Origin of the sequence: Streptococcus cuniculi (genome assembly GCF_004570575.1) — a bacterium.
Classification (GTDB): Bacteria; Bacillota; Bacilli; order Lactobacillales; family Streptococcaceae; genus Streptococcus; species Streptococcus cuniculi_A.
This window is the reverse complement of sequence record NZ_SPPD01000001.1, coordinates 230,686-331,137: the sequence shown is the minus strand read 5'-3', so window position 1 is coordinate 331,137 and position 100,452 is coordinate 230,686. Positions and strand designations below refer to the sequence as shown.

The following is a 100,452-nucleotide window of genomic DNA, read 5'->3' as shown; positions in this document are numbered from 1 at the left end:
TTGAAGAGCTCAAACATTACGCTAAAAATCCATATACAACACTAAAATAAATTTAAAGACCAGCCAAATCCCTTGGCACACAAGGAGGGAGCTGGTCTTTGCTTGTTTTTAAGTGATAAACTCGGGATTATATCATATTTTTCACAAATTTCCTACAAAAAAAGGAGCAAGAACTGTCTGAAATAGACTTTCTTCACTCCTGTTTTTTAAGTCCCTTGAACAGCTATTACTGATACACCATGGCATTTGCTAGGCTAGCGCCATCTCCACCAAGGAGGTCAACCAATCGGTAGGCAAAGTCCAAAGCAGTTCCTGCCCCGCGACTGGTCACAATGTTGCCATCAACAACAACTGTTTCTACTGTATGCTGACCAGAAGGTATAGCTGCTTCCTGTCCAGGATAGCAAGTATACCGACGTTCGGCTAGAAGCCCTGCTTTTTCCAATACAATCGGCGCCGCACAAATGGCCGCCACATACTTATCCTGCTCCTCAACTGCTTGTAAGGCTGCAATCAAACTTGTATGGTCTCGCAAGTTGACAGAGCCTGGCATACCGCCTGGCAAGACAACCATGTCATAGGCAGATAAGTCCCCATCAAAGACCTTATCTGCCTGCACTTTAATGCCGTGAGAACCCTCGACTTCTAGACTAGTGAGTCCTACCATATCGCACTCCATCGAAGCCCGACGCAGAACATCTACTGGGGTCAATGCCTCAATTTCTTCAAAGCCATTTGCTAGTATAACTGCTACTTTTTTCATAAGACACCTATCTTTCTACACGTTTAATCGTGATTTTTTTATATGCCCGCGACTTATTGTGACGCTGTTCGTTAGACAAGGTATATTGATAACTCATGGATAACATCAAACCAACACCGATAAGATTGGAAATAATGGACGACCCACCTTGGGAGATAAACGGCAAAGGAATCCCTGTCAGAGGAAGGACACCAATGGCTGCTCCGATATTTTCAAAGACATGAAAGAGTAGCATCATGATATAACCTGTCGAGATATACGTATAAAAACGATTGTTCGATTGCAGGGTAATCCGCAACATGCGATAAATCAACAAGGTATACAGTCCAATCAAGGTCACGCCACCGATAAATCCAAAGTCTTCTCCAATGACCGTGAAAATCATATCGCTCTCCCGAACGGGAACGAGGAGATTGGTTTTGTTAAAACCTAGACCAGTTAAGCCACCGCTACCAATAGCTATTAAGCTTTGCGCCTGCTGATAGGTCGTTGATTTGGCATTTTTAAAAGGATCTAACCAAGCTGCGATACGGTTGATTTTATAGGTATCCATCCCTATATTGTGCAAAAAGGTTGTCCCACCTGGAGCAATGAAGAGAAGCAAGAAGCCCCCTACCAAGACAACCGCAGCAATAAAGGTCGGCAACAATATCTTCCACGACACACCTGATAGTAGGACCATGCCGCTAAAAATCGCTAGAAAAACCAGCGATGTCCCTAAGTCTTTTTGGAAATAAAGAAGCAACAAGACAGGAATTGTCCAAAGTGTCAAATAACCAATCAGCTGAAAATCTTTTTGAATACTCTTTACAGGATACTTTTTCTGAAAGCTAACAATACTGCGGGCCATCATAACGATGTAGGAGATTTTCATAAACTCCGAGGGCTGAAAGAGGGTCACACCACGAATGGTCACCCAGTTCTTGGCCCCAGTTGATGCTACCAGTGCAGGACTATAGAAAAACAAGGGCAGGACCATTAAGCCGAGGCCTAAAGCGTATAACATCGGTGTTACTGTCCATAAGAATTTGGTACTAAAGAGCATGACTAGAAAGGCTAGGCCAATCCCCAAGAGAATCCAAATCAACTGCTGACCGACAATGGAGGTAATATTGTTTGGATAATCCTGACTAACAGCAATATAAACCGAAGCAATTCCAATTAAAAGCAAAAACAACACGGGTAAAATTAAGGCATAGTCAACACGGCTCTCCAGAGACGGCGTCTTCTTCATTTTTCGTCCTCATACTTTCAATCAATTCACCTTTCTAGTATAGCAGAAAATAAGAAAATTTTGAACTAGGAAGATGAAGCGATGGAATATTTTGAGAGCACGGGGTAATGTAATCAGATTATAGGCTGTTTACACGCTCTGATTGCTTGGATTATCAAAAAACAGCCCACCGGGCTGTAACTCGCTTGCGTATTTCCCGGCTCGTGAAAAAACAGCCCACTGGGCTGTTTTTTTATTTGAGACCGTATTTTTTGTTGAAACGATCCACACGTCCATCTGCTTGGGTGAACTTTTGACGTCCAGTGTAGAATGGGTGTGAGTCTGATGAAATTTCCACACGAATCAATGGGTAGGTTTCACCTTCAAATTCGATTGTTTCTTTAGAGTTCTTTGTAGAACCGCTAAGGAACTTGTAACCAGTAGTTGTGTCCATGAAGACAACAGTACGATATTCTGGATGGATATCTTTTTTCATTTTAAAAATTCCTTTCTGCCATGGACTCTTTCCGAGCCATAGATAATACTTGTATAGTCTATCATACTTTGGCCCTGTTGGCAAGACTTTTCTCCAACTTTTTTACTGAATCGATGCACCAGAATTGGCATCAGTGGTCACCTTTGCTCCAAAATAACCTTCAGATGCGCCTGAGTCTGTATCGGTTGGTACATCTTGCACACTATGTTGCCATAAAGACAGGTCAATCACGTCATAGTTGACTTCGTTCATGCTTGCCCTCCATTTGGTAATAGGATGCGGTCTCGTAAACCAGGTGTCACAATCATCTGGTTGTCTTTGGTAATGATAATGGCTTCTAACCCTGCTTCTCCTAGAACAGTCTGATAGATGTCCGCAACCGACCCGCCAAACAGACGGGTAGTCCAAATTTCACCGTCAACTGATTTTTGAGAGACAATGGTCAAGCTCGCAATATCACTTGCTACTGGATAACCTGTTTTGCTATCAAAAATGTGATGATAGGTCTTGCCCTCATAGGTCAAGGTCCGCTCATAAATGCCTGATGTCACCACCGACTCCGCACCGATTTTTAAAATCGCAACATTGTTTCCACGGGGAAGCTTGGGATGTTGAATGCCGATTTGCCACAAGCCGTCCTCATTATGCTCTGCGTGACCCAAAGTAAGGACATTGCCGCCAAGATTGATGAGACCCCTTGCTACACCTACTCGCTCTAGATGTTCCACGATGCGGTCTGCAATATAGCCCTTGGCAAGAGCCCCAAGGTCAATGGCCATGCCCTCTTTTTTGAGATAGACCGACTGAGCTTCCTCATCTAGTTCAATATCCCGTGGGTCGATAAGGGCGAGCTTTTCTTCAATCTCTACTTGACTAGGAACACGCGCATCCGCAAATCCAATCCGCCAAGCCTGAACCAAGGGACCAATCGTGATATTCAAATGGCTATTTGGTGCACAGCTGTGCTGTTTTCCAAGCGAAATCAGCTCGAATAAATCAGTTGCAACGGGGACAGGCTGCACACCTGCATTGAGGTTGACTTCCATGAGCTCCGAGGTCAAATCATTAGCTGAAAAGCGATCCTTGTACAGATAAAGAAGCGCTTCTACTTGATCTAAAATAGGCTCTGGCTCATGGTGCCAGATTTTCACCTCAATCACCGTGCCCATGAGACGAATGTGGCGACTACTTGCTTGCATCTGCTGCCACCTGCTGTAATTCTTGGTAAATCTGCTCGTTTTCTTCTAAGGAATACGAATTCGCCCCGCTGGCTAATGGATGTCCACCCCCGTGGTGGCGTTTGGCAATTTCATTGATTGGCAAAAACTTGCTCCGCAACCGCACGCGATACGAACCATCAGGTTGCTCGACAAAGACACCCCAATTTTTGACCGTATTAACCCGGCCTGGCACCCCAACGATAAAGGCTGTATCGGCATCGGTGATGCCGTATTCCTTAAGCAAACTTTGGCTAAGGATCACGCGCGCAGCGCCATTTCCATCAACCTCCAAATGGTCGTAGACATAGCCGATGAGCTTAGCAATCGTATAGTCCACCGAGTCCATCTGCCGTGACAGTCCCGCAAAATCAAAGTCATGTTGGCGGAGTTTCGCCACAATGTCAAAGGTCTTGGCAGTAGTCGCAGGATAGAGAAAACGTCCTGTATCACCGACAATTCCCGCATAGAGCAGATAGGCGATGTCGCTATCTAAGTCCAAGCCCATTTCCAAGGCAAAATGCGCAATCATCTCGCTACAAGAACTAGCACTAGTGTCCACCCAGGAAAGGTCTCCATAGACCTCATCGTTGGGGTGGTGATCAATCTTGATGAGAGCCTCTCCTTGATTATAGCGCTTGTCATCAATCCGTGCTTGATTGGCTGTATCTGTCACAATCACCAAGGCCCCCTGATAGTCCTCATCTGCGACTGTCTCCATTTGAGCCAGCCAAGCAAGATTTGGCTCTGTATAGCCCGTCACCTTGATGGTCTTTTCAGGGAAGTTTTTTTGCAACAAACGCTGCAAGCCCACCTGACTACCCAGCGCATCTGGATCTGGGCGCATATGGCGGTGAATAATAATGGTCTGATAATCTCGTATCTTGTTTAAAATCATATCTAGCATGCTACACACTCCTTTTTTTCATTCTATCATAAAAGTGGCGCTTTTGAAAATTTGGAGAATGTGGTATACTAGTGCTATCATCTATTTTTGGAGGAAATTATGGCACTGGCAAAAATTGTCTACGCTAGTATGACAGGCAATACCGAAGAAATTGCGGATATTGTCGCAAGTAAACTGGAAGAACTCGGCCTTGAAGTGCACAACGACGAGTGTACGACTGTTGAAACAGAAGAAATTTTAGATGCCGATATCATCATCGTCGCAACCTATACCTATTCTTATGGTGGAGATGGCGAATTACCAGACGAAATCGTGGATTTCTATACGGACTTGGCGGACTATGACTTGACAGGAAAAATCTACGGTGTCTGCGGTTCAGGTGATACTTTCTATGAAGATTTCTGTAAATCCGTAGACGATTTTGACCTCATGTTGGCCTCACGCGGAGCAACCAAAGGAGCAGAAAATGTCAAAGTCGATTTGGCAGCTGAGGAAGACGATATCGTAAACCTCGAAAAATTCGCAACAGACCTCGTTGCAACTTTGGAAGCGTAATGATATGACTGTGTAAAAAGAAGCCTGCAAGGCTTCTTTTTTCTGTTTACTCTGCATCGACGGCCACAGCCTTTTGTAAGCCATAGATGGATTGTCTACGATTGAGCATGTAGCTGATTATCACTGTAATAGCAAAAAATGGGAGATTTTGAAATCCAAAGACTTCTCCGCCAATCAGAATCGGAGCGAGCAAGGTATTGGTCGCACTAGCAAAAACACTGATATAGCCCGCAGCTGCGACTAATTCGATGGGCAGTCCAAAGACAGGAGCAAGGATAACACCGAGAGATGCACCAATGGCAAAGAGGGGTGTCACTTCTCCACCCTGAAAACCAACCGCTAAGGTCAAGGTCGTAAAAAGCAATTTCATCAGAAAATCATAGCTGTAGACCTGATGGGTAGAAAAACTAGCTTCAATCAAATTCGTCCCAAGACCCGCATAGCGCCCGAAATGAGCAAAGAATAGAGCCAGACTAAGCACACCCCCGATAAGCGCAATCCGCCAATAAGGATTTTTCAAGTAATCAATAGCCTGTTTTTTGAAGAAACTTTGCAGGGAGACAAAGGCATTTCCTGTCAACCCAAACAAGAGCCCGAGTAGCAGGCATTTCAGAAATACCTCAACTGTAATAGTCTGCGTAAGAGGAAGAACATGCGAAAATTTTTCTAATCCCAAGAAATGTGAGAAGCTGCTAGCCGTATAGACTGCAAAGAGGCTAGGCAGCAAGGCATACAAGTTCAACTGACCGAGAGTCACAATCTCCAAGGCAAAGAAGAGGCCAGCAAGGGGCGTTTGAAATAGACCAGCAAAGCCCGCAGCCATTCCCGTTACCAGCAATACCTGAGACGAATTGGGAAAGCTAAGACAATGCCTAAAGCGATGCGAAATAGTGGCACCTAGCTGAACTGCCACACCCTCACGGCCAGCACTCCCGCCAAAGAGATGCGTCAACCAGGTCGAAATGACAACCAAGGGAATCAAACGCAAGGGAATTACTTCGCTCTCCCCGTGCGCCACTTCAAATATCAAGCCCATGCCTTTCTGCGTGTCCTTGCCAAAACGCTGGTAGAGGGCGACAATCACAAGACCTGCCAGCGCCAAAAAGGGAAGCAGATACGGCAGATGGGCTGAACGGACGTCCCCAATCAGAAGCAGGACGCGACCAAAGATGGTATCCACCGCTCCTACGATGAGGCCAATGAGCACACCAACTAGGGCTAAACGCAAACATAAGCCGTAGGAATGTTGATAGCTGTCTTTGATATTCTTCATCACTGCTCCTTCTTTTTCTTTCCACTTCCTACATCAATAATTCTTTCACCATACCCAATTCTTTTTCATTGACCACCACGAAAATGATTGCTCCTGCATGCAAACGGGTATTTCCGTCCACCAATTCAGACTTCTTATGATGAATTTGGGTTGTAATGAGGATATTTTTCGGCAGGGTTAATTCTCTCACTTTTTTCCCTGCAATCTTATCTGAGACAATCAGCTCAATTAGGGTTGGTTCAACAACATCGCTTGTATGCGCAATGGTCATCTTGGCTAGCATGGCTTCATAAATTGGCTCACCTTTTAACAAATCCATGACAATATAGGCAACGAGTGTCACAACGCCAATCGCCATTAACTGCTTCAAATCACCCACCATTTCCGTTACCAAAATCATGGCAGTCAAGGGCGCTTTTGAAATCGCACCGAAATACCCTGCCATTCCCAATACAATGAAGAGAGGCAAGGCATCTACGGAAATCAGATGAAGCTGTTCTAAGACCAAGCCGAAGGCCATTCCTAAAAGAGACCCCAAGGTCAGCATGGGCAAGAAAATACCGCCCGGTAGACCGCTACTGTAGGAAATCATGCTCCAGACAAAGCGAATGAGGAAATAGAAACAAACTGTAGTCAAAAGCAGATTTTCCTGGGCAAGAGAAATAATCAGCCGATGCCCGCCACCCAGTAACTGCGGATAGAAATAGCCAATCGGAATCACGAAGAGAATGCCGATAAGCCCATAAGCGTATGGCGGAATCTGGAATTTTCTCCCTAAGAAGTCATAAAAACGGTGGAAGTTTAAAATCACCTTTTCATAGCCAAAGCCCATCACTCCTAAAAACATACCCATTAGGATAAAAATCCAATACTGTTCGAGCGAAAGAAAGGGCAGTTCCTGATTCATAGATAAGACAGGTGTCAGGCCAAAGATGTTTAAGGAAATAAAGTTGGCAACCAGACTAGCCACCAAGGCTGTCACCCAAACCATGCGCGAAAAGTGATGGTAAACTTCTTCAACGACAAAAAGGAGGCCTGCAATCGGGGCATTAAAGGCTGCTGAAAGTCCCGCAGCTGCGCCACTTGCGATAAAGGCTCTGGTTTCCATACGGCTGGCCTTCAAAAACTTGGCTACACCTTTTGCCGACATGGCCCCCAGCTGAATACTTGGTCCCTCACGTCCCAGCATAAAGCCCATTGAAATCGCACACACCCCTGCGATAAATTTCTTCCAGAGAACACTCCACCAATCGGTCCGAAGCATTCCTTTCAATTCTCCCTCGATATGGGGAATCCCTGAACCCTTGATGTCTGGATCTGACTTGACCAAGAGACTGATAAGCCAGACGACAAAGAGGCTGACTAGGGTAATCGGCACTAACAATAGCGGATTGCTCTGAGCTGCATGGTAAACAGCTATCACCTCTTCAAACAGCAGTTCAATTGCCAGACGAAACAGGCTGACCACTACACCCGACACGATTCCGACCAGAATGCCCCGCCAGACAAAGCTCATAATGGAACTCGCCGAAAAACGGAACTCCCTATGGTGATTTTCCATAATCTTTCTCCTATCTTCATACTCCAACTGGCTACCAACACCAAGATATTTCAGGAGTATCAATCATTTCTTATTCCTATTCTACCAAATCCAGACCAATTTTTCGAGGGAAAGTTGTTGGATGGGCAAAGAAAATGGTAGGGGGGGACTTATCTCTTCATCCATTGCCTGCCCATCTCCTTTTACATTTTTTTAGTGGTTTCACTTGATTTTTTGTGATATAATCTTGTTGTCGCACTCACGATACTGCGCTAGCAGGAGGTGATTCTATATGCGTATGCTTTTCGACCTTGTTTTGCTACCACTGTTTATCGGTGTGGGTTCTCAACTCATTGCGGAATGGCTAATCCGTCAGCTAGCAAACAAACGCGACAAACAACACTAGCCTGAGTGCCTTGAGCAAGCACAAAAAAACACCCTCGGTTGCCGCCTTGGGTGTTTTTCTAATGCGCTTAACTCTTCGACCTTTTAAGCACCTTTATTATCTAACACTTTCCTAGAAAAGTCAAGTATAAAGCCATCCTATCTCCCCTGCAGGAATCGAACCTGCAACTAATTCTTAGGAGGAATTTGTTATATCCATTTAACTAAGGGAAGGTTCTTTTATTGTATCGTAGACGGGCAAAGATTGCAAGCAAAAATTAAAAAGCACCCTGACGGGTGCTTGATGAAATCCCAATCGTTGATTAACGACGGATTTCTTTGATACGCGCAGCTTTACCTTGCAATGCACGTAGGTAGTACAATTTCGCACGACGTACTTTACCGTAACGTACTACTTCGATTTTATCAACACGTGGGGTGTGGATTGGGAAGGTACGTTCTACACCGATACCGCTAGAAATTTTGCGGACAGTATACATTTCTGAGATACCTTGACCTTTACGAGAGATGACAACACCCTCAAAAATCTGGATACGCTCACGAGTTCCCTCAACAACCTTGGCGTGAACACGCACAGTGTCACCAGGACGGAATGCAGGGATATCAGTACGAAGTTGACCTTCTGTCAAACTTTGAATTAATGGATTCATGTTTCTTTCTTCTCCTATCTTGCCAATCATGGGAGCTCACGTCCCAGCGGATTAACCGTTTTTGGTGTGTCCATTACACACTTTATCTATTATATACAAAGATGCGATGATTGTAAAGTAAATACCGCTGATTATTTTATAATTCGTCTGCTAGTTTATTGATTTTACGAAGGCGATGGTTGATGCCACTTTTGGTAATCGGTTTTGAGAGGCTGTCTGCCAGTTGCTGAATCGAGTAATCAGGATGCTGAATCCGTAGCTGGGCAACTTCCTGCAAGTCAGATGGCAATTGGTCCAGCCCAATCGTTTCCATGATTTTAGAAATGTTGTTAATCGTCTTCATGCTGGCTGTTACCGTACGGGCAATATTCGCTGCTTCTGCGTTGATGGCTCGGTTGAGGTCATTGCGCGTCTCTCGTAGCAACTTGACATTTTCAAACTCTGTCTTGGCTTCTTCCGCTCCGATAATCAAGAGAAAGTCCATGATGTCTTCTGCCCGCTGCAAGTAAGTAATACTGCCCTTGGAACGCTCGATGACCTTGCCGTCCAAGAGAAATTTTTGCAGGAGACGAGCCAAATCATGGGCATGATCCTCGTAGATGGAGGCGATTTCTAGTTGGTATTTCCCCGTTTCTGGGTCCTTAACAGAGCCACTGGCTAGAAATGCGCCACGTAGATAGGACTGGCTCCAACTATCCTTTTCCAAAATCGCAGGTGCAATGCCTGTCTCTAAGCCAAAAAAGCTATCCGCCAGATAGAGGTCATCTAAAATTTCATTGACCCCACTCTCCAAAAATACAGTATAAACACGATTCTTCCGCAGATTGGTTTTTTGATGGTGGCGAATCTCAGCCTTGACTTGGTAAAACTGATAGAGCATCTCATAGAGATGACGGGCAATTTTTGCATGCTCACTGCTGATGGACAGGGTGAGACCAGACGAGGCCAAACCGAGACTGCCCGATAGCTTAATCATGGCTGCTAACTCGCTCTTTGTCGCTTGACCTTGACTGATAATTTCTTCTTTTACTTGCACACTGAAGCTCATGATTTCACCTGCAAGATTTTCAAGAGTTCTTCGACAACCAAGTCCCCATCGTGAAAGGCTCCCCCATTTTCAAGCCGCAAGAAATTAGACGAGATAACCCGCTGAGCTTGTGATTGTAAGCCTGTAAAATCGTGCTTGACCTGCACAAGGTATTCATCAAACTGGTGGGTATTCATATAGTCTTGCGGGACAGACTCAATATTGACCAGCACGGTATCGATACAGTTTGCCCCTAGATGCTTGTTCAAGACCCGCACATGGTCGGCATCACTGAAAAATTCCGTTTCGCCCCGCTGGGTCATGATATTGCAGACATAGGTCACATCCGCCTTGGTTTCTTTTAAGGCTTGACCGATTTCTGAAATCATGAGATTGGGTAAGATGGAAGTAAATAGGGAGCCAGGTCCAAGAACAATCATGTCGCTTTCCAAGATGCTCTCTACCACCTTCCGACTGGCTGTTGGCTCATCTTGATTGTAAGAATTGGTCACATAGACATGGTCAATCATGCCCTTGTAGCCTGCGATCTTACTTTCTCCAACTACCTCATGGCCGTCTGTAAACACAGCATGAAGGGTCAAGGCATTTTCACTAGAGGGATAGATTTTCCCTGTTGTGTGGAAGAATTTAGACAAGAGTTGCATGGCATGGTAGGTGGATCCCTGCATTTCAGAGATACCTGCGATAATCAGATTTCCCAAAGGATGACCCGCTAGCGCTCCATCTGTTTCTGCAAAGCGGTACTGAAAGATGCGCTCGTAGAGTTTTGGCATATCAGACATGGCAAGCAGGACATTGCGCAAATCACCGGGCGGAGTCATCTGTAAGGCCTGACGAATTTCGCCCGAAGAGCCACCATCATCTGCTACCGTCACAATGGCGGTAATGTCCACATCCTTGTCACGCAGACTTTTGAGAATGACGGGAATGCCTGTACCACCTCCAATGACGGTTATTTTAGGTTTTCTCATGAACGATTGACCGTTTCCTTTCGTCTATCTTTGTCACGGTGACTGAAGTTGACCGTCCAGCCCTTTCCTAAATCGTCCGCTAAGCGCTTGGCAAAGGCAACACTACGGTGCTGACCGCCCGTACAGCCCACTGCAATGGTCAAAACAGATTTCCCTTCCTTTTGGTAGCCCGGCAAAATCGGCTCAATCAACCCCAGCAAATGCCCGTAAAAGGCTTCAGATTCTTCATGCTCCATTACGTAGTGAAAGACGGGAGCATCTAAGCCTGTCAGATTTCGCAATTCGACCTGATAGTAGGGATTGGGCAAGAAACGCACATCAAAGACCAAATCCGCATCGAGTGGCAGACCGTATTTGAATCCAAAAGAGATGACTTCCACACGGAAAGAAGGCTGACTATTCAGACGCGCAAACTGATCTGAAATTTCCTTACGGAGATTACGTGGTGTCAATTCTGTGGTATCGATTACATTTTGACTCATGTTTTTGAGTGGTGCGAGCAATTCACGCTCCAATTGGATCCCGTCAAGAACTCGGCCGTCTGCAGCCAACGGATGCGAACGACGAGTCTCCTTATAACGAGCCACCAATTCACTATCAGTTGCATCTAGAAAGAGAATCTTAAAGTCCACATCATCAGCTGATTCAATCTCATCTAACACCTGACGAATTTCAGCAAAAAAGGAACGACTGCGCATATCCACGACGAGCGCCACCTTATCATTATCCTGACTGTGGCCCATCAGTTCTAAAAATTTTGGTAGTAGGGCGGGTGGCATATTGTCAACGGTAAAATAGCCCAGATCTTCAAAGGACTGGATTGCCACGGTCTTTCCAGCACCTGACATTCCTGTCACAATCACAAGGTGAAGTTTTTCAGACATCGTCTCCCTCTCTAATCTTCTACAACTGCAATGACTTCAATTTCCACTTTGACATCGCGTGGCAGACGAGCCACTTCGACCGCTGAGCGAGCTGGAAATTCAGCTGTAAATGCTGTTTTATAGACCTCATTAAAGGCTACAAAATCATTCATATCGCTCAAGAAACATGTCGTTTTCACCACATGGTCAAAATCAGTTCCTGCCTCTGTTAAGATTGCGCGAATATTGTTCAACACCTGCACGGTTTGTTCTTCAATCGTTGTACCGACAACCTCACCCGTTTCTGGAGATAGAGGCACTTGCCCCGAGGCAAATAACAAATTTCCAACAATTTTTCCTTGCACATAAGGACCAATCGCTGCGGGTGCTTTATCTGTGTGAATCGTTCTCATTTTCATACCTCTTTCGTTTTTCTTTATTATAGCACATTTTTAGCAAATACGAGGTAAATCGTTGTTTCCGACATCAACACCCCTTTCGGTGTATAATGTAGGTGATTCATTCAATAGGAGGTTTTTATGCTTTATTCTGTCACCGCGACAAACCAAGAAGGGATTCATAGCACTGTCGCCTTATCCAGTCAAAAATCACTTTCTACCGCTCATCCCCTGACAAGAGATGAGGGCTTCAACCCAGAAGAACTTATGGCAACAGCTTGGGCTACCTGCTTAAATGCCACCATTCAATCCCTCCTAGAAGGGCAGAAAAACACGCGCCAATCACGTGTTGAGGTTACTTGCGAACTTCACCGAGAGGCGACTATGGGCACTGGCTACTTCTTTCAAGTCCATGCGAAAACCAGTATAGAGGGACTGGTACTCGAAGAAGCTGAAAAACTGGTGCAACTCGCCCACAGTCGCTGTCCTATTTCCAAGCTCATCGCCCAAAGTCAGACCATTTCTCTAACCACGGTTGAGTGGGAGTAAAATAATCCAGTGGATTATTTTAGCCCGAGCCCAGAAACTAAAGAGCGAGGATAATCCAGTGGATTAGTTTAGCCCAAGCCTAGAAACGAAAAAGCGAGGATACTACATATAAGAAAAGACAGCCTACTTTGAGCTGTCTTTTCAACTAATTGCAAGGTTGGGAAAAAGAAATTACTTGCACCCTGCAACTGCGTCAGGGTTTCATAGCTGAGTTTATTGATAGAACCGATGAAGTCACAGACAAACTCTGTACTAGAATGATTATAGACTTTCATAAAGTGTTCCGACCTATTAATATAACCATTTGTAAAAAACAGAGAATATTTTAGCTTTTCTGGAGCATTCTTTGAACTTTGCCTAGGAAAAAGGCAAGAATAAATGAAGAGATACACAAAAAACTGCCGATTGTTAAAAATGTCGGTGTAAAGCCTAGTTTATCAATCATCCAGCCTGTCAGCGGAAAGAGCAAAATCATACTTAGACTGAAAAACATAGCGTTAACGCTCAGCATCGTTGCTCGGACGGAATTGGGTAGATAGCTCTGAATATCATTCGAAACAATCGGCATATAAAGAGCATAAAGGGCATTGGTTAATAGATAAATCAGCATATGGATATTGGCTTGATTCAATATCGAAGTCCCGTAGAGCAGCCCCGTCAATCCTACAATCCAAGGAAATAGCTGGAATGAAGACCATTTCTTTCCCAATTGACTAGCGAGATAAGCCGCTCCAATATTGAAGCCAGTTCCAACTAACATCAAGGCAGCGATTTGCCAACTGCTTAAGGTTGGCAACTGATTTTGGTAATAGAAATAAAACATGCATATGGTAGCGCAAAAAATCTGTCCAATCAAGAGCCACAAGAGCAGAGCAGGATTGGTCTTGAATTCCTTTACAACTGTCTGAACAATGCTAGACAGGGTAATTTTCTCCTCTGTCACAGACTTACTATCAGGTTCTTTAAGAAGACTAATCAAGATCATGGCGCACAAGGAATAGCCAATCATGATGTAATAGGTCACTTCCAACTGCCCATGAACAAAAAATCCTGCCAAGACAGCCCCCAAAGACATAGTGGCCTCTGCTACTCCTGAAATCACACTAGAGAAGGCCAAATATCGGTCTTTCAAGCCTGCATGGACAGCTGAATCATAGAGCATGGCACTACTGGTTCCCGAATCAAAATTATAGGCCCAGGCATTCACCATCATGGCAAGCGCATAAATCCAAAAATGTCCCTGCCCACAAATCATCAGAATACAGGACACAATTGCAGCCATTCGTCCCACCAAGAGATTGGACTTATAGGAAAAACGGTCGGCAAGCATTCCTGACGGAATCTCAGACAAGAGACTGGTGCCATGAAAAATACTCTCTAATAAGCCAATTTCAAGTAAAGTCATACCATTTTGACTTAAAAACAAAACCCAAAAAGTCGTAATTCCAAAAAAGGAGAAAAACTCAACGACATAAAGAACACCAATATTCTTCCGATAACTCGGTACTATCATCATAACCTCCTAAAAATCACGTAAATTATAGCACACCTTTTCTCCTTGAGCAAGGAAAACTTGAAAATAAGGCTAAAAACTAGTATTCCTGCCATATTCACCGATCAAATGTATGTCAAACGGTCTCCTTACGTACGTTTAAAATCTTTACATTGTAACAGAAAAAGCGCACATCGGCGCCTTTATCAGTCTTTTTCAACTAATTGCAAGGTTGGGAAAAAGAAATATCCCAAACCTGTTGACAATAAAATATTGCCTATCCTGCGTTTCACCAGCCATTCTTGACCTGCTTTTACGATGACGGGATTGGACTTTTTCCCGCCCCAAAAAGAAACTTGTACGCTGACTTCCGATTCTTGAATCTCAAATGTTTGGCTCTCTTTTGAAGCTAGCTTGCCAACTTTTTCTCCATTGATATAAACATGTACTGCACTAGCAATAGCATACATGCCCGTATCACGCGTCAGTCTAATAGATGACATATCCTATCTCCTTCTCTTCTGTTTTAGTGATTACGGTTTAATGCGGTGCAACATCCGTGGGAATGGAATAGCTTCACGGATATGCTTGGTTCCAGCAACAAAGGTCACCATACGCTCGACACCAATCCCAAAACCTGCGTGAGGAACAGAGCCGTACTTACGGAGGTCAAGGTAGAATTCGTACTCTGACTTGTCCATTTCAAGGGCATCCATTTTAGCAACAAGGGCATCATAGTCATCCTCACGGACAGAGCCTCCGATGATTTCTCCGTAGCCTTCTGGCGCAAGAAGATCCGCACAAAGAACACGATCTGGATTACCGGGAACTGGTTTCATATAGAAAGCCTTGAAGCTGGCTGGGTAGTTGACCACAAAGGTCGGTACACCAAAGTAGTTTGAAATCCATGTTTCATGCGGAGAACCAAAGTCATCTCCATGCTCTATGTGCTCATAGTCTGTATCTTCATCTGCTTCATGCTCTTGTAACAGACTAATTGCATCATCATAAGAGACATGTTTGAAGGGTTCTGCAATGTATTTCTTCAAGAGGTCCGTATCACGTTCCAAGGTTTCAAGCGCCTGCGGTGCACGATCTAGAACACCTTGGATAAGTGCCTTGACATAGGCTTCTTGCAAATCAAGTGATTCTTCATGCGAAAGGAATGAATACTCCGCATCCATCATCCAAAACTCAGTCAAGTGACGGCGGGTTTTGGATTTTTCTGCCCGAAAAACCGGACCAAAGTCAAAGACGCGTCCAAGAGCCATTGCTCCTGCTTCCAAATACAGCTGACCCGATTGACTCAAGTAGGCAGGTGTGCCAAAGTAGTCGGTTTCAAAGAGTTCTGTTGAGTCCTCTGCGGCATTTCCAGACAAGATTGGGCTATCAAACTTGATAAAGCCATTTTTGTCAAAGAACTCATAGGTTGCATAGATGATCGCATTGCGGATTTGCATAATGGCCATTTGCTTACGAGAGCGCAACCACAAATGGCGGTTGTCCATGAGGAAATCCGTTCCGTGTTCTTTTGGCGTAATCGGATAATCTTTTGACTCTCCAACCACTTCAAGGTCAGTAATATCTAGCTCATAGCCGAATTTTGAACGCTCATCTTCCTTGACAATTCCTGTCACAAGAACAGAAGTTTCCTGGCTGAGTCGTTTCACAGTATCAAACTTAGCTACCCCTTCTTCCTCACCAAAGGTTTCGATAAATTTCGGTTTAAAGGCAACGGCTTGGAAAAAGGCGGTGCCATCACGGAGTTGCAAGAAGGCTAGTTTTCCTTTTCCTGATTTATTGGCAACCCAAGCACCAATCGTCACTTTTTCTCCAACATGGTCTTTGACATCAATAATCGCTACTAAATCTTTCGTCATCATTTCTCTCTTCTTCATTTTTATTTTTTAGTTCTACCCTTCCATAAAGGTTTTTAGGCGTCTGACGGCTTCTTTAAGGGTGCCAAGGTCTGTGGCATAGCTGAGACGGACATTTTCTGGTGCACCAAATCCTGCTCCTGTCACTAAGGCAACACCTACTTCTTCCAAAATCGCTGTGGTAAATTCGGTCACATCCGTAAAGCCTTTCATTTCCATGGCTTTTTTGACATTTGGGAAGAGATAGAAGGCTCCTTGCGGTTTGACCACTTCAAATCCTGGTACTTGAGCAAGCAAGGGATAGATGGTATTGAGCCGTTCCTCGAAAGCCTGCCGCATATGCTCAACGGTATCTTGCTCACCGCTAAGCGCTTCAATCGCCGCATATTGGGCAGCTGCTGTCGGATTGGACGTTGTTTGGCCTGCAATCTTACTCATAGCAGCAATAATCTCTGCCTCACCCACGGCATAGCCAATCCGCCACCCCGTCATGGCATAGGTTTTGGATACCCCGTTGATCACCACCGTCTGCTTCCGAATCGCTTCTGACAGACTAGAAATCGGTGTAAAGCGATGACCATTATAGACCAGACGCCCATAAATATCATCTGCCAAAATCAGAATATCATGCGCAACAGCCCAATTTCCAATCGCAAGGAGCTCGTCCTTACTGTAAATCATGCCCGTTGGATTAGACGGTGAATTGAGCACCAAGACCTTGGTCTTGTCTGTTCGCGCTGCTTCAAGTTGCTCCACCGTTACCTTAAAGTCATTTACTTCAGTCGCCTGAACAAAGACTGGCACGCCTTCTGCCATTTTGATTTGGTCTGCGTAGCTGACCCAGTAAGGAGTTGGAATGATGACCTCATCAAGTGGATTGATAACACTCATGAAAAAGGTATAGAGGGAGAATTTGGCTCCCGTTGCGACTGTCACCTGATTAGGAGCGACTGCATATCCGTAAAATTTCTCAAAATACTGGCTAATCGCTGCTTTCAACTCTGGAAGACCACTCGCAACCGTGTAAAAACTAGCACGACCGTCTTTAATCGAGCGGATAGCTGCTTCTTGGATATTTGCTGGAGTGGTAAAGTCAGGCTCCCCTAAAGTCAAGGATAAAATATCCTTTCCTTGTGCCTTTAGCTCCTTAGCACGCGCTCCCGCAGCCAAGGTCACACTTTCTTCCATTTCAAGCACTCGTTTTGATAGCTTCATATTCCCTCCTTGCTGAGCAACGTCCCATCATCAAACGCAATGGCATAGTAGGTCTGACCAGATTTCACTTCCCAAATCGGCTGATTTTTAAAGTAGCCAAAGGTCACTTTTGAAATCTCTCCAGCCCCATTTTCTGTGGCAATGGTTTTTGCCTCTTCTTGAGAAATCCCTTCTGCCACCTTATAAACAAGAATTTCCGACGATTCTTCTAGTATCAAGACCAATACGTCTTCGTCTGCCTGATTTTTTCCAGCCACACTATAATAGCTCTTCTCCCCATTGTAGCGAGCGACCTTAGAAATAGAGGTCACGCCTGCATACTGGGTTGCCACCTGCTCTGCCTGCTCTTGTCCCTGTAAAAAAGGACGCGCTGACACTTCCAAAATATACAAGATTGAAAAAACAATAACAGATACAAGGACAAATACTCCGATGAGGGATTGCTTGCCAAGCGTCATACTGGATTTACTGGTGCGATTTCTCTTTTTTGCCATAATAGAATTATTATACTATATATTGGTGCAGAATGCCATTTTTTCTGGCAATTTATACCAATTTTTTCAACACCCTCCCCTATTTCTCCCCAAAAAACGCAAAGCGCTTCTTCTTGCAGTTCTACCCAATTCTTGCTACACTATTCCTATGATAGAAAATGTACAAAAAGCCTTAGAAAAGAATCAAGAAGCCCTGCGCAGCCTGGTCATTCTCCACCGCGCCTCTGATACGATTTACAAACAAGAAATCGAAACCATGAAAAAGTACAACTTGACCATGGGGCAATTCGGAGTTCTAGAAGCTCTTTACAATAAAGGTGACCTCCGCATTCAGGAATTGATTGACAAGCTCCTCAGCACGTCTGGCAATATGACGGTCGTGATTAAAAATATGATTCGAGACGGTTATATCACCAAAGTACCCGATTGTCATGATAAACGAGCGTCTCGGATTCACCTGACTGATTTTGGTCGCAAGACAATCGAGGCCATTCTCCCCGAACATTATGATAATATCGGGCATATTTTTGGTGTACTCAGCCTTGAAGAGCAAGAAACACTCAATGCAATTTTAAAAAAATTCAAAAGATGAAACAAAATTATTGCTAATTAGTGATAATTTTGTTATTCTATACTCATCGCTTTTGTGATAGACTGATTCACCCATCAACGAAAGCACATTTTACACTTTTAAAAGGAGGCTATCTCAATGGCAAATGTATTATTTTTAGTTGGTTCACTACGTGACGGTTCATTCAACCACCAAATGGCAAAACAAGCCGAAGAATTGCTCAAAGGAAAAGCAAATGTGACGTACTTGGACTATAGCCAAGTTCCTGTTTTCAACCAAGACCTTGAAACACCTGTTCTTCCTGCAGTTGCTGCTGCTCGTGAGGCTGTTGACCAAGCAGATGCTATCTGGATTTTCTCACCAGTTTACAACTATGGCATTCCTGGTCCAGTAAAAAATATTCTTGACTGGCTCAGCCGTGCGCTTGACTTGTCAAATCCAAAAGGACCTTCTATCCTCCAAGATAAATTGATTACTGTATCTGCTGCTGCGAACGGCGGACATGAGCCACTCTTTGCAGCCTACCATGCCCTTCTTCAATTTATCCGCACACAAGTCGTTGGTGATTTTACAGCTTCACCAATCAATCCAGAAGCATGGGGAACTGGTCAATTCGTTCTTTCCGAAGAAACAGCTGCACAATTAGAAAAACAAGCCGCTGCCCTTCTTGCAGCAATTCAATAAAAAAGGGCTGAAACAGAAGTTCAGCCTCAAGATAAAAAGCGAATAAATACGTTTTCTGACACTCAGAATTCCAGTTTGTTCGCTTTTTCTGTTTGAAATGCAACTCTTCCAAGAACCTTCTGTAAAAACTCTTGAAAGAGTGAACGGACTACTTTCTTTTGATTTCTTCAATCTCCCCCTGTTTTCGGACAAAAACGAGGATGGTAGCTTCAGATAAATCCGCCCGATAAGCAAAGCCGTCAAAGGTTAGCGAGCGAATCTCATCAAGGGTCTGAACATTCTTTGCTGCCATAAGTGACACGAGGCGACCCCGCCCTTTCTTGGAAATAGTCGAATGAATCTTGAGCTGGCCCTTCTTGTCCTCCATAAAGACAATCTGCACCATTCGCTTTTGAATGGTAGGCGAAAAGACCTGCTCAAATTCGGACGAAGCTAAAGAGATAATCAAGCCCTCATCTGCTAGCTCCTCATCGTACTGCGCCCGCCAAAATTGTTTGAGCGACTGCCCCTCAACCTTGAGTTGTCCTTGGAAATCTAAACGATGCGGGGAAATCAAGGTGAAGGGTGAGATCAAGCCATAAAAGCTGGTCGCAATCAAGGCATGGCGTTCTAAGTAAGCCTGCTCTGCGTCTGTCAAATCCCTGCGCTTCATATAACGGTACATAAGACCGTCATAGAGGGTCCAAGCAGGATAGGATTTGGCTTGCTGGTGGGCAATGCGGTACCAACGGTCAGCTTCCAGCTCTGCCCGATCTTCTTTCAATTTGTAGAAACCCGCCAAGTCTGTCACCGACAGCTGCTGCAAGGCTCCTAACACTGCTCTGCTTTTTTCAGACAAGGGAACAAAGGGCTGATTCTCTAAATTCGTATTTAATTCTTTTGCATTTGGAAGGATGATTTTCATAGTATGATTATACCACTTTCAAATAATATTCACTAGTCAACTTGCCGCAATTTTTCATGGTCTAGCTGATGAAGCCTTCAATCCAAGTATTCCATGATAAAAGGCAAGCTATTTCTAACTTGCCTTTGTAAAATAATACAGACTATATCTAAATAAAGAGAATTTACATTTTTAGAAAAACCTATAGTCCAAGCATTTCGTCTGTCAACTCAACATCTACTTTCCGTCTATAAAATTCCATTTCTTTTAAACCAATCAGTTTTGAAATGGGTGCAAGTGGAAATTGGTGGATAGACGAATTGTATTCCTCTACGAGATTATTATAATGCATTTTCCATTGGGCTAATACATTTTCTGTCTCAAAAATTTCATCAAGTAAACGTTCAACATTTTTATTTGCTAATAACTCAGGCATCTCACGGAGAAACTGCCCAAATTCTTCAGAAGTCTCAATTTTAGACGACTTCATTACAGTTTTTTCTTCGAATTTCTTAACTTTAGATACTGATTTATTCAGGTCAATCACTGACTCTTTTTCAATTTTTTGATGTTTCTCCACAAAACGAGTGGCTTTATCTAAAAGGGCTTCATTTCTTTCCTCAACAATTTGAATCTGACTCTTACTCGATTTAACAGATTGCTCAGTACGGCGAACATGGTTGTATTGCATGATTAAGGACATACACAGACTTGTCAATAGGCCTGCCACCAAAATAAATCCTGGAAACGGCTCATAGACAGCACCGTTTTCCGTTGGCACAGCAATAGACATAATGATAAGTCACAACAATGTTGATAAAATAACTAGACCAATTCCTTTTAGCAATTCAAGTAAAATATTTTTATTTTTCATCATTTCTTTCTAACCTAATCTCAATATCCTCATTCATACTTCTTCTTAAATGAAATATGCTTTATAGTTACTAGCACAACTACTCATCTATCATACCAAAATAAATCATAAAATTCAATTGATATACGCTTCTATAAATTAACATTTTTACTCAAGGAAACATAGCAATTCTCCCTAAACAAATATCAGCCTTATAGCCCACTTTTTACTCTTTCCTTGCTTTTTTATTTACAAAATGATATCATCTAGTTATTATAACTATATGATAAGGAGTAGATAATGAATCGCATACCAAAATGGCAGCAGCTTCCCGATTTAGAATTGTATCTGGATCAGGTCTTGCTCTATGTCAATCAACAGACGAAGCCCGTGTTAGGCAGTCGTGAAAAGCCTATCACTGCTTCAATGGTCAACAATTATGTCAAACATGGCTATCTTCCAAAGCCTATCAAGAAAAAATACAGCCGTACTCATCTGGCACGTCTCATTATTCTCAGTATCTGTAAGCCGATTTTTCCGATTGCAGAGATAAAGGACATCATCGATGTCTTAAAGGAGACGTACGAGGCTCCTGAGCTCTACAATGCCTTTGTTGCTTGCTTTTCAGGTAATGAAACGGCGGAGCACCCGCCTATTTTGCAAAAGGCTTGTCAGACCATTCACTTTTACCAAGGGACACTTGCCCTCATTCCAGAACTGAAAGGAGAACCTCATGAATCAGAGCTTTAAACTATCCCTCCAACTTTCATTTGGCGAAGAGGTGGGCAATGCCGTCACCCATGCTGTCAGCGCCTTTTTCATGCTACTGTTGCTCCCTATTTCTGCCATTTATAGCTATGAACAGACTGGCTTGGTGCAAGCGATCGGGGTCTCGATTTTCATCATCAGCCTCTTTCTCATGTTCCTCTCCTCGACCATTTACCATTCTATGGCTTATGGTTCAACTCATAAGTATATTTTACGAATCATTGACCATAGTATGATTTACATTGCCATAGCAGGTAGCTACACTCCTGTGCTGTTGACCCTCATGCCCAACTGGCTGGGCTATCTGCTTCTCGTCATTCAATGGGCGACGACGATTTTTGGTATTCTCTATAAAATTTTTGCCAGAAAGGTCAACGAGCGCTTCAGCCTCGCCCTCTATCTCATCATGGGCTGGTTAGTAGTGCTGATTCTACCACAGGTGGTCAGTCAAACGAAACCTGCCTTCTGGTTTCTCATGCTGGCAGGCGGGATTGCCTACAGTATCGGCGCTATATTCTACGCTAAGAAAAAGCCCTACTTCCATATGATTTGGCACTTGTTTATCATACTCGCCAGTCTCTTACAGTATCTAGCCATTGTCTTTTATATGGTCTAATCTAAGACTTGTCTCTAAATTCAAAAGACGCTATACTAGTCTGTAGGGGGACAGATATGACCAGTAAATACCAACGCATTATTGAAGATATTCTTACAGGAATCAAGGAACACCGCTTTAAACGAGGACAAAAATTGCCCTCCATTCGTAGCTTGAGTGAGCAGTATCAGTGCAGCAAGGATACCGTTCAAAAGGCCATGCTTGAGCTGAAATACCAAAATCGAATTTATGCGGTAGAAAAAAGTGGCTACTATATCTTAGAAGATCAAGATTTTCAAGACACAACTGTCTCACTCAATCCAGAAGATTTCTTGCAGCTACCCTACGAGGATTTTCGGACCTGCGTTCATGAAAGTCTGATTGGGCGAGAAAATTATCTTTTTAATTATTACCATCAACAGGAAGGCTTGGAAGAATTGATTGACTCTCTCCACACGCTTCTGATGGATTATCATGTTTATGCTAAAAAAGACCAGCTCGTCATTACAGCAGGAAGCCAGCAGGCTCTCTATATCCTAACTCAGATGCAGTTGTCTAACGATAAAGAAGAAATCTTGATCGAAGAGCCGACCTACTATCGGATGAGAAACCTCTTGGAACAACAGGCACTCCCCTTTCAGACCATTGAACGGACCTTGGACGGGATTGACGTAACCCAATTAGAGCAGATCTTTAAAAGTCGGAAAATAAAATATTTCTATACCATTCCCCGCCTCCACAATCCCTTAGGAACGACTTATAATCGTGACACCCAGCAGGCTATTGTCCAACTAGCTGAACAGTACAATGTCTATGTGATTGAGGATGATTATCTGGCAGATTTTGATCCTGCAAAGACCTTACCACTTCACTATCTTGATAGCCACGACCGTGTCATCTATATCAAGTCCTTTACACCGACCCTTTTTCCAGCCCTACGTTTGGGAGGCATTGTATTACCTAGGCAGTTGCGAGAAACCTTTTTACAGCATAAGAGCCTGATTGACTACGATACCAATCTCATCATGCAAAAGGCCTTATCGCTCTATGTTGATAATGGCATGTTTGCCCGCAACACGCGCCACCTACACCAGTTAAAACAGACACACGATGCCGACATGAAAGAGATGATCGCTGACACTCACCTCACCTATCCCTACCACATCGCTCACGAAATGCTGACCATTCAGCTACCAAAGGGCAGGATAACAGCCCGCCTCAAACATGGAATAACAGACGGACAAATCATTGCAGGTTTAGCCCATGACTATCTCCAACTCCCTTATAGCAAGGAGTTTGCGCAACATCTCCGACAACTACTTGAAGAACTAACAATCAGCTAGGCATCTGCCTAGCTGATTGTGTATCTCTCCTGCTTTCCTAGCTTTGCAATCATAACTTTTTATAGTCAAATGAATGAACTTCCGTTCCTTGTCTGAAAGTTCATTCATTTGACTATCGTCCCCAAAGGGGCATACCTCATAAACAAATAGGAATCTTCACTGTTGTTAGACGGTCGAAAACCTTGCTTGGTCCAAAATGCCTTGGCCTTCTCATTCTTGATATGAACAGGGAGTGAAATGCGTTTTGCCTGATGCCTTTCTTGCAAATACTGCATCGAACGTTGGTAGATTGGCTGCCATAGCTCTGCCCTTAAAACGCATCATCAATCAAAAAGTTGATGATTTCCGAATGTTCCTTGTGAATATAAAGAGACACAAAGCCAATGAACTGGCCATGATGATTAATGACAAAGGCTTCCACGTAACCACGATAGTGCCAAGCTTCTGCGAGCAAATGATCTACAACATCCTCCTCTGAAACGCTCACCGTCAACGCAATACAAGCCTGAAAAATGATCCTCATCAATGGGCCTTAATGTAATCCCCTTAATCTTATCCGCCAAATGACCACCACTCCTGAATGGTCGCACCAATCGCCTTTATCTGGTCTACACTTCCCAAGTCATAGACATATTGAAAGCCCTCATCACGCAAGAGTTGGGCCGCCTGCGCGGACGAGACACTATCTGAACCATAGAGATAAATCGGCACATCGTGCACCAAGGTTGGAAATTCCTGCTTGCCTAGGGTCGTCAACGGATAATGCTCTGCAATCTCCACATGACCGAGCTGGTATTCGATAAAAGAGCGCACGTCATAACACTTAGCACCGCTTTTGACAGCAGCCTCCACCTGATCAAAACGAATCTGATAGGTCTGTGCATCCTGACTAGCCTCGGACCACTTGATGTTGGGCTCAACTCCAACCAAAGGTCGCCGAGGCATTCTCTTCTCCTCAGGCTGGGAGCTTGGTTTCATCTGCTGAAATCCTACAAAACCAGCAACAAGTACCAGTACAAGCAGGATCATCCTTGATTTTTTCATTCCTTCCCCATTCTGATAACGTATAAAAAAAGGCAATGAACCGAAGTTACTAGCCTTTTTTCATTGTCATTAAATTTCGTATCCCATCAAGAGGCCGTTTTCTTCTGCATAAAAGCTACAAAGTCCAGAAGTTGGAAGGGCTTCAATGAGGGCCTCTGGGTACATATTTCGGACCATTTCCGAGAATTGCTGGCAGAACTTGTCATTGTTGCGATGGGCAATCACGATTCTTCCACCCTTATAACCTGCTTTGAGAATTTCTTCAAAGGCTGTTGAAACAGACTTTTTATGACCACGTGCTTTTTGAAGTAACTCAAGCTTGCCTTCGCTACTTGCTTCGCCCACCATGCGGATATTCAACAGGCCAACAACTGCTCCAACCAGCTTACTCAAACGCCCGTTTTTGACCAAATTATTGACCTTAGCAAGGACAAAGAGCAACTTGGTCTTTTTTTGGTACTCCGTGATGGCCTCTACCAAGGCATCATAGTCTAGGCCTGCCATAATCAAGCGGTTGATTTCACCGACCAGTAAATCCATTTCTCCACCCGCAGAAAGGCTATCAATCAAATGAATCTTGACCGCAGGGTATTCTTCTAAAAACATGTCTTTTGCGACACGGGCACTATTGTAACTACCAGACAAGGAACCGGTCAAGGTTAGCACAATTACATTTTCAGCACCTTGATACGCCGCTTCGTAGGCTTGCGGACTTGGACAGGCAGAACCTGCCGCTGCTGATGAAGCATACATTACGTCCATCATGTGGTCGATGTCGAGTTTTCCATCATCGAGGAAGGTTTGATCTGCAATGCGAACGGTTAAGGGAACAATTTCAAATAGGGTATCTGACGCGAGATTCGCTAGTGTTTTGTAATCACAGCCTGAATCTGCGACGATTTTCCATTTAGCCATAAATGTATTTCCATTCTATATAAGTAGTGAGGCTAAGATTTTTATTTGACAAGCAAACTATCTTACTTTACAATTATATCATGAAATAAGGCGAAGTGAAAGCATTTTCTTTCGGCTGTCACAGCAACTATAGAACTGCCTCTACTGACTTAGCGAGCCCTGCTTTCTCGCTCTAGGAGTTTCATGTTACGCGAGGAGAGAAACGATATGAAAAAACGGACAATTTCCCCTAAATCCTTAAGAAATTTAGCCCAATCCAATAAAGAAAGCAATCAACTAACCCGTGAATCCATTGAAACGGCTCTGCTTTTTTTGTTGGAAAAAAAGGACATGCGACAAATCTCGATTTCAGAATTGGTCAAAAAAGCAGGTGTTTCTCGCAATGCCTTTTACCGCAATTATAAATCAAAAGAAGAAATTTTAGAATTGGCTTATGCCAGAACTTCTCAGAATCTCATGGACAAGTGGCATCAATTGCAAAAGAAGGTCCACGAAGACGGGATTCAGCAGAGTTTTTCAGACTTTATCCAGCAGCAAAAAGATAAGGTCGAAGACACCAAGACCTTCTCCAATATTAGCCAGTGGATTAAGGATAAGACCAATCAATTGAATCAATGATAAGCTAAATAGGCTGGGCATTGCCCAGCCTATTGTCTTGCTTTTCCAAAAACAATCTACTAGGCTGTTTCAGATTGAAGAAAAAGTTCTCTTTATGCTACTTTTCTTAGGTGACGTGGACGGTAGTTCCATACTTACATTTTGACCCCAACATCTCAACATTTCTGAGTAGGGAGTAGAACGCAGTCGTGGTTTCGAAGAAATCGATTTTTTAGTCCTCGCTTTCGTATTTCTGGGCTCGGGCTAAAATAATCCACTGGATTATTTTAGTCCCACCCCGCACAGTTGATTAGATCATCTTTGGAGCTTATACAGCGGACATCCTGTCAATCAACCACTGAATTTGTTTTTATTTCACCTCAATAAAAATCAAAAGTAGAGTAGCTCAAAAGGTGTAGTATACCTTTTGAGGTGGGAAATAGTGCTAGCAAAGCTAGCCCCCTTGAAGGCGAAGGTAGTTGAAATAGTTGATAACTATTTCAAGTTGGAAATAAGAAACGTTTTAACTTTCCTCAACTGTTCCTTTCGGTTTTAAGGGAACAGGCTGAAAACCTCCACTGGAGATTTTCACTCACCAAGGCGAGTTGACAAAGTATCCTTTTAATTTTTAAAGAGTATACATTTGCCAAAAGAGGCTGGACATTTTGCCCAGCCTCTAGCTTCCTAATACTGCTACCTACCATCTGAAAAACAAAAATACAGTTGTTTAGTTTACTTTTAGTACTAGGCAACGAGCTGCAGGCTGTACTAGAGTACGGCAAAGCGAGTTCCAATAATCCAGTGGATTATTGGAAGTTGGAAATAAGGAAACGAAGTTTCCTCAGTCCCCGAAGTAATAAAAGATAAACTAAATGAGTATAACCTAACTTCTATAAGCATTTAGAGGTCAGGTTATACCACTATATTTTACTATCTACTTGATAGGGAATCGATTCAGCATCCATATATTTAAATCTTTTTAACTAATTAGTAAAAATCTTTTATAAACGATATCCCTTTTCATTTCTTTTATTTCCCTAATTGTCTAGTCCGTTTAATGGCTGCTTTTATGGCTGCCATAATGGCATAGCGAAAGCCCTCTTTTTCGAGTTTGACAACTCCTGCAATGGTGGATCCTCCTGGTGAGGTGACTTCCTGTCTCAACTGGGCGGGGTGTTTGCTGCTTTCTAAGATCATCTGGGCTGAACCGAGAAGAGTTTGGGCAGCGAGTTCCTTAGCATCATCAGCACTCAAGCCATGCGCGACTCCTGCATCCATCATGGCTTCAATCCATTGATAGACAAAGGCTGGCCCACATCCTGCAAGAGCTGTTGCAGCGTCCATCTGCTTTTCATCTACTCGTTTGACCTGTCCTGATTGGGATAGGAGTTGCTCGGTCACATCCGTCAATTCAGGATTGGTCAGAGCATAGGTTGTCATTCCTTGACCAATCGAAACAGGAGTATTGGGCATGATTCGAACAACTTGGCTAGCTGGCAAATATTGAGTCAGCTGCTCTAGGCTGATACCAGCCGCCATGGAAATCCAAACAGTAGAAGAGCGTTGCAGTGCCACTCCTCCCAGACTTTCTAAAAGAGGAGCAAGGAGATGCGGTTTGACCCCTAAAAAGATGACATCTGCTTCTTGAACGATGTCACTGTTTGAGAGGATACGCCCGCCTGTTTGTTCCTGTACAGCTGCGGCGCGATCCTGATGGTGATGACTAAGGAGCACTTCTACTCCTGCTACCTTGGCAACTGCAAGAGCAATCGACGACCCCATATTGCCGAGACCGATAAATCCAACTTTCATAAGCCCTCCTTTCTAACGTACCTGCCCCGTACCTGTAACAATATACTTGTAGGTGGTCATCTCACGCAAGCCCATTGGACCACGTGCATGCATTTTCTGAGTAGAAATCCCCAGTTCGCAACCTAGACCAAATTCACCCCCGTCTGTAAAACGGGTTGAAGCATTGACATAGATAGCTGCTGAGTCAACCATTTGGGTGAAATAGGCTGCCGTATCCGCACTTTCTGTCACGATGGCTTCGCTATGACCTGTTGAATGCGCCGCAATATGCGCTGCTGCTTCTGCAACATGCTCCACCACTTTCACCGCTAGGATATAGTCTAAAAATTCCGTGTCAAAATCGTCTGGCCCTGCTGGTTGCGCCTGCTTCAAATAAGTAAGGGCTTTTTCATCTGCTCGCAATTCGACTTGCCCCGCGAGCTTCTCTTCGATCAGGGGCAAGAATTGAGCTGCTATGTCCTGATGAACGAGGAGCACTTCTGCGGAATTGCACACAGATGGGCGACTGGTTTTGGCATTGATAACAATCGCAAGTGCCTTTTCCAAATCCGCAGCTTGATCCACATAGATATGGCAAATCCCCGTTCCTGTTTCAATGACAGGCACCGTTGCTTGCTCAACTACCGCTTGAATCAAACCTGCACCACCCCGTGGCACCAGCAAATCAATCTTTCCTTTTGCCGTCATCAGTTCCTGAGCTGAAGCTCGGCTGGTGTCCTGCACTAATTCAATCACTTCTGGCGCAATACCTGCTTTGACCAAACCTGCCTTCAAGGAGGTAACAATGGCTTTGCTAGAATGAAAGGCTTCTTTTCCGCCACGCAAAATAACCGCATTTCCACTCTTGATGGCAAGCGCCGCAGCATCAGAAGTCGCATTAGGACGACTTTCATAAATCATTCCAATGATACCAAAGGGAATGGATGTTTTCTGAATCCGAAGACCGTTTTCCGCCTGATAGTCATCAAAAACTAGACCGACCGGGTCTGGAAGAGCAATCAAGGCCCGAATCCCGTCTGCCATAGCTTTGACCCGCTCTACTGTTAAAAACAGTCTGTCCTGCATAACTGGAGCGATAGCGCCTTGAGCCTGCTCCATATCCCGACTATTTGCTTGTAAAATCTGCTCACAATCTGCTTCAAGCTGGTCTGCCATCGCCACAAGTGCCGCATTTTTTTGCTCTGTACTTGCCAAGTTAATAGCCGACTTATACGCTAAAAGACTATCTAATAAGGCTTGTGTTGTACTCATAACATCTATCCGTCCTTTCTATAGGCTGACCCAGTCATTGCGGTGAATAAAGATACCCTCTGCTTTTTCAGTGGAGAGTTTCTGCTTCAATTCTTCTGAGGAGAGCTTGACCCGACCTTTTCCAATCATGCGGTGCGTCTCTTGACTGTAGACAGATACAATATCACCCGACTGGAAATTCCCTTCAGTTGCTTTGATACCCGCAACCAGTAGGCTACGCCCCTTGTTCAGCATGGCTTCTGCTGCTCCTCTATCAATCTCAACAGAGGCTTCCGTCCGTGCATAGAAGGCCAGCCATTGCTTGCGCTGGTTCATGGCCTGTCTATCTGCAAGGAAGAGAGTTCCTTTGTTACGTTGAGTGACTGCTTGTAAGATGGCCGTGTCTTCTTTAGATGAACAGATAAAGACTGGTACGCCTGATTTGGTGGCAATCTGCGCTGCCTGTAATTTTGTCGTCATACCGCCTGTTCCATTGGAAGACCCTGCTCCAGCTGCTATGGCAAATAATTCGTCACTAATCTCTGCAATCTCTTCCAGATGTTGGGCTTTAGGGTCTGTATTGGGATTGGCTGTATAAAGACCGTCCACATCTGTCAACAACACCAGCAAATCTGCTTTTAGAAGCGATGCAACTTGGGCAGACAAGGTATCATTGTCTCCTACCTTGATTTCCTCAATGGCAATCGTATCATTTTCATTGATGATGGGAATGGCATTTTGATGCAACAAGACCTGCAAGGCTTGGGAAGCATTCTGATAGCGCCGCGCATCCGCAAAATCATCCTGAGTTAACAGAACCTGAGCCGATACAATCCCGTCTTTCATGAGATTTTGGGTGTACTCCTCAATCAAGAGTCCCTGCCCCACCGCAGCACTAGCCTGCTTTTCAGCAATCTTGGTCGGCCGCTTATCAAACCCCAAACGGCGAAAACCAGCCGCAATCGAACCTGACGTCACTAAAACCAACTGGTAGCCCTGCTGGTGTAGCTGGGCCAATTGATTGGTAATACGGGCAATCTTGATGCGATCCAAACGACCATTTTCCTGCGTGAGCGAGCTAGTCCCCACCTTAAATACGATTAACTTATCCTTCATACCTGCTTCTCATTTCCTAACTAGATAAGGAAAAGTATAGCATACTTCCTTCATTTTAACCACCAATTCTACTATGTAAGCAAGGAGATTCTGACAAGAATCGGAAGGAAAGTGTAAATGGAGGAAAATCTACCCCAAAACTGAGCAATGTAAGAAAGCTAGGGATTTCCCCAGCCTTCTTACCTTTCTTCTAAAAATTGCTCCATTCGCTCTACTAGACGTTCTGGCTCAAGGCTTTCTAACTGGTATTCTGTCTTGAGGAATGTCTTAATCTGCTGACCATACTGCTTATCAATCAAACGATTGTCCAAGAGAACCACACAGGATTGCTGATGTGCTAAGCGATTACTTCGTCCAATAGCTTGCTTCAACTTCAACATCATCATCGGCAGATGATAGTCATAAAAGGGATTTTTCTGCTCTACTTTCAGATGTCGATTCACCTTGCGGACAAAACGATCTTGAGGATTTTCAAACGGTAGACGGGGAATCAGCTGAATCATTTGCGGTTGACTGGCAAAGTCTACCCCCTCCCAGAAAGCCCCTGTCCCTAACAAAACAGACACTTCACCTTTATCAAATCGGCGTTTCAGTGGCATCTCAAGACCATGGCGATGCTGAGCCAGATGAGGAACCTCAGCCTCTTCCAAGATTTTCGACAATTCCAAGAGCAGGTTAATCGAGGTCAGTAAAACTAATATCGGTCTACCGAGCACTAACAAGTCCTGAATCTGCTGAGCTATGAATGCCGCATGTTCTTCCTTGTTTAAGGCGACCAAATCAGGTAATGTTCGAGGATACACAATCAATTGATTCTCTACCTGCTGACTGGAAAGTCTATCAAAGGTCATCTCTTTAAACCCCAGTAAATCAGCCACATTCACCTTTTTACTAATCTCAAGAGTGGCACTGATACAGCATATTTTACTATTTGGCAACAGATTAGCCACATCAAGTACATCTTCCTGACTGGCTCTTAGGAAGCTCAAGCGCTTCTCATCTCCCCTGCGCTCTTCCAGCCAAAACTCCCGCTTCTGTCCTAGCAACCATAACCAATCTTGAAAATCACTGTCGCCCAGCTCTTCCAAATTTTGTCTGAGAGCTTCTAGGTCTTCTGCTGTTAATTCTCGCTTGCCAGTCGCTCGGAACTGTTCTAAAAGATGACGTAACTCAAAAGAACAGGCTTCTAATAAGCGTTTTTCAAGAAGCTGACTAGTTCTGTCCAACTTGCTCTGGAGCAGGGCTTCACAGTCTGAAATCGACAATTCCTGGCTGGCATATTCTTCTGCTGCGAGGACCAATTTTTGCGCTTCATCGATCATCAAGAGCCGCTCCTGCATCCAAGGAGTATCTGATACATGCTCCAAAAAGTAAGCATGGTTGGTCAAAGTGACATGACTTGAGCGAGCAGCCTCTTGCACCCTATACCAAAAATCCCACTCTCCAAACAAGGATTGCTCATTCCAGTTGCCGTCATGCTGTAGCTCATCGAAATAAGCTTGATAGCGCTGTTGCTTAAGCTCATCCAAGTCTCCTGTCTCCGTCTCACAAAGCCAGACCAAGAGGTGCATTTTGTAACGATTTAAAAGCCGATTCTCATCCTGCCGCTCCAAGGTCTGCCAAAAGGTATCCAGCTTGAGATAATGGCGAGGGGACTTGATGCTAGCTAGGCCCGTATGAAAGACCTCTGACAGCCTTTTCCCTTCATTTTCCATAATCTGCTGCTGCAAGACCTTGGTCGGAACGACCGCAAGAATAGGCTGGTCACTATAGGCTAAGGCCGGAAGCAAGTAGCCATAGGTCTTGCCGATTCCTGCCTGCGCCTGAATGAAATGCACACGAGCATTCTCGTCTTGCAGGCGTTTTTCCATGATTTGGGCAAAGGCCAGCTGTTGCGGTCGCTCATCCAGCCCTAAAAGAGTGAGATTGGTCGCAAAATCTTTTGATAGACGATAAGGTGCTTGTAGCACAGCTGGTTTCTTCAAACAAAGACCACCTACTAATACCAGATGTTCGGGCAAATAATCTGACAAAGTAGGGTATAGCTCATCAATGACCAAGCGAGATTCGTAGAGCAGATGATCCGCAAAGTCAAGGATATGTTCTACAGTCTGCTTGGGCAATTGCTGAATTTTCTCTTGGATTTTCAACAACAGGTGGGCCGTAGCCGTCGCATCTGCGATAGCCGTATGGGCCTGCTCCAACTCAAGGTCCAACTCCTTTGCAAGATTGCTCAGACTATATTTGTCCAAGGTCGGGAAAAATAGCTGTGCCAATTCGACCGTATCAACTCGCGGTGTGTGTAAATCATAGCCTTCAAAAAAGAGCGCTTCTGCCAATAAATTGGCATCAAAAGACACATTGTGGGCTACAAAAATGGTCCCCTCTAATAAGTCATAAATTTCTTTTGCCACCTGACCAAAATCAGGGGCTACTGCCAATTGCTGGTCGGTAATGCCGGTCAATTCGCGGATATGATAGTCCAATTTCTCGTAAGGATTGATATCTGTTGCGTAGGTTTCGACAAACTGCCCTGCCTCCACAATCACAATTCCAATCTGGATAATTTTGGCATCACTACTGCTGTTCGTTGCTTCTAGGTCTACAACCGCATACCGATTTGCTTGTTTTCTCTCTGTCATAACAGTAAAATTATATCATATTTTCCATCAAAAGCTCTAACCTTTCCACCAGTCCTTGCAATTTTCAAAAGAGACAAGCGCCTCATTTTTTGCTAGACTAGAGTAGAAAGACTGTCCAAAGGAGAATAAAATGAACCTACATCAAACCGTAAACCCTGTCGCCTATGAAAATACCTACTATTTGGAAAATGATTCCCATCTTATCGTGGTGGATCCTGGCAGTGACTGGACAACGATTCGACAGACGATTGAAAGCATTGGAAAGCCAGTAGCTGCTATTCTCTTGACCCACACCCATTACGACCATATTATGAGCTTGGACTTGGTACGAGAGCATTTTGACATGCCTCCTGTCTACGTGGCTGAAAGTGAGGCTAGCTGGCTCTACACACCTGAAATGAACCTCTCAGGACTTGACCGCCACGATGATATGGAAAATGTCGTCTGCCAACCAGCCGAAAACACCTTCCAATACGAAACAGACTACCACATCGAAGGCTTTCATTTTTCAGTGGTCGCAACTCCTGGCCACTCCATCGGTGGGGTCTCCTTCATCTTTCCAGAGCAAGAACTTGTCATAACAGGTGATGCTCTTTTCAGAGAATCAATCGGTCGCACAGACCTTCCAACCAGCAATTTTGAAGATCTAATAGCAGGTATCAAAAACAACCTCTTCACCCTACCTGGTCACTATCAGGTCTATCCCGGACATGGACACTCCACCACCATTTCCCACGAAAAAGTTTTCAATCCATTTTTTAGATAGGAACAGTCCGGTGAATAGTTACTGGTTGGACATCAATACTATAGTGGATTGAGAAAGGAATAGGACAAGGAAAGGAGTTGCAGATAGAACTGGCGTTCAGCAAAGCGACTCAACGATGTCCTAACCTTTATTCAATTCACTATACATGCTCCTACCAGTCAGCAATCTAACATGCCAAACGAACAACGATCCGCACAAGTAATAAAAAAGAAAGTTTGAACAACTTTCTTTTTTATTACTTAAATCTTCAAGAAGCGTCTCATGGAAATCACAGATCCCAAGGCACCGATAACAATTCCAACGACAAAAAGGCTGGCAATCATGGCTGGAACAAAGACGTTCATACTAATCAAAGAGAGATTCTGTGAGGCCAAGGAAGCATTAACAGAGGCATAGAGCAGCTGATAAGCAAAGTAAATCAAGGCAGATGGCACAACTGCTCCGAGCAAGCCAACCCAAGCTCCTTCCAGCAAGAATGGCCCACGGATGTAGCTGTTTTTAGCTCCCACCAATCGCATGATTTGAATTTCACGGCTACGCGAGATAATGGTAATCCGAATGGTGTTGGAAATCAGAAAGACCGCTGTAAAGAGCAAGAGCCCTGTTGCTGCAAATCCCCATGTTTTCACGAGGCTATTCAGTTTGAAGATACGCTCTGTTTCTACTTCACCGTCACGAACTTCTGTCACACCGTCAATCTTGGCAATCTCTGCCCCTACAGACTTGACATATTGAGGTTCTGTTGTTTCAATGATGTAGGCATCGTAAAGAGGGTTGGCATCTCCTTTAAAGAGATTCCAGGTTTCTCCTAAGGTTGCAGTCAAATGCTCCAACTGCTCTTCTTTGCTAGAATACTCAACACTTTTGACATTATCCAAGGCAAGAATTTGTTTATAAATCGATTGATAATCTGGGTTGTCAATCGTTTGGCCTTGGTCGTTAACAATCGTCTGAGCATTGTCTGTCGAATTTGCACGCAAGTAGACATTGATGCGAACATTGTCAGTCAAATCAGCTGTCAGCTTAGTCGCATTTAAAATAACAGAAGCGAAAATGCCGACCAAGGTCAAGGTAATCGTCACTGATGAGATGGCGGCAACCGTCATCCAGCCATTTCGCTTGAGGCTCTTTAAAGACTCAATAAAATGTCTAAAAAATCGTCTAATCATCGTATCCGTATTCTCCTTCTACTTCATCACGTACCACGCGACCGTCTTCGATTGCGATAACGCGATGGCGAAGTGTATTTACGATTTGGCTGTTGTGAGTCGCCATTAAAATCGTGGTCCCTTGGAGATTAATCCGCTCCAAAAGATTCATAATGTCCCATGAATTTTCAGGATCCAAATTTCCTGTTGGCTCATCGGCAATCAAGACTTTGGGGTTGTTGACAATAGCACGGGCAATCGCAATACGCTGTTGCTCACCACCTGATAGTTCATTTGGAAAAGAGCGAATCTTGTGCTTCAAGCCAACCAAATCCAAAACTTCCATGACCCGTTTTTTGATGTTACGTGGCTTTTCACCAATAACTTCCATGGCATAGGCAATGTTTTCAAAGACCGTCTTTTTCGGAAGCAATTTATAGTCTTGGAAGACAACTCCGACACTGCGACGTAGCATTGGAATATCTTTTTTCTTGATTTTAGCAAGATCAAACTTTCCAACCTTGAGCGAACCTTTATCTAACTTTTCTTCACGGTACAAGAGCTTGATAAAGGTTGATTTCCCTGCCCCAGAAGGCCCTACGATGTAGGCAAACTCCCCCGGTTCCACATTTACAGACACGCCTCGAAGGGCGGTTGTTCCGTTTCCATATTTCTTGGAAACATCCTTCATTTCAATAATTCCCATAAGGTATTCTGTCTAAGACAGTCCTTTCTTTTTATTTTAGCTAATTCGCCATTTGAGATAGGCATCGATAAATCCTTCAATATCCCCATCCATGACCTTGTCCACCTGCGCGACTTCGTAGCCTGTGCGGTGGTCTTTAACCATAGTATAAGGGGTAAAGACATAGGAACGAATCTGGCTGCCCCAGGTAATTTCTTTTTTATCTCCCTTGAGCGAATCAACCTCCGCTGCTTTCTTTTCTTGCTCTAGTTGATAGAGCTTGGCTTGCAGCAATTTCATCGCTCGATCCCTATTCCCATACTGGGTACGGTCCACGGTTGATTGGGTCACAATACCTGTCGGAATGTGGGTCAACCGAACCCCTGTTGAGACCTTATTGACGTTCTGGCCACCAGCGCCTCCGCTACGGAAGGTATCCATTTTGATCTCATCATCCCGAATCTCAATTTCAATCGTGTCATCAAGTTCAGGCATGACTTCAACTGATGTGAAGGAGGTGTGACGGCGCTTAGCCGAATCAAATGGTGAAATACGCACCAATCGATGCACGCCCATTTCTGACTTGAGTAAACCGTAGGCGTTTGGACCTGTAAAACTCAAGGTAACAGACTTAAGTCCTGCTTCATCCCCCGCTTGATAGTCTAGAGTTTCCACCTTAAAGCCTTTGGCATTCCCAAAACGGGTATACATGCGAAGCAACATCTCACCCCAGTCCTGAGCCTCCGTACCACCTGATCCTGGGTGAATTTCCAAGATTGCATTGTTGTTATCATAAGGCTCTGACAAGAGAAGCGTCAACTCGTAGCTGGTCATCAACTTGTCCAACTCAAGCAACTTTTCTTCCAATTCATCTTTGACGGACTCGTCTTCTGCGAGAAACTCCATGAGAATTTCTGCCTCATCGAGTAATTCCATCATCTGATGAAAATTCTGATAGGTTGCTTTTAAGTCATTCAACTCTTGCGATGTTTTCTGAGCTGCCAAATTGTCATTCCAAAAGTCTGGTTCGGTCATCTTGTTTTCCAAGATAGCGATTTCTTCTTCCAAACCTTCTAAGTCAAAGAGACCCCCTGAATGAGTTCAATTTGGTTTCTAGCTCTTCTATTTTTTGTCGAATTTCTGCTATATCCATAGGTACCTCATTTTCTGTATTTCTATATTATATCATATTTGTAGCTCTTTGGCGAATGATAGAAAGGCCTCCCGCTCTGTCACGACATCTGGATGCTCACTCTGGACATTTTCGATAAAAGCAACCATCTCCTCATTGGGCTGTTTGACCAATTGACTAAGTGCCCAGATAGCGGTCGCCACATGGATAGGATTCTGCTTCTTATCAATCATTTCCAAGAGCTTAGGAATGCTTGATCTATCGTTAGCATTTGCAAGGGTGATAATGGCATTTCGTTGGAGAATATTTTTCCCACGCCAACTGCCTGCAATCATACCAAATTTCTCCTTGAATTGCCCGTTTGACAGCTCCAAAAAGGGAACCAGCTCAGGCTCTGCCAAATCTGGGTCAATGTCCACCACGGGTGGGTTATCAATTCCCTTATTATACGGGCAGCAAATCTGGCAGATGTCACAGCCATAGATGACTGTCTTGATTTTCTTACGGAATTCTAGGTCCATCATGCCCTTGTCTTGGGTCTGAAAGGATAGGCAGCACCTCGCATTCATGGTCCCGTCTCCAAGCAAGCAAGAGGTCGGGCAAGCTGTAACGCAGCGATTGCAATCTCCGCAGTCATAGTCAACCGGTTGATCAGGATCGATTTCTAGATTGGTCATTAACTCGCCTAGAAACATGTAAGAACCAAATTCTTTGGAAATGACCAGACCATTTTTACCAATGAAGCCGATACCTGCTCGTCTAGCGACTGCTGTATCGACCATGGCTCCTGTGTCGACCATGCCCTTGTATTCAAAATCTGCTGTCAGCTCTCCAATCCCATGTGCCAAGCGTTCGAGTTTGTCCTGCAAGATGTAATGGTAATCAAGCCCCCATGAATTGGGCGTCATTTTGCCTCTTTTATATTGAGTTTTCTGCGGTTTTTGCGGGAGCCTGCGCGGATAGGCGACTGCAATGGAAATAATGGTCTTGGCAGAAGCAAGGCTCAGCTTCGGTTCAATCCGTTCCTCAATATTTTTGTGTTCAAAACCAGAAGCCCGTCCTTCTTCAACTGCGGCCCGCAGGGATTTCTCCAGATACGAAAAATCATCTGCTGTAGTAAAGCCAATCTTTGAAATCCCAATGTCCTTTGATAATGCGATAATTTGTTCTTTTAGGTTCATTTCTTTTATTGTAACAAAAACAGCAAACTTTGCAACATCTATCGTCAAGTAAAAAATAGCAGGGCAGCGACTATGATGGTCAGCACTAAGGCTAATTGATTGACCCGTTCGTAGGCTTTGTCATGCCAAATGCTGGTCAAGATATACATGATATTGATTCCGATTGCACCACCAAAACCATTTGCCAGGACATCTGTAATGTCTGCAACTCCGATTTGGAAGGTATACTGCAGCGCTTCATAGACGATACTGACAGTTAACATCACGGCTAGATTTTTGAACCAAGTCGCCTTTTTATCCAGCATTTCCATATAAATCCCAAAGGGAATGAAACAAAGAACATTTAAGCCAATTTCCTGGTAATCCAGTACCCCATTATAGACAGCTGTCCCTGCAAAGGGAATGAGGTTGATACTGCGTTCCATTTCCTGATTATAGGCCATTTGGAGGGTGGAAAACACATCTAATTTAAATAGGATAATCCAGGTCAAAAATAAGAGATAAACTCCAAATAAAAAAATCGTCATTTTACGAGAACGCACCCTTCTTCCTCCCTTACAAACATCTTATCATTATACCAAAAAACACCCACAAAAACCTTACGCATTGATGACAAAATCAGCTCTCAGATTACAGATTGTTTACAAGAAGCATGTTAAGGCATCGTAAAAATAGAGAAAAGGGAGAAACCCTTGTTCCACCCTACTGATTATACTATTGACGGCTATAAGAAGCTGCCATCAGAGCCATGTTGATTCTCTCAAGATTGGCACGTTTGGCCGCTCCCATAATGAGGAACCAATCTACCAAAGGCCAAATCCCAAAGGTCAACCATGAAAAGAGCAGTTTTGCCACACCTAGTCCGATTTGACCGATATAAAATCGATCTGCACCAAAACCACCAAGTAAGATAGAAAAAATCAAGGCAGTCGTCGGATTTTTTAACTCTGTTGCAAGGACATAAGAAGTCTGAGACTCATCCAAGCCCTCCAAACGTTGGCGCAGAGCAGGAATCGCTTCTGCTGGGAAATTGCTAGCATTGGCTGCAATATAGGAATCAGAAAATGTTGACATGGTACCTCCTCTTTCAACAATAGTATATCCTCTATGATAATATAAATGGACCTATTTGTAAAGAGCCATTTTCATCTTCATCTTTTCAGATGCCACACTCCTACTCGCTCATGTCCTCTTCACGGACAAGGGTTGGCTCTTCTACTGCAACAACTTCGCTTGTTGCACTCATGTCTTCTTCATTTGCTACTGGTACTTCTTCAGCAGCTTCCACAACGACACTTGCTCCGTTTTTTGCAGATGTAGAGCGTGCTTGTTGAAACATTTTTGCTTGATTGACTTGCCACATGAAACGCTCAAAATTGGCCTGCTTACACGCCCTCATAATCAAAAAGCAATCTACTAGTTTCCAGATATAGACACCGAGCAGGATAAAAAAGCCGATAACAATAAACAAGGTCACATAGCCAATAATGGTCAAGGCTAACTTGGCAATGCCGAGCTCCTTGTGGCCGATGTAAAAGCGATCCACTCCTAATTCTCCAAGGAAGATGGAAAATAGCAGAGCAGTCATCGGATTTTTGATGTCCGTCATCCATAACATGCTGACAGATTTCTCATCCAAACGATTGAGCTCTTCTTTGATAATGGGTAGGGTTTCGGGTGGAAAGGCATTCATGTTCGCCATTAAAAAGGCTTGAGCATAGTTCATATTCGTCATCTCCTAGATATTTTTCTTGAAAAACGGATGCCGTCTTTCTAGTATATACCGTACTATTTTATCACTTTCTGCTTCTGATGACCAGCAAGAAAAGGCACTAAGCCTCAAAAACGAAATGCCTTTTATTGACCAGCTGGTCCCCACGCTTGAATAGCAGCCTTTACTTTTTCTGCAAGCAGGTCTTCCTTGTCTAATTCTAGGTAAATGTCCAGTAAACAAGACCGCATGGCTGAAAAACGATAAAAATCAAGATTTGTTGCGAGTGGAAAATCGAGCGACTTAACCCACGCTACTAGGCTGTCGTCTTGTAAGTGTCCGCATTTCATCGCCTCATACACCACGCGCGCCAAGCGCCATTCCTCATCATCGACAAAACGCTTAGGCAAACGTTGGAAAATCCCTGTCAAGATGAGAAAAATGCGGTTCCAGTCTTCCTGCTGAAAGAAGGGACATTTGACTACAGCCACCAGCAAATCCGCCCCATGGGCAAAGGCATGCACCCAGCCATCATCTTCTGAATATCCTGTGAAATCCTGTTCTTTTTCCAAATATTCATAGGTCTTCTGGCAAATAGTCTGATACTCCTGCTTTGAAATCTGTTGAAAATAAGGGCTGCTTGGCAGACTGCTGACTTCTAAAAGATGGCCCCAAAGCAAGGCCGTAAAGGAGCGCGTCAAAGTTGGAAGCCCAATCTCGTCTATCTTGTAAAGTAGAAAGTCCCTCCGCAAACTCTCCTCCAGTAAAAAGCGGAACTGCTCTCCACTAAAGAGGCCTTCAAATAAACCGCGCCCTAGACTATTGTAGACCAAGACATCTCGAATCTCGCCGTCAGAATGCCCGATGTTGTCTAACAACCAGGCCACTTCACTGTCTGTATAGGTCGGCTTTTTTGATTGTAATTTTTCCTCCAGTGTCTTTTTCATAGGCGACCTCCTTTATGTTAGTCTACCATAAATAGAAAGGAAAAACCACCCTTTCAGGTAGCTTTCCAATACATCGTTTAAATCGCGTTTTTGTCCATACCTAATGTCCGTTGGACGAACTTGACAATTTCTACAATGATAATCATAGCGAAACTTCCGATGAGGACAACAGCCCATTGGCTGAGGTCAAGATGCGTCACGTGGAAAATCCCTTCTAGTGGCTCAATGACAATGGTTGCTGCTAGAAGAATGAAGGAGACAAGGATAGACCAGTTGAAGGTCTTAGACTTGAATGGACCGACTGTCAAGATAGATTGATAAACAGACTTGACGTTGTAAGCGTGGAAGAGCTGAATCAAGCCAAGAGTTGCAAAAGCCATCGTAAGCGCATCCGCATGAATCGCTTTTACATCACCCACATGGACTGGATTTGAAATAGCGTAGCCGTACACGCCAAGTACCAAAGCACCTTGTAGCAGACCTTGATAGATGATAGAACTCATGACACCGCCCGAGAAGAAGCTTGACTTGCGTCCACGAGGTTTGTGGCTCATAACACCAGGTTCTGCTGGCTCAACCCCAAGTGCAATCGCTGGAAAGGTATCGGTTACCAAGTTGATCCACAAGAGGTGAACAGGTTGCAAAACATCCCAACCCAAGAGAGTCGCAAGGAAAATGGTCAAGACCTCAGCCGTATTAGCTGAAAGGAGGTATTGAATCGTCTTTTGAATATTTGAGAAGACCTTCCGTCCTTCTTCAACGGCTACGATAATGGTTGCAAAGTTGTCATCGGCAAGGACCATGTCAGATGCACCTTTTGATACTTCTGTCCCTGTAATCCCCATACCGATACCGATATCGGCTGTTTTAAGGGCTGGCGCATCGTTGACACCGTCTCCTGTCATGGCAACGACTTTCCCTTGATTTTGCCATGCTTTTACGATACGAACTTTATGCTCAGGAGATACGCGGGCATACACTGAATATTGACCAACAACCTTTTCAAATTCTTCATCTGATAAGTTGTTCAATTCAGCACCTGTCAAAACGTGGTCTTCTGTATCATTGGCATCGATGATTCCAAGACGCTTCGCAATCGCTTCTGCTGTATCTTGGTGGTCGCCCGTAATCATGATTGGACGGATACCTGCTTCTTTTGCCACGCGCACGGCTTCAGCAGCCTCTGCACGCTCAGGGTCAATCATCCCAATCAAGCCAGTGAAAATCAAGTCGCTTTCAAGCGTTTCAGTCGTTAATTCCTCTGGAATGCTATCAACAATCTTATAGGCACCAGCAAGGACTCGAAGGGCTTGGTGAGCCATTTCAGAGTTGTTAGCTTTGATAGCTGCTGCCACTTCCTCTGTGATTGGGCTAACTGCTCCAGCCATGTCCACCATGGTTGAGCGTTGCAAGAGTTGGTCAGGTGCTCCCTTCACAGCTACAAAGAACTTCCCATCTGGCAATGGGTGGATTGTAGACATGAGCTTGCGATCCGAATCAAATGGCAACTCTGCCACACGAGGATACTGGACAAGGAAGTCTTTAACGTCATAGCCTTTATCAAGTGCATATTGGATAAAAGCTGTCTCTGTCGGATCTCCGATGAGTTTTCCCTCCGCATCAATCTTGGTGTCATTTGCAAGAACAACTGCACCAAGTAACGGCAAGTCAAGACCTGCTTCAATCACTTCCTTGGCGTCAACTAACTGACCGTTGTAATAAACTTTTTCCACGGTCATCTTGTTCATGGTCAGCGTACCTGTCTTGTCAGAGGCGATAATCTCCGTAGAGCCAAGTGTCTCTACTGCTGGTAGTTTACGAACAATTGAATTACGTTTAGCAAGTACTTGAGTCCCAAGTGACAAGACAATAGTGACAATGGCTGGCAAACCTTCTGGAATCGCTGCAACCGCAAGGGCAACAGAGGTCAATAGACCTGTCAGTGGGTGTTCCCCACGGATAAAGACTGAAACGGCAAAGGTAATGGCTGCAATCACCAAAATCACGTAGGTCAAGACCTTAGAAAGGTTGTTCAAGTTTTGCTTGAGCGGTGTATCTGTCTCATCGGCATCTTGGAGCATACCTGCGATATGACCAACTTCGGTAAACATCCCCGTGTGTACAACCACACCAAGTCCACGACCGTAGGTCACATTGGAGTTTTGGAAAGCCATATTGACACGGTCACCAATCCCTGCGTCTTCTGCTAAGGTTACGCGGACATCTTTTTCAACAGGTACGGATTCACCTGTCAAAGCTGCTTCCTCGATTTTTAAGGAATTAGCTTCGAGCAAGCGCATATCAGCCGGTACCACATCTCCTGCCTCAAGACTGACGATATCACCGGGTACCAGTTCTTTGGAATCAATCTCTGTCATGTGACCGTCACGCAAGACACGCGCAGCTGGACTTGACATGGATTTAAGGGCTTCAATGGCTTCTTCAGCTTTGCCTTCTTGGTAAACACCAAAAATCGCATTGATGATGACCACAGCCAAGATGATAATGGCGTCCGCAATATCTTCACCACCTGATGTCACAACGGATAGAATGGCTGCAATTAGCAAGATGATAATCATCAGATCCTTGAACTGGTCTAAGAATTTGGCTAAGAGTGAGCGTTTTTCGCCCTCTTCTAGCTCGTTACGACCATAGGTTTCAAGCCGTTTTTCTGCTTCACTACTTGACAGACCTGCTTCGCTCGCATCTAGCTCACGCAAGACAAGGTCTGCATCTTGGGTGTAAAAAGCTTGGCGCTTTTGTTCTGTTGACATCTTCTTCTCCTTTTCGTCCCTTTTTGAAAACACAAAAAGAGACTTGTTTGATTCAAACAAGTCTCGCTATTTCATACAAGGCCGGAAATTTCTTTCGGATTGACGACCTTGTAACGGATAATTCCGTCAGCTACTCCCTTGATATGTTGACCATTATAGCAAATTTTTAGGTCATTTGCAAGGATTTTTTCCTAGAAACTGCCCCACTTAATCTTCAAATGATACCGAGCCAGATCTTGTCCAGTCTGTGGGATTTGGAGAGCATAGCCTACTGTGATTTGGTTTTCTCTTTTCTCGTAATGGTCTGTCACTACATGAAGAATCTGAATGCCGACTGGCGTTGCAATTTGTGTCACGGTAGTTTCCTTGTTGCCAAACTGCATGATGGACTTGGGCTTGGAAAAGCGGGTCATAGTCGCTTCTCTCTCGCTGATTTTTAAGACTACGCGTTCCTTTTCTTCATTTTGGTAAGTGAGATAAAGAAAGCCCCCCTTTTCAACGACCTCCACATCACGGATTTCCTCTACCATCTCCATTTCACCATCAAGGTCGATTTCATTTTGAATGATAATCTTCATTTCTTCTCCTTTATTAAGATATGAGGGCGTAAAAAACTCAAAGCGCACCCTGTTTGAAGAAACAATCCACTGGATTATTTCTTCCATATCCGTAAAGCGAACAACGTTCGCAACGGCTACCGCCAATATGCAATTAGAATTTAACTAGGTGGCGATAGCTTTTTCAAATGGACCTCGCTTTCTTATTTTTAAGCTCAGGTAAAAATAGTCACTTCCCTAACTATTTCTATCCCCCAAGGGGATTCTCAGCTGTAGTCGGCTAAAGCCGAAACACCTGCCTATCTTTTTTCCGAGTTTTTAGTCCGAATTCACTTCCTATGTGATGTGACTGAGGAGCGTAACAGGCTCACACCCGTATACGAAGCAATGAAAACTACGAGAATTTTCAGGTTATTGACATCTAAACTACTCAAAAACTTAGCGGCTGTCAACACTCCAAAAACTCCTCCGACAATAATCCCAAGCACACCAGACCAATTGACCCGACCTGACTGGATGAATTGCTTGGCACCTGCGGTCATAATCATGGCAGCATTTAGCATCATGACAGGAAGAGCGATGGCTGGACTGATGCCCATCAGTGAAAAGAAAATCAGCTCTGGTGCATAATTGCCTAAGCCCATGCTCATCAGCATCCCCACAATAAAGTCAAACAGAATCCCAACCACTAATTTCCAGCCTGACAAGCCACGAACATCCGTCGTCAGGTCAGCCCCCGGGTTGGTCACCATGCGATAGACCATAAAAAGAGCCGCAATGATGAGCAAAATGCCCAAAATTCGTTGCACCTTTTGGGTATTCCAATGTTGGGTCACGCGTGCGCCAACAAAAGCTCCCGAAAAAGCTGCCGTTGCCATGGCCACCAAAGTCAGCAAATCCACTTGGACAATGGTAATAAAGAGCAGGGCTTCTACTAAGACGGGAATGATATGGGCCGTCGTCATGGTCGCTGGAATCTTTCTATCGTCCTCCACCAACTTGGTCGCCTTAAACAAGGTTGTGGTCGTCGCAAAGGTCCCAATCCCTAAGGTATCCAGCAAATCGGTAAGAAAGCCAATCCCAAACCCTGTCCCAAAGCGCTCTTTCAGGGAAATCTGATGCTTCTTCGCATAAGAAAAGATCGTCCACGCGATCCACAAAATCAGCCCGACTAAGAGAGCTTGAATAAGGTGTAAAATCATCTGTTCTGTCATACTCTTATTATAATATGAAACCTCTTTTTCGTAAACCATTTTTAACTCAAAATCAGCAAGCGGTTCACCACAGCACAATCGCCTTTTTTTTTGATATAATGAAAGAATGAGTGAGAAAGTATTTCGTGACCCTGTTCATAATTATATTCATGTAGATCATGAGCTCATCTACAACTTAATCAATACCAAAGAATTTCAACGACTACGCCGCATCAAACAGCTAGGAACCACCTCCTATACCTTCCATGGTGGCGAGCATAGTCGCTTTTCGCATTGCCTCGGAACTTATGAAATCGCGCGGCAAATCGTAGCCACATTTGACACCAAATATCCAGACATTTGGGACACCAACGATTCGCTCTTGACCATGGTCGCAGCGCTCTTACATGATATCGGGCACGGAGCTTACTCCCATACCTTCGAGCGACTCTTTGACACAGATCACGAGGAGATGACCTGTCAAATCATCACCAGTAGCGGAACGGAAATCAACAGCTTACTACGACAGTTCGCTCCTGATTTTCCTGAAAAAGTGGCCAGTGTCATCCGCCACACCTATCCCAATAAACAGGTGGTGCAACTGATTTCCAGCCAGATTGATGTCGATCGCATGGACTACCTGCTCCGTGATTCCTACTTTACAGGAACCAACTACGGGCAGTTTGATTTGACACGGATTTTGCGGGTCATTCGTCCGACAGAAAACGGCATTGCCTTTAAAAAGTCGGGCATGCATGCGGTAGAAGATTATGTCCTCAGTCGCTATCAAATGTACATGCAGGTTTATTTCCACCCTGCTAGTCGCTCCATGGAAGTCTTGCTCCAAAACCTCCTCAAACGAGCAAAGGTGCTGTATCAAGACCAGCAGGCCTTCTTTGAAACATCTTCACCTCGCTTGCTTCCTTTCTTTGAACACTCCTTTACGCTAGAGGACTATTTGGCCTTAGACGATGGCGTTATGAATACCTATTTCCAGTCTTGGATTGATGGACCAGATAAGATTTTATCAGACCTAGCCCAGCGCTACATCAACCGCAAGGTCTTCAAATCCATCACTTTTGATACTCAGACAGAAGCCCATCTTTCAGTCTTAGAAGCCATTGTCAATCAAGTCGGATTTGAGCCTAGCTACTATACGGCGATTCATCATAATTTTGACTTGCCCTATGATATTTACAGACCAAATGCCAAGAAAAAACGGACGCAGATTGAGATGGTCAGAAAGGACGGGAGCCTGATTGAGCTGTCTCAGCTCTCTCCGATTGTCCATTCCTTGGCAGGAACGGTTCATGGTGACAGCCGCTTCTATTTCCCAAAAGAAATGCTGAAAGAAACCGGAATATTTGCCCCGCAAAGTGCCATTTTCTTGAGCCATATTCACAACGATCAATTTATTTACGGAGAACATGATGAGCATTAAACTTGTAGCCATTGACATCGATGGTACCCTACTAAACAGTCAACATCAAATTACCCCAGAAGTCTATCAAGCCATTCAAGATGCCAAAAAAGCAGGCGTGAAAATCGTCATTGCAACAGGACGTCCAATTTCTGGTGTCAAGCGGATTTTAAGTGAATTAAATCTCCTAGACGAGGGAGATTATGTCATTACCTTTAACGGTGGATTGGTTCAAGAAACAGCGACCGGAAAGGATGTTGTGAAAGAAGGTTTGAGCTATGCTGACTATCTGGAATGGGAATATTTGTCACGCAAGCTAGACCTACCTATGCACGCTAGCCTAAAAGACGGCATGTATACCGCCAATCGCAATATCGGAAAATACACCGTCTATGAAGCGCAACTGGTGAATTCCCCCGTCTTTTACCGAACACCAGAAGAAATGGCAGACAAGGACATTATCAAGGTCATGTTGGTGGATGAGGCTGAAAAGCTGGATGCTGCTCTTCCTCAGATTCCAAGCGCCATGACTGAGCGCTTCAATGTTGCAAAATCAGCACCATTCTATTTAGAAGTTACACCTAAATCAGTCAATAAAGGCCAAGCTATCAAACAACTCAGCGCCTTACTAGGATTGACTATGGACCAAACCATGGCCATCGGTGACCAAGAAAATGACCGTTCCATGCTAGAAGTTGTAGGAACAGCAGTCGTTATGGAAAATGGCAGTGCTGAACTCAAAAAAATCGCGACCCATATCACCAAGTCAAACGATGAACACGGGGTTGCACACGCTATTAGAGAGTGGGTATTATAGGTCTTTTGAATGAACTTTGATATATCGTCACTTTCGCCTTGCCATACTCATATTCAATGAAAATCATAGACCGATATTGATTCTGTCAGCTACACTATAAAACGAAGGAGGTTGGGTACTATCGTCCCAACCTCCTTTGCTTCTGCCTACGATTTCATACTATTAGTAACAATCAATCTGTAAAGCGACCAGTGTAGTCGATATTCACATCAAAGAGATGTCGGCCTGATAGTAGCTGAGCTGTTGATGTATACTGCCAAGCTGCTGCACCGGCATGTAATCCCATTGTTTTCGCTTGGTCAAAGCTCATAGTTTTATAAGGATATTGTGCTACCCAGAAATTTCCAATTCCAAATTGGCCCGTCTGAATCGGCCCAGCATATCCTAAGGTATTCACATCAATCCAACTAGCTCCTGCATAGTGGACTAAATTTTGATAGCCTAGACGACGCATTTCTGCTTCCCAGTCTTTCATATTCGCATTGATGTTGTTGCGTGTTTTGTATTCTTCAATGTCATTAACCATGACCGTACTTTTCGCAAGACCTAATTTAGCTGCAAAGGCTGTGAAATAACGTGCTTCTGCTTGAGCTGATTGACGATCTGTAAAGTGCGAATAATGGTAGACAGACACTTTTAGACCTGCCGCTTGGGCATTCTTGATTTGATTCTGAGCGTAAGGGTTTTGATAGCTGGTACCTTCTGTTAATTTGACAACCACCCCAGAAATCCCTTTATCCAACAAAGCCCTATAATCTGAGACAGATAAGGCTCCATTATGGCTACTTACATCGACAAAGGCCTTGTCTGCCTTACGTGTATAATAGACCTGAGCGGTCGCTGCTCCCAGGCCATATTGCTGCTTAGCACTTGTCAGATAGAGATGAGCATTGTAGGTACCTGTTTCGTACTGGTGACGAGAAAGTCGCACCGTCACGCGATAGGTACCATCCGGCTGCTTAACCGCCTCATACCACTGGAGATCGTTTTGATCATTTGTCGCACCCCAGACAGGAATCCGCACTGCATTGACTCCTTGAGGGGCAAAGACATCTGATACCACTACATCAAATAACCCATAGGTATTATTAATGTTTTCAATTTTTATGGTCGCTCTTGGATTGGTTTCTGTAATACTTACATCTGTTTTAGTCGATGTCACTCCAATAGTCTGACCATTTTTTTGTTTGACATAGAGATGAACTTGATAGGAACCTACATCATAGCGGTGATTACTAGCTGACACTCGGACTTTATAGGTACCATTTGGTTGCTTCGCCGCTGTATACCATTGGATATCATCTTGGCCATTCTTATCCGACCAGACAGGAACCAAGACCGTATCAACACCCGCCGGACTTGCAACGTTACTAACAACAATATCAAAAGTGCCGATGCGGTTGTTTTTATTTTGAATCGAGATGGTGCCAGACAGACTGACGGCTGGCAAATCTGTCTTAGCTGTCGCGATTCCGACAGACAGGCCATCTGCTAATTTGTAGTAGAGATGCACTTGATAGCTTCCGATATCATTCCGATGATTCTTACTATCTACTGTCAGACGATAACTGCCATTTGCTTGTTTCACCAACGGATACCACTTCAAATCATCCTGACCATTTTTATCAGACCAAACTGCAACCTGAACAGCTTTCAACTGCGAAGAGGCTGGTACATTTGTAACCGTTACATCAAAGGTCCCATTCGTTGCAGGTTTTACAGTAAGCTTTCCTGTCAAAGGAAGTGGATCTGTCAAGCCAACAACATCGGCTTCTCCTAGTCCGTAAAAGGCAACCCCCTCTTGCTTCCAGCCACGAGTGCCGAGAACCTTATATTCATTCGCGTCTCGTGTATACAAATGGCGCTTCACGCCTGGATGGTACAAGCGATAAATCGGCATATTTCCGTAGGAGCGATAAGCCTCTCCTTCCTGATTCCAGCCACGGCCACCCAAGACCTGATACTCATTGCGATCCTTGGTATAGAGGTGAATCCGCAATCCTGGATGATACAAGCGATAAACAGGTTCTCCTTGCTGGGTTGCAATTTTCCAGGACTCTCCTTCTTGTTTCCAACCACGAGTACCGAGAACTTTATACTCATTTACATCCCTAGTATAGAGATGGACTTGTAGACCCGGATGATAGAGACGATAGACAGAAGCTACTACACTGGTAGCTTCCTGTTTAACATTTGACTGCCTTTTACGAGTAGCAGGGGCGTTCCGAAATACACCGTCCGTCTGAGTGGAACTACTTGGAGTAGTAGAGGAGGGGCTCGTACTCTGCGAGGTCGAACTACTCAAACCAGGTTCTACCCTAGCAGCACTCGCAAGGCTACTACTGCTGGACGACACATCATCTGCGCTTGTTGCAGGAGATGATGCACTCGTCGAGCTTGTTGGCGGAGTAAGAGTCCATTGAAATGGATAAGGTTCTAAGTTTTCAATCTGCCCCTCTTTGTTTCTCACTTCGACTTGAAGATAAAAAGTGTCTGCTGTTACAGGAAAAGCATCTCGCACGAGAACTGCCTCATAGTCTCCATTCTCAGTTTTCTCAAATGTGGAAATGGTTACCTGATCACTCTTATCCTCTTTTGTCCACAAAACCCCAGCAGAAGGCCCATAGCCATCTGGTAACTGAGACATGATAGCCTTAACCTTGCCATCTTCTGCCATCACTTGTAGATCTCCTACAGATGCTTCGTGATTTGCTTGCGTCAATGGCTGTAGGGGTGTAATCAGACTCTCTGCGGTCACAGGGCTCATCCAACAAGCCAGTACCATCCCTGATAGGCATACAAGAGATTTTAGTTTCATATTTTCTCCTATGTTGCAATAAAAACTTCTAGCGAAATGGTAGAAGTTTTTATCGTCTATTATCTATTCTTTGGTCTTAAAACTCAAGCAAGGCAAGGAAGCTTTCTGGATCAAGTGATGCTCCACCTACAAGCGCTCCATCCACATCTGGACAAGCCATGTAGTCTGCTACGTTTTCTGGTTTTACAGAACCGCCGTATTGGACACGCACTTTATCTGCCACTTCTTGACCGAAGTCTGTTGCAACAACGTCACGAACTGCTTTACACATTTTTTGTGCATCATCTTGAGTCGCTGATTTACCAGTACCGATTGCCCAGATTGGCTCATAAGCAAGAACCAATGACGCGACTTGCTCAGCAGACAAGCCTTTAAGAGCTGCAGATACTTGCGCACCTACGAATTCTTCAGCTTTACCAGCTTCGTAAGTTTCAAGTGATTCACCACAGCAGATGATTGGAGTCATACCATTTTTGAAAATTGCATGTGCTTTTTTGTTAATGTCTTCGTCTGTTTCATGGAAGTAATCACGACGTTCTGAATGACCGATGATGACATAATCCACTTCAAGTGCTGCAAGTGTTGCAGGGCTATTTTCTCCTGTAAAGGCACCAAAATCTTCAAAATAGCAGTTTTGTGCTGCCACTTTCAAGTCAGAGTTGCGAACACCTTTTTTCATTCCTTCAATAAAAAGAGCTGGTGATCCGATAACAGTCTCCACACGGTCATTTGAAGGGATTTTTGTTTTCACCGCTTCGATAAATGCACGCGCTTCTGCTGCTGTTTTGTTCATTTTCCAGTTTCCTGCGATAATTGGTTTCCGTGACATTTCACATACCTCTTCTTCTTTAATGTTTACTTGTCTAGTATATCACAAAATAGAAAATTATTAAACAATAACTGTCGAATTTAATATCCTCCACCAGGAATTCCGAAATACTCTTCCAACGTCAGACCAGAACGGTAAATATCTTCTGCTTCTTTTCCAACATAGCGAATATGCCACGATTCGTATTGATAACCTGTGACATGCTCTTTCCCTTGCTTATAGCGTAAAATAAAACCGTAACGATGCAAATTTGCATGCATCCATCGTACTGAAGCATCGGTTAAGGATCCACCTTGAGAATTAAGAATATCAAAAGCAAGTCCAGTTTGATGCTCGCTATATCCTGGACGAGCGGCAAAACGATCAGCAACAGCCTGTCCGTTCGCCCTTACAAAGTTTTGATACAGTTGAGTTTGATCACTATATGAGCGAAAGCCACTGTAGGAACTACTAATTGGAAAACCTAGTTTCTGCATATCTCCAATCAATTTACGCACTTGTACGCCAGCAGTTGCATCCTCTCCAGGATGATAATCCGAACGTAACGGGTGTTTTTTATTAACAATAATCATTCGTCCGTATTTACCACGTACACTGTAAAATTGCCCATTATAAATTAATTTCGATGCATATTGTGTTTGAATAGGCTCACCAATCTGACTTGCATAAAAAGTCGTTCCCTCCTGCTTCCAACCGTGTCGAGGGAGAACAACATATTCATTTTTATCAGTAGTCCAGTGATGCAAACCACGCAAACCATCATTATACAGACGGTAAATAGGGACCGCACCTCCTGAGTAAAAAACAGGGCGACCATTATTATCTGACTGCCACCCATGATAACGAGTCAGGACACGTACCTCATTAGTATCCATAGTATAGAGATGATTACGCAAACTAGGATTGTAAAGGCGATAGACAGCCCTACCACTTGCTGGTGCATACCAAGCAACTCCCTCATATCCCCAATCATGTTGATGATACAAAACATCCTTTTCATTGGCATCCACTGTATACAAGTGCTCACCATTAGTATCGTTATATAAACAGTAAATTGGTATCAGTTTCATACTCTCAACTTCTTGTACGGATTGGTCCTTATTGTTTTCAATTGTCAGCACCGAATCTGTTTTACTTGGAATTGTGGAATCGTTGTCTTCTTCACTCGCTGAACCACCTTCTTCAGTTGTTGATGAAGATATTGAAGGAGATGAGGAAATAGTATTGAGACTACTGTTAGACGTGTCTATAAACTCCGGTTTTTCTATGCTTGTTGATGGTTCGGCTGTATTACTCTCATCGGAAAGGACCTTCCCAACTTCTGTTCCACTTGAAATCGTAGAACCGCTGTCTTCTTTGCGCACTAAAACACCTTCTTTAGTTGTTGACGAAGGTGTTGAGGAGATAGTATCGAGATTACGATTTGGAGTCTCCATAGACTCGGCCTTTTCTCTACTTATGAATGGTTCACCTATATTGCTGGCACCATGAAGCTCCACCACTTCTGCCAATCCAGTAAGAGGAAGCAAAAAATCAATACTACCAATTTTATGATATAGTTAAAAATCTTCTTTAACATCATTTTCTCCTGTGTCATACCATGTTCATCATTTAATGAATGTCATATCATTAGCAAACGTATAGCTCCTCATTATCTTTTATTGTAAACCAATTTCGTCTAAGGAATTACAAATGAACCAAGCTAATCCTTGAATATTTCTTTTTAATTCTGAATAAATTTTAACAAGCCGAATTGTCAAGCTCAAACACCGATAAAATCTAGTAAACACCATCCTCTGACAGATAACGATAAGGCATAGAACAGAGAGTTATCCTCTAAACGAGTAAAGTTCGAAAATAGTTTGCCAAGATAAAAGTTTTCAAAATCTTTTCTACGACTTATCGGAATAGGAAGAGATGCTTTCATTTGCGGATGGATTTATTCGCAGGAATTGTGAACTATGAGCTAGGGTTTTACTAGTTTCGCAGGAAGTCTATTATATAAAAAGACCGCTACCATAGGTAGCGAGCCAATTATAAGTTGTCTGACTTTAATTGTTATTTCTGGGAACGTAATCGAATTATGCTTCGATTTCTGTAACCATACCTGAACCAACAGTACGTCCACCTTCACGGATAGAGAAAGTAGTACCTTGTTCAACGGCGATTGGGTGGATCAATTCAACATCGATCGTTACGTTATCACCAGGCATTACCATTTCAGTACCTGCTGGCAATTTGATTGAACCAGTTACGTCAGTTGTACGGAAGTAGAACTGTGGACGGTAGTTGTCGAAGAATGGAGTGTGACGTCCACCTTCTTCTTTCGTAAGGATGTAAACTTCACCTTTGAATTTAGTGTGTGGGTTGATTGAACCTGGTTTAGCGATAACTTGTCCACGTTCGATTTCATCACGTTGTACACCACGAAGAAGAACCCCAACGTTGTCTCCTGCAAGACCTTCGTCCAATTGTTTACGGAACATTTCGACACCAGTAACAACTGCTTTAGAAGTTTCTTCTTTGATACCAACGATTTCGATTTCGTCGTTGACACGAACAGTACCACGGTCGATACGTCCTGATGCAACAGTACCACGTCCAGTGATTGAGAATACGTCCTCAACTGGAAGAAGCAATGGTTTGTCAGTATCGCGTTCTGGTTCTGGAATGTACTCATCAACAGTGTTCATCAAGTCCATGATGATGTCTTCAAATGCTGAGTCACCTTCAAGAGCTTTAAGAGCTGAACCTTGGATAACTGGAAGGTCATCACCTGGGAAATCGTATTCTGAAAGAAGGTCACGGATTTCCATTTCAACCAACTCAAGCAATTCTTCATCGTCAACCAAGTCAACTTTGTTCATGAAGACGATCAAGTGTTTAACACCAACCTGACGTGAAAGAAGGATGTGCTCACGAGTTTGTGGCATTGGTCCGTCAGTTGAAGCTACTACAAGGATAGCTCCATCCATTTGAGCGGCACCAGTGATCATGTTTTTAACGTAGTCCGCGTGTCCTGGAGCGTCGATGTGGGCATAGTGACGTTTTTCAGTTTCGTACTCAACGTGTGCAGTGTTGATGGTGATTCCGCGTTCGCGCTCTTCTGGAGCAGCATCGATAGAAGCGTAATCTTTTGGTTGGTTAACTGATGAAGGCAAGCGACGTGCCAATACAGTTGTGATAGCTGCAGTCAAAGTAGTTTTACCGTGGTCAACGTGTCCAATTGTACCAATGTTAACGTGTGGTTTACTACGATCGTATTTTTCTTTTGCCATTTTGGTAAAAGCCTCCAATAAAATATATTTTATAGATAGACAGTAGGCAATACAGTCTAACTTTACCTTACTATTCTATCAAAATGTGGCAGAAATGCAAGTATTTTCTATCTTTTTTCTGATTTATTCCACATCAAGCTGATAATAAGGTTGATTCGGGATAGATGCACCAATGCTTGAGGCGAAAATCCAATCTTGATTTTCTAGCTGGGCAAAGTTCTCTGCCTTACCTGTTAGGATGACGCCGCCAAAGGTTGCTTTTCCGACTTCGCCCTTGGAAGCAAGATGTGCTTTCACATCTTCTGCTAGCCCCCCTTGCCCCATCTCTCTATATTCTTTACTATGGCTAAATGTTTCTAATAAGTTATAAAATTCCTGATAGGATGGATTAGGCCACTGCTTCCTTGGCGCCCAACCAAATAGATGGCTGATAGCTTTATGCGCTGTATTTTCAGTGCCCACACTACCAATCCAGTACCAGTTTGCCTTGAGATTTTTCGGGAGTTTTTCTTTTAGTTCTGCCAAGGTATACTGCTTGTCAAAGCTGATAGCCACCTCTACCAACTGCCCCTTCATCTGAGCTAGGTAAGGCAATTCCTGAGCAGGTTTTCGGATAACATCTTCAGAACCGTAGCTGGCTTTAGGGTTGAAAAACAAGGCTGCCTTTTGGTGACTTTTATAACTATAGGCCATCTCGGTGCTATCTTGCTCCACAGATGATGGAAGTACAAAAGTTGCTAGAGAATCATGATTCCATTTCATGACCGAAAAATCTGCTTCAATCTCCTCATACTTAACGGAGATACCATCTATATCTTTGATTAGATTCGCTTCATAATGCCCACCGAGATGATGAGCGAATGTGACGCGAATATTGTCACGTTGCATATTCGGAAAAGCAATGGTTGTCCGTTGGTAATAGTAATCATCTAGCTGTTGATTCTGCTTTGTGGACAGAAATGACAAGCCTATCCAGCTGAGAAAGCCCGCCACCACAGCGAGTAAAACTGTGCCAGCACTAATGAACAGGGTCCGTTTTTTCCATTCTTTTTTCGTTTTCTTAGCTAATAGTTCAAATGTTTCCATGATGGTATCCTTTCTGTTTAAGAGCCTTTTTTAGTTTTTGACGACTGCGATGAAGACCGACCTTGACTTTGCTGACGGAATAAGAGAGAAGCTCGGCTATTTCACGAATGGAAAATCCTTGGAAATAAAAGAGGTCCAAGAGAAGAGCGTCCTGTGGCGGGAGTTTTTCTACTTCTTCCAACAAAAAGTCGTACTCGGTGACCTCAAAGGGGGAAAGTTCTTGGGTCTTGAAAAATTCTTGCCGCAAAATCTCCATATAACGCCTATCCCTGCGGTACTTGTCGATGTAATGTCGTATGGCAGAGCGATACATGAAGGATCGGATTTTCTCACCGGGTATGGCCGCTGGCATTTCAAGGAGCTTGACAAAAATGTCCTGTACAACGTCTTCTGCCTGCTCTTTTGTCACACCAGATGTCATCAGATAAGCGATGACATCCTTAGCAAACCCAATCAAGACTTTTTCATACTCATTTAGTTTGATAATCCTTCCCTCCCTTCTTCACTAATAAAACGAAACAAGACCCGCAAAAAGTTACAGGTCTCATTCCATTTTATCACATTTATAAAAACGCTATCATATTGGAAAGATTCATGGAGTACTCAGCTGGTGATAGGGCTTGATTTCCACGTCCTGTCCGATATTGGACGCAAAAATCCAACTGGCTTTTTCAAGGGGAGCAAAATCCTCTGCTCTTCCTGTCAGAATGACACCTGCAAACTTAGCTGTTTTTCCATCTGGATTCTTTTGCAGATATTCTTCCACATCCTTAGTCAGGTCAAACTCTTCTCCAGCCTGATCTGTACTGGTATAACCGAGCCAGTTTTTTGATAAGGCCTCTTGAAGATGGGATTGAAAGAAGGTATAGCTATTCCGAAAACCTTGACTGGGGGTCAGCTCAGCCAGTTTCTTTTGATAGGCTTCATTGGCTTTTTGGGATTCTTCTGCAGAACGCTGTTCAGGCTCCTTCTGCTGTTTCATCTCCTCATACGTCTCTAGCTCCGTCAAGTTGGGCTGAAAACCAATCTGGGCGTCCAGTTTTAAACTACGGGTATCATAGAGAGTCTCCGTTCCAATCCAATACCATTTGATTTTTAAGTTACTAGGAATCAGGGTTTGAATCTCGTCAAACGTATAGGGTTTATCAAAGGTCACCGCCATTTCAACCGCACGATTGGGCATTTGAGGTAAAACTGCAATATCCTGCGTGAGCACGCCTCCCATTTGCTGATAATTGCGATGGATGTTGTAAAACATTGGAACCTTGTAGCTACTACCATGTGTGTAGCTGGCCTTTTCGTCCGAGGCGAGATAGACATTCAAGGATTGGCGTGCCTCATAGCTCTGTGAGAGGCCGTAAACACCTTGAAAATCTTCAAAAGGAACGGTGATTCCTGCAATATCCTTGACCTGATCGACATAATAAGTCCCTGTAAATTCAGAATCTGCAACAAAAGACCAATTGATATAGCTGACATTAGGATAACTAATGTCCATCATGGTTTGGTGACGCTCTCGTAGTTCATTGGCATGGCGAGCAGTCAACCAGGCTAGCCCCTTCCATGTCATCATCATAAGACCCAAACAGGTCAAAAGTGAAATGCCAATCATCTTGAGCAGGTTTCTCCGCTTGCTTTTCTTGGTGACCACTTCAAAAGTCTTCATAGTCATATCCTTTCTCCTTTAGCAATCTTGCTAGCTGCTTGCGACCACGGTAGAGGTTGATTTTCACCAAACTTTGGCTAATGCCCAGCACCTGGGCCACCTCCTTGGTCGTCATTTCTTGAAAATAGTAGCAATCAATCACGAGCTGGTACTTAGTAGGTAAGGCAAGAACAGCTTCATACAAGGGACTGTAATCCTTTGTATCGTACTTGAGCAGTTTCTCCTTGTGAAAAAATTCCTGCTGGACAAGATCATGGTAGCGCTTGTCCCTCCGATAGCGATCGATGTAAGCCCGAATAGCCGAGCGATAGAGCCAGGCTCGCAGTTTCTCGAAGGGAAGAACGATGTCTGTTTCGAGAATCTTGACCAAGACATCCTGCGCGATATCATCACTATCTGCCCGATTGACACCTGACTTTTGCAGATAGTAGGAAATCTCCGTCGCAATGCGCATTACTTCTGTTTCATAGTCATCAAACCGAATCTTTCTCCCCTCCTTTCACTAATAGAACGAATGAAATTGCTCTTGGTTACAAGTCTAGCATAAAAAAGACAAAAAAATCGGCAGAAACCGATTTTTTCTATCTTATCCTGAGTTCCGCAAGCCTGTTGCAACACCGTTGATAGTAATGTGAATCAGACTTTCTTGGTCTATGCTCAATTCACCACGACGCAGGCGATTGATCAATTCAATCTGGATATAGTTCAAGACGTTGAAATACGGCATGCGGTAGGCAAGGCTGGATTTCAAGGACGGTAATTCTGCCAGCAATTCGTCATTTTGCTCAATTTCCAGAATAATATTCTTGGTCAATTGCCATTCGTCTAAAATTGTATAAAAGATGGAACGCACTTCTTCATCTTCACACATTTTCGCGTATTCAAAGGCGATATTCATATTGGACTTAGACAAGACCATGTCGACATTTGATAAGAGCGAACGGAAGAAAGGCCAGTTTTCATACATGGTTTGCAACTTGGCTAGATTTTCTGGAGCTTTATCTATAAAGCGTTTGAAGCTCGAGCCGACCCCGTACCAGCCTGGTAGCATGATTCGGTTTTGGGACCATGAGAACACCCACGGAATAGCACGTAGACCACCGATTTCTGTAATAGTCTTACGTGCTGCTGGACGCGAACCAATATTAAGACTTGACACCTCGCGAATCGGACTTGCTGCAAAGAAGTAATCATAGAAATGCGGATTGTCAAAGACTAATTCGCGGTAGATATGGTAGCTATCTTCGACAATATCATTCATCACCTCACGGTAGCCTCCGATTTCATTTGTATCCACAATCATCTGGGTCACCATACGATCCAAGGTCGCAGATACTAACATCTCAAGGTTGTAGTAAGCAGTATCTTTATTTCCGTATTTGTTCCAAATCACTTCTCCTTGCTCGGTCAAGCGGATACGGTCTTTAATAGAGCCAAACGGCTGAGAGGTAATGGCGTCGTAAGACGGACCGCCACCACGACCAACAGTGCCACCACGTCCGTGGAAGAAGGTAATTTTCACCCCGTATTCCTGACCAATCTGGGTCAATTCATTCTGAGCCTTGTAGAGGGTCCAACCTGATGACAAATAGCCTCCGTCTTTATTAGAATCCGAATAGCCCAACATGATTTCTTGGTAGTTGTTGTTACCTGCAATCCAAGACTTGGCAACATCTAGCTGCAAGTAATGGCGCATAGTGGTAGGGGCATTGTCCAAATCTTCAATCGTCTCAAAAAGGGGCACAATCTGCACACGCGCGCGTTCCGCATCAACCAAGCCCACTTCTTTTAATAACAGGGCCAATTCCAAGAGATCAGACACATGCTCTGAGTGAGAAATGATATGTTGCTTGATGACTTCCTCACCCAACTTGTCTTTCAATTCACGGGCTGTTGCAAAAATCGCCAATTCTTTTTCTAGTTGTTCTGATTTGGGTGCATGGGTTGCGGATAAGATACGAGGATCCTCGACCAGTTCTTTGAGCAAGATACGGCACTTCTCCTCTTCTGACAGGCTGCTGTAATCTTCCACGATTTTCGCAGAAGCTAGTAACTCCGCCACACTTTCTTCGTGGACACTCGAATCTTGACGCATATCGATACTTGCCAAGTAAAAACCAAAGGCTTCAATCGCTTCTAACAACTCGGTCAAATCCCCTTTTAAGAGGGCACCACCCTTGTTTTCTCCCAGGGATTCTTTAATCGCAATGATATCCGCCTTAAACTCACGGACATTGGCATAGCGATCATCGCTCTTCCGGTCGTGAATCAGATAATCCCTAGTATTCGCCAATTTCATCTGGATGTAATGAAAAGCTCTGCGATAAGGCTCATGCTCACGGTAGACAGACGCATCTGCCGATAGATCTGCCAAAGCCTGAACAGCAGGGCTCACAGCGACAATCTTGGTAGACAATGAAAAATTGCGGTAGAGTTTTTCCAGCTGCTCATGATAGTAATTCATGATGACCTCGCACTGGGTCAGCGCTGATAATTTCAAGGTTTCAGCCGTCACGAATGGATTGCCGTCACGGTCTCCTCCAATCCACATGCCCATGGTAATCGGGCGCGGATTGACCAGCTCAATTCCCCGATCAGCGGCAAGATTCTTGTATTCCCGCTGCAATTTGGTCACAGCTTTAATAAAGGAGCTATTGTAGTAGTCCATGACATTGGTGATTTCATTGGTCACCTTGAGCTTCTTTTCCCGAATCATCTCAGTCTGCATGATGATTTCCACGTAGCAGCGCAATTCATCCAACCACTTGGTCCGGTTCATGAGACCTAGCTTAACGTCACGGTAGCGACGGAGCAATTCATGGATATGCTTGGTCAAATCAAGCATGGACTGGCGTTGCACCTGAGTCGGGTGAGCCGTTAAGACGGGCACCACATTGAGATTTTCCAGAATCTCAGCTGCATCCTCACGCTCAGCGACCACATCAATGGTCGTTGAAATCTTTCCGAGGTAATCCTGACCTAAGTTGTTTTGATGATTGATTTCATAAGCCAAATCGACATCCTCTGAAATGTTAATCAAGAGGGGTAAGACCGCGAAATAGCGGGCAATCACTTCCAGCTCATCGTTGGTCAAATGGCTGATAATGTCCATGAGCTGGCTGTAGTCATCCTGCTTTGAGAGGTTTCCAAGTTCGATAATCTTATCAAAGGTTTCCACAGACATAATCTGACGGGCTACATCTTGCAAGATATCCGTCAGAATACCGACTTCTTCTTGGATGGTTTCCTTGTTGGTGTAGTTTTCTAATTTTTGAATCGTCATCTCTTCCCTTTCTCCTACATATCTTTCTATAGCATCTTAAACGATCGTTCGTTCGATTTCTTCTTGAATCAACTCGCGTTTTTCATTGGCATCGATATTGAGCACAAAGGCAATTCCAATAGAAATGATGAGCAAGCTATTGCCCCCTTGTGAAATAAAGGGAAAGGTTACGCCTGTCGCTGGAATCAAGCCTGCAATTCCCCCGATGTTGACAAAGGTCTGAACGAGCAACATCCCTGCAACTCCAAATGCCATCATGGCGTTGAAGGAATTTCTAGCCCGAATCCCGACGACCAAAATCCGCAAAATCAAGAAAAACAAGAGGGCCAAAATCAGACTGGCACCAAAAAAACCTAGCTCTTCAATGACAATCGAAAAGGCAAAGTCTGTATGTGCCTCTGGCAGGTAGCCATTTTTTTCAATCGAATTTCCTAGACCTCTGCCAAACCACCCGCCATTACTCATGGCATAGTAGGAATTGGTCAGCTGCAAACCTGCCTCTGTCGCATTTTCAAAGGGATTAAAGTAAGCAGCAAAACGTCTGGCAATATAGCCAAAGACTGGAATCTTCGCGACAACCTCAACACCCAGCAAGCGGATAGAACCTAGTAAGAGGGCAGAGGCTGACACAAGCCCAATCAGCGCTGTTGAAAACCAGCGATAGCCGATTCCACTGCTCGTAATCATAATCATCATAATCAAGGCAACAATCACTGCATTTCCCAAGTCGGGAAGCGAAGCGACTAGACCTAGAGACAGTAGACCCACCACCCGCCAATCATTTAGCTTATTGGGAATCCAGCGTCCCTTGGTCAGAGCCTGATAGTCATACTGGCGAATCTCACCCTGCATCTTGGCAAACTGGTGGGCCAAATACCAGACTATCAGCAATTTCAGATATTCGGCTGGCTGCAAACCAATAATACCCCCAGGTCCCAAACGAATCCAACCGTGGGCACCATTGACCGCATCAAAAAAGTGGGAAATAATCAACAAAAATCCGTTGATTAAGAGCGTTATCGAAATCAAACCTGGCCTGCGTAGAAAGCTCAATTTCATGCGGTAAATGATATAAATAGCAATCAAACTAATAACCCAATAACCAGCCTGACTAAGCAAGAGCTTAAAAGGATTCCCCGCCTTTTGCACCTGCAAGGCACTGGTTGTTGAGTAAATCATAATCAAGCCAACGACTGATAAAATTAAATACGGAATTAAAATCGAATAGTTCAGCAAATGCTGTTTATCAATCTTCATCTATTCTCCTAAGCATCTTCTAGAGTATTGCTCTCATTATACCATATTTCGCTACTAAATACGGAAAAATCTGACAATCTTAGAGAAAAGCGTTTCCAAGAATTAGCAGTTCCCTGCGCAAACAAAAATAGGACTGGGACAGATGTCCCAGCCTCATTCTCTTCTCCTGTTTACTGGAAGGTTTGCAGGTAGAAGGCAATCGTATCACCATCTGAGACGTGCATTTCCTTAGCACCTTTTGGAGCTAATTCGTCATTGACATCATACATCCAGTAGGTATTTTTCTCTGGCTGTTGGCTGACATCATCAATAGAGGTAACCAGACCATCCTTTTCTTCAATTTTGTGGTGGTCTTCTAAAATATCCATCACCGAGTCATCTTTTTCAAAGGTCACCTTTTCCTCAACAACCTTATTATCTGGGAAAGTCACTTTCAAGGTCGCTGTATAGGTTTGCTCTGTTTTTGAAGCGGATTGCGGTTGGCAAGCGACTAAAAAGAGACCAGCAATGACAAACAAGAGGCTACGTACTAATTTTTTCATAAGGATAATATCTCCTAAAAATAGAATAAATGATGGGGTAGAATAAAACAGTCGAAACGCTGTGTAGGACATCAAAGGACAGACCATAGAGCCAGTAGATAAGCGGATTTGTTCCGTATTGCCAAGCAATTGGGAGACTGATTGCAAAGCCATAGAGGAAGGGGATTAGCCCCGCCAATAGGCATTGGAATCCCAGTGGTAATTGCTTGCTGTGAATCAGGGGAATCACGAGTAAACGCCACAGGAGCATGACGACTGAAAAACTGGCGATTTGCCAAAAGACTACGAAACTAAATCCGAATAACAGGCTACTTCCTAGCATGGTCAAGGCCATGATCCAAAGACTGTCGCCCAAGGGGAGAAAGCAGAGACTGACTAGAAAAATAGCTGAAATAGGCTTGATATTTGGAAGGGCAGCAAAGGCAAAGCGTAGTACAATGGCAAGGGCTGTAAGCAGAGCAATCTGGCTGATTCGTCTCGTTGACATCCTATCGGTTCCTTTCTTTTTTAGTTCCCTTTCTAGGGTAACGGATTCTCAGTCCACTGTCAAGATAAATTCTTCTGCTTTCAGCTTATTTTTTTGATTTTTCCCTCCATTTAGGATAGAATAAGAGCAATGAGAAAGAAAATACATCCTATCCTTGTTGCCTTGTTTTTCCTCTGTTTTACAGGGATTATTCTTACAACAAAAGCAATGCAGCAAGTACAAGAAAGAGACAAGCAAGAAGTCGTTCAACCAACAGATGAAAGCATGTCGACTAAGCCGAGTTACCATGCCAGTAGCAACCGCATTACGAATGCGTTAGAGATGAAACCAATCATTGACGTCTCCGGTTGGCAACGGCCGTCTGATATTGATTACGATACCCTTTCATCTAAGATTTCAGGAGCTATTATTCGTGTCCAAAGTGGTTCTCACACCAAAAAAGACAACAGTGCCTCCGATGAAAATGGGCTTGACAAGCATTATCAGACCCACATCAAGGAATTTCAAGCACGGGGGATTCCCGTGGCAGTCTATGCTTATGTTACTGGCAATAGTGTGGAGTCCATGAAAAAAGAGGCGAAATCTTTTTACGAAGCCTCCTATAAGTTCAAACCGACCTATTATTGGTTGGATGTTGAGGACAAGACCATGGACGATATGAATGCCGGTGTCGAAGCCTTCCGCCAAGAGTTGGAAGATTTAGGGGTGAAAAATATTGGAATCTACATCGGGACCTACTTTATGGAAGAACATCAGATTTCCGTTGAGAAATTTACTGCCTTATGGATTCCAACCTATGGCACCAATTCAGGTTACTACAATGCAGCTCCCGCTACTGATTTAGATTATGACCTCCATCAATATACTTCTGTAGGCTCTCTCAACGGCTTTTCCCATCATTTAGACCTCAATTTGATTACGACGCTCAAAGATCCAAATCAAGTTTATCAAAAGTTGTTTACAAGCCCAGAATAGTATGCTATACTAAGGACAATTAAATAGTTATCACAAAGGAGTGCTTCGGCTGAGATCGCGTCTGCGAAATCCTCGAACCTGATCTAGTTAAGACTAGCGTAGGGATTGTGTTTGAATGGTACTAGTTGTACTGGTATTCTAAAAGACCAAGCTCCTTTTGTGAAGAAAAGGAGTTTTCTTTATGTCTAAAAACCTCACTGCCCTCGTTGAAGTGGCACTCTTTGCTGCCCTTGCAATGACCTTGTCTTTGATTCCTGATTTCATGAGCTGGTACACTCCTTCCTTTGGTGCCATTCCCTTGGTCCTGATTTCTCTGCGCCGAGGGGCAAAATATGGCTTAGTGGCTGGTTTCATTTGGGGTCTCCTTCATTTTGTCTTAGCCAGAGTTTATTATTTATCTCTTCTCCAAGTCTTTATCGAATACATTCTTGCCTTTATCACCATGGGACTTGCGGGTTATCTAGCTCCTCAGTTTCAAAAGGCGCTAAAAGAAGGAGAGAAGATACAAGCATTAGCTCTTGCTTTTCTAGCGGCTATTTTTGCTGTATTTGTGCGTTACCTTCTCCACTACATCGCAGGGGTCATCTTTTGGTCAAGCTATGCTCCTGAGGGTGTGCCCGCCTACTGGTATTCTTTCACTGTTAATGGAGCCGCAGGAGGGTTAACCCTCCTCAGTGTCCTCATTGTTGTAGGTATTCTCGTTCCTAGCAATCCTCGGTTTTTCTTACCCACTAAATAAGGAGTGATGTTTGGGCTTCAAGCCCTCTCATTCAGCTAGGTGTGCAACCGCTGGCCTAAAACAGTCTGACCGTCTGACCAGTCTGAAATTGAATTTGTCTGAAGCCCTACCTGATTTTCCCAAAATATGGTATAATAGAAACGTTTTAAACCTTGTCTGCTGGCTATTCATTCAAAACCTACTCCTACCTCCCATAGAGGAAGGGGACGGTTTTGAGAATAGGAGCGACAGCATAGACTGTTTACTGTATGGAGGAATATATGGCATCTTGGATTGCACGAATTGTAAAAGGAATGATTATCGCCCTAGGTTTTATCCTACCCGGAGTATCGGGCGGCGTCTTGGCTGCGATTTTGGGGATTTATGAGCGAATCATTCATTTTCTCGCCCATATCCGAGAGAATTTTACCGAAAATCTACTCTTTTTTGTCCCAGTGGGAATCGGTGGTATCTTAGGGATTGCTCTCTTTTCTTACCCCGTTGAATATCTCCTCGAACACTACCAAGTGATTGTTCTCTGGAGTTTTGCAGGGGCGATTGTCGGAACCGTTCCGAGTCTTGTCAATGAATCAACTAAGCATAGCAAACGAGATGGGATTGATCTTACTTGGCTATGTGGAACCTTTGTGATTTCTGGACTTGTCCTTTATTTCCTCAATGATCTTGTCGGTACCCTGCCTGCCAACTTTGCCAGCTTCGTCTTAGCCGGTGCCTTGATTGCTCTAGGGATTTTAGTACCGGGTCTTAGTCCCTCTAATCTCCTCCTAATCCTAGGCATCTATAGCCCCATGCTCAACGGCTTTAAATCGCTTGATTTACTGGGGACCTTTTTACCGATTGCCTTAGGGGGTATCCTTGCCATGCTCGCCTTTTCAAAGGCCATGGATTTTGCCCTCAAACACTACCATTCCCGTGTCTACCATTTCATCATCGGCATTGTCCTATCTAGCACCCTTTTGATTCTCATTCCACAAGCGGGAAATAAAGAGTCGATTTCCTATGCTGGTGCAGGAAGTGGTACGTGGATGCTCGCCTTTATCTTATTTGGACTAGGTGTCTGGCTTGGCCTATGGATGAGCAAGTTGGAGGAGAAATACAAGTCATGAGTAAGAGTAAGAAAAAGAAAATCAAGAAAACCTTGGTAGAGCAAATCTTAGACAAGGCAGGTATTGCTCATGATAGCCTTGAAATCAACGCTCTTGAAGGGAAACTCCCAGAAGATGTCGCAGAGTATCAGATTTATAAGACCCTAGCCTTGACTGGCGATAAGACGGGACCTGTCATCGGAATTGTGCCGATTACCGAGCACCTGTCCGAAAAAGCCCTGGCCAAGATTTCAGGCAATAAAAAAGTCAGCATGATTCCGCAGAAAGACTTGGAAAAGACAACTGGCTATGTCCACGGGGCCAATAACCCTGTCGGCATTCGCCAGAGACATGCCTTTCCTATCTACATTGACCAATCTGCCTTGGAATTGGGGCAGATGATTGTCTCAGCTGGAGAAATCGGGCGCTCTATCCGCATCGATAGCCAAGCCTTGGCAGATTTTGTAGGAGCCAACTTTGCCGATTTAACGGTTCAATAAGCATGGATTGATTGCCCAAAAATCGGATATTTATCAGAAAAAATTAGCTATCCTAACTGATTTTTTTTTGCTTTTATGCTAGAATAAGTGAGATAGACTTTGGAGGAATGAAACGACTATGTCAAATGAACATTTTGAAGAATTAAATGACCAACAATTGGTGCGCCGTGAAAAAATGGCAGCCCTAAGCGAAAAAGGGATAGACCCCTTTGGAAAGCGCTTTGAACGCACTGCTAACTCCTCAGAATTAAAGGCACAATACGAAGATAAGAGTAAAGAATACTTGGCTGAGTTAGGCGCTACTGCGGTAATTGCCGGTCGAATGATGACCAAGCGTGGAAAAGGAAAGGCTGGCTTTGCCCACATCCAAGACCGCGAAGGCCAAATCCAAATTTACGTCCGCAAGGATGATGTCGGCGAAGAAAACTACGAACTCTTCAACAAAGCTGACCTAGGAGACTTTATCGGAGTCGAGGGAGATGTCATGCGGACCAACATGGGAGAGCTATCCATTCATGCCCACAAGTTGACCCACTTATCAAAAGCCCTGCGTCCACTACCAGAAAAATTCCACGGTCTGACAGATACAGAGACCATTTACCGCAAACGTTATCTGGACTTGATTTCAAACCGTGAGAGCTTCGAGCGCTTTGTCACTCGTAGCAAAATCATCTCAGAAATCCGCCGTTATTTAGACGGACTTGGTTTTTTGGAAGTAGAAACACCTGTTCTTCACAATGAAGCAGGGGGAGCTGCTGCCCGTCCATTTATCACCCACCACAATGCCCAAAACATCGATATGGTCTTGCGGATTGCGACTGAATTGCACTTAAAACGCCTCATTGTCGGCGGTATGGAGCGTGTCTATGAAATCGGGCGAATCTTCCGTAACGAGGGAATGGACGCTACTCACAATCCAGAATTTACATCGATTGAGGTCTATCAGGCCTACGCAGACTACCTTGACATCATGGACTTGACCGAAGGCATTATCCAACACACCGCCAAAACTGTTGTTGGAGACGGTCCTGTGACCTACCAAGGAACTGATATCAATGTCCACCTACCATTCAAGCGTGTCCACATGGTAGATGCCATCAAGGAACAAACAGGAGTGGATTTCTGGCAAGATATGACCTTTGAAGAAGCAAAAGCTGTCGCGAGCGAGCACAAGATTCCTGTTGAAAAACACTATACAGAAGTTGGCCAAATCATCAATGCCTTCTTTGAGGAATTTGTAGAAGATACACTAATCCAGCCAACCTTTGTCTATGGACATCCTGTCGCTGTATCACCACTTGCTAAGAAAAATGATACCGACCCACGCTTTACAGACCGTTTCGAGCTCTTTATCATGACCAAAGAGTATGGGAATGCCTTCACCGAGTTGAACGACCCAATTGACCAATTGGAACGCTTCAAGGCTCAAGCCAAGGCAAAAGAATTGGGAGATGACGAAGCAACTGGTATCGACTACGACTATGTAGAAGCCCTTGAATACGGTATGCCACCAACAGGTGGGCTCGGTATCGGAATCGACCGCCTCTGCATGCTCTTAACGGACACTACTACTATCCGTGACGTGCTTCTCTTCCCAACTATGAAATAAAACGGTCTCTAATTAGGCTGAATAAACATAAAATGACCCCCAGTAGCTAAGTTCTGGGGGTTGTTTAATAAGTTTCGAGTTACTCACAAAAAAAAATGCGCTTGGCATCTGCTCAGGCGCATTTTTTATTATCTCAATTCTCCCATTTTTCAGGATGTCGAAGCCAGTCGAGTTCTTGTTCTGATAAGGGCAATCTGATAGTCCCTAGTAGAGGAATATTTTTCAACACTATATCATTAACATTCTCATAAACATACATATCTACTTCATGTCCCGCTCTAGTAGTCACTACAAAATGATAGGCCACCTCAGCATCAGCAGGAACCTCTTTAAATATCTTGGCTCCTTCTACCTCTTCACCTGCTGTACCTACATATTCTCCAAACTTATCAATAATGTCTTCGTCTTTGGTTTCAAAGACTTTTTCTTCATCTGCATCATAGACACGAATCATCTGACTCGTACCCTCGTCCATCCTTTCCCCCATTTCACCGATTCGAACCGAACAGGCAGATAAGACAAGACAAGCGAACATCCCTAACACGATAGATAATCCTTTTTTCATCAGGCTACCTCCAAAGATGATGATAAAATATTATTCATAGCGAAGAGCTTCGATTGGATTAAGCTTGGAAGCCTTATTAGCGGGTAGCACACCAAAGAGCATACCGACTGCTGCTGAGAAGGCAAGACTCCCCACTACCACTGGAATGGAAATCACAGCCGTAATTTCTCCACCGAGTGCCTTGGTCACATTGATCACTGTAACCGCTAATTGGGCAATGCCGAGCCCCAATAAACCACCGAGACTAGTCAAGACCATGGCTTCAACCAAGAATTGCAAGAGGATATTGCCACGGGTCGCACCAAGGGCTTTTCGCAAGCCAATCTCGCGCGTCCGCTCTGTAACAGACACCAACATGATATTCATGACACCGATACCACCGACAAGGAGGGAGATCCCTGCAACCGAACCGATAAACAAGGTCATACCGGATAGTTGAGCATTGAAGGTTTCTAAAAATTGAGAGAAATCTTGAATATCATACTTGGCTTCTCTGAGATGAGTAGCTCTCGTCAAATAAGCTGCTGCCGCTCTTCCCACTTCGGTAGAGCGTGAGACATCTTTCACATGCACATAAACTTGGGCATTTTCAGAAACACCCGTCTCTGCCGCAACTTGGGTATTGGTCATCAAGGCAGCACCACCAGTACCAAAGTTAAGCATACCGCCCTCTCCTTCTACCTTGTAGACACCAACAACTAGATAGGCCTTGTTGTTAAGCGTGATGGTCTGATTGAGGGCAGACTTCGCGTCGCCAAACAATTTTTCAGCTGATTGCTCATCTAGCATAATGATACGGGCGAATTGAGTATAGTCATTGGCTGTAAACTTACGACCTGCTATGAGTGTAATCTCCTTGACATCAAAGTAGTTTTTGCTAACCCCTGTGATAAAGGCGCTGTCTACTTTTTTGGCACCGACACTAATTTCACTGCTGTTATTGTTGGTGGTGTAGTAGTTACTAACACCATCCACTTCCAGCAAGCCCTTTAAAATCCCATCTGTCAAGGTCGGCTCAGGCTCATCTGTCGTCTGTGATTCTGCAAAATAGGTTGACAAGCCGTCTTGAACGGTTTCTGTAGTAGTGTTTGAGAAATAGAGCTGTACATTGTTACGGTCACCGGCCAAGGCTTTGGATAAACTTCGTTTAACCCCTTCTCCCAGAGCCACAATCACCACGACCGAGGCAATCCCGATGATAATCCCAAGCATGGTCAAGAGCGAACGCATCTTGTGGGCAAGGACAGATTTTAGGGCAAATTTAATATTTTCCATTTAGTTCTCCTCCTTGCAAATATCTTCTGTAATGACACCGTCTCGAAGGACGATACGCCGTGTGGCATATGCTGCGATTTCTGGCTCATGGGTTACCATGATAATGGTCTTGCCCTCACGGTTTAACTCCGTTAACAGCTCCATAATCTGGTCTCCTGTCTTGGTATCAAGAGCCCCTGTTGGCTCGTCCGCTAAGATAATGGACGGGCTGTTGACCAAGGCACGTGCTATCGCAACCCGCTGTTTCTGACCACCTGATAACTCAGACGGCAAATGCGTCATCCGATCACCTAACTCAACCTTTTCTAAAAATTGCTGAGACAAGGCCTTGCGTTTGCTAGCAGGCACCCCTGCATAAATCAGAGGTAATTCCACATTCTGTAAGGCATTCAACTTAGACAGAAGAAAGAACTGCTGAAAGACAAAGCCAATCTGCTTGTTCCGAACATGGGCTAGACGGCTCTCTGAAATCTGACTGACTTCCGTATCTTCTAGGACATACTCTCCTGCTGTCGGACGATCCAAAAGACCGATGATGTTCATCAGCGTGGATTTCCCTGAACCTGACGGTCCCATAATGGCAAGAAATTCTCCTTCTGCCACTTCCAAATCAATATCTTTTAAAACGCGTAATTCTTGGTCTCCATTTTTATAGCTCTTATTGATGTTGGTCAGCTTGATTAGTCGTTTCTTCATTCGCTTCTACCTCTTTTCCATCTTGTAAGCTATCGTTTGGATTGGAGATGACGTGGTCGTCTACTTTGAGCCCACCTGTTACTTCTTGATACATGGCATCTGAGTTACCGAGAGTGACTTCAACTTTTGTCGCTTTTCCGTCAACAATAGTCCAAACAACGTTTTTATCGCCTTCTGGTACAACTGCGGTTACTGGTACAAGAATCGTTTTCGTATTGTTGACAACCTCAATATTGACAGAAAATCCTTGGTTGAGTTCTCCAACCTCACTTGTAATCGCTACCTTAAAGGGATATTTAGAATTAGAAGCATTTCCTCCTGCACCAGAGGCTACTGAGGCCTGATTGCTTCCTGGATAGTTGGAAATATAAGAAATTTTCCCAGTCCATACCTTATCAGGATAGACTTTTGAAGTGATTTTCACTTCTTGATCAGCTGAAATATTTGCCAAATCATACTCAGACAGTTCACCGGTCACTTGTAGGCTACCTTGGTTGACGATATGAACAACTGTTTGACTGGTGCTTGTATTTGACTTAGAAACGGATTTGTTGACTTCTACGACTGTTCCGGCAACATTACTGGTTACTGTTGCCTCATTAAAAGCTGATTGTGCCTTATCCACTGCCGCTTGGGCATCTGCATAAGCATCATTCAAATCTTGCATTTGCATGTCGACAGTACGTTGCGCAGTAGAAGTGGCTTTTCCATCAACTGTAGCGTCACCTGTCAAATCGACGCTCTGACCATTTGTACGTAAATCCTCGATTTGACGTCCTACTTTGTCACGGGCCCGCACCGCTGTATCATAAGCTGCCTGTAATTCGGCTGTATCATATTGAACGAGTGGTGTTCCGACTTGGACTTGGTCACCTTGGGCAACCAAGACAGCATTCAAATCACCTTTCGACGCATCATAGTAGACATATTGCTCATCAGCTGCAGCAACTGTCCCTGATAAGAGGGTTGAAGAAGCAATCGATCCTTCTTTCACTGCTGTGTAGGTCAAACCTTGCTCAACAGCCGGCGTCTCTGTCTTGTTCCCGCCAAATAGCAAGCCCCCTCCAACAAGTGCAAGTGCTACTACTCCTAAACTGGAAAACAAAATGATTTTGCTTTTCTTAGTTTTTAACATATCTCTTCTCCTTTACATGATAAATAATTTTGTACTACAGATATAATACAATAACGCAATCGAAATTGCAAGCACTTTCTGATACTATTGTACAAAAAAATCTATTTTCTTTCTACAGCTCTTGTAAAGAATTTCCTTACACTTTTGTAATATTGAAAGAGCGTAGCCGATTTTTGCTGGAAATCAAAAAAAAAGTTACAATAGAGGAAAATGTGAAAATCAGAAAGGATTATCTATGAAACGTTTTGACATCATTGCGATTGGCGGAGGTTCTGGAGGGATCGCCACCATGAATCGGGCTGCAGAATACGGGGCAACTGCTGCTGTCATTGAGGGAAACCTCCTCGGTGGAACCTGTGTCAATATCGGCTGTGTGCCAAAGAAAATTATGTGGTATGGAGCCCAAATTGGAGAAGCCCTACATCACTACGGACCAGAATATGGTTTTTCATCAGATAAGATTCGCTTTGATTTTGAAACCCTAAAACAAAACCGTGATGCCTACATCGAACGCTCGAGAAATTCTTATCAAGGAACCTTTGAACGAAATAAGGTTGAAGTTATTAAGGGCTTTGCTCGCTTTGTTGATGAACATACGGTGGAAGTCAATGGGGAGCAGATCTATGCCGATAAGATTGTCATTGCAACAGGTGCCAAGCCCGTCCTAGCAAGCATTCCCGGTGGAGGGTATGCCAGTGTCTCAGATGATGTCTTTGCGTGGGAGAAACTGCCACAATCTGTCGCCGTTATCGGAGCTGGTTACATCGCTGTTGAAATGGCAGGTGTCCTCCATTCGCTCGGTGTGCAGACAGACCTCTTTGTCCGTCGCGATCGTCCCCTACGGGGCTTTGATTCCTACATTACAGATTCCCTCATCGCTGAAATGGAACGGACAGGTCTCGCCCTCCATACTCATAAAATTCCCCAGCTCATTAAAAAAAATCCAGACGATAGCCTGACTATTTACTTTGAGGACGGCAGCCAGCATACTGCTGAAAAAATCCTCTGGGCAGTTGGACGAAAGGCAAATATTGAACATCTGAACCTTGACGCCGCCGGCATTAGCACCACAGCCTCCGGTCATATTGCTGTCAATGAATTTCAAGAGACAAGCGTCCCACACATCTATGCGCTTGGTGATGTGACAGGTGAGAAAGAATTGACACCTGTTGCCATTAAGGCTGGCCGCACCTTATCCGAACGCCTATTTAATGGGAAGACAGGCGCCAAAATGGACTACCGCTTCATTCCGACTGTTGTCTTTTCACATCCTGCTATTGGAACAATCGGCTACACCCAAGAGGAAGCCGAAAAAGAATTCGGAGCTGAAAACATCAAGGTCTATACCTCTGTCTTTACCTCCATGTATACTGCTCTGGGAAGCCACCGCCAAGCTGCCAAGTTCAAACTGGTCACGACTGGACCAGAGGAAACCATCATCGGGCTTCATGGAATTGGCTACGGTGTTGATGAGATGATTCAAGGATTTGCAGTAGCGATTAAAATGGGAGCTACCAAGGCTGACTTTGATGCAACAGTCGCCATTCACCCGACAGGAGCAGAAGAATTTGTCACCATGCGATAACACAAGATACAAAGCCCGCTAAAAACTCAAAGCGAAAATAGAAACTACGACGAGTGAAAAGCTCCAGTGGAGGTTTTCAGCTGTAATCGGCTAAAGCCGAAACAGCTGCCTGTCTTTTTCGCACAGAGTTTAGGGCGTGTTCAATTAAACAAGATACGAGGGCGTGAAAAAAGCGAATGTACCACAAGAGTATCCGTATCTGTAAAGCAGGCATAGCCTGCAACAGCTACGGAAAAATGAGGAAACATGACAAAGCGTTAGATGAGCGTTTGCGGAGCAAACTCCTCTCTATCACCTCTAAAGGTATACAATATCCAAAGTCACAAACTTTGCTTGTCTCATTTTTATAGATGATTTCTGTGACAGCCGATAGAAAAAGGATTGACTTTCTGTGTCAATCCTTTTATAATTTCGTTATCCTATAAAAAAGAAAAGGATAACAAAATGCACTCTTCACGTACACTATCACTCATCTACCCTGCTATTGGCGCTGGATTGATTGCTGTCCTATCCCAACTCGTCATTCCGATTGGACCTGTTCCATTTACTCTCCAGACACTTGCTGTAGGTCTCATCGCTAGTCTCTACCCTCCCCAAAAAGCCATGACTAGTCTCATCCTCTATCTCCTACTAGGGGCTATTGGGCTACCTGTCTTTGCAGGATTTTCAGGAGGCATGGCGAGCCTCTTCGGTCCCACCGCAGGCTTTCTTTGGGGCTTTGTCCTCTATGCAGGAGTGACAGCACAACTGACAGTCCCTCATTCGAGCCTCATTCAGGTCTTTCTTGCCAATTTGTTGGGTGATGCCCTCTGCTTTGGCTTGGGGAGCCTTATCTTCTCCCTCCTAACCCAGAGCAATCTTGAAAAGACACTTGCCCTCACGGTCCTCCCTTTTCTCATTCCAGACTTGCTCAAATTGCTCCTCATTACCATCGCCCACCGACCACTCAGCCGCATCACTAGGTTCAATAAACAGTAAAGCCTACTAGCATCTATAGTGGATTGAGAAAGGAATAGAACAAGGAAAGGAGCTGCAGATAGAACTGGCGTTCATCAAAGCGACTTAATGATGCCCTAACCTTTATTCAATTCACTATACAATGAAGAATGGTGGGGCTTGGACATAGAAAGTGAGGATAAGCCAGTGGCTTATCCTCACTTAGTTCTTGAGCTCGGTTTTAACTAAAGCAACCGACAAATACGCAAACCTTGACATGACAGGCTCTGTTTCTAGGTTGCTGATTAATTCCGAAAAGCATCGAGCAAGACTTGAAATTCTTCATTGGATAGGGTGATTCCCTTGCCCATTTTACTGTGGTCTGGGCTCCACGTGCGTATATCGTACTTAGCAGGTGCGCCGTTAAAACTCACTCGATTCAATTCCTTGGTCCAACCTTTCTCGTTCTCTGATAAAACGAGTAACTTTTCTTCAATTTCAAATGTAAATTCTGCCATTTTTCCTCCTTATTTAGTCTATTCGTAAATCTTTATAAAAACTTGTCTTTTCTGAAAAATTCCGATATGATAATTGTATCAATCTTTGGAGCATTTTACCATGAAAAAGTTTCTAGCCTTCCTCCTTTATCATCTCAATGTCTTTTTAGGCAATCAACAGCCCCACACAGATACTCAGAAAGAGGAAAACGCCCCCTACCTTGACATCATTCAACTGGCTCTCTATAAAAAAACGGCGATTCACGTCATCTACGCTGGCAAGAGCTTCACGGGGGAGATTGTCACATTCGACCCCGACAAAGACCGGATGATTGTCAAAAATTTTAAACGCAATGTGACCAGTATTATCACGATCAGCGATATTCAGCGCATCTCCCTTGTACCAGAGAGTGTCCGAAAATCTCAACAATAAAGAAAGCAAACACCTGATGCACAAACATCAGGTATTTTTCTATTAAGCACGAATCGTTAAGGACTGACCGTCCTCTTGATAGAGGTTGATGAGACCTGACTTGCAGGCACGAACCATGTCCCCAGGATACACTTCCTGCGGTAGGTGAATGGTCAAGAGTTCCATCGGGCGGTTGGCACGTTCGATTGGTAGACCATCTGAATCCCGTAAGTCCCTAATGGTGGTTTCAAAATGTCGGAAACCGGGGCCATAAAACTCAACCTTGTCTCCCTCATGGATGACGTTGCGCTGGCGAATGGTTGCCGTCATCGTTTGCTGATCAAAGGCCACTACTTCTGCAATAAATTTGTACTCAGGAATCTTGCGACGTGCTCCAAATAATTGCTCATTTTCTGTCGGTGGATTGTAGTAGAATCCTGTTGCCAATTCACGTTGGGCAACCTTCCACATCTCATCGATTAACTCTTGCTTGATGGCTTCAAATTTCTCTGGACTCTCCAAGTAGGCATCAACTGCTGCCTTATAGCAGTTGGTCACAGTGGACACATAGTGAACCGACTTCATTCGACCTTCGATTTTCAAGCTATCAACCCCATTTTCAATCATATCTGGGATATGGTCAATCATACACATATCAACCGCTGACATCGAAAATTCTTCCGGCACTTGCCCCTTGATACTCCTGCGTTCTTCCCCAAATGGCAAGTCATAGAGATTATATTTCCAGCGGCAGGATTGGGAACAACCCCCACGATTGGCATCACGGTTACTCATATGGTTAGACAAGACGCACCGACCTGAGTAGGAAATACACATAGCGCCGTGGACAAAAGCTTCAATCTCAACGCTGGTCCGCTTACGAATCTCCGCTAACTCCTCCATGGTGACCTCACGCGCCAAGACCACCCGTGTCAAGCCCAATTCTTTCCAAAACTCAAAGGTTTCATAGTTGGTCGATGAGGCCTGAGTTGACAGGTGAATCTCAAGACCGGGTGCTTCTGTCGCACAAATCACAATTAGGGCAGGATCTGACACAATGACCGCATCAAGCCCCATATCCCGCAATTCACGAAACCAAGCTCCTGCCCCCACTTCATTGCCCTCATGGGTCACCATGTTGGCTGCGACATAGACCTTGGCACCGTGGGCGTGGGCATAGTCAATCCCTTCTTTCATTTCTTCCATTGAGAAATTCCCAGCACGACTGCGCAAACCATAAGCCTGACCACCGACAAACACGGCATCTGCTCCGTAATCAATCGCTACTTTTAGTTTTTCCAAGGTTCCAGCAGGTGACAAGACCTCTGGACGTTTTAATGTTCTCTGTGTCATACTGTTTCCTATTTTACCTTATCCTTATCGTATTCGTAGAAGCCCGTATCTAGCCCTCGCTCTTTGGGATGCAATTTACGGACTTGTTCATCCAACAAAAAGGCTCTGTCATAAGTCAATTCTCCTGCCTCGGCCAAATCTCTGGCCTCAACAAAGAGCTTGGCAATCTCAACGAAATTCTGCCCCGGACAGTAAATCCCATCCAATTTCCAATGATGATAACCATGTTCAACCAGCTCGTTTAATTTCGTCATCATATCAATATCATTATTGATAAAGATATGGGTGCCATGCTTGTCTTCGTAAATCGAATAATGGCTGTCTGGATCACTCGGTTCTGCTAAGAACAACCCACGCTGGCGCGATAAATCCGTCTCATCTGCCTTTGTAAAATTGTAATAATTCTGCAAGAGCGTCCGTTTTGAATGATGGATCACAGATGCACCGTAGACCAATATTTCTGCTGGAATTTCCAAATTTTTAGCAATATCAAACAATTCCTCAGACGGAATTTCCCTTGCTAGGACGGCACCAACTGCACCGTGGTCTTTCCAGAAGTTAATCTGACGGCTCGAAGTGACAAAAACAGATGTGTCATAAATCAGTTTGAAATGGTATCCGTCCCGCTTGTTGATGTAAAAAATCCCCGTATCACCGACCACCAAGTAATCCACCTGAATTTCCTTCATCAATCCCATAAAAGGCTGAATGTTGTCCATCATGTCTTGGTGCATGAGGGCATTGGCTGCAACGGTTAATTCTTTGCCCGCTTCATGCGTCAGGCGAGCAATTTCACGCAATTCATCATAGGTAAAGGAGTGCGGAATCCGCAAGGCATGGTCCTCTTCTCCCACATAAATACGATCCACTCCCGCTTCTAATAGTTGTTTGACTTGTTCAATACTTTCAGCAGTTGCTGTAATCACAATTTTTTCCATAACCTTAATTATAACACAAATTATCGCATTCCTCAGTAGTTGCCCTGATTTTAATGTTCAGACTTTTCTCATTTTTTTGTAATGAAAATGTAACAATTCTGTTACAGAAAACCAGCATTGTTATGGTAAGCTTAGTAGGCACAAAGGAGACGATATGGCACTTAGACAATATCGGCCTGACCATTACCAGTATGACGAGTCTATCCCGAGAGAGACACAGCAGGCCACTTATCAAGCATATCACGTAACCGAGCCAGCTAGAGAACGAATCAAGGAATTTTTCTTCTTTTTAAACATCGCTATTTTTAGTGTGATTACGGTGATTGCTACTTACATTTATCTTTCAAACGGCGTTCCTATCTTTTTGGCCTTTATCTTGGCCATCCTAACAGGACTATTCGGATTAAAACTCGTTCAATTGTTCATCAAGAAAAAACTATATCAATCAAAAAAACAGAACTAAGGCGAAACGATTAAGCAAGGTTCTGTTTTTTGCGAGAGATAAGATGACCAGATATAGTCGTTCCGTTTTGATTTATCAAAAAAATCTGCACTTGCGGATTTTCAGATTGAAGAAAAAGTCTATTTTGACTCATTTTCCTCAATCTTTTTTCTTTTGCTAAAAACTCTTAGAAATACCACTATATCAGTATTTTTAAGAGTTGCTTCAAAATGATATTCACACGTTGAATTTGTTATTTTTCTGTCGCTTAGAGGGTTTGTCTATGTTCTGAAAAATCCGCAGATGCGGATTTTTCAGTCTTCTTCTACTACTGGCAAGTTGATTTCGATGTCTTCTGTTGTGACTGCCAGTTCTGCTGGAGCAGCTGCCGAATGTGGCAAGGTTCTTGCCTTTTCTTTGATTGATTCTACTAAATCGTTGGTCGTTACGTTTTGCTCGGCAATTTTTTCTTTGATTTGCTCAAATTTTTCAAGGGATTGTGCCTTGAAAATTTGGGCTTTTTCTTTACCCGATTGAATCAAATCATCTACTGTCACCTCGCCTGTCTCCAATTGCCCCTTGACCGTTTCATATTTATCAACTGCTTGCTGACCCAAATCTTGGGCTTTTTGCATCAATTCTGCATTAATTTCTTCATGATTTTCTTGGTAATCTTTGGCAAAGTTGACCACTTTCTTTTTGACTGCTTGACCTGTCTTAGTTGCAAGAAATGCTGCCGCTGCAGCTCCACCTGCTGCACCTAACAGAATGCTTGTAAAAATACTAGACTTTTTCACCATGTTTTGCTCCCTTCTTTCCTAAAATGGAAGATAATTTACTCATTGCTGCCAAGGCTCCACCTGCTTTGACTGTACGTTGACCTGCTGAACGTGCTTTAATTGTCAAATCACGGGCAGACGTGTTGAGGTCTGACACCGATTCTGACAAATCAGCTACAGCCACAAATAGGGGATCCAAGGTTGCGACCTTACCATTCACATCTTCTACGAGAACATTGGTCTTGGCCAACAGTTCATTGGTCTGGTAGAGGGTCACATTGACATCACTTGTCAATAGATTTAAACTGTGTTGGGCTTCCTCTACCACATTTGATACTTTCCTTAACAAGAGGATAATATAAACCGCAACAGCAGCAAGGGCTACTGCAATAATAAAAACAGATACTTCAATCAACATAACAAATCTCCTTTTTCTTCATCTCGATAGTAGGGAAGGTCTCTCCTACGGCGATACATTCCTAGGACAAGAGCTAGAACAATCAAGAGGGCAGACAGCCATTGCGAGACGCGTAAGCCGAAGAGCATCAAGCTGTCCGTCCGCATTCCTTCGATCACAAAGCGTCCCACTCCATACCAGATAAGGTAAAAGAGGGTAATCTCACCCTGCTTGAGGAGCCTCTTGCGCCTGCGTAAGAGGCAGATGAGGACAAAGCCACAGAGATTCCACAAGGATTCGTATAAGAAGGTTGGAATGCGATAGCTGCCATCAATATACATTTGATTCTGAATAAAGGCTGGCAGGTAATCAAGACTTTTGACACTGGCCCCGTAGGCCTCTTGGTTGAAGAAATTTCCCCAGCGCCCAATAGACTGAGCAATCAAGACAGATGGTGCTGCCACATCGAGAAAATCCCAAGTCTCAATAAAGCGATGGCGGGTAAAGAGGACCAGGGTCAAAAAACCTGCCAACAGACCACCATAAATGGCGATACCTCCTTCCCAAATGGCAAAGATGGATAGCAAATCATCCTTGTAGAGATCCCACGAAAAGATGACATAGTAAAGTCTCGCACCAAGAATGGCTATGGGAAACGCAATTAAGATAAAATCTACAATATCCTCAGATAAAATCTTTTTCCGAGGTGCTTCTTTTGAAGCTAGAAAAACTGCAAGAATCACTCCTGTCATGATACACAAGGCATACCAGCGAATTTCAAGCGGGCCTAATTTTACAGCAATTGGATCAATCATCGGCTACTCCTTATTGCTTTCAATCAGGCTACCTAGGCGTTTTTCAAATTCCTTGGTCGCATCAAAGCCCATTTGTTTAGAACGATAGTTCATGGCTGCGGCTTCAATAACGACAGAGATATTGCGCCCTGTTTTCACTGGAATGCGGATTTGCGGAATGGTAATTCCTGCAATTTCAATCGCATCACCACCATTACCCAAGCGGTCAAAGATCTTGCCTGTTTCATAATTTTCAAGGTAAATCGCAAGCTGGACTTCAGATGATTCCTTGACAGCGCTCGCCCCATAGAGGCTCATAATATCAATGATTCCTACCCCACGAATTTCAAGTAAGTGTCGGAGGATTTCAGCTGGTTCTCCCCAGAGGGTCACATCGTCCTTGGCATAGACATCGACACGATCATCTGCGACGATGCGGTGGCCACGCTTGACCAATTCAAGACCCGTCTCGCTCTTACCAATTCCTGAGTCTCCTTGAATCAAGACCCCCATCCCATAGATATCCATTAACACACCGTGAACGCTGGTACGCTTTGCAAGGCGAGAATCCAAGTAGGACGATAATTCACCTGCCAAACGGCTGGTTGCCGTCTGGCTTTGAAAGACCGCAATTCCCTTTTCTTTCGCCGCCTGAAACATCTCCTCAGGAATGTCCAAACCACGCGCAACAATGACAACCGGCGTTTCAGGCTGAAACATTCTCCGCAACACCTGATAACGATTGTGAGACGTCATCGCCATCAAGTAAGACCATTCCTTCATGCCCATGAGCTGGATTCGCTCGGGAGCATAATAGTCAAAATACCCCGTCATCTCAAGTCCAGGACGTGTGATATCAGATGTGATAATCTCTTTTTCCAGTAACGCTTCTGTGCTGTAGGCACTGCTTACACGCACATTGTCAATCAACTCTTTGACAAAAACTGCCATATCATACCTCTCTACTCTATAAACATCAACATCTGACGAGCTTCCACAATCAAGAATTGTGGAAGGTAGGAGATAGTACTAGCAAAGCTAGCCACCTCTAAACCGAAGGTCGTTGAAATAGTTGATAACCATTTCAAGTTGGAAATAAGAAAAGTATCTACTTTTCTTATAAGTTCAACAAGGTGCGTTAACAACGTCAGATGTTCATTTTTGACGAGTATCATTTCTTTACAGACTATTATACCACAAGATAGGAGGAGAAACAAAAAGGGAGTGAGGAAAGTCGATTTCTAGGAAATCAGCTCTCTCACTCTCTACCATTTATGCTTATGAATCTTTTCAGCGTCTTTTATCTTACGAGGTCCTGTTCCGTAACGCTCTGCGTAGACATCTTCTTTAAAGGGAAGTAAAACAGCAGCGAGGATATAGGATGCAATAGCCAGTAAGCCAATACGACCAAACAAACAGATAATGACAAAGATGATTCGTGTTAGGCTTAGCTCCCAATGGAAGCGACTAGCAAGTCCTGCTAACACTCCAGAGACGAGCTTGTTATTGCGCTGTTTATAAAATCCGAATGACATGTTGTACTCCTTTCACGATAATCGGACTGGTCACTGTTTTGATATGAAGGCGGAGGAAATTATCTCCTTTCTTTTCACAAAAATAGGGACTGGTCTTCTTTTTCTTATTGATTACCAGCTGACCGACTGAGCTTTCAATCTTGCCATGCAAGCCTTGATGTTTGGGAACTTGCAAATAAATCGGCGCTTTGACGAGTTGCAAGAAGAGGTGCTGAGACATGTGGTTCATAGCTGTAATGCGGATATCCTGTTGTTTTTTATCCGTCGCACTATGAATGGATACATCTTCAAATGGAAGATAGTCTAATCTCGCATCTGCTCTCCCCAACTCTAAATTCAAAATCGACATCCACTGATCTGGTAGGGAAATTGTCATCTGACAAGGAAGATTGGAAGCAAAATGCAACCCTTTATTTTCAACATAAATCTGAGGTAAAAAGGCTTGATTGGTCTGTTGTGGGTAGACAAGCTGAATCTGAACTTGGTCTGCTTTGTTTTTCACAAAGGCCAGTTTGCCTTCTGACACGCTAATAAAAAGGGATTCAATGTCCGAAAAGGCATAATCCTGTTTTAGCTTGGATGAAGAAAAAATTTTCAAGCTCGGAAGTGTAAAACTCAAACGTGGCTTTTCTTCCTCGACTAAAAAATCTGGCTCTTCATCAAACTCTAAAAAGCAGGCACGTGCTTCTTCCTTTGTCAGAACACCTTTTTCATATAATTCTATCAATCGTTTTTGTGGTTCTCGTGCCATGTTCTCACCTCGATTCTCTTCTATTATATCATAGACAAGCCAAAAGAAATCAGCCCAAGGACTGATTTCTTTTACTACCTTCTATCAGTAATCCATGGCACTTACCACAACGATATTTTGCTGTGTTCACACGCCGTTTTCGTGGATAGACTTGACCACACTGCTGGCAGCGATAGAGATACGAAACAGCATTAGGCAAAGCAAGCGGTGGCGCATAACGCACTCCGTCGACTGCATGTAATAATTCCTTGAAATCCCTATCCTTGTGGCGATAGCCTTTTTTCTCAAAGTACAGATGATAATGGCAGAGCTCATGGCGGACAATCTTACGAAACAAGTCTTGATCTGCTTCATAGTAGCGAGGATTGAAGTCCAAGTGTCCGTCCTTGGGAAAGAAACGGCCGCCTGTCGTTTTTAACCGATGATTCCAATGGGCTTCGTGGCGAAATTCTTTTCCAAAATCCTCACGGGAAACCTTGCGCACATACTCAGTGAGATTCATGAGGCGGCACCAAGCTAAGATTGACTTTTTCACGAATCGTGTCCAATTTGTAGACCCAGACTGTTACCAAATCTCCAACAGAAACCACTTGACTTGGGTGTTTGATAAAGTTTTTGCTCATATTTGAAATGTGAATCAAGCCGTCCTCGTGGATACCAATATCGACAAAGGCACCGAAGTCGACGACATTGCGAACCACGCCTTCTAATTTCTGACCGATTTCCAAATCTTTGAAATCAAGGACATCTTGACGAAGAACAGGTGCTGCAAAATCATCCCGCAAATCCCGACCTGGCTTGAGCAAATCAGCAAGAATATCTTTCAAGGTTTCGTTCCCAAGGCCAAGCTCTGCAGCCATTTCCGTCACTTTCACTGTCTTTAATTTTTCCTGAGTAGCTTCATCCAGCTGCTGAATATCGAGTAAGTCAAAGAGTTTTTGAACAGCTGGGTACGACTCTGGGTGAACCCCTGTATTATCCAGAAAATTGCTCGCTTCAGGAATTCGCAAGAAACCAGCCGCCTGCTCAAAAGCCTTATCTCCCAAACGAGGAACTTTTTTCAACTCAGCTCGCGAGGTTAAAGCTCCGTGTTCTTCCCGATATTTGACGATATTTTCAGAAATGGTCTTGTTGAGACCAGCCACGTGCGCCAACAGTGCTGGACTGGCTGTATTGATATTGACACCGACCTGATTGACCACCGTATCCACTACAAAATCAAGGCTTTCTGATAATTTCTTCTGGTTGACATCGTGCTGGTATTGACCGACACCGATTGATTTCGGATCAATCTTGACCAACTCCGCAAGCGGATCTTGTATGCGACGAGCAATGGAGATAGCTGAGCGTTTTTCAACGGTCAACTCTGGAAATTCATGTCGCGCTAATTCAGAAGCCGAATAGACCGACGCCCCGCTTTCATTGACAATCACATAGCGAACATCTGGAAAATCTTGGAGCACTTCTGCCACAAAACTCTCCGACTCGCGACTAGCTGTTCCATTTCCGATGGCGATAATTTCGATGCCGTATTGCCCAATCAAGTCTGCAAGCTCTTCTTTGGCTTGGGCAATCTGAGCTTGAGAAGCTGGTTTGACAGGATGAATGACATGGGTCAATAAAAGCTTTCCAGTCTGATCTACTACTGCCAGCTTGGCACCTGTCCGAAAGGCTGGGTCAAATCCCAAGACCATTTTTCCTTTCAACGGTGGAACCAACAGAAGATTGCGGAGATTATCTGAGAAGAGGGCAATCGCTCCTTCTTCAGCTGCCTCTGTCAATTCAGTTCGAATCCGACGTTCCATGGCTGGCAAGATTTTCTTCTTGACGGCTTGGCTAATGGCTTCGGTGATATGGGCATTTTTTTGTGGAAAACGCACTTCAAAAAAGCGGAGAATTTTCTCAATATTGTGCTCAAATGAGACTTTTAAGGCACCTAGTTTTTCCCCACGGTTGAGGGCAAGTGTCCGATACCCTTGCATATTTGCCACTTTTTCAGAAAAATCATAGTAAATCTGAAAGACTTGCTTTTCATCAGCTTCTTGGTCTTTTAATTGGGACTGGAGGGTGGAATATTGCAAGACCTCATGATAGGTCCAAGCCCGTAATTTCACATCTTCTGAAATGGCCTCCACCAAAATATCGACTGCACCAGCTAGACAGGCTTCTGCCGTTTCAAAACCTTCACAGATGAAGGAAGCAGCCTGCGTCTCCAAGTCTGTGACATTTTGCAAAATAAGACGTGCCAAGGGAAAAAGCCCTGCTTCACGTGCAATAGTCGCCTTGGTTCTACGCTTTTCCTTGTAAGGCAGGTAGAGCTCTTCCACATCAGCTAGTTTCTCTGCTTCTGAAATAGCCTTGCGCAACGAGTCCGTTAATTTTCCCTGCTCCTCAATCTTCGCTAAGACCGTCTCCTTGCGGTCTGCAAGAGCTGTTAAAGACTTGTCCAAATCGATAATGGACTTGATGACAACTTCGTCCAAATTCCCTGTCATCTCCTTGCGGTAGCGGGCAATAAAAGGAATGGTATTTCCCTCTGCTGTCAGGGTCAGGATCGTTTCAATCTGCTTTACACGAACACCCAAATCTTGGGCTATTTTCAAATATTTTTCTTCCATAATCCCTATTATACCATGGATATGGGAAAGAACAAAGGGAGAACAGGTGGGATTCGGAATGCCAGCCTGTACCTCTGAAAATGTGTCCGAGCAAAACTACAACAACTTAGACCGATTTGAAAAACGAAAAAAGGCTGAGTAGCTACTCAACCTCACGATCCTTCCTATACTCGCTTTTTCCTTTATTTTGTAAAATCAATCCTCTGGGCTAAGCGGTCAATGACCAAAGAACCGATGACGAGAGATGCACATTCTCCCACAGCAGTCGTAAACCAAGTCGCTAGGAAAGGACTTTGGTACAACACATATAACTCAATGGCAATGGTCACCATGGTCATTGAAAAGAAAATCGAAAAATAGAAGAAGGCCTTGTTCAACACACCATTCAAGATATACTCATTCTGGTATTGTTTGAAGAAATAGACACCCAACGCCACAAATACGAGTGTAGAGCCCCCACCGACAAATATATCAATTACTCCGAATCCAATGAAATTCGAAATCATGCAACCAATCGTCACAGCTACGAGGTACTTTCGATTATAAAAGGCTAGAAAATTCAGCATTTCTGACAAACGGAACTGATACGCTCCGTAGGAAATCGCATTGAGTGGTGGTGTCACTGTAAGCACCACATAAAGAGCCGCAACCAAAGCAATTTGTGCCATGTCGCGAACCGTCCATTTTGTTTGATTCATATCATTCTCCTTTGGCGGCTAAACCGCGTGTAATATGCTTGGCTAAAGGAAGGAAGCGCCAAGGGTTGTGTAAGATACGAGAGCGTTTGACATGAGCAAAGCTCATTTTATTTCCAACCTTCAACAGTCTATTCCAGACTGTTGAAGCACACAGTGAAAATAGAAATCTTGACGAAGTGCTTAGGCACTAGGAAAGATTATCTTTTTCACACAGTGCTTAGCTCGAGTTCAATTAGTAAGATACGAGAGCGTCAAACAACTCCTAGACAAAATAGGCGGCCGAACAGAAGTTGCGAGCAACTTCGTAGTGAGACCCCGGCGAGGGTAGCTAGGTTAGTCACAAGTGCAACGCAGTGAGTAACCAGCTAACTACTGCCAACATGAAACGATAACTTAACCAACTTACGATTGTTTTTTCAAATCTACCTCGCCTCTCTGTTTTAAGGTTCAGGTTAAACGAATCCACTGGATTAGCCTCGCTTTCCGATTTTTGGGCTCGGGTAAAACTAATCCACTGGATTAGTTTTATTATCAGTGAGTTGTAGCTCGAGTTCAATTCGCAAGATACGAGAGCGTGAAAAAAGCGACTGTACCACAAGGGTATCCGTATCTGTAAGCAAGCATAGCCTGCAACAGCTACGGCAAAATTAGGAAACATGACGAGTGAAAAGCTCCAGTGGAGGTTTTCAGCCTAATCTCTAAAGGCATACGATACCTTTAGAGCTAAGAATGTTTATGATTCTCAGCTGTAACTAACTAAAGTTAGAACAGCTGCCTATCTTTTTTACACAGAGTTTAGGGCATGTTCCATTACGCAAGACACTAGCATTTTCACTCATGTCCTCCCTTGAACAATCTGCTCTAGGTAGTCGTTTTACACCTACCATTGAACCTCTCATCTTCACAACGTTTCTAGTATAGCATAATCTAGAGGAATATGGTAGACTAGGGGTATGAAAAAGTATATAAAAGCATTTTTTGATAATGAGGTTCTCTCTTATTTATTTTTTGGAGTGGCAACGACCTTGGTCTATGTTTTCACGAGGACCAGTCTTTTCTTGGTCATTTCGCATATTCTAACCGTTGTATTTATTGCCAACTGCATCGCTATTCTATTTGCCTTTATTACCAATGATCAAGTCGTCTTTAAGCAAGATTGGGCGGGCTGGCCAGCCCGCCTGCTAAAATTTATCTCCGCAAGGATGGCAACTTTGTTGCTCGATATGCTACTGGCTTACGTTCTTGTCGATACCTTTCCGCAACTGATTGGGCAGTTCGTTAACCAAGACCCTGCAAGCATCAACGCTATCGCAACTCTCATCTCGCAAATCCTTGTTATCGTGCTGAATTATGTCCTCAGTAAATTGTTCATCTTTCAAAACAAGAAAGAAAACTCCTAAGTTTTAGGAGTTTTCTTTGTCATTCTTTTTAAAAAGCGTGCTTTGATGCGCTGTATAATCGATGCAATATCACCTGGTCTGGTGTCAAATTCTTCTACTTGTAAACTCTGTACGGTGGCATTCAAGACTGCTCCGATAATTAGGATATTAGCCACAAAGATAAACCAGAGCATGAGAACCAAAATAACCACCGAGGTCACAAGGCGAAAGTCTAGAAAGCGATTGGCATAGGAATCAATATAGATGCCAAACAGTTGACCCACCGTCGCCATTACCGCTAGGACAAAGAAGGACCCCGGAAAAACATAGCGGATTTTTTTGATGCGGACATTCGGAAGAAAAAAATAGAGCATGACCAGAGCCAGAAAGAGAGCAATATAGGCAACCAGTTGGGTCTGATCAATCAGATTATCAAATAGGGGATCAAAATGAAACTTGGTAGACAGTAATTGGAGCAAGGTCTTACCGAATGCCAACATCATCACGCTAAAAATGATAATTCCTTGTAGGCCAATGCCTAGAAACATGCCGACTGCTCGACTGATGATGAAATCGCGATGCTGATCAACACCATACGCCTTATTGACAGCCTTTTGAAGAGCTGCCATGCTTTTTGAAAGCGTCCAGAGTGTCGTCACAATGGCAATTCCTAACCAAGACGATGACGGACGTGTCAAGATACTAACGACCATATCCGCTGCTGTCGGATAGAGTTTTTCAGGAAAAACCTCCGACAAGACCTCTAAAATTTGATTGACATCAATCTGTAAATAGGGCAAGAGATTGGCTAGGGTCAATAAAATCGGAAAAACTGAGATAATCAGGTAGTAAGCCACTGCCACCCCTGTCAAATCAAGCTCAGCCGATCGGTAAAAGTCTAAAAAAGAGATAACAAATGACCTGCAGTTGCTCCAGAGCTTCTTTCTGTTCATTGTTCCTCCTTTTTCAATCAGACTAATAAGTCCTCTCTTCTCCTTGACTGGTCAAGATTACTGGACCATCTTTGGTGATGACAAACTGGTGTTCGTATTGGCAAGACAGGCCGCCGTCTAAGGTTTTATGCGCCCAACCTGTCTTTTCATCGGTATCGATTTCCCATGTACCTGTGTTAATCATTGGCTCAATGGTCAAGACCATTCCCTCACGCAAGCGAAGTCCTCGACCTGTACGACCATAGTGAGGCACCATTGGCTCCTCGTGCATGGTTGGTCCAACACCGTGACCGACCAAATCACGTACCACACCGTAGCCCTTGCTTTCAGCGTATTCTTGGATAGCTGCGCCAATATCTCCGATACGGTTGCCGACAAGCGCTTTTTCAATTCCTCGGTAGAGGCATTCCTTGGTCACATCCATAAGGTCTTTGACTTCTTGGCTCACCTGACCAACGGCATAGGCCCAACAAGAATCAGCTACCCCACCTGTGTATGGCTCGGTATATTTTTTCATCAGTGCTACATTGTTAAAATCTAGCTTTGAAACATCTAAAACAGCTTTATCAAGTGGCTCACTCAAGACCATATCGACCTTGAGCAAGTCCCCCTCTTTTAAGATGTAATGACGTGGAAAGGCATGTGCCACCTCATCATTTAAGCCGCAACAGGTAGCATAGGGATAGTCCATTAAATGACCATCAACACCAATCTGCAAGGGAAGAACATTTTCTTCCTTACAGCGTCTGCGAACATACTCTTCCACTTCCCACAGGTCAAGCCCCGGCTTAATCAGGTCACGAAGTCCAATATGAATGCTGGCAAGAATATCTCCTGCCCGATTCATGGCATCAATTTCTCTTTGTGATTTAATTGTAATCATTTCATCCCTCTTCTAATTTGTTTATACTTATGCTATCATGCAAATAACTGAAAATCTACATACTCACGCATTTTCCGACTGTGGCGGTCACTCCCCTTGTACTGGCGGATCTTTTGAAAACCTGCTTTTTCTGCCACACGCTGACTGCCCCGATTTTCTAAGTGGGTCACGATGCGGAGTTTTTTAAAACCGACATAGTCAAATCCTATATATACAAGGGTTTTCAGGGCTTCTGTCATGCGACCTTGGCCCCAGAAATCTTGGTGCAGAAAATAGCCGATTTCTGCCTCTCTTTCTCGTTCGTCGATACTTTCAAAACGAATGCAGCCAATCATCTGACCCGTTTCCTTGTCCTCCATGGCCCAAATCCCTAAGGGAGAGCGCATAAAGGTATGCACCAGCAAGTCGGTCGTCTCCTCAATGGTCATTCTGCTAGGCATGATATAGGTTGTATTGTTAGGACTCGAGAGAATCATGTGCAAGTCCTGACAATCCTCATAGTAAAAGGGGCGGAGCAAGAGGCGATCTGTTTCAAAACTAGCATACTGCGCTAAGGGTTCCCAAATTGTCATTTTCTATCCTTACTAAAAAGTGAGCAGGCTAATCGTCCACCGTGTCTTCGATTGTCCTTACTCACTTACCTGTTAAGAGGTTACTTAGATCCATCAATGAGCTCAATATCTGCTCCTAAATCTTTTAGTTTCTCAATGATATTTGAATATCCTCGGAGAATAAATTCAATGTTTGTAATTTCAGTTTGACCTTCGGCCATCAATCCTGCAATGACTATCGCCGCCCCTGCACGCAAGTCAGTCGCTTTGACATGCGTACCATTGAGCTTGTTTGGCCCTTGGTAGCTGATGCGACTACCCAAGACACGAATATTTGCTCCCATATTGGCCAATTCTTGTACATGACCGACACGTTTTTCATAAATGGTATCTGTAATAGTACCTGCTCCTTCGGCTATGAGCAATAGTGGCGTAATCGGTTGTTGCAAATCCGTCGCAAAGCCTGGATAGGGTGAAGTTTTCACGCTAACAGCTTTCAACTTGTCCTGCTTTTCAACAAAGATACTGTCTTCTGACACAGTCATGCGAACACCCATGGCTTCTAATTTGGCGATGAAACCTTCCAAATGTTCATAGAGGACATTATCGATTCGAATGCCTTCACCAACAGCGGCGGCAAGAGCGATGTAGGTCCCTGCTTCAATGCGGTCTGGAATGACCTGATGGCGAGTTCCGTGTAATCGATCAACCCCCTCAATCGTAATCACTTCTGTTCCTGCACCGCGGACATGGGCTCCCATATTGTTCAAGAGCGTTGCCACATCAATGATTTCTGGTTCACGAGCGGCATTTTCAATCACGGTACGGCCTTCTGCCTTAACAGCAGCAAGCATGGTATTGATGGTTGCACCAACGCTGACTGTATCCATGAAAATATGCGCTCCGTGGATGCGTTTGCCATTGGTCGACAGATGCATACTCTGCCCTTCATAGGTCATGGTTGCGCCCATGGCTTCAAAGGATTTCAAATGCAAATCAATCGGACGCGGTCCAAGGTCACAGCCTCCTGGCAAGCCCACAATGGCTTGACCAAAACGACCTAGCAAAGAACCGTAAAAATAATACGATGCACGTAAGCTATTGATTTTCCCAAAAGGCATAGGCATGTCTTTGACACCACGGGGATCAATTTCCAAAGAATCCCCACTACGCGTAACCGTAGCTCCCATGGTCTCCATGATGTCAATCAAGCTGTCAACATCAGAAATCTCAGGTACCCCGTCTAAACTTACAATGCCATCTGCTAAAATAATTGCTGGAATCAGAGCTACAACTGAATTTTTAGCTCCGCTGACGGTCACGCTCCCTTTCAACGGACGACCACCATTGATCACAATTTTTCTCATACAATCAAATCTCTTTCTCAAATTCGCCAAAATAGGCATACAGCTTATTGTATCATATATCGGACTGAATAGCTAGTTTTTCAGTTTGTCCTGGTTTGGAGAATGAGCTAACCAACTGACTTGGGGATAAGGGACTCTACTATACCAACCACTCTTTTTGAATGCCGTACTCGTCCAAGATTTGCTCCATTCGGTCAAAATGCAGACGAAAATGCTTTTGAAAGTGGCCATCTGAACCGATGGAATAGTGCCTGCAGCCCATTTCTTTCAAGATAGAGAGGGCATAGTGATAGAGCGCCTCATTGTCATACAAGTACATGGACTTGCTATTTAGCTCAAAGGCCAAGTGATGGTCCATCATCTTTTGAAAGAGAGAGCGTAGATTAGGCTCAAACTCACGCAATTCGTCAACAGTAAGGGATAATTTCCTAAAACCATAGTCAAAATGAGCAAGCACATCCGCTGGAATGGCTTCAATCGCCTTTTCTATCTCTTTCAAGTAGGACACGATGTGCTCTTTTCGATTGAGGGAGAAGACCTCATCTTCCAAGTAATCAAAATAGCCATTGTGGTGAACAGATAAGAGTTTTAAGTCAAAATCCTTGCCCTCCAAATAAGCCAAGGTATCTGCTTCTCGCGGGGCATAATAGCCAATCTCAATACCCTTTTTAATCCGATTGCCATACTGCTGATTCAGGCGTTCAATCTGCTCACTGTAAGCCTGATAATCCGGCACATCATCACGAGGACCACCTAGATAGGGATTGGACAGGTCAAAATGTTCTGTCGTCACAATCTCTCCCTCATAAATCGCTAAATAATCCTCAAATCGTGCCTCCGCATCATATGAAAAATACGTATGTAAATGATTATCCCGCATGCCGTTCTCCCTTATTGCAAATGTATACCATATCGTCTAGGTCAGCAAGTATTCTCAAACTATATTTCATTAGTTTCAGTATATCATATTTAGAAGAAAAAGAGGAAGCGATACAGACAAAATCTCAAGGCTATCCCTTTCTAGGCTTGCAATCAACGAGTACACCCTTCATGCGAGCTCTTGTTTCAATTTTAAAAAAGAGACTGGGAATTTCTATCCCTGCCTCCTTTCTAGTCTGCTAAGCTCTTTTTCAACGCTTCAACCTTGTCCAAACGCTCCCAAGGCAGGTCAATATCTGTTCGACCCATGTGACCGTAGGCTGCTGTTTGCCGATAAATAGGCCGTTTCAAATCGAGCATCTGAATGATACCTGCTGGACGCAGGTCAAACAATTCCCGAACCGCTGCTTCAAGACGATTTTCCAAAACGGTACTTGTACCAAAGGTATCAATCCGCACCGATACAGGCTGCGCAACACCAATTGCATAAGCTAGCTGCACTTCTGCTTTCTTCGCAAGACCAGCTGCTACGATATTTTTAGCAATGTAGCGGGCTGCATAGGAGGCGGAACGATCGACCTTGGTCGCATCTTTGCCAGAGAAAGCACCGCCACCATGGCGTGAATAACCACCATACGTATCTACAATAATCTTTCGACCAGTCAAACCAGAATCTCCTTGCGGTCCCCCGATGACAAAGCGACCTGTTGGATTGATGAAATACTTGGTCTTGTCATCGAGGTATTTGGCTGGAATCACTGCTTGAACGACTTGCTCAATGATGTCTTTACGAATCGTTTCCTGACTCACTTCTGGATCGTGCTGAGTCGAAATCACCACCGTATCCACGCGCAAGGGTTGGTCTTTTTCATCGTATTCGACCGTAACCTGACTTTTGGCATCTGGACGCAGATAGGAAATGGCCCCCGATTTCCGTAAGTCTGCTAATTTTTTCACCAATTGATGACTAAGTGAAATCGGCAGTGGCATCAATTCAGGCGTTTCATCCACCGCAAATCCAAACATGAGTCCCTGATCCCCCGCGCCAATCTGATCCAGCGGATCTTGATCACCATTTTCACGCACTTCCAAGGCCTCATTGACCCCTTGAGCAATATCAGGTGATTGCTCAACTAAGGACGGATGTACCCCCACCGTTTCAGCTGAAAATCCATACTCAGTATTGGTATAGCCAATCTCTGCAATCGTATCACGGACAACACGGTTGATATCAACATAAGCCGTCGTTGAGATTTCTCCAAATACATGCACAGAGCCTGTATAGACAGCCGTCTCAGCTGCCACATGGGCCTCGCTATCCTGCTCCAAAATCGCATCCAAAATCGCATCGGAAATCTGATCCGCAATCTTATCCGGATGCCCCTCTGATACCGATTCAGAAGTGAAAAGTTTACGTTCTGACATCTTCATGTCCCCCTTTAAATAAAAATGATACTAGAAAAACAAGTTCCTATTCGCCACAACACCTACATCTAGCTGACCAGCTCAAAGACCTATTTAACATCACATAAAGCAAATGAAAGCAACGTTCTTTTGCGTTCCTTTTCTTAGCTCAATTACGACGATTAGGAAAGGGATTCGACATTAAGACCTTTCCTAATCTAGTAAGTTGGCTAGGCTAAACATATACTTCAAGTTACGATGTTTCTCCCAAGCAAACGATACTTTTGATTGGGAGAAACAAGTAAGTCGTTTAGCTTCAAAGGTCTAGTAGAACTTTGTAGGCTGGAAACAAGGCCAACGCAGTTAGCAACCACTAGCTAGCGGCAACCGTAGAAAAGCGTGCGACGTAAGGAGCCGATTTTCTTAGTTCAGTTACGACGAATGGGAAAAGGATTCGATAATAAGACTTTTCCCGTTCTAGTAAGTTGGCTAGGCAGTCCGCTCTATAGCGGCTGCCGTACAATGACGAGTAGGAGCGCTACCGACATTGTTGCCAAGTTAAAAGTTACAAAGCACCGACCACTCACTCTTTTTGAGCAATCGCCTTTTCGGGACTTATAACTCCTCTAGTATACCATGTTTGGAAAGAAATTTCAGATTTTTTCAAATCCTTTTTGTATTTCATACAAAAAGAAACTGGACTTGAGCCCAGCTTCAGATTGAAGAAAAAGTTGCTTTGTGATACTTTTCTTAGGTGGTGCGGACGGTAGCGACTTCCCGCGGAATTCCATACTCAGAAATGATGAGGCTCGCTTCGCTCGCGACAATCGGCAAATCGAATCTTCCGTTAACAGATCTGTTTCACTTGTTTAAATAGTTCTTGGGTTTACCTACGTTCTGAAACTAAACCCAAGTTCAACTTTTTATTGTTTATTTTTCCTTCAAGACACGTTGGAGATTCTTCCATAGACCTAAATCATCTGTCTGGAGAATTAGGCGCGCATAGATTTTTCCAATATACCAGATACTGCCCGCTGTTGTGCCTAGCAAAATGAAGAGCGATAGCAATCCTTCAAGGTTTGAGGCCTCTTCATGAATGAGACGAATTGACATGAAAAATGGTGAGAAGAATGGGATATACGATCCAATGGTCAGCAAGATGTTCTCCCCCTTCACTCCCAAGGTCACGCTCATCATCATAGCCACAACGACAAGTAAGACAATAGGCTGAACCGCCTTATTGACGTCTTCCACCCGCGTCACTAAAGCTCCACAGGCTGCTGATAAGACAATGTAGAAAATCAAGCCTAGTAGCATGAAGAAGATCGTATAAACAGTCGAAGGTTGGAACAAGAGCGCTATCATTTCTTGGTTTTGATCCAAGAACATCTGAACAATCGGAATCTGACCAGCAACCAAGTAGGCAAGGAGGAAGCCAACAACATAAATCAAAATATGGGTCAAGACCACCGCCACAATTCCCAACATGCGCCCGTAGAAGTAATTGGATGCACGGACGCTGGAGAAGATGACTTCCATGATTTTAGTGCCTTTTTCATTGGCAATATCTTGCGCTGTTGTGGTTGAGTAGACTATAAGAAACATGTAGAGGGCAATGGAGAGAATAAAGACGAAACCTGACTGAATCGCCTGAATTAGTTCTGTATCTTTTTTAATCACCTCATCATAAATGATTTCTTGGGATAAGATTTTTTCTTGATTTTCGGTCAGTTGCGCTTCTTCGTGGTTCAAATCTGCCTGCAAGCTTTTGAGACGAGCAAGAACATCTTCCTTAGCAAAGCGATCCATGCTCTCCTTACCATGATAGGCTGCATAGACTTGATGTTCCTTGACATCTAGTATGAGGTAGCCGTCGATATCTCCTTCGTCTACTGCTTTTTGGGCAGCGTTTTGGTCTTTATAGTCAAAGTTATACTTGTCTTCTTCCAATACTTGTTTGATTTCAGGACTGGCTGAGACAACTGGTACAGGATCTGAGGAGAATTGAGACATGCCGACGAGCACCCCCATTCCTACAGAAAACCCTAAAAAGATAAAGGGACTCAAGACCATAAACAAGAAACTCCATGATTTCACATGACGGAAATAGGTTTCTTTCATCACAATAAACAGCTGTTTCATAGGGCTACTCCTGATTCTAACTTGAAGATTTCATCAATCGTTGGGGCTTGCTGGTCAAAAGTGGCCACATATTGTCCTTGAGTGAGAAGGTCAAAGAGGGCAGGACCTGCCGCCTCATCATCTATCACCAAACGCCATGTACCTCTCTTAGTACGGCTGGCCTTGACCACATGGGGCAGAGCTTCTAATTCTTCCTGTGTTTTCTCACTTGCGACAAAGATTCGTGTCTTGCCATAGCTGTTGCGAACGTCCTCAATCGTACCTGATACGACCACTTCCCCGTCACGAATCATCAAAATATCGTCACAGAGCTCTTCCACATTGGTCATGACGTGATCTGAGAAAATAATGGTCGCTCCGCGCTTTTTCTCTTCAAAAATGACTTGCTTCAGCAATTCGGTATTGACAGGGTCAAGACCACTGAAAGGCTCATCTAGGATAATCAAATCTGGCTGGTGCATGAGGGTAATCATCAACTGAATTTTTTGTTGATTTCCCTTTGATAAACTTTTGATTTTATCTGTCGGATTCCCCTTGACCTGCAACTTGGCCATCCACAATGGCAATTGTTCCTTGATATAGGAGGTCGACAGACCTTTCAAGCTGGCCAGATAATGTACTTGATTATAAACCGTTAATTTGGGCATCAAGCTACGTTCTTCTGGTAGATAGCCAATTTTCTCGTAGGTTTGCTGAGAAATCACCTCTCCGTCTAAGCGAATCTTCCCCTCATAGTCTAAGAAATTTAATATGCTATGGAAAATCGTTGTTTTTCCAGCACCATTTTTCCCAACAAGGCCCACAATCCGCCCTTTTCCTGCTTGGAAATCAATCCCATGTAAAACAGCTTTTTTCCCAAAACTTTTCTTTAGCTCTGATACTTCTAGCATAGAAGTCCTCCTTTTCTGAGACATAGCGCTCTATAAGCGTTTCTAAAATAATGCATCTATTGTACTCCTATATTCAATATAAGTCAAACTGGTAGTAAATTGAATATGGGGGTGGGCCATCGTAGGCCATCGTTAAGTCGTTTTGATGAACGCCAATGAAGGCCCGTTCTATCTGTAGATCCTTGCCTTATCCTATCCTTTCTCACTCTACTATCGTTTTGATACTTTCGTAAGTATCGTTATAGGCTCACTTCACCCTATTTTCTATTAAAGAGTAACTAGCGTAAGGTAAAACAGCTATTTTAAATAAGTTTTACCATAAACTCAAATCCAATCCGTCTGGCTAATCGCTTCTTTGACCTTCTCAATCGGTAGCTGAACCAATTCGCATTGTTTTTCCTGATAGAGATATCTAGCGTAATCGTCTATGCGGTATTCATTGATATAGACCACGCGCTTGCAGCCTACTTGAAGGAGCTGCTTGGAACAGTTAAGGCAGGGAAAGTGCGTCACATAGGCGGTAAAGCCTTTTGGAATTCCCCGTTCAGCCCCTTGTAAAATAGCATTGATCTCAGCGTGAAGCGTCCGTACACAATGACCGTCCACCACCAGACACTCCTGATCCAAACAATGTTCCGTGCCTGAGACAGATCCGTTATAGCCCGTTGCCACGACCTTGTTGTCCTTCACAAGAACTGCCCCCACCTTCGCCCGCTTACAGGTCGCACGATTGGCAATCAAGAGGGCCTGCGCCGCAAAATATTCATCCCATGCTAAACGTTTTTCTGACATTTTCTATTCTCCTCGTAGGTATTTTCCTTATTATACCACGATTTTTCATCCTTAGAAGTCCAGTGTCATTTTTTCAACTTGGTTCCTCTTCACTTGAAGCTTGACGTAAGAAAAACAGCCCACTGGAATTCCTCGCTTTCCTATTTTCAAGCTCGTGAAAAAACAGCCCTCAGGGCTTAGCTCGCTCTCGCATTTCTAGGCTCGTGAAAAAGCCCTGTCATGCGACAGGGCTTTTAAATTACGGTTTTATCGTTTCGGTCTCTCGTTTACCTGCTACTTGGTGCAAGATTGTCTTTAGTTGAGAAACGGTTGTCGTTACTGCTTCTTCATGGTTTGAACTCTTCACCGACAGAGGATAGATGACAGCTCCTACGATGAGTGAATCATCAAAGTTGCCCGTATTTTCTAAGCGATAAAAGGTAATTTTAGCAGCATTATTCTCAGGCTTTTCCTCATAACCGACTTTCCACTCCTGGTCACCAATGGAAATACTGGTTTCTTGGATAAAGTTCTGGCCATCTGCTTTCAGGCGTTGCGCCAATTCATCTTTTTTCATGACTTCGCCACCTGAGAGCGGTGAAGTCATATAGACGTCTAGGGTATACAGTTGAACACCAAATGATAATCCTCCTTCAAAGGCTCTATAGGTATAATCTGTCGGTCGAGTCTCCTGTTTGACATGGTCGATCTGCCAAACTTCTGGTACTTGATAGAGACGATAGGAAACTTCTTCGCTATCTCCCAATCCTACGTTCTTCACCACACCATTTGTAGCAGAATAGAGTTTCGCTTGCTCTTTCTTCGTCTGAATGGGAAGAGGTTGCACCTCCGCAAGTTTCTGAAAGTCAATTGCACCTGTCGCTGATTGACTACTTGCTTCTGTACTTGTCTTGGTTACAGGAGGGGTCACCTCCGATTTTTCCTTTGCTCCACAAGCTGACAGACAGAATAGGGCTACTAGTCCTAGATACAAAACTCTCTTTTTCATCTTCATTACTATCCTTTCTACTTGGCCTCATACCACGTCTTGCCCGCATTTTCATCTACAATCAATGGGACGGAAAGCGAAATGGCTGCTTCCATGACTTCTTTAACCATGGAGCGAATCGTGTCTAATTCATCATTTGGGACTTCAAGGACAATTTCGTCATGCACCTGCAAGAGCATGCGTGTCCGCAATCCGGCTTCTGTCATCGCCTTATCAAGGTTAATCATGGCCACTTTCAGCACATCTGCTGCCGACCCTTGGATCGGTGAATTAATGGCCGTCCGCTCGGCGAAATTGCGCACATTGAAATTGCGTGAGTTGATGTCAGGAAGCTCCCGACGACGGTGGTAAATAGTCTCTACATAGCCCTTATCACGCGCTTCACGGACAATCCTGTCCATATAGTTCTTAATGCCTGGAAAACGGTCAAAATAGGTTTCAATATAGGCTTTTGCCTCCTTGCGACTAATCCCTAAGTTATTAGACAAGCCGAAGTCTGAAATACCATAGACCACACCAAAGTTGACCGCCTTGGCGTTTCGACGATCATTTGCCGTCACCTCTTCTGGCTTTTCAATACCAAAGACCCGCATGGCGGTTGAAGTATGGATATCTGCCCCCTGACGAAAGGCTTCAATCAGGTGCTCATCCTGCGAAATATGCGCCAAAATTCGCAACTCAATCTGCGAGTAGTCTGAACTGAGCAGAACGCTGTCTTCCCATTCTGGAACAAAGGCCTTGCGAATCAGGCGCCCTTGCTCTAACCGCACAGGAATATTTTGCAGGTTAGGATCTGTACTAGACAGACGACCTGTTTGGGTCAAATCTTGAACGTAGCGGGTATGAATTTTCCCGTCTTCCATAATCGCATCCTGCAAACCAATCACATAGGTAGACTGCAATTTGGTAATCTGACGATACTCGAGAATCTTGGAAACAATCGGTGCAATCGGAGCTAAGCGCTCTAGAACATCAACTGCAGTTGAATAGCCCGTCTTGGTCTTTTTGGTAAATTCAAGCGGTAAGCCCATTTTCTCAAAGAGAATAATGCCGAGCTGCTTAGGTGAGTTGATGTTAAATTCTTCCCCAGCCAACTCATAAATGTCCTGCGTCAACTGCTCGATTAAAACATCATTTTCAGCCTGCATGGCTTTTAAGGTCTCAGCCTCCACCTTGATTCCTGTCATTTCCATCTTGGCAAGAACGTTGGCAAGTGGCAACTCCATCTTAAAAAGCAGGTCTGATTGCTGATGTTCCGCTAATTTGGTCCGCATGACAGCCTCCGTCTCAACGAGGACAGCGAGTTTATTGGCCAAGTGTTGATAAAGTGCTTCTTGGTCAGGAAGGGCACGTTTTGCTCCCCTGCCATAGACCACCTCGTCAGCATCCAAACTGTGTTGACCATAGAGACTGGCGATGGTTGCAATCTCATTGTCCTCAACGGTGGTCAGAAGATATTTCGCCAAGCGACTATCAAAAGCCGCAAGCCCTAAGTCAATCCCATAGTGTGAAAGAAGGACCTTGCTACGCTTGAAATCATAGGTCTTAATGGCTCTTGTAGCAAGAAAATCACGCAAAATGTCCTGCGACAGTAGTTCTTCTCCTCCCACGTAAATCTGCTGTTCATCCCCCCAGGCAAGACCGATAATTGACTCTTTGTGGTAATTGTCCCCAAAGATTTCAAAATGGAAGAACTGATCTTCATGGAGCATGTCTGCTTCAATCTCTTCAACCGTCAGAAAGTCATTTTTTACAGCAGTCGGTGCAGTTGCTTCACTTCCTAGCTGGGCACGAAGCACCTTGAAGCCCATATCCTCGTAAAAACGCGCTAGTTGCTCTACATCTGGCCCCTGATAGACAATATCATCTAAGCCGATGGTAATCGGCGCCTCTGTATCAATCGTTGCGAGCGTCCGTGAGAGAAAGGCCTGCTCCTTGTCCTGTATCAGATTGTCCTTCATCTTGGACGCTTTCATACTGTCGATATGTTCGTAAATACCGTCGAGCGATCCGTATTCGGTCAAGAGCTTAAGTCCTGTTTTCTCCCCGATTTTGGTCACACCAGGTATATTATCTGATTTGTCCCCCATAAGAGCCTTAAGATCGATGAACTGATCCGGTGTAATCCCCATTTTTTCCATGAGATAGGCTGGGGTGAATTCTTCAAATTCTGCGACCCCTTTCTTAGAAATCTCAACAACTGTATTTTCATCGGTCAACTGGATCAAATCCTTATCACCACTGACAATGGTGACATCAAAGGGCACCTCTGTCCGCTCTGCCATTTTATCCAGCGTCCCGATAATGTCGTCGGCTTCGTAACGTTCTAAATCATAGTGGCGAATGCCCATGACCTCAAGCATCTGGCGAATGAAGGGAAACTGCTCGCGAAACTCGTCTGGTGTCTTGGCACGCCCCGCCTTATAGTCCTCGTACATCTCGGTGCGGAAGGTTGTCTTGCCTGCATCAAACGCCACCAACACATGGGTCGGCTGAATCCGCTTCATCATGTGATCCAGCATGAGATGAAAACCGTAAATGGCATTGGTGTGCAGGCCAGTTGGGCTCTTAAAGCGATCCATTTGATTGTAGAGTGCAAAGAAGGCACGAAAGGCTACAGATGAGCCGTCTATTAGTAATAATCTATTTTTATCCATGTCCTTATTATATCATATCTAGGGCTATTTGATGCTTGATAAGGATAAAGAAAAACTAGCTCTATCAAATAGAACTAGTTTTTAGCATCATGCTTATTTGCCACGTTTACCTTTGCCACCTTTGTGACGGCTGACATAAAGAGCAAGGATAATGCCTAATAAGAGCACGCCGCCAACACCTGATAAAATCGAAACTGTTTCACCAGTCTTCGGCAAGATTCGTTTGATGACCGAACGAATTCCATTTGCATCTGATTTTGGTGTTGAGCTAGATGGAGGTGTTGGAAGGAGGTGATTTTCTACCTGACCAAGATTAATGGTAGCACCATCTTCCGTCACGCTGACTTCAAGTGGTTTGTCTAATACGGCATAGCCTGATAAAGCCTTGGTTTCAACGACTGTGTAGTCACCATAAGCTACATCTTTAAAGGTCAGCATTCCCTCTTCATCAGTCACTTGTGTGTCGATGACCTTGTCTCCTTGGCGGAGCTCAAAGGTTACACCTGCCAAGGCTTTCTTACTGGTTGCATCAACCTTCTTCAAGACAACAGAAGATTTCTTCTGACGGTTGGTCATGGTCTTTTCAATCACTGCCTTGTCTTCTGTCACAGAAACAGAAATCGGAGTAGCATCAAGAACATAACCTGCAAGCGTTTCGGTTTCAACCAATTGGTAGTCGCCGTAAGCTACACCCTTA

General features: G+C 44.0%; 100 protein-coding genes, 1 tRNA gene, 2 pseudogenes and 2 riboswitches (1 of these 105 only partly in view). Of the genes and pseudogenes, 23 read left to right on the top strand and 80 right to left on the bottom strand.

Annotation, left to right across the window (positions count from 1 at the left end):
* Positions 1-226: 226 nt before the first annotated feature.
* From E4T82_RS01590 to E4T82_RS01570, 6 genes are all read right to left on the bottom strand, one after another.
* Entirely contained in the window at positions 227-763 is a 537-nt protein-coding gene (locus E4T82_RS01590; protein WP_135181148.1) for a DJ-1 family glyoxalase III, read from the bottom strand.
* A 7-nt stretch (positions 764-770) separates the two neighbouring features.
* A complete protein-coding gene (locus E4T82_RS01585; protein WP_135181147.1) occupies positions 771-1,997 on the bottom strand; it encodes an FtsW/RodA/SpoVE family cell cycle protein in 1,227 nt (408 codons plus the stop codon).
* Positions 1,998-2,229: 232 nt separating this feature from the next.
* Complete coding sequence (locus E4T82_RS01580; RefSeq protein WP_067091298.1) at positions 2,230-2,472, bottom strand: type B 50S ribosomal protein L31; 243 nt, start codon at positions 2,470-2,472, stop codon at positions 2,230-2,232.
* A gap of 102 nt (positions 2,473-2,574) precedes the next feature.
* A complete protein-coding gene (locus tag E4T82_RS12410; RefSeq protein ID WP_167753533.1) occupies positions 2,575-2,724 on the bottom strand; it encodes a hypothetical protein in 150 nt (49 codons plus the stop codon).
* Complete coding sequence (locus tag E4T82_RS01575) at positions 2,721-3,671, bottom strand: FAD:protein FMN transferase (protein ID WP_135181146.1); 951 nt, start codon at positions 3,669-3,671, stop codon at positions 2,721-2,723. The genes E4T82_RS12410 and E4T82_RS01575 overlap by 4 nt, the downstream gene beginning before the upstream one ends.
* Positions 3,658-4,596, bottom strand: a complete 939-nt coding sequence (locus E4T82_RS01570) for a DHH family phosphoesterase (protein WP_135181145.1) — start codon at positions 4,594-4,596, stop codon at positions 3,658-3,660. Before E4T82_RS01570 ends, E4T82_RS01575 begins: the two co-directional genes overlap by 14 nt.
* A gap of 99 nt (positions 4,597-4,695) precedes the next feature.
* Here E4T82_RS01570 and E4T82_RS01565 point away from each other — a divergent pair, with 99 nt between their 5' ends.
* Positions 4,696-5,151 carry a flavodoxin gene (locus E4T82_RS01565; protein ID WP_135181144.1) on the top strand — a complete coding sequence of 152 codons (456 nt, stop codon included), beginning with the start codon at positions 4,696-4,698 and terminating at the stop codon, positions 5,149-5,151.
* 46 nt (positions 5,152-5,197) lie between these two features.
* Here the strand turns inward: E4T82_RS01565 and E4T82_RS01560 are convergent, their stop codons facing one another.
* The 8 genes from E4T82_RS01560 to E4T82_RS01525 form a co-directional block, all read right to left on the bottom strand.
* Positions 5,198-6,424: a chloride channel protein gene (locus tag E4T82_RS01560; RefSeq protein WP_194185857.1), complete on the bottom strand. Its 1,227-nt coding sequence runs from the start codon at positions 6,422-6,424 to the stop codon at positions 5,198-5,200.
* 28 nt (positions 6,425-6,452) lie between these two features.
* Entirely contained in the window at positions 6,453-7,985 is a 1,533-nt protein-coding gene (locus E4T82_RS01555) for a ClC family H(+)/Cl(-) exchange transporter (RefSeq protein ID WP_135181142.1), read from the bottom strand.
* 525 nt (positions 7,986-8,510) lie between these two features.
* Positions 8,511-8,582 (bottom strand) — tRNA-Arg (locus tag E4T82_RS01550).
* Positions 8,583-8,671: 89 nt separating this feature from the next.
* Positions 8,672-9,019, bottom strand: coding sequence for a 50S ribosomal protein L19 (gene rplS / locus E4T82_RS01545; RefSeq protein WP_075104832.1), 348 nt, complete (start codon positions 9,017-9,019; stop codon positions 8,672-8,674).
* A 136-nt stretch (positions 9,020-9,155) separates the two neighbouring features.
* Positions 9,156-10,067 (bottom strand): DNA-binding protein WhiA, encoded by a 912-nt coding sequence (gene whiA, locus E4T82_RS01540; RefSeq protein WP_135181141.1) that lies wholly within the window; start codon positions 10,065-10,067, stop codon positions 9,156-9,158.
* A complete protein-coding gene (locus E4T82_RS01535) occupies positions 10,064-11,038 on the bottom strand; it encodes a YvcK family protein (protein WP_135181140.1) in 975 nt (324 codons plus the stop codon). Before E4T82_RS01535 ends, whiA begins: the two co-directional genes overlap by 4 nt.
* The gene (gene rapZ / locus E4T82_RS01530; protein ID WP_135181139.1) at positions 11,035-11,922 is read right to left on the bottom strand and encodes an RNase adapter RapZ; all 888 of its coding nucleotides are present in this window, start codon (positions 11,920-11,922) and stop codon (positions 11,035-11,037) included. Before rapZ ends, E4T82_RS01535 begins: the two co-directional genes overlap by 4 nt.
* 11 nt (positions 11,923-11,933) lie before the next feature.
* Entirely contained in the window at positions 11,934-12,314 is a 381-nt protein-coding gene (locus tag E4T82_RS01525; RefSeq protein WP_135181138.1) for a RidA family protein, read from the bottom strand.
* Positions 12,315-12,440: 126 nt separating this feature from the next.
* Between E4T82_RS01525 and E4T82_RS01520 the strand changes: the two genes are divergently transcribed.
* A complete protein-coding gene (locus tag E4T82_RS01520; RefSeq protein WP_135181137.1) occupies positions 12,441-12,848 on the top strand; it encodes an OsmC family protein in 408 nt (135 codons plus the stop codon).
* Between the two features lie 68 nt (positions 12,849-12,916).
* Here E4T82_RS01520 and E4T82_RS01515 read toward each other — a convergent pair whose 3' ends face one another.
* The 6 genes from E4T82_RS01515 to E4T82_RS01490 form a co-directional block, all read right to left on the bottom strand.
* Positions 12,917-13,123, bottom strand: a complete 207-nt coding sequence (locus E4T82_RS01515; RefSeq protein ID WP_135181136.1) for a hypothetical protein — start codon at positions 13,121-13,123, stop codon at positions 12,917-12,919.
* 50 nt (positions 13,124-13,173) lie between these two features.
* Entirely contained in the window at positions 13,174-14,361 is a 1,188-nt protein-coding gene (locus tag E4T82_RS01510; protein ID WP_135181135.1) for an MFS transporter, read from the bottom strand.
* A gap of 185 nt (positions 14,362-14,546) precedes the next feature.
* Entirely contained in the window at positions 14,547-14,843 is a 297-nt protein-coding gene (locus E4T82_RS01505) for a hypothetical protein (protein WP_135181134.1), read from the bottom strand.
* A gap of 30 nt (positions 14,844-14,873) precedes the next feature.
* On the bottom strand, positions 14,874-16,220 hold the full coding sequence (gene asnS / locus E4T82_RS01500) for an asparagine--tRNA ligase (RefSeq protein WP_135181163.1): 1,347 nt from the start codon (positions 16,218-16,220) through the stop codon (positions 14,874-14,876).
* Positions 16,221-16,253: 33 nt separating this feature from the next.
* A complete protein-coding gene (locus E4T82_RS01495) occupies positions 16,254-17,432 on the bottom strand; it encodes a pyridoxal phosphate-dependent aminotransferase (protein WP_135181133.1) in 1,179 nt (392 codons plus the stop codon).
* The gene (locus E4T82_RS01490) at positions 17,429-17,926 is read right to left on the bottom strand and encodes a DUF5590 domain-containing protein (protein WP_228065011.1); all 498 of its coding nucleotides are present in this window, start codon (positions 17,924-17,926) and stop codon (positions 17,429-17,431) included. Before E4T82_RS01490 ends, E4T82_RS01495 begins: the two co-directional genes overlap by 4 nt.
* 148 nt (positions 17,927-18,074) lie before the next feature.
* Between E4T82_RS01490 and E4T82_RS01485 the strand changes: the two genes are divergently transcribed.
* Both E4T82_RS01485 and E4T82_RS01480 read left to right on the top strand, forming a co-directional pair.
* Positions 18,075-18,518 carry a MarR family winged helix-turn-helix transcriptional regulator gene (locus E4T82_RS01485; RefSeq protein WP_167753532.1) on the top strand — a complete coding sequence of 148 codons (444 nt, stop codon included), beginning with the start codon at positions 18,075-18,077 and terminating at the stop codon, positions 18,516-18,518.
* Between the two features lie 117 nt (positions 18,519-18,635).
* Entirely contained in the window at positions 18,636-19,181 is a 546-nt protein-coding gene (locus E4T82_RS01480; protein WP_135181132.1) for an NADPH-dependent FMN reductase, read from the top strand.
* A gap of 148 nt (positions 19,182-19,329) precedes the next feature.
* Here E4T82_RS01480 and yaaA read toward each other — a convergent pair whose 3' ends face one another.
* Together yaaA and E4T82_RS01470 are read right to left on the bottom strand one after the other, a co-directional pair.
* Entirely contained in the window at positions 19,330-20,085 is a 756-nt protein-coding gene (gene yaaA, locus E4T82_RS01475; protein WP_135181131.1) for a peroxide stress protein YaaA, read from the bottom strand.
* A 181-nt stretch (positions 20,086-20,266) separates the two neighbouring features.
* Positions 20,267-20,857: a LemA family protein gene (locus E4T82_RS01470; protein ID WP_167753531.1), complete on the bottom strand. Its 591-nt coding sequence runs from the start codon at positions 20,855-20,857 to the stop codon at positions 20,267-20,269.
* A gap of 360 nt (positions 20,858-21,217) precedes the next feature.
* On the opposite strand from E4T82_RS01470, the gene E4T82_RS01465 reads away from it, so the two are divergent.
* Genes E4T82_RS01465 through E4T82_RS01455 form a run of 3 tightly spaced genes read left to right on the top strand, consistent with a single transcriptional unit; the run spans position 21,218 to position 23,623 of the window.
* Complete coding sequence (locus tag E4T82_RS01465) at positions 21,218-21,667, top strand: DUF1836 domain-containing protein (protein ID WP_135181130.1); 450 nt, start codon at positions 21,218-21,220, stop codon at positions 21,665-21,667.
* Positions 21,651-22,301, top strand: coding sequence for a PAQR family membrane homeostasis protein TrhA (gene trhA / locus E4T82_RS01460; protein ID WP_135181129.1), 651 nt, complete (start codon positions 21,651-21,653; stop codon positions 22,299-22,301). The genes E4T82_RS01465 and trhA overlap by 17 nt, the downstream gene beginning before the upstream one ends.
* Positions 22,302-22,357: 56 nt before the next feature.
* A complete protein-coding gene (locus E4T82_RS01455) occupies positions 22,358-23,623 on the top strand; it encodes a PLP-dependent aminotransferase family protein (protein ID WP_135181128.1) in 1,266 nt (421 codons plus the stop codon).
* A gap of 310 nt (positions 23,624-23,933) precedes the next feature.
* Here the strand turns inward: E4T82_RS01455 and E4T82_RS01450 are convergent, their stop codons facing one another.
* The 3 genes from E4T82_RS01450 to E4T82_RS01440 all read right to left on the bottom strand — a co-directional run bounded on the left by E4T82_RS01450 (position 23,934) and on the right by E4T82_RS01440 (position 25,582).
* Positions 23,934-24,146: a hypothetical protein gene (locus E4T82_RS01450; protein WP_135181127.1), complete on the bottom strand. Its 213-nt coding sequence runs from the start codon at positions 24,144-24,146 to the stop codon at positions 23,934-23,936.
* Positions 24,147-24,175: 29 nt separating this feature from the next.
* Positions 24,176-24,667, bottom strand: a complete 492-nt coding sequence (locus E4T82_RS01445; RefSeq protein WP_135181126.1) for a rhodanese-like domain-containing protein — start codon at positions 24,665-24,667, stop codon at positions 24,176-24,178.
* Positions 24,668-24,736: 69 nt separating this feature from the next.
* Positions 24,737-25,582 (bottom strand): DegV family protein, encoded by an 846-nt coding sequence (locus E4T82_RS01440; RefSeq protein ID WP_135181125.1) that lies wholly within the window; start codon positions 25,580-25,582, stop codon positions 24,737-24,739.
* A 207-nt stretch (positions 25,583-25,789) separates the two neighbouring features.
* Here E4T82_RS01440 and E4T82_RS01435 point away from each other — a divergent pair.
* Positions 25,790-26,068 (top strand): annotated as a pseudogene (locus E4T82_RS01435) (TetR/AcrR family transcriptional regulator); the annotation flags it as partial.
* A gap of 1,140 nt (positions 26,069-27,208) precedes the next feature.
* Here E4T82_RS01435 and proC read toward each other — a convergent pair.
* From proC to E4T82_RS01410, 4 genes are all read right to left on the bottom strand, one after another.
* Positions 27,209-27,991 (bottom strand): pyrroline-5-carboxylate reductase, encoded by a 783-nt coding sequence (gene proC / locus E4T82_RS01425; RefSeq protein WP_135181123.1) that lies wholly within the window; start codon positions 27,989-27,991, stop codon positions 27,209-27,211.
* Between the two features lie 12 nt (positions 27,992-28,003).
* Positions 28,004-29,242: a glutamate-5-semialdehyde dehydrogenase gene (locus tag E4T82_RS01420; protein ID WP_135181122.1), complete on the bottom strand. Its 1,239-nt coding sequence runs from the start codon at positions 29,240-29,242 to the stop codon at positions 28,004-28,006.
* 18 nt (positions 29,243-29,260) lie between these two features.
* Positions 29,261-30,337, bottom strand: coding sequence for a glutamate 5-kinase (proB, locus tag E4T82_RS01415; protein ID WP_135181121.1), 1,077 nt, complete (start codon positions 30,335-30,337; stop codon positions 29,261-29,263).
* Positions 30,338-30,516: 179 nt separating this feature from the next.
* Entirely contained in the window at positions 30,517-32,979 is a 2,463-nt protein-coding gene (locus E4T82_RS01410) for a bifunctional DnaQ family exonuclease/ATP-dependent helicase (protein WP_135181120.1), read from the bottom strand.
* 130 nt (positions 32,980-33,109) lie between these two features.
* Here E4T82_RS01410 and E4T82_RS01405 point away from each other — a divergent pair, with 130 nt between their 5' ends.
* Entirely contained in the window at positions 33,110-33,745 is a 636-nt protein-coding gene (locus E4T82_RS01405) for an MBL fold metallo-hydrolase (RefSeq protein WP_135181119.1), read from the top strand.
* A gap of 239 nt (positions 33,746-33,984) precedes the next feature.
* Here the strand turns inward: E4T82_RS01405 and ftsX are convergent, their stop codons facing one another.
* From ftsX to E4T82_RS01360, 9 genes are all read right to left on the bottom strand, one after another.
* Entirely contained in the window at positions 33,985-34,914 is a 930-nt protein-coding gene (ftsX, locus tag E4T82_RS01400) for a permease-like cell division protein FtsX (protein WP_135181118.1), read from the bottom strand.
* Entirely contained in the window at positions 34,907-35,599 is a 693-nt protein-coding gene (gene ftsE, locus E4T82_RS01395) for a cell division ATP-binding protein FtsE (protein ID WP_135181117.1), read from the bottom strand. The genes ftsX and ftsE overlap by 8 nt, the downstream gene beginning before the upstream one ends.
* A 36-nt stretch (positions 35,600-35,635) precedes the next feature.
* Positions 35,636-36,731 (bottom strand): peptide chain release factor 2 gene (gene prfB / locus E4T82_RS01390; protein WP_135181116.1). Its coding sequence is split into 2 segments (ribosomal slippage): positions 35,636-36,658 and positions 36,660-36,731, totalling 1,095 coding nucleotides; the frame shifts between segments, so codons are not numbered across the junction.
* A gap of 32 nt (positions 36,732-36,763) precedes the next feature.
* Entirely contained in the window at positions 36,764-37,891 is a 1,128-nt protein-coding gene (gene queG / locus E4T82_RS01385) for a tRNA epoxyqueuosine(34) reductase QueG (RefSeq protein WP_135181115.1), read from the bottom strand.
* A 44-nt stretch (positions 37,892-37,935) separates the two neighbouring features.
* Complete coding sequence (locus E4T82_RS01380) at positions 37,936-38,433, bottom strand: VanZ family protein (RefSeq protein ID WP_135181114.1); 498 nt, start codon at positions 38,431-38,433, stop codon at positions 37,936-37,938.
* A 172-nt stretch (positions 38,434-38,605) separates the two neighbouring features.
* The gene (locus E4T82_RS01375) at positions 38,606-38,965 is read right to left on the bottom strand and encodes a TM2 domain-containing protein (RefSeq protein ID WP_135181113.1); all 360 of its coding nucleotides are present in this window, start codon (positions 38,963-38,965) and stop codon (positions 38,606-38,608) included.
* 100 nt (positions 38,966-39,065) lie between these two features.
* On the bottom strand, positions 39,066-39,617 hold the full coding sequence (locus E4T82_RS01370; protein ID WP_135181112.1) for a TM2 domain-containing protein: 552 nt from the start codon (positions 39,615-39,617) through the stop codon (positions 39,066-39,068).
* Between the two features lie 131 nt (positions 39,618-39,748).
* Positions 39,749-40,549 (bottom strand): DUF2785 domain-containing protein, encoded by an 801-nt coding sequence (locus tag E4T82_RS01365; RefSeq protein WP_135181111.1) that lies wholly within the window; start codon positions 40,547-40,549, stop codon positions 39,749-39,751.
* 77 nt (positions 40,550-40,626) lie between these two features.
* Positions 40,627-43,323 carry a cation-translocating P-type ATPase gene (locus tag E4T82_RS01360; protein ID WP_135181110.1) on the bottom strand — a complete coding sequence of 899 codons (2,697 nt, stop codon included), beginning with the start codon at positions 43,321-43,323 and terminating at the stop codon, positions 40,627-40,629.
* 47 nt (positions 43,324-43,370) lie between these two features.
* On the opposite strand from E4T82_RS01360, the gene E4T82_RS12935 reads away from it, so the two are divergent.
* The gene (locus E4T82_RS12935; protein ID WP_265588289.1) at positions 43,371-43,493 is read left to right on the top strand and encodes a hypothetical protein; all 123 of its coding nucleotides are present in this window, start codon (positions 43,371-43,373) and stop codon (positions 43,491-43,493) included.
* 21 nt (positions 43,494-43,514) lie between these two features.
* Here E4T82_RS12935 and E4T82_RS01355 read toward each other — a convergent pair whose 3' ends face one another.
* Entirely contained in the window at positions 43,515-43,901 is a 387-nt protein-coding gene (locus E4T82_RS01355; RefSeq protein WP_167753530.1) for a DUF1934 domain-containing protein, read from the bottom strand.
* A gap of 308 nt (positions 43,902-44,209) precedes the next feature.
* Positions 44,210-45,094 carry a sulfite exporter TauE/SafE family protein gene (locus tag E4T82_RS01350; protein WP_135181160.1) on the bottom strand — a complete coding sequence of 295 codons (885 nt, stop codon included), beginning with the start codon at positions 45,092-45,094 and terminating at the stop codon, positions 44,210-44,212.
* Positions 45,095-45,200: 106 nt separating this feature from the next.
* Between E4T82_RS01350 and E4T82_RS01345 the strand changes: the two genes are divergently transcribed.
* Together E4T82_RS01345 and yidA are read left to right on the top strand one after the other, a co-directional pair.
* A complete protein-coding gene (locus tag E4T82_RS01345) occupies positions 45,201-46,514 on the top strand; it encodes an HD domain-containing protein (protein ID WP_135181108.1) in 1,314 nt (437 codons plus the stop codon).
* Entirely contained in the window at positions 46,504-47,310 is an 807-nt protein-coding gene (gene yidA / locus E4T82_RS01340; RefSeq protein ID WP_135181107.1) for a sugar-phosphatase, read from the top strand. Before E4T82_RS01345 ends, yidA begins: the two co-directional genes overlap by 11 nt.
* Positions 47,311-47,482: 172 nt before the next feature.
* Here the strand turns inward: yidA and E4T82_RS01335 are convergent, their stop codons facing one another.
* The 3 genes from E4T82_RS01335 to E4T82_RS12725 all read right to left on the bottom strand — a co-directional run bounded on the left by E4T82_RS01335 (position 47,483) and on the right by E4T82_RS12725 (position 52,393).
* Positions 47,483-50,128: a GBS Bsp-like repeat-containing protein gene (locus tag E4T82_RS01335; RefSeq protein ID WP_135181106.1), complete on the bottom strand. Its 2,646-nt coding sequence runs from the start codon at positions 50,126-50,128 to the stop codon at positions 47,483-47,485.
* A gap of 76 nt (positions 50,129-50,204) precedes the next feature.
* Positions 50,205-50,957, bottom strand: a complete 753-nt coding sequence (gene tpiA, locus E4T82_RS01330) for a triose-phosphate isomerase (RefSeq protein WP_135181105.1) — start codon at positions 50,955-50,957, stop codon at positions 50,205-50,207.
* Between the two features lie 80 nt (positions 50,958-51,037).
* Positions 51,038-52,393 (bottom strand): D-alanyl-D-alanine carboxypeptidase family protein, encoded by a 1,356-nt coding sequence (locus tag E4T82_RS12725; protein WP_135181159.1) that lies wholly within the window; start codon positions 52,391-52,393, stop codon positions 51,038-51,040.
* A gap of 321 nt (positions 52,394-52,714) precedes the next feature.
* On the opposite strand from E4T82_RS12725, the pseudogene E4T82_RS12720 reads away from it, so the two are divergent.
* A pseudogene (locus E4T82_RS12720) lies at positions 52,715-52,938 on the top strand (transposase family protein); the annotation flags it as partial.
* Between the two features lie 100 nt (positions 52,939-53,038).
* Here the strand turns inward: E4T82_RS12720 and tuf are convergent.
* From tuf to E4T82_RS01280, 9 genes are all read right to left on the bottom strand, one after another.
* Entirely contained in the window at positions 53,039-54,235 is a 1,197-nt protein-coding gene (gene tuf, locus E4T82_RS01320) for an elongation factor Tu (protein WP_067089207.1), read from the bottom strand.
* A 123-nt stretch (positions 54,236-54,358) separates the two neighbouring features.
* The gene (locus E4T82_RS01315) at positions 54,359-55,321 is read right to left on the bottom strand and encodes an anti sigma factor C-terminal domain-containing protein (protein ID WP_135181104.1); all 963 of its coding nucleotides are present in this window, start codon (positions 55,319-55,321) and stop codon (positions 54,359-54,361) included.
* Positions 55,308-55,778, bottom strand: a complete 471-nt coding sequence (locus E4T82_RS01310; protein WP_135181103.1) for an RNA polymerase sigma factor — start codon at positions 55,776-55,778, stop codon at positions 55,308-55,310. The genes E4T82_RS01315 and E4T82_RS01310 overlap by 14 nt, the downstream gene beginning before the upstream one ends.
* A gap of 135 nt (positions 55,779-55,913) precedes the next feature.
* Entirely contained in the window at positions 55,914-56,993 is a 1,080-nt protein-coding gene (locus tag E4T82_RS01305; protein ID WP_135181102.1) for an anti sigma factor C-terminal domain-containing protein, read from the bottom strand.
* Positions 56,974-57,471 carry an RNA polymerase sigma factor gene (locus E4T82_RS01300; RefSeq protein WP_416222651.1) on the bottom strand — a complete coding sequence of 166 codons (498 nt, stop codon included), beginning with the start codon at positions 57,469-57,471 and terminating at the stop codon, positions 56,974-56,976. Before E4T82_RS01300 ends, E4T82_RS01305 begins: the two co-directional genes overlap by 20 nt.
* A 102-nt stretch (positions 57,472-57,573) precedes the next feature.
* On the bottom strand, positions 57,574-60,270 hold the full coding sequence (gene ppc, locus E4T82_RS01295) for a phosphoenolpyruvate carboxylase (protein ID WP_135181100.1): 2,697 nt from the start codon (positions 60,268-60,270) through the stop codon (positions 57,574-57,576).
* A 36-nt stretch (positions 60,271-60,306) separates the two neighbouring features.
* Positions 60,307-61,527: a cell division peptidoglycan polymerase FtsW gene (gene ftsW, locus E4T82_RS01290; RefSeq protein ID WP_135181099.1), complete on the bottom strand. Its 1,221-nt coding sequence runs from the start codon at positions 61,525-61,527 to the stop codon at positions 60,307-60,309.
* A gap of 170 nt (positions 61,528-61,697) precedes the next feature.
* The gene (locus tag E4T82_RS01285; RefSeq protein ID WP_135181098.1) at positions 61,698-62,069 is read right to left on the bottom strand and encodes a DUF4430 domain-containing protein; all 372 of its coding nucleotides are present in this window, start codon (positions 62,067-62,069) and stop codon (positions 61,698-61,700) included.
* Positions 62,050-62,556, bottom strand: coding sequence for a hypothetical protein (locus tag E4T82_RS01280; RefSeq protein WP_135181097.1), 507 nt, complete (start codon positions 62,554-62,556; stop codon positions 62,050-62,052). The genes E4T82_RS01285 and E4T82_RS01280 overlap by 20 nt, the downstream gene beginning before the upstream one ends.
* Before the next feature lie 129 nt (positions 62,557-62,685).
* Between E4T82_RS01280 and E4T82_RS01275 the strand changes: the two genes are divergently transcribed.
* The 5 genes from E4T82_RS01275 (at position 62,686) to lysS (ending at position 67,464) form a co-directional block, all read left to right on the top strand.
* Complete coding sequence (locus tag E4T82_RS01275; protein ID WP_135181096.1) at positions 62,686-63,531, top strand: glycoside hydrolase family 25 protein; 846 nt, start codon at positions 62,686-62,688, stop codon at positions 63,529-63,531.
* A gap of 26 nt (positions 63,532-63,557) precedes the next feature.
* A riboswitch (TPP riboswitch) is annotated at positions 63,558-63,653 on the top strand.
* 59 nt (positions 63,654-63,712) lie between these two features.
* A complete protein-coding gene (thiT, locus tag E4T82_RS01270) occupies positions 63,713-64,270 on the top strand; it encodes an energy-coupled thiamine transporter ThiT (protein WP_135181095.1) in 558 nt (185 codons plus the stop codon).
* Positions 64,271-64,530: 260 nt separating this feature from the next.
* Positions 64,531-65,376, top strand: coding sequence for a DUF368 domain-containing protein (locus E4T82_RS01265; RefSeq protein WP_135181094.1), 846 nt, complete (start codon positions 64,531-64,533; stop codon positions 65,374-65,376).
* A complete protein-coding gene (locus E4T82_RS01260; RefSeq protein WP_135181093.1) occupies positions 65,373-65,855 on the top strand; it encodes an aminoacyl-tRNA deacylase in 483 nt (160 codons plus the stop codon). Before E4T82_RS01265 ends, E4T82_RS01260 begins: the two co-directional genes overlap by 4 nt.
* 118 nt (positions 65,856-65,973) lie before the next feature.
* Positions 65,974-67,464 (top strand): lysine--tRNA ligase, encoded by a 1,491-nt coding sequence (gene lysS / locus E4T82_RS01255; protein WP_135181092.1) that lies wholly within the window; start codon positions 65,974-65,976, stop codon positions 67,462-67,464.
* A gap of 133 nt (positions 67,465-67,597) precedes the next feature.
* On the opposite strand, the gene E4T82_RS01250 is transcribed toward lysS, so the two are convergent.
* The 4 genes from E4T82_RS01250 to E4T82_RS01235 are packed head-to-tail and all read right to left on the bottom strand — an operon-like array spanning position 67,598 to position 71,135.
* Positions 67,598-68,029: a hypothetical protein gene (locus E4T82_RS01250; RefSeq protein WP_135181091.1), complete on the bottom strand. Its 432-nt coding sequence runs from the start codon at positions 68,027-68,029 to the stop codon at positions 67,598-67,600.
* A 30-nt stretch (positions 68,030-68,059) separates the two neighbouring features.
* Positions 68,060-69,304 carry an ABC transporter permease gene (locus E4T82_RS01245; RefSeq protein WP_135181090.1) on the bottom strand — a complete coding sequence of 415 codons (1,245 nt, stop codon included), beginning with the start codon at positions 69,302-69,304 and terminating at the stop codon, positions 68,060-68,062.
* Entirely contained in the window at positions 69,305-70,000 is a 696-nt protein-coding gene (locus E4T82_RS01240; protein WP_135181089.1) for an ABC transporter ATP-binding protein, read from the bottom strand. It abuts the gene before it with no gap.
* On the bottom strand, positions 69,963-71,135 hold the full coding sequence (locus E4T82_RS01235; RefSeq protein ID WP_135181088.1) for an efflux RND transporter periplasmic adaptor subunit: 1,173 nt from the start codon (positions 71,133-71,135) through the stop codon (positions 69,963-69,965). Before E4T82_RS01235 ends, E4T82_RS01240 begins: the two co-directional genes overlap by 38 nt.
* A gap of 235 nt (positions 71,136-71,370) precedes the next feature.
* Between E4T82_RS01235 and gorA the strand changes: the two genes are divergently transcribed.
* Positions 71,371-72,720 carry a glutathione-disulfide reductase gene (gene gorA, locus E4T82_RS01230; protein WP_135181087.1) on the top strand — a complete coding sequence of 450 codons (1,350 nt, stop codon included), beginning with the start codon at positions 71,371-71,373 and terminating at the stop codon, positions 72,718-72,720.
* Between the two features lie 444 nt (positions 72,721-73,164).
* Positions 73,165-73,698 carry a biotin transporter BioY gene (locus tag E4T82_RS01225; protein WP_135181086.1) on the top strand — a complete coding sequence of 178 codons (534 nt, stop codon included), beginning with the start codon at positions 73,165-73,167 and terminating at the stop codon, positions 73,696-73,698.
* Between the two features lie 263 nt (positions 73,699-73,961).
* Here E4T82_RS01225 and E4T82_RS01220 read toward each other — a convergent pair whose 3' ends face one another.
* Complete coding sequence (locus E4T82_RS01220; RefSeq protein ID WP_075098449.1) at positions 73,962-74,174, bottom strand: YdbC family protein; 213 nt, start codon at positions 74,172-74,174, stop codon at positions 73,962-73,964.
* 100 nt (positions 74,175-74,274) lie between these two features.
* On the opposite strand from E4T82_RS01220, the gene E4T82_RS01215 reads away from it, so the two are divergent.
* Positions 74,275-74,586, top strand: coding sequence for a hypothetical protein (locus E4T82_RS01215; RefSeq protein ID WP_135181085.1), 312 nt, complete (start codon positions 74,275-74,277; stop codon positions 74,584-74,586).
* 42 nt (positions 74,587-74,628) lie between these two features.
* On the opposite strand, the gene E4T82_RS01210 is transcribed toward E4T82_RS01215, so the two are convergent.
* Positions 74,629-75,918 (bottom strand): peptidase U32 family protein, encoded by a 1,290-nt coding sequence (locus E4T82_RS01210; protein WP_135181084.1) that lies wholly within the window; start codon positions 75,916-75,918, stop codon positions 74,629-74,631.
* Between the two features lie 8 nt (positions 75,919-75,926).
* Positions 75,927-76,856, bottom strand: a complete 930-nt coding sequence (locus E4T82_RS01205) for a peptidase U32 family protein (RefSeq protein WP_135181083.1) — start codon at positions 76,854-76,856, stop codon at positions 75,927-75,929.
* A gap of 154 nt (positions 76,857-77,010) precedes the next feature.
* Here E4T82_RS01205 and E4T82_RS01200 point away from each other — a divergent pair, with 154 nt between their 5' ends.
* Entirely contained in the window at positions 77,011-77,319 is a 309-nt protein-coding gene (locus E4T82_RS01200; RefSeq protein WP_135181082.1) for a DUF3270 family protein, read from the top strand.
* A gap of 293 nt (positions 77,320-77,612) precedes the next feature.
* Here E4T82_RS01200 and E4T82_RS01195 read toward each other — a convergent pair whose 3' ends face one another.
* From E4T82_RS01195 to E4T82_RS01155, 9 genes are all read right to left on the bottom strand, one after another.
* Complete coding sequence (locus tag E4T82_RS01195) at positions 77,613-78,098, bottom strand: YtxH domain-containing protein (protein ID WP_135181081.1); 486 nt, start codon at positions 78,096-78,098, stop codon at positions 77,613-77,615.
* A complete protein-coding gene (locus E4T82_RS01190) occupies positions 78,082-78,495 on the bottom strand; it encodes a DUF948 domain-containing protein (RefSeq protein ID WP_135181080.1) in 414 nt (137 codons plus the stop codon). The genes E4T82_RS01195 and E4T82_RS01190 overlap by 17 nt, the downstream gene beginning before the upstream one ends.
* Positions 78,489-79,289 carry a prolipoprotein diacylglyceryl transferase gene (gene lgt / locus E4T82_RS01185; protein WP_135181079.1) on the bottom strand — a complete coding sequence of 267 codons (801 nt, stop codon included), beginning with the start codon at positions 79,287-79,289 and terminating at the stop codon, positions 78,489-78,491. The genes E4T82_RS01190 and lgt overlap by 7 nt, the downstream gene beginning before the upstream one ends.
* A gap of 3 nt (positions 79,290-79,292) precedes the next feature.
* Complete coding sequence (hprK, locus tag E4T82_RS01180) at positions 79,293-80,219, bottom strand: HPr(Ser) kinase/phosphatase (RefSeq protein WP_135181078.1); 927 nt, start codon at positions 80,217-80,219, stop codon at positions 79,293-79,295.
* Between the two features lie 314 nt (positions 80,220-80,533).
* Positions 80,534-80,803 (bottom strand): PspC domain-containing protein, encoded by a 270-nt coding sequence (locus E4T82_RS01175; protein ID WP_135181077.1) that lies wholly within the window; start codon positions 80,801-80,803, stop codon positions 80,534-80,536.
* Positions 80,784-81,554, bottom strand: a complete 771-nt coding sequence (locus tag E4T82_RS01170; RefSeq protein WP_135181076.1) for a hypothetical protein — start codon at positions 81,552-81,554, stop codon at positions 80,784-80,786. The genes E4T82_RS01175 and E4T82_RS01170 overlap by 20 nt, the downstream gene beginning before the upstream one ends.
* A gap of 49 nt (positions 81,555-81,603) precedes the next feature.
* Positions 81,604-82,056 (bottom strand): SprT family protein, encoded by a 453-nt coding sequence (locus tag E4T82_RS01165; RefSeq protein WP_135181075.1) that lies wholly within the window; start codon positions 82,054-82,056, stop codon positions 81,604-81,606.
* The gene (locus E4T82_RS01160) at positions 82,043-84,172 is read right to left on the bottom strand and encodes a Tex family protein (protein WP_135181074.1); all 2,130 of its coding nucleotides are present in this window, start codon (positions 84,170-84,172) and stop codon (positions 82,043-82,045) included. Before E4T82_RS01160 ends, E4T82_RS01165 begins: the two co-directional genes overlap by 14 nt.
* Positions 84,173-84,354: 182 nt before the next feature.
* Complete coding sequence (locus tag E4T82_RS01155) at positions 84,355-84,870, bottom strand: QueT transporter family protein (RefSeq protein WP_135181073.1); 516 nt, start codon at positions 84,868-84,870, stop codon at positions 84,355-84,357.
* A riboswitch (PreQ1 riboswitch) is annotated at positions 84,868-84,987 on the bottom strand. (Overlaps the previous gene by 3 nt.)
* Positions 84,988-85,823: 836 nt before the next feature.
* Here E4T82_RS01155 and E4T82_RS01150 point away from each other — a divergent pair.
* A complete protein-coding gene (locus E4T82_RS01150; RefSeq protein ID WP_135181072.1) occupies positions 85,824-86,270 on the top strand; it encodes a GtrA family protein in 447 nt (148 codons plus the stop codon).
* On the opposite strand, the gene E4T82_RS01145 is transcribed toward E4T82_RS01150, so the two are convergent.
* From E4T82_RS01145 to E4T82_RS01090, 12 genes are all read right to left on the bottom strand, one after another.
* A complete protein-coding gene (locus tag E4T82_RS01145) occupies positions 86,267-87,202 on the bottom strand; it encodes a YihY/virulence factor BrkB family protein (RefSeq protein ID WP_135181071.1) in 936 nt (311 codons plus the stop codon). The genes E4T82_RS01150 and E4T82_RS01145 overlap by 4 nt on opposite strands.
* 22 nt (positions 87,203-87,224) lie before the next feature.
* On the bottom strand, positions 87,225-88,085 hold the full coding sequence (locus E4T82_RS01140) for a methionyl aminopeptidase (protein WP_135181070.1): 861 nt from the start codon (positions 88,083-88,085) through the stop codon (positions 87,225-87,227).
* Between the two features lie 35 nt (positions 88,086-88,120).
* Positions 88,121-88,657 (bottom strand): GNAT family N-acetyltransferase, encoded by a 537-nt coding sequence (locus tag E4T82_RS01135; RefSeq protein WP_135181069.1) that lies wholly within the window; start codon positions 88,655-88,657, stop codon positions 88,121-88,123.
* An 80-nt stretch (positions 88,658-88,737) separates the two neighbouring features.
* Entirely contained in the window at positions 88,738-90,003 is a 1,266-nt protein-coding gene (locus E4T82_RS01130) for a UDP-N-acetylglucosamine 1-carboxyvinyltransferase (protein WP_135181068.1), read from the bottom strand.
* 139 nt (positions 90,004-90,142) lie between these two features.
* A complete protein-coding gene (locus tag E4T82_RS01125; RefSeq protein WP_135181067.1) occupies positions 90,143-90,883 on the bottom strand; it encodes a PHP domain-containing protein in 741 nt (246 codons plus the stop codon).
* Positions 90,884-91,113: 230 nt separating this feature from the next.
* Positions 91,114-92,307, bottom strand: a complete 1,194-nt coding sequence (metK, locus tag E4T82_RS01120; RefSeq protein ID WP_135181066.1) for a methionine adenosyltransferase — start codon at positions 92,305-92,307, stop codon at positions 91,114-91,116.
* A gap of 909 nt (positions 92,308-93,216) precedes the next feature.
* On the bottom strand, positions 93,217-94,428 hold the full coding sequence (locus E4T82_RS01115; protein ID WP_135181065.1) for an ABC transporter permease: 1,212 nt from the start codon (positions 94,426-94,428) through the stop codon (positions 93,217-93,219).
* On the bottom strand, positions 94,425-95,318 hold the full coding sequence (locus E4T82_RS01110; RefSeq protein ID WP_135181064.1) for an ABC transporter ATP-binding protein: 894 nt from the start codon (positions 95,316-95,318) through the stop codon (positions 94,425-94,427). Before E4T82_RS01110 ends, E4T82_RS01115 begins: the two co-directional genes overlap by 4 nt.
* A gap of 324 nt (positions 95,319-95,642) precedes the next feature.
* Entirely contained in the window at positions 95,643-96,110 is a 468-nt protein-coding gene (locus tag E4T82_RS01105; protein WP_135181063.1) for a deoxycytidylate deaminase, read from the bottom strand.
* 238 nt (positions 96,111-96,348) lie between these two features.
* Positions 96,349-97,098, bottom strand: a complete 750-nt coding sequence (locus E4T82_RS01100; RefSeq protein ID WP_135181062.1) for a hypothetical protein — start codon at positions 97,096-97,098, stop codon at positions 96,349-96,351.
* A gap of 17 nt (positions 97,099-97,115) precedes the next feature.
* Positions 97,116-99,755, bottom strand: a complete 2,640-nt coding sequence (gene polA / locus E4T82_RS01095) for a DNA polymerase I (RefSeq protein ID WP_135181061.1) — start codon at positions 99,753-99,755, stop codon at positions 97,116-97,118.
* 93 nt (positions 99,756-99,848) lie between these two features.
* Positions 99,849-100,452, bottom strand: partial view of a SpaA isopeptide-forming pilin-related protein gene (locus E4T82_RS01090; RefSeq protein WP_135181060.1) — the 3' portion only. Its footprint extends 4,499 nt past the window's final position; 604 of the gene's 5,103 nt are visible here — the last part of the coding sequence; its start codon lies off the right edge, out of view; it ends in the stop codon at positions 99,849-99,851.

Coding starts and splice junctions, on each gene's coding strand:
- E4T82_RS01490 (WP_228065011.1), bottom strand. CDS start 17,926: ATGGCAAAAAAGAGAAATCGCACCAGTAAATCCAGTATGACGCTTGGC.
- proB (WP_135181121.1), bottom strand. CDS start 30,337: ATGAAGGATAAGTTAATCGTATTTAAGGTGGGGACTAGCTCGCTCACG.
- tuf (WP_067089207.1), bottom strand. CDS start 54,235: ATGGCAAAAGAAAAATACGATCGTAGTAAACCACACGTTAACATTGGT.
- E4T82_RS01225 (WP_135181086.1), top strand. CDS start 73,165: ATGCACTCTTCACGTACACTATCACTCATCTACCCTGCTATTGGCGCT.
- E4T82_RS01105 (WP_135181063.1), bottom strand. CDS start 96,110: ATGTCAGAAAAACGTTTAGCATGGGATGAATATTTTGCGGCGCAGGCC.
- E4T82_RS01140 (WP_135181070.1), bottom strand. CDS start 88,085: ATGATTACAATTAAATCACAAAGAGAAATTGATGCCATGAATCGGGCA.
- rplS (WP_075104832.1), bottom strand. CDS start 9,019: ATGAATCCATTAATTCAAAGTTTGACAGAAGGTCAACTTCGTACTGAT.
- whiA (WP_135181141.1), bottom strand. CDS start 10,067: ATGAGCTTCAGTGTGCAAGTAAAAGAAGAAATTATCAGTCAAGGTCAA.
- E4T82_RS01205 (WP_135181083.1), bottom strand. CDS start 76,856: ATGGAAAAAATTGTGATTACAGCAACTGCTGAAAGTATTGAACAAGTC.
- E4T82_RS01170 (WP_135181076.1), bottom strand. CDS start 81,554: ATGGCACGAGAACCACAAAAACGATTGATAGAATTATATGAAAAAGGT.
- E4T82_RS01445 (WP_135181126.1), bottom strand. CDS start 24,667: ATGAAAAAATCAAGGATGATCCTGCTTGTACTGGTACTTGTTGCTGGT.
- E4T82_RS01260 (WP_135181093.1), top strand. CDS start 65,373: ATGAGTAAGAGTAAGAAAAAGAAAATCAAGAAAACCTTGGTAGAGCAA.
- E4T82_RS01360 (WP_135181110.1), bottom strand. CDS start 43,323: ATGTCAACAGAACAAAAGCGCCAAGCTTTTTACACCCAAGATGCAGAC.
- E4T82_RS01515 (WP_135181136.1), bottom strand. CDS start 13,123: ATGAAAGTCTATAATCATTCTAGTACAGAGTTTGTCTGTGACTTCATC.
- E4T82_RS01525 (WP_135181138.1), bottom strand. CDS start 12,314: ATGAGAACGATTCACACAGATAAAGCACCCGCAGCGATTGGTCCTTAT.
- E4T82_RS01130 (WP_135181068.1), bottom strand. CDS start 90,003: ATGAGAAAAATTGTGATCAATGGTGGTCGTCCGTTGAAAGGGAGCGTG.
- E4T82_RS01220 (WP_075098449.1), bottom strand. CDS start 74,174: ATGGCAGAATTTACATTTGAAATTGAAGAAAAGTTACTCGTTTTATCA.
- E4T82_RS01200 (WP_135181082.1), top strand. CDS start 77,011: ATGGCACTTAGACAATATCGGCCTGACCATTACCAGTATGACGAGTCT.
- asnS (WP_135181163.1), bottom strand. CDS start 16,220: ATGACGAAAGATTTAGTAGCGATTATTGATGTCAAAGACCATGTTGGA.
- E4T82_RS01275 (WP_135181096.1), top strand. CDS start 62,686: ATGAGAAAGAAAATACATCCTATCCTTGTTGCCTTGTTTTTCCTCTGT.
- E4T82_RS01100 (WP_135181062.1), bottom strand. CDS start 97,098: ATGAAAAAGAGAGTTTTGTATCTAGGACTAGTAGCCCTATTCTGTCTG.
- ppc (WP_135181100.1), bottom strand. CDS start 60,270: ATGACGATTCAAAAATTAGAAAACTACACCAACAAGGAAACCATCCAA.
- ftsE (WP_135181117.1), bottom strand. CDS start 35,599: ATGGGAATTATTGAAATGAAGGATGTTTCCAAGAAATATGGAAACGGA.
- E4T82_RS01175 (WP_135181077.1), bottom strand. CDS start 80,803: ATGTCATTCGGATTTTATAAACAGCGCAATAACAAGCTCGTCTCTGGA.
- E4T82_RS01470 (WP_167753531.1), bottom strand. CDS start 20,857: ATGTCTATTGCTGTGCCAACGGAAAACGGTGCTGTCTATGAGCCGTTT.
- E4T82_RS01155 (WP_135181073.1), bottom strand. CDS start 84,870: ATGAATCAAACAAAATGGACGGTTCGCGACATGGCACAAATTGCTTTG.
- E4T82_RS01440 (WP_135181125.1), bottom strand. CDS start 25,582: ATGGCTAAATGGAAAATCGTCGCAGATTCAGGCTGTGATTACAAAACA.
- E4T82_RS01285 (WP_135181098.1), bottom strand. CDS start 62,069: ATGAAAAAATTAGTACGTAGCCTCTTGTTTGTCATTGCTGGTCTCTTT.
- queG (WP_135181115.1), bottom strand. CDS start 37,891: ATGAACCTAAAAGAACAAATTATCGCATTATCAAAGGACATTGGGATT.
- rapZ (WP_135181139.1), bottom strand. CDS start 11,922: ATGTCTGAAAAACTTCACCTTGTGATTGTGACAGGAATGTCAGGTGCT.
- E4T82_RS01455 (WP_135181128.1), top strand. CDS start 22,358: ATGACCAGTAAATACCAACGCATTATTGAAGATATTCTTACAGGAATC.
- E4T82_RS01560 (WP_194185857.1), bottom strand. CDS start 6,424: ATGAAGAATATCAAAGACAGCTATCAACATTCCTACGGCTTATGTTTG.
- E4T82_RS01580 (WP_067091298.1), bottom strand. CDS start 2,472: ATGAAAAAAGATATCCATCCAGAATATCGTACTGTTGTCTTCATGGAC.
- lysS (WP_135181092.1), top strand. CDS start 65,974: ATGTCAAATGAACATTTTGAAGAATTAAATGACCAACAATTGGTGCGC.
- E4T82_RS01315 (WP_135181104.1), bottom strand. CDS start 55,321: ATGGAAACATTTGAACTATTAGCTAAGAAAACGAAAAAAGAATGGAAA.
- E4T82_RS01520 (WP_135181137.1), top strand. CDS start 12,441: ATGCTTTATTCTGTCACCGCGACAAACCAAGAAGGGATTCATAGCACT.
- proC (WP_135181123.1), bottom strand. CDS start 27,991: ATGAAAGTTGGATTTATCGGTCTCGGCAATATGGGGTCGTCGATTGCT.
- ftsX (WP_135181118.1), bottom strand. CDS start 34,914: ATGATTAGACGATTTTTTAGACATTTTATTGAGTCTTTAAAGAGCCTC.
- E4T82_RS01575 (WP_135181146.1), bottom strand. CDS start 3,671: ATGCAAGCAAGTAGTCGCCACATTCGTCTCATGGGCACGGTGATTGAG.
- yaaA (WP_135181131.1), bottom strand. CDS start 20,085: ATGAAAATCATCCTTCCAAATGCAAAAGAATTAAATACGAATTTAGAG.
- trhA (WP_135181129.1), top strand. CDS start 21,651: ATGAATCAGAGCTTTAAACTATCCCTCCAACTTTCATTTGGCGAAGAG.
- E4T82_RS01210 (WP_135181084.1), bottom strand. CDS start 75,918: ATGACACAGAGAACATTAAAACGTCCAGAGGTCTTGTCACCTGCTGGA.
- E4T82_RS01245 (WP_135181090.1), bottom strand. CDS start 69,304: ATGGAAAATATTAAATTTGCCCTAAAATCTGTCCTTGCCCACAAGATG.
- lgt (WP_135181079.1), bottom strand. CDS start 79,289: ATGATTGATCCAATTGCTGTAAAATTAGGCCCGCTTGAAATTCGCTGG.
- E4T82_RS01125 (WP_135181067.1), bottom strand. CDS start 90,883: ATGCGGGATAATCATTTACATACGTATTTTTCATATGATGCGGAGGCA.
- polA (WP_135181061.1), bottom strand. CDS start 99,755: ATGGATAAAAATAGATTATTACTAATAGACGGCTCATCTGTAGCCTTT.
- E4T82_RS01165 (WP_135181075.1), bottom strand. CDS start 82,056: ATGAATCTCACTGAGTATGTGCGCAAGGTTTCCCGTGAGGATTTTGGA.
- E4T82_RS01215 (WP_135181085.1), top strand. CDS start 74,275: ATGAAAAAGTTTCTAGCCTTCCTCCTTTATCATCTCAATGTCTTTTTA.
- E4T82_RS01370 (WP_135181112.1), bottom strand. CDS start 39,617: ATGAACTATGCTCAAGCCTTTTTAATGGCGAACATGAATGCCTTTCCA.
- E4T82_RS01135 (WP_135181069.1), bottom strand. CDS start 88,657: ATGACAATTTGGGAACCCTTAGCGCAGTATGCTAGTTTTGAAACAGAT.
- E4T82_RS01375 (WP_135181113.1), bottom strand. CDS start 38,965: ATGTCAACATTTTCTGATTCCTATATTGCAGCCAATGCTAGCAATTTC.
- E4T82_RS01365 (WP_135181111.1), bottom strand. CDS start 40,549: ATGAAAAAGACACTGGAGGAAAAATTACAATCAAAAAAGCCGACCTAT.
- E4T82_RS01495 (WP_135181133.1), bottom strand. CDS start 17,432: ATGAAGCTATCAAAACGAGTGCTTGAAATGGAAGAAAGTGTGACCTTG.
- E4T82_RS01190 (WP_135181080.1), bottom strand. CDS start 78,495: ATGTTGATTGAAGTATCTGTTTTTATTATTGCAGTAGCCCTTGCTGCT.
- E4T82_RS01150 (WP_135181072.1), top strand. CDS start 85,824: ATGAAAAAGTATATAAAAGCATTTTTTGATAATGAGGTTCTCTCTTAT.
- E4T82_RS01405 (WP_135181119.1), top strand. CDS start 33,110: ATGAACCTACATCAAACCGTAAACCCTGTCGCCTATGAAAATACCTAC.
- E4T82_RS01305 (WP_135181102.1), bottom strand. CDS start 56,993: ATGACTATGAAGACTTTTGAAGTGGTCACCAAGAAAAGCAAGCGGAGA.
- E4T82_RS01335 (WP_135181106.1), bottom strand. CDS start 50,128: ATGAAACTAAAATCTCTTGTATGCCTATCAGGGATGGTACTGGCTTGT.
- E4T82_RS01510 (WP_135181135.1), bottom strand. CDS start 14,361: ATGATAGTACCGAGTTATCGGAAGAATATTGGTGTTCTTTATGTCGTT.
- E4T82_RS01465 (WP_135181130.1), top strand. CDS start 21,218: ATGAATCGCATACCAAAATGGCAGCAGCTTCCCGATTTAGAATTGTAT.
- E4T82_RS01160 (WP_135181074.1), bottom strand. CDS start 84,172: ATGGAAGAAAAATATTTGAAAATAGCCCAAGATTTGGGTGTTCGTGTA.
- E4T82_RS01265 (WP_135181094.1), top strand. CDS start 64,531: ATGGCATCTTGGATTGCACGAATTGTAAAAGGAATGATTATCGCCCTA.
- E4T82_RS01240 (WP_135181089.1), bottom strand. CDS start 70,000: ATGAAGAAACGACTAATCAAGCTGACCAACATCAATAAGAGCTATAAA.
- E4T82_RS01280 (WP_135181097.1), bottom strand. CDS start 62,556: ATGTCAACGAGACGAATCAGCCAGATTGCTCTGCTTACAGCCCTTGCC.
- E4T82_RS01565 (WP_135181144.1), top strand. CDS start 4,696: ATGGCACTGGCAAAAATTGTCTACGCTAGTATGACAGGCAATACCGAA.
- E4T82_RS01235 (WP_135181088.1), bottom strand. CDS start 71,135: ATGTTAAAAACTAAGAAAAGCAAAATCATTTTGTTTTCCAGTTTAGGA.
- E4T82_RS01345 (WP_135181108.1), top strand. CDS start 45,201: ATGAGTGAGAAAGTATTTCGTGACCCTGTTCATAATTATATTCATGTA.
- E4T82_RS01410 (WP_135181120.1), bottom strand. CDS start 32,979: ATGACAGAGAGAAAACAAGCAAATCGGTATGCGGTTGTAGACCTAGAA.
- tpiA (WP_135181105.1), bottom strand. CDS start 50,957: ATGTCACGGAAACCAATTATCGCAGGAAACTGGAAAATGAACAAAACA.
- E4T82_RS01195 (WP_135181081.1), bottom strand. CDS start 78,098: ATGGTGAAAAAGTCTAGTATTTTTACAAGCATTCTGTTAGGTGCAGCA.
- E4T82_RS12410 (WP_167753533.1), bottom strand. CDS start 2,724: ATGAACGAAGTCAACTATGACGTGATTGACCTGTCTTTATGGCAACAT.
- yidA (WP_135181107.1), top strand. CDS start 46,504: ATGAGCATTAAACTTGTAGCCATTGACATCGATGGTACCCTACTAAAC.
- E4T82_RS01485 (WP_167753532.1), top strand. CDS start 18,075: ATGATAGAAAATGTACAAAAAGCCTTAGAAAAGAATCAAGAAGCCCTG.
- E4T82_RS01250 (WP_135181091.1), bottom strand. CDS start 68,029: ATGAAAAAAGGATTATCTATCGTGTTAGGGATGTTCGCTTGTCTTGTC.
- E4T82_RS01505 (WP_135181134.1), bottom strand. CDS start 14,843: ATGTCATCTATTAGACTGACGCGTGATACGGGCATGTATGCTATTGCT.
- E4T82_RS01555 (WP_135181142.1), bottom strand. CDS start 7,985: ATGGAAAATCACCATAGGGAGTTCCGTTTTTCGGCGAGTTCCATTATG.
- E4T82_RS01590 (WP_135181148.1), bottom strand. CDS start 763: ATGAAAAAAGTAGCAGTTATACTAGCAAATGGCTTTGAAGAAATTGAG.
- E4T82_RS01115 (WP_135181065.1), bottom strand. CDS start 94,428: ATGAAACAGCTGTTTATTGTGATGAAAGAAACCTATTTCCGTCATGTG.
- E4T82_RS01535 (WP_135181140.1), bottom strand. CDS start 11,038: ATGAGAAAACCTAAAATAACCGTCATTGGAGGTGGTACAGGCATTCCC.
- hprK (WP_135181078.1), bottom strand. CDS start 80,219: ATGGCAGTTTTTGTCAAAGAGTTGATTGACAATGTGCGTGTAAGCAGT.
- E4T82_RS12725 (WP_135181159.1), bottom strand. CDS start 52,393: ATGGAGACTCCAAATCGTAATCTCGATACTATCTCCTCAACACCTTCG.
- E4T82_RS01350 (WP_135181160.1), bottom strand. CDS start 45,094: ATGACAGAACAGATGATTTTACACCTTATTCAAGCTCTCTTAGTCGGG.
- E4T82_RS01355 (WP_167753530.1), bottom strand. CDS start 43,901: ATGAAGATTATCATTCAAAATGAAATCGACCTTGATGGTGAAATGGAG.
- E4T82_RS01145 (WP_135181071.1), bottom strand. CDS start 87,202: ATGAACAGAAAGAAGCTCTGGAGCAACTGCAGGTCATTTGTTATCTCT.
- E4T82_RS01480 (WP_135181132.1), top strand. CDS start 18,636: ATGGCAAATGTATTATTTTTAGTTGGTTCACTACGTGACGGTTCATTC.
- gorA (WP_135181087.1), top strand. CDS start 71,371: ATGAAACGTTTTGACATCATTGCGATTGGCGGAGGTTCTGGAGGGATC.
- E4T82_RS01110 (WP_135181064.1), bottom strand. CDS start 95,318: ATGCTAGAAGTATCAGAGCTAAAGAAAAGTTTTGGGAAAAAAGCTGTT.
- E4T82_RS01450 (WP_135181127.1), bottom strand. CDS start 24,146: ATGAGGATCATTTTTCAGGCTTGTATTGCGTTGACGGTGAGCGTTTCA.
- metK (WP_135181066.1), bottom strand. CDS start 92,307: ATGTCAGAACGTAAACTTTTCACTTCTGAATCGGTATCAGAGGGGCAT.
- E4T82_RS01585 (WP_135181147.1), bottom strand. CDS start 1,997: ATGAAGAAGACGCCGTCTCTGGAGAGCCGTGTTGACTATGCCTTAATT.
- E4T82_RS01570 (WP_135181145.1), bottom strand. CDS start 4,596: ATGCTAGATATGATTTTAAACAAGATACGAGATTATCAGACCATTATT.
- ftsW (WP_135181099.1), bottom strand. CDS start 61,527: ATGAAGATTGATAAACAGCATTTGCTGAACTATTCGATTTTAATTCCG.
- thiT (WP_135181095.1), top strand. CDS start 63,713: ATGTCTAAAAACCTCACTGCCCTCGTTGAAGTGGCACTCTTTGCTGCC.
- E4T82_RS01420 (WP_135181122.1), bottom strand. CDS start 29,242: ATGAGTACAACACAAGCCTTATTAGATAGTCTTTTAGCGTATAAGTCG.